General features: G+C 37.6%; 106 protein-coding genes, 5 pseudogenes and 2 riboswitches (1 of these 113 only partly in view). Of the genes and pseudogenes, 96 read left to right on the plus strand and 15 right to left on the minus strand.

Features of this window, described 5'->3' with window-relative positions:
- The coding region (locus CAO17_RS01745; RefSeq protein WP_143833800.1) for an aldehyde dehydrogenase family protein at positions 1-792 on the plus strand (792 nt) is incomplete at its 5' end.
- A gap of 47 nt (positions 793-839) precedes the next feature.
- Here CAO17_RS01745 and CAO17_RS01750 read toward each other — a convergent pair.
- Positions 840-1,688 carry an alpha/beta hydrolase gene (locus CAO17_RS01750; RefSeq protein ID WP_179151866.1) on the minus strand — a complete coding sequence of 283 codons (849 nt, stop codon included), beginning with the start codon at positions 1,686-1,688 and terminating at the stop codon, positions 840-842.
- A 347-nt stretch (positions 1,689-2,035) separates the two neighbouring features.
- Between CAO17_RS01750 and CAO17_RS01755 the strand changes: the two genes are divergently transcribed.
- The 3 genes from CAO17_RS01755 (at position 2,036) to CAO17_RS01770 (ending at position 5,319) form a co-directional block, all read left to right on the plus strand.
- On the plus strand, positions 2,036-3,610 hold the full coding sequence (locus CAO17_RS01755; protein WP_085991121.1) for a BCCT family transporter: 1,575 nt from the start codon (positions 2,036-2,038) through the stop codon (positions 3,608-3,610).
- 321 nt (positions 3,611-3,931) lie between these two features.
- Positions 3,932-4,837, plus strand: coding sequence for a homoserine O-acetyltransferase MetA (gene metA, locus CAO17_RS01765; protein ID WP_085991123.1), 906 nt, complete (start codon positions 3,932-3,934; stop codon positions 4,835-4,837).
- Positions 4,838-5,064: 227 nt separating this feature from the next.
- On the plus strand, positions 5,065-5,319 hold the full coding sequence (locus CAO17_RS01770) for a DUF2187 family protein (RefSeq protein ID WP_085991124.1): 255 nt from the start codon (positions 5,065-5,067) through the stop codon (positions 5,317-5,319).
- A gap of 196 nt (positions 5,320-5,515) precedes the next feature.
- Here the strand turns inward: CAO17_RS01770 and corA are convergent, their stop codons facing one another.
- Positions 5,516-6,469 (minus strand): magnesium/cobalt transporter CorA, encoded by a 954-nt coding sequence (gene corA, locus CAO17_RS01775; protein ID WP_085991125.1) that lies wholly within the window; start codon positions 6,467-6,469, stop codon positions 5,516-5,518.
- A gap of 110 nt (positions 6,470-6,579) precedes the next feature.
- Between corA and CAO17_RS01780 the strand changes: the two are divergent.
- The 3 genes and pseudogenes from CAO17_RS01780 to CAO17_RS01790 all read left to right on the plus strand — a co-directional run.
- Positions 6,580-6,870, plus strand: a pseudogene (locus tag CAO17_RS01780) (BCCT family transporter); the annotation flags it as partial.
- A 131-nt stretch (positions 6,871-7,001) separates the two neighbouring features.
- A complete protein-coding gene (locus CAO17_RS01785) occupies positions 7,002-7,385 on the plus strand; it encodes a recombinase family protein (RefSeq protein WP_085991126.1) in 384 nt (127 codons plus the stop codon).
- Between the two features lie 124 nt (positions 7,386-7,509).
- The gene (locus tag CAO17_RS01790) at positions 7,510-10,311 is read left to right on the plus strand and encodes a UPF0182 family membrane protein (RefSeq protein WP_085991127.1); all 2,802 of its coding nucleotides are present in this window, start codon (positions 7,510-7,512) and stop codon (positions 10,309-10,311) included.
- Between the two features lie 160 nt (positions 10,312-10,471).
- On the opposite strand, the gene CAO17_RS01795 is transcribed toward CAO17_RS01790, so the two are convergent.
- Positions 10,472-11,464, minus strand: coding sequence for a LysM peptidoglycan-binding domain-containing protein (locus tag CAO17_RS01795; protein ID WP_085991128.1), 993 nt, complete (start codon positions 11,462-11,464; stop codon positions 10,472-10,474).
- A gap of 415 nt (positions 11,465-11,879) precedes the next feature.
- Here CAO17_RS01795 and larE point away from each other — a divergent pair, with 415 nt between their 5' ends.
- From larE to CAO17_RS01820, 5 genes are all read left to right on the plus strand, one after another.
- A complete protein-coding gene (gene larE, locus CAO17_RS01800) occupies positions 11,880-12,719 on the plus strand; it encodes an ATP-dependent sacrificial sulfur transferase LarE (protein WP_085991129.1) in 840 nt (279 codons plus the stop codon).
- A 220-nt stretch (positions 12,720-12,939) separates the two neighbouring features.
- A complete protein-coding gene (larC, locus tag CAO17_RS01805) occupies positions 12,940-13,767 on the plus strand; it encodes a nickel pincer cofactor biosynthesis protein LarC (RefSeq protein ID WP_085991130.1) in 828 nt (275 codons plus the stop codon).
- Between the two features lie 32 nt (positions 13,768-13,799).
- On the plus strand, positions 13,800-14,561 hold the full coding sequence (gene larB / locus CAO17_RS01810) for a nickel pincer cofactor biosynthesis protein LarB (RefSeq protein ID WP_085991131.1): 762 nt from the start codon (positions 13,800-13,802) through the stop codon (positions 14,559-14,561).
- A gap of 549 nt (positions 14,562-15,110) precedes the next feature.
- On the plus strand, positions 15,111-15,578 hold the full coding sequence (larC2, locus tag CAO17_RS01815) for a nickel pincer cofactor biosynthesis protein LarC2 (RefSeq protein ID WP_085991132.1): 468 nt from the start codon (positions 15,111-15,113) through the stop codon (positions 15,576-15,578).
- A 265-nt stretch (positions 15,579-15,843) separates the two neighbouring features.
- Positions 15,844-17,583, plus strand: a complete 1,740-nt coding sequence (locus tag CAO17_RS01820; RefSeq protein WP_085994372.1) for a phospho-sugar mutase — start codon at positions 15,844-15,846, stop codon at positions 17,581-17,583.
- Between the two features lie 139 nt (positions 17,584-17,722).
- Here CAO17_RS01820 and CAO17_RS01825 read toward each other — a convergent pair whose 3' ends face one another.
- Complete coding sequence (locus CAO17_RS01825; protein WP_085991133.1) at positions 17,723-18,184, minus strand: Hsp20/alpha crystallin family protein; 462 nt, start codon at positions 18,182-18,184, stop codon at positions 17,723-17,725.
- Between the two features lie 191 nt (positions 18,185-18,375).
- Between CAO17_RS01825 and CAO17_RS01830 the strand changes: the two genes are divergently transcribed.
- The gene (locus tag CAO17_RS01830) at positions 18,376-19,614 is read left to right on the plus strand and encodes a flavin-dependent oxidoreductase (protein WP_085991134.1); all 1,239 of its coding nucleotides are present in this window, start codon (positions 18,376-18,378) and stop codon (positions 19,612-19,614) included.
- A 146-nt stretch (positions 19,615-19,760) separates the two neighbouring features.
- Positions 19,761-20,573 carry an ABC transporter ATP-binding protein gene (locus tag CAO17_RS01835; protein ID WP_085991135.1) on the plus strand — a complete coding sequence of 271 codons (813 nt, stop codon included), beginning with the start codon at positions 19,761-19,763 and terminating at the stop codon, positions 20,571-20,573.
- Positions 20,574-20,688: 115 nt separating this feature from the next.
- On the opposite strand, the gene CAO17_RS01840 is transcribed toward CAO17_RS01835, so the two are convergent.
- A complete protein-coding gene (locus CAO17_RS01840) occupies positions 20,689-22,077 on the minus strand; it encodes an LLM class flavin-dependent oxidoreductase (RefSeq protein WP_085991136.1) in 1,389 nt (462 codons plus the stop codon).
- Between the two features lie 232 nt (positions 22,078-22,309).
- Positions 22,310-22,423: riboswitch (SAM riboswitch) on the minus strand.
- Between the two features lie 272 nt (positions 22,424-22,695).
- Between CAO17_RS01840 and CAO17_RS01845 the strand changes: the two genes are divergently transcribed.
- On the plus strand, positions 22,696-23,550 hold the full coding sequence (locus CAO17_RS01845) for a Cof-type HAD-IIB family hydrolase (RefSeq protein ID WP_085991137.1): 855 nt from the start codon (positions 22,696-22,698) through the stop codon (positions 23,548-23,550).
- An 86-nt stretch (positions 23,551-23,636) separates the two neighbouring features.
- Here the strand turns inward: CAO17_RS01845 and CAO17_RS01850 are convergent, their stop codons facing one another.
- Both CAO17_RS01850 and CAO17_RS01855 read right to left on the minus strand, forming a co-directional pair.
- Complete coding sequence (locus CAO17_RS01850) at positions 23,637-24,404, minus strand: SDR family oxidoreductase (RefSeq protein ID WP_085991138.1); 768 nt, start codon at positions 24,402-24,404, stop codon at positions 23,637-23,639.
- 82 nt (positions 24,405-24,486) lie between these two features.
- Positions 24,487-25,254, minus strand: coding sequence for a DeoR/GlpR family DNA-binding transcription regulator (locus tag CAO17_RS01855; RefSeq protein ID WP_085991139.1), 768 nt, complete (start codon positions 25,252-25,254; stop codon positions 24,487-24,489).
- Between the two features lie 266 nt (positions 25,255-25,520).
- On the opposite strand from CAO17_RS01855, the gene CAO17_RS01860 reads away from it, so the two are divergent.
- From CAO17_RS01860 to CAO17_RS01905, 10 genes are all read left to right on the plus strand, one after another.
- Positions 25,521-26,630, plus strand: coding sequence for an MDR/zinc-dependent alcohol dehydrogenase-like family protein (locus CAO17_RS01860; RefSeq protein ID WP_085991140.1), 1,110 nt, complete (start codon positions 25,521-25,523; stop codon positions 26,628-26,630).
- A gap of 33 nt (positions 26,631-26,663) precedes the next feature.
- Positions 26,664-27,935: an MFS transporter gene (locus tag CAO17_RS01865; protein ID WP_085991141.1), complete on the plus strand. Its 1,272-nt coding sequence runs from the start codon at positions 26,664-26,666 to the stop codon at positions 27,933-27,935.
- A 185-nt stretch (positions 27,936-28,120) separates the two neighbouring features.
- Complete coding sequence (locus CAO17_RS01870; RefSeq protein WP_085991142.1) at positions 28,121-29,125, plus strand: dihydroxyacetone kinase subunit DhaK; 1,005 nt, start codon at positions 28,121-28,123, stop codon at positions 29,123-29,125.
- A gap of 30 nt (positions 29,126-29,155) precedes the next feature.
- Positions 29,156-29,812: a dihydroxyacetone kinase subunit DhaL gene (gene dhaL / locus CAO17_RS01875; protein ID WP_085991143.1), complete on the plus strand. Its 657-nt coding sequence runs from the start codon at positions 29,156-29,158 to the stop codon at positions 29,810-29,812.
- A 203-nt stretch (positions 29,813-30,015) separates the two neighbouring features.
- Positions 30,016-30,501, plus strand: coding sequence for a ribose 5-phosphate isomerase B (gene rpiB, locus CAO17_RS01880; RefSeq protein WP_085991144.1), 486 nt, complete (start codon positions 30,016-30,018; stop codon positions 30,499-30,501).
- A gap of 50 nt (positions 30,502-30,551) precedes the next feature.
- On the plus strand, positions 30,552-31,214 hold the full coding sequence (fsa, locus tag CAO17_RS01885; RefSeq protein WP_085991145.1) for a fructose-6-phosphate aldolase: 663 nt from the start codon (positions 30,552-30,554) through the stop codon (positions 31,212-31,214).
- A 15-nt stretch (positions 31,215-31,229) separates the two neighbouring features.
- The gene (tkt, locus tag CAO17_RS01890; protein ID WP_245831740.1) at positions 31,230-33,245 is read left to right on the plus strand and encodes a transketolase; all 2,016 of its coding nucleotides are present in this window, start codon (positions 31,230-31,232) and stop codon (positions 33,243-33,245) included.
- Between the two features lie 264 nt (positions 33,246-33,509).
- Entirely contained in the window at positions 33,510-34,337 is an 828-nt protein-coding gene (locus tag CAO17_RS01895) for an acetoin reductase (RefSeq protein WP_179152010.1), read from the plus strand.
- A gap of 249 nt (positions 34,338-34,586) precedes the next feature.
- On the plus strand, positions 34,587-36,419 hold the full coding sequence (locus CAO17_RS01900; RefSeq protein WP_085991148.1) for a S8 family serine peptidase: 1,833 nt from the start codon (positions 34,587-34,589) through the stop codon (positions 36,417-36,419).
- 173 nt (positions 36,420-36,592) lie between these two features.
- The gene (locus CAO17_RS01905) at positions 36,593-37,306 is read left to right on the plus strand and encodes an abortive infection system antitoxin AbiGi family protein (RefSeq protein WP_085991149.1); all 714 of its coding nucleotides are present in this window, start codon (positions 36,593-36,595) and stop codon (positions 37,304-37,306) included.
- A gap of 87 nt (positions 37,307-37,393) precedes the next feature.
- On the opposite strand, the gene coaW is transcribed toward CAO17_RS01905, so the two are convergent.
- Positions 37,394-38,194 carry a type II pantothenate kinase gene (coaW, locus tag CAO17_RS01910; RefSeq protein ID WP_085991150.1) on the minus strand — a complete coding sequence of 267 codons (801 nt, stop codon included), beginning with the start codon at positions 38,192-38,194 and terminating at the stop codon, positions 37,394-37,396.
- A 227-nt stretch (positions 38,195-38,421) separates the two neighbouring features.
- Between coaW and CAO17_RS01915 the strand changes: the two genes are divergently transcribed.
- The 15 genes and pseudogenes from CAO17_RS01915 (at position 38,422) to CAO17_RS01985 (ending at position 53,235) form a co-directional block, all read left to right on the plus strand.
- Positions 38,422-39,066 (plus strand): 5-bromo-4-chloroindolyl phosphate hydrolysis family protein, encoded by a 645-nt coding sequence (locus tag CAO17_RS01915; RefSeq protein WP_085991151.1) that lies wholly within the window; start codon positions 38,422-38,424, stop codon positions 39,064-39,066.
- Entirely contained in the window at positions 39,063-40,214 is a 1,152-nt protein-coding gene (locus tag CAO17_RS01920) for a toxic anion resistance protein (protein WP_085991152.1), read from the plus strand. The genes CAO17_RS01915 and CAO17_RS01920 overlap by 4 nt, the downstream gene beginning before the upstream one ends.
- 271 nt (positions 40,215-40,485) lie before the next feature.
- Positions 40,486-41,718, plus strand: coding sequence for an NRAMP family divalent metal transporter (locus CAO17_RS01925; RefSeq protein WP_425435858.1), 1,233 nt, complete (start codon positions 40,486-40,488; stop codon positions 41,716-41,718).
- Between the two features lie 45 nt (positions 41,719-41,763).
- On the plus strand, positions 41,764-42,489 hold the full coding sequence (gene pxpB, locus CAO17_RS01930; RefSeq protein WP_085991153.1) for a 5-oxoprolinase subunit PxpB: 726 nt from the start codon (positions 41,764-41,766) through the stop codon (positions 42,487-42,489).
- A gap of 4 nt (positions 42,490-42,493) precedes the next feature.
- On the plus strand, positions 42,494-43,261 hold the full coding sequence (locus tag CAO17_RS01935) for a LamB/YcsF family protein (protein ID WP_085991154.1): 768 nt from the start codon (positions 42,494-42,496) through the stop codon (positions 43,259-43,261).
- Between the two features lies 1 nt (position 43,262).
- A complete protein-coding gene (locus tag CAO17_RS01940; protein WP_085991155.1) occupies positions 43,263-44,222 on the plus strand; it encodes a 5-oxoprolinase subunit C family protein in 960 nt (319 codons plus the stop codon).
- Positions 44,223-44,790: 568 nt separating this feature from the next.
- Complete coding sequence (locus CAO17_RS01945) at positions 44,791-45,804, plus strand: TRAP transporter substrate-binding protein (protein WP_085991156.1); 1,014 nt, start codon at positions 44,791-44,793, stop codon at positions 45,802-45,804.
- 100 nt (positions 45,805-45,904) lie between these two features.
- A complete protein-coding gene (locus CAO17_RS01950; protein WP_085991157.1) occupies positions 45,905-46,396 on the plus strand; it encodes a TRAP transporter small permease in 492 nt (163 codons plus the stop codon).
- Positions 46,377-47,642 carry a TRAP transporter large permease gene (locus CAO17_RS01955; protein WP_085991158.1) on the plus strand — a complete coding sequence of 422 codons (1,266 nt, stop codon included), beginning with the start codon at positions 46,377-46,379 and terminating at the stop codon, positions 47,640-47,642. Before CAO17_RS01950 ends, CAO17_RS01955 begins: the two co-directional genes overlap by 20 nt.
- A 183-nt stretch (positions 47,643-47,825) precedes the next feature.
- On the plus strand, positions 47,826-48,119 hold the full coding sequence (locus tag CAO17_RS01960) for a YhdT family protein (protein ID WP_085991159.1): 294 nt from the start codon (positions 47,826-47,828) through the stop codon (positions 48,117-48,119).
- Positions 48,116-49,585: a sodium/pantothenate symporter gene (panF, locus tag CAO17_RS01965; protein WP_085991160.1), complete on the plus strand. Its 1,470-nt coding sequence runs from the start codon at positions 48,116-48,118 to the stop codon at positions 49,583-49,585. The genes CAO17_RS01960 and panF overlap by 4 nt, the downstream gene beginning before the upstream one ends.
- Positions 49,586-49,675: 90 nt before the next feature.
- Positions 49,676-49,864 (plus strand): annotated as a pseudogene (locus CAO17_RS01970) (M20/M25/M40 family metallo-hydrolase); the annotation flags it as partial.
- A 79-nt stretch (positions 49,865-49,943) separates the two neighbouring features.
- Positions 49,944-51,017, plus strand: a complete 1,074-nt coding sequence (locus CAO17_RS01975) for a tartrate dehydrogenase (RefSeq protein WP_085991161.1) — start codon at positions 49,944-49,946, stop codon at positions 51,015-51,017.
- Positions 51,018-51,767 carry an SDR family NAD(P)-dependent oxidoreductase gene (locus CAO17_RS01980; RefSeq protein WP_085991162.1) on the plus strand — a complete coding sequence of 250 codons (750 nt, stop codon included), beginning with the start codon at positions 51,018-51,020 and terminating at the stop codon, positions 51,765-51,767.
- Positions 51,768-51,792: 25 nt separating this feature from the next.
- Positions 51,793-53,235, plus strand: a complete 1,443-nt coding sequence (locus CAO17_RS01985; RefSeq protein WP_085991163.1) for an aldehyde dehydrogenase family protein — start codon at positions 51,793-51,795, stop codon at positions 53,233-53,235.
- Positions 53,236-53,320: 85 nt separating this feature from the next.
- Here the strand turns inward: CAO17_RS01985 and CAO17_RS01990 are convergent, their stop codons facing one another.
- Positions 53,321-54,262, minus strand: coding sequence for a glycine betaine ABC transporter substrate-binding protein (locus CAO17_RS01990; protein ID WP_085991164.1), 942 nt, complete (start codon positions 54,260-54,262; stop codon positions 53,321-53,323).
- A 461-nt stretch (positions 54,263-54,723) separates the two neighbouring features.
- On the opposite strand from CAO17_RS01990, the gene CAO17_RS01995 reads away from it, so the two are divergent.
- The 14 genes and pseudogenes from CAO17_RS01995 to CAO17_RS02060 all read left to right on the plus strand — a co-directional run bounded on the left by CAO17_RS01995 (position 54,724) and on the right by CAO17_RS02060 (position 69,660).
- Positions 54,724-56,136 carry an FAD-binding oxidoreductase gene (locus CAO17_RS01995; protein ID WP_085991165.1) on the plus strand — a complete coding sequence of 471 codons (1,413 nt, stop codon included), beginning with the start codon at positions 54,724-54,726 and terminating at the stop codon, positions 56,134-56,136.
- A complete protein-coding gene (locus CAO17_RS02000) occupies positions 56,129-57,406 on the plus strand; it encodes a (Fe-S)-binding protein (protein WP_085991167.1) in 1,278 nt (425 codons plus the stop codon). The genes CAO17_RS01995 and CAO17_RS02000 overlap by 8 nt, the downstream gene beginning before the upstream one ends.
- A gap of 41 nt (positions 57,407-57,447) precedes the next feature.
- On the plus strand, positions 57,448-58,860 hold the full coding sequence (locus tag CAO17_RS02005; protein WP_085991168.1) for a hypothetical protein: 1,413 nt from the start codon (positions 57,448-57,450) through the stop codon (positions 58,858-58,860).
- A gap of 70 nt (positions 58,861-58,930) precedes the next feature.
- Positions 58,931-59,617 carry a DUF2306 domain-containing protein gene (locus CAO17_RS02010; protein WP_342744222.1) on the plus strand — a complete coding sequence of 229 codons (687 nt, stop codon included), beginning with the start codon at positions 58,931-58,933 and terminating at the stop codon, positions 59,615-59,617.
- Positions 59,618-59,849: 232 nt separating this feature from the next.
- Entirely contained in the window at positions 59,850-59,975 is a 126-nt protein-coding gene (locus CAO17_RS21825; RefSeq protein ID WP_281252904.1) for a hypothetical protein, read from the plus strand.
- Positions 59,953-60,641 (plus strand): annotated as a pseudogene (locus CAO17_RS02015) (enoyl-CoA hydratase-related protein). The gene CAO17_RS21825 and the pseudogene CAO17_RS02015 overlap by 23 nt, the downstream one beginning before the upstream one ends.
- 483 nt (positions 60,642-61,124) lie before the next feature.
- Positions 61,125-62,324, plus strand: coding sequence for an acyl-CoA dehydrogenase family protein (locus tag CAO17_RS02020; RefSeq protein ID WP_085991170.1), 1,200 nt, complete (start codon positions 61,125-61,127; stop codon positions 62,322-62,324).
- A gap of 23 nt (positions 62,325-62,347) precedes the next feature.
- Positions 62,348-63,112 (plus strand): SDR family NAD(P)-dependent oxidoreductase, encoded by a 765-nt coding sequence (locus CAO17_RS02025; RefSeq protein WP_085991171.1) that lies wholly within the window; start codon positions 62,348-62,350, stop codon positions 63,110-63,112.
- Between the two features lie 584 nt (positions 63,113-63,696).
- The gene (locus CAO17_RS02030; protein WP_085991172.1) at positions 63,697-64,467 is read left to right on the plus strand and encodes a 3-hydroxyacyl-CoA dehydrogenase; all 771 of its coding nucleotides are present in this window, start codon (positions 63,697-63,699) and stop codon (positions 64,465-64,467) included.
- Positions 64,468-64,487: 20 nt separating this feature from the next.
- Positions 64,488-65,636, plus strand: coding sequence for an acyl-CoA dehydrogenase family protein (locus tag CAO17_RS02035; RefSeq protein WP_085991173.1), 1,149 nt, complete (start codon positions 64,488-64,490; stop codon positions 65,634-65,636).
- 42 nt (positions 65,637-65,678) lie between these two features.
- Entirely contained in the window at positions 65,679-66,830 is a 1,152-nt protein-coding gene (locus CAO17_RS02040; protein WP_085991174.1) for a thiolase family protein, read from the plus strand.
- A gap of 559 nt (positions 66,831-67,389) precedes the next feature.
- Positions 67,390-68,526 (plus strand): CaiB/BaiF CoA transferase family protein, encoded by a 1,137-nt coding sequence (locus CAO17_RS02050; RefSeq protein ID WP_085991176.1) that lies wholly within the window; start codon positions 67,390-67,392, stop codon positions 68,524-68,526.
- Positions 68,527-68,650: 124 nt separating this feature from the next.
- On the plus strand, positions 68,651-68,998 hold the full coding sequence (locus CAO17_RS02055; protein ID WP_085991177.1) for a hypothetical protein: 348 nt from the start codon (positions 68,651-68,653) through the stop codon (positions 68,996-68,998).
- 182 nt (positions 68,999-69,180) lie between these two features.
- On the plus strand, positions 69,181-69,660 hold the full coding sequence (locus CAO17_RS02060) for a GNAT family N-acetyltransferase (RefSeq protein ID WP_085991178.1): 480 nt from the start codon (positions 69,181-69,183) through the stop codon (positions 69,658-69,660).
- Between the two features lie 183 nt (positions 69,661-69,843).
- On the opposite strand, the gene CAO17_RS02065 is transcribed toward CAO17_RS02060, so the two are convergent.
- Positions 69,844-70,788, minus strand: coding sequence for an alpha/beta hydrolase (locus CAO17_RS02065; protein WP_085991179.1), 945 nt, complete (start codon positions 70,786-70,788; stop codon positions 69,844-69,846).
- Positions 70,789-71,074: 286 nt separating this feature from the next.
- Here CAO17_RS02065 and CAO17_RS02070 point away from each other — a divergent pair, with 286 nt between their 5' ends.
- The 29 genes and pseudogenes from CAO17_RS02070 to CAO17_RS02195 all read left to right on the plus strand — a co-directional run bounded on the left by CAO17_RS02070 (position 71,075) and on the right by CAO17_RS02195 (position 95,541).
- Entirely contained in the window at positions 71,075-72,256 is a 1,182-nt protein-coding gene (locus CAO17_RS02070; protein WP_085991180.1) for an iron-containing alcohol dehydrogenase, read from the plus strand.
- A gap of 319 nt (positions 72,257-72,575) precedes the next feature.
- Positions 72,576-72,920 (plus strand): VOC family protein, encoded by a 345-nt coding sequence (locus tag CAO17_RS02075; RefSeq protein WP_085991181.1) that lies wholly within the window; start codon positions 72,576-72,578, stop codon positions 72,918-72,920.
- 55 nt (positions 72,921-72,975) lie between these two features.
- On the plus strand, positions 72,976-73,467 hold the full coding sequence (locus CAO17_RS02080; RefSeq protein ID WP_085991182.1) for a flavin reductase family protein: 492 nt from the start codon (positions 72,976-72,978) through the stop codon (positions 73,465-73,467).
- 178 nt (positions 73,468-73,645) lie between these two features.
- On the plus strand, positions 73,646-74,719 hold the full coding sequence (locus CAO17_RS02085; protein ID WP_085991183.1) for an LLM class flavin-dependent oxidoreductase: 1,074 nt from the start codon (positions 73,646-73,648) through the stop codon (positions 74,717-74,719).
- A gap of 80 nt (positions 74,720-74,799) precedes the next feature.
- Positions 74,800-75,204, plus strand: coding sequence for a nuclear transport factor 2 family protein (locus CAO17_RS02090; RefSeq protein ID WP_218775519.1), 405 nt, complete (start codon positions 74,800-74,802; stop codon positions 75,202-75,204).
- Positions 75,205-75,432: 228 nt separating this feature from the next.
- Positions 75,433-77,019 (plus strand): acetate--CoA ligase, encoded by a 1,587-nt coding sequence (locus CAO17_RS02095; RefSeq protein WP_245831741.1) that lies wholly within the window; start codon positions 75,433-75,435, stop codon positions 77,017-77,019.
- A gap of 26 nt (positions 77,020-77,045) precedes the next feature.
- Positions 77,046-78,128, plus strand: coding sequence for a phosphotransferase family protein (locus CAO17_RS02100; RefSeq protein ID WP_245831742.1), 1,083 nt, complete (start codon positions 77,046-77,048; stop codon positions 78,126-78,128).
- 258 nt (positions 78,129-78,386) lie between these two features.
- A complete protein-coding gene (locus tag CAO17_RS02105) occupies positions 78,387-79,040 on the plus strand; it encodes an LLM class flavin-dependent oxidoreductase (protein WP_085991186.1) in 654 nt (217 codons plus the stop codon).
- Positions 79,041-79,180: 140 nt separating this feature from the next.
- Positions 79,181-79,426, plus strand: coding sequence for a TRAP transporter large permease subunit (locus CAO17_RS02110; RefSeq protein WP_245831897.1), 246 nt, complete (start codon positions 79,181-79,183; stop codon positions 79,424-79,426).
- 86 nt (positions 79,427-79,512) lie between these two features.
- Positions 79,513-80,127: a TetR/AcrR family transcriptional regulator gene (locus tag CAO17_RS02115; protein ID WP_245831743.1), complete on the plus strand. Its 615-nt coding sequence runs from the start codon at positions 79,513-79,515 to the stop codon at positions 80,125-80,127.
- Between the two features lie 151 nt (positions 80,128-80,278).
- Positions 80,279-80,383, plus strand: a riboswitch (TPP riboswitch).
- A 95-nt stretch (positions 80,384-80,478) separates the two neighbouring features.
- A complete protein-coding gene (locus CAO17_RS02120; protein ID WP_085991188.1) occupies positions 80,479-81,069 on the plus strand; it encodes a YkoF family thiamine/hydroxymethylpyrimidine-binding protein in 591 nt (196 codons plus the stop codon).
- Between the two features lie 11 nt (positions 81,070-81,080).
- A complete protein-coding gene (locus CAO17_RS02125) occupies positions 81,081-81,686 on the plus strand; it encodes an ECF transporter S component (protein ID WP_085991189.1) in 606 nt (201 codons plus the stop codon).
- On the plus strand, positions 81,667-83,223 hold the full coding sequence (locus tag CAO17_RS02130) for an ABC transporter ATP-binding protein (RefSeq protein WP_085991190.1): 1,557 nt from the start codon (positions 81,667-81,669) through the stop codon (positions 83,221-83,223). Before CAO17_RS02125 ends, CAO17_RS02130 begins: the two co-directional genes overlap by 20 nt.
- 14 nt (positions 83,224-83,237) lie before the next feature.
- Positions 83,238-84,020, plus strand: a complete 783-nt coding sequence (locus CAO17_RS02135) for an energy-coupling factor transporter transmembrane component T family protein (RefSeq protein ID WP_085991191.1) — start codon at positions 83,238-83,240, stop codon at positions 84,018-84,020.
- 255 nt (positions 84,021-84,275) lie between these two features.
- The gene (locus tag CAO17_RS20665) at positions 84,276-84,440 is read left to right on the plus strand and encodes an FbpB family small basic protein (protein WP_143833704.1); all 165 of its coding nucleotides are present in this window, start codon (positions 84,276-84,278) and stop codon (positions 84,438-84,440) included.
- 544 nt (positions 84,441-84,984) lie between these two features.
- Positions 84,985-85,761, plus strand: a complete 777-nt coding sequence (locus CAO17_RS02140) for an enoyl-CoA hydratase (protein WP_425435902.1) — start codon at positions 84,985-84,987, stop codon at positions 85,759-85,761.
- 40 nt (positions 85,762-85,801) lie between these two features.
- Positions 85,802-86,845, plus strand: a complete 1,044-nt coding sequence (locus tag CAO17_RS02145) for a phosphotransferase family protein (RefSeq protein WP_085991193.1) — start codon at positions 85,802-85,804, stop codon at positions 86,843-86,845.
- A gap of 102 nt (positions 86,846-86,947) precedes the next feature.
- Positions 86,948-87,364, plus strand: a complete 417-nt coding sequence (locus CAO17_RS02150) for an acyl-CoA thioesterase (RefSeq protein ID WP_085991194.1) — start codon at positions 86,948-86,950, stop codon at positions 87,362-87,364.
- Between the two features lie 132 nt (positions 87,365-87,496).
- Positions 87,497-88,237 carry a 2-phosphosulfolactate phosphatase gene (locus tag CAO17_RS02155; protein ID WP_085991195.1) on the plus strand — a complete coding sequence of 247 codons (741 nt, stop codon included), beginning with the start codon at positions 87,497-87,499 and terminating at the stop codon, positions 88,235-88,237.
- Positions 88,238-88,271: 34 nt separating this feature from the next.
- A complete protein-coding gene (locus CAO17_RS02160; RefSeq protein ID WP_085991196.1) occupies positions 88,272-89,222 on the plus strand; it encodes an MBL fold metallo-hydrolase in 951 nt (316 codons plus the stop codon).
- A gap of 33 nt (positions 89,223-89,255) precedes the next feature.
- Entirely contained in the window at positions 89,256-89,663 is a 408-nt protein-coding gene (locus CAO17_RS02165) for an acyl-CoA thioesterase (protein ID WP_085991197.1), read from the plus strand.
- Positions 89,664-89,709: 46 nt separating this feature from the next.
- On the plus strand, positions 89,710-90,564 hold the full coding sequence (locus CAO17_RS02170; protein WP_085994378.1) for a 3-hydroxyacyl-CoA dehydrogenase family protein: 855 nt from the start codon (positions 89,710-89,712) through the stop codon (positions 90,562-90,564).
- A gap of 35 nt (positions 90,565-90,599) precedes the next feature.
- Positions 90,600-91,373, plus strand: coding sequence for an SDR family oxidoreductase (locus CAO17_RS02175; RefSeq protein WP_085991198.1), 774 nt, complete (start codon positions 90,600-90,602; stop codon positions 91,371-91,373).
- 307 nt (positions 91,374-91,680) lie between these two features.
- Positions 91,681-91,845: pseudogene (locus CAO17_RS02180) on the plus strand (CoA transferase); the annotation flags it as partial.
- Between the two features lie 24 nt (positions 91,846-91,869).
- Positions 91,870-92,001 (plus strand): CoA transferase, encoded by a 132-nt coding sequence (locus CAO17_RS20670; protein ID WP_143833705.1) that lies wholly within the window; start codon positions 91,870-91,872, stop codon positions 91,999-92,001.
- Entirely contained in the window at positions 92,002-92,124 is a 123-nt protein-coding gene (locus tag CAO17_RS21830) for a hypothetical protein (RefSeq protein WP_281252905.1), read from the plus strand.
- A gap of 25 nt (positions 92,125-92,149) precedes the next feature.
- Entirely contained in the window at positions 92,150-92,929 is a 780-nt protein-coding gene (locus CAO17_RS02185; RefSeq protein ID WP_085991199.1) for an enoyl-CoA hydratase/isomerase family protein, read from the plus strand.
- Positions 92,930-92,942: 13 nt separating this feature from the next.
- Entirely contained in the window at positions 92,943-93,929 is a 987-nt protein-coding gene (locus tag CAO17_RS02190) for an NAD(P)H-dependent flavin oxidoreductase (protein WP_085991200.1), read from the plus strand.
- Between the two features lie 22 nt (positions 93,930-93,951).
- Complete coding sequence (locus CAO17_RS02195; RefSeq protein ID WP_085991201.1) at positions 93,952-95,541, plus strand: long-chain-fatty-acid--CoA ligase; 1,590 nt, start codon at positions 93,952-93,954, stop codon at positions 95,539-95,541.
- Between the two features lie 201 nt (positions 95,542-95,742).
- Here the strand turns inward: CAO17_RS02195 and CAO17_RS02200 are convergent, their stop codons facing one another.
- Entirely contained in the window at positions 95,743-96,570 is an 828-nt protein-coding gene (locus tag CAO17_RS02200) for a dihydrodipicolinate synthase family protein (RefSeq protein WP_085991202.1), read from the minus strand.
- Between the two features lie 216 nt (positions 96,571-96,786).
- Complete coding sequence (locus CAO17_RS02205) at positions 96,787-97,380, minus strand: TetR/AcrR family transcriptional regulator (protein ID WP_085991203.1); 594 nt, start codon at positions 97,378-97,380, stop codon at positions 96,787-96,789.
- A gap of 182 nt (positions 97,381-97,562) precedes the next feature.
- Between CAO17_RS02205 and CAO17_RS02210 the strand changes: the two genes are divergently transcribed.
- The 7 genes from CAO17_RS02210 to CAO17_RS02240 all read left to right on the plus strand — a co-directional run bounded on the left by CAO17_RS02210 (position 97,563) and on the right by CAO17_RS02240 (position 106,864).
- The gene (locus CAO17_RS02210) at positions 97,563-99,056 is read left to right on the plus strand and encodes an aldehyde dehydrogenase family protein (protein ID WP_085991204.1); all 1,494 of its coding nucleotides are present in this window, start codon (positions 97,563-97,565) and stop codon (positions 99,054-99,056) included.
- Between the two features lie 449 nt (positions 99,057-99,505).
- Positions 99,506-101,098, plus strand: a complete 1,593-nt coding sequence (locus CAO17_RS02215) for an AMP-binding protein (protein ID WP_143833706.1) — start codon at positions 99,506-99,508, stop codon at positions 101,096-101,098.
- 27 nt (positions 101,099-101,125) lie between these two features.
- On the plus strand, positions 101,126-102,715 hold the full coding sequence (locus CAO17_RS02220) for an AMP-binding protein (protein ID WP_179151867.1): 1,590 nt from the start codon (positions 101,126-101,128) through the stop codon (positions 102,713-102,715).
- A gap of 41 nt (positions 102,716-102,756) precedes the next feature.
- Positions 102,757-104,112 (plus strand): MFS transporter, encoded by a 1,356-nt coding sequence (locus CAO17_RS02225; RefSeq protein WP_085991207.1) that lies wholly within the window; start codon positions 102,757-102,759, stop codon positions 104,110-104,112.
- A 26-nt stretch (positions 104,113-104,138) separates the two neighbouring features.
- Positions 104,139-105,305, plus strand: a complete 1,167-nt coding sequence (locus CAO17_RS02230; protein WP_085991208.1) for a thiolase C-terminal domain-containing protein — start codon at positions 104,139-104,141, stop codon at positions 105,303-105,305.
- A gap of 2 nt (positions 105,306-105,307) precedes the next feature.
- Positions 105,308-105,727: a Zn-ribbon domain-containing OB-fold protein gene (locus CAO17_RS02235; protein ID WP_085991209.1), complete on the plus strand. Its 420-nt coding sequence runs from the start codon at positions 105,308-105,310 to the stop codon at positions 105,725-105,727.
- A gap of 84 nt (positions 105,728-105,811) precedes the next feature.
- Positions 105,812-106,864 carry a zinc-dependent alcohol dehydrogenase family protein gene (locus tag CAO17_RS02240; protein WP_085991210.1) on the plus strand — a complete coding sequence of 351 codons (1,053 nt, stop codon included), beginning with the start codon at positions 105,812-105,814 and terminating at the stop codon, positions 106,862-106,864.
- Positions 106,865-107,016: 152 nt separating this feature from the next.
- Here the strand turns inward: CAO17_RS02240 and CAO17_RS02245 are convergent, their stop codons facing one another.
- A complete protein-coding gene (locus CAO17_RS02245) occupies positions 107,017-107,733 on the minus strand; it encodes an anti-sigma factor (protein ID WP_179151868.1) in 717 nt (238 codons plus the stop codon).
- Entirely contained in the window at positions 107,723-108,307 is a 585-nt protein-coding gene (locus CAO17_RS02250; protein ID WP_085991212.1) for an RNA polymerase sigma factor, read from the minus strand. Before CAO17_RS02250 ends, CAO17_RS02245 begins: the two co-directional genes overlap by 11 nt.
- Before the next feature lie 212 nt (positions 108,308-108,519).
- Here CAO17_RS02250 and CAO17_RS02255 point away from each other — a divergent pair, with 212 nt between their 5' ends.
- From CAO17_RS02255 to CAO17_RS02275, 5 genes are all read left to right on the plus strand, one after another.
- Positions 108,520-109,680 carry a COG1470 family protein gene (locus tag CAO17_RS02255; protein ID WP_085991213.1) on the plus strand — a complete coding sequence of 387 codons (1,161 nt, stop codon included), beginning with the start codon at positions 108,520-108,522 and terminating at the stop codon, positions 109,678-109,680.
- A 2-nt stretch (positions 109,681-109,682) separates the two neighbouring features.
- Positions 109,683-110,627 (plus strand): ABC transporter ATP-binding protein, encoded by a 945-nt coding sequence (locus CAO17_RS02260; RefSeq protein ID WP_085991214.1) that lies wholly within the window; start codon positions 109,683-109,685, stop codon positions 110,625-110,627.
- Entirely contained in the window at positions 110,624-111,679 is a 1,056-nt protein-coding gene (locus CAO17_RS02265; RefSeq protein ID WP_085991215.1) for an ABC transporter permease, read from the plus strand. The genes CAO17_RS02260 and CAO17_RS02265 overlap by 4 nt, the downstream gene beginning before the upstream one ends.
- Positions 111,680-111,805: 126 nt before the next feature.
- Complete coding sequence (locus CAO17_RS02270; protein WP_179151869.1) at positions 111,806-112,630, plus strand: aldo/keto reductase; 825 nt, start codon at positions 111,806-111,808, stop codon at positions 112,628-112,630.
- Positions 112,631-112,911: 281 nt separating this feature from the next.
- On the plus strand, positions 112,912-113,214 hold the full coding sequence (locus CAO17_RS02275; protein WP_085991216.1) for a heme biosynthesis protein HemY: 303 nt from the start codon (positions 112,912-112,914) through the stop codon (positions 113,212-113,214).
- Between the two features lie 172 nt (positions 113,215-113,386).
- Here the strand turns inward: CAO17_RS02275 and ppk1 are convergent.
- A pseudogene (gene ppk1, locus CAO17_RS02280) lies at positions 113,387-114,619 on the minus strand (polyphosphate kinase 1); the annotation flags it as partial.
- A gap of 174 nt (positions 114,620-114,793) precedes the next feature.
- Between ppk1 and CAO17_RS02285 the strand changes: the two are divergent.
- Positions 114,794-115,343, plus strand: partial view of an aldo/keto reductase gene (locus CAO17_RS02285; protein WP_179151869.1) — the 5' portion only. Its footprint extends 275 nt past the window's final position; only the first 550 of its 825 coding nucleotides appear in the window; it begins with the start codon at positions 114,794-114,796; its stop codon lies beyond the right edge, outside the window.

A 115,343-nucleotide genomic window follows, 5' to 3' on the forward strand; every position in this document is an offset into this window, starting at 1 on the left:
GCAGCGATTTCTTTTGTTGGTTCACAGCCTGTTGCAGAATATGTGTACAAGCGTGGAACAGAAAACTTGAAACGTGTGCAAGCATTAGCTGGTGCGAAAAACCACTCTATCGTATTAGGTGATGCAAATCTAGACAATGCTTCTACACAAATTTTGAATGCGGCATTTGGTTCTGCTGGGGAACGTTGTATGGCTGCATCTGTTGTAGCGGTGGAAGAATCTGTTGCAGATGAATTTATTGCTCAATTGAAACAAAAAGCGGATGACATTGAAATTGGAAATGGATTAGATGAAGGGGTATTCCTTGGACCAGTTATCCGTGATAACCACAAAGAACGTACATTAGGCTATATTGAACAAGGTGAGAAAGAAGGAGCAAAACTTGTTCGTGATGGTCGTAAGGATGAAGCGGCGAAACAAGAAGGCTACTTTGTTGGACCAACTATTTTTGACAATGTATCAACAGAAATGAAAATTTGGCAAGATGAAATATTTGCACCAGTATTATCCATTGTTCGTGTGAAAGATTTAGGAGAAGCAATCGATGTGACGAACCAATCTCGTTTTGCAAATGGTTCTTGTATTTTCACAAGAGATGGTGGTAGTGTTCGTCAATTCCGTGAAACCATTGATGCAGGTATGTTAGGAGTTAATATTGGGGTTCCAGCTCCAATGGCATTCTTCCCATTCTCTGGCTGGAAGGATTCCTTCTACGGTGATTTACATGCTAATGGAAAAGATGGACTTAACTTCTATACGCGTCAAAAAGTAATTACAACGAAATGGGTATAATTTGCTAGGTTATGAATAGAAGAAAAAGCTGTAAGATTCCTTTGGTCTTACAGCTTTTTTTCATGGATGCAAGACCGATAATTCAGCCATGTTACTAAATCATTGAGAAAGACTTCCCTTTCCAAATCATCAAATGGTCGATGCCTCATGTTTTCATAATCTAAAAGCTGTTTATCTTTGGAAGAGACGGTTTCGAAATATTGATGGACTTTTTCTTGTGGTGTGATTTCATCATCGAGGCCAAACTGAAAAAGAACTGGTATTTGGATGGAAGCAGCCTTTTGATCGAGTACTTTTAATGTTTTTAACAAATACTTACCTAACCCAGGTGTCACAAAGGAATGACGTAATTCGTCGGTTTTTAACTTTTCAATCATGAGTGGATCTTGTGTTAACAAGTCATAACGTTGCCTATTATTTAATTTGTAATCAGGTTTCATCCTCCCCATGATAGCGAATATGATTTTTTCTGTTCTAGATGTCTTATAGGAAATAGCAGGAGAAATGGCTATTAATCCGGCAATGTCTTTCCCATGATAGATCACATAATCTAAGCCAATTATTCCACCAAGGTTATGGGATAGGATATAGTGAGGAAGGTCGGGAAAATCTTTCACAACTAGTCTTCGAAAAGCATGTAAATCCTTGCGATAATCTTCCCATGATTGTATAAATCCCCTTTTTCCTGAACTTCTCCCATGCCCACGCAGGTCAAATCCATAAACAGCATATCCCTGTTCTAACAGGATTTCTTGAATAGGCTGGAATCCACCACTATGGTCCCCAAGTCCATGAACCATGATGACAGCTGCTCTAGGATTCGTTTCCGGAAAACCAGCTCGATAAAATAGCTTTATTCCACCTTTCCCTGTAAAAGTACCTTCTGTTAATCGCAAAAAATCCCTCCTTATCATGACGAAAGGCCCTTTTCGTATTTTTAGCATTTGAATGGTGATGTATAGCATATCTCGTATTCAATCCAGACGATTCCTGTATTTAGGAGAACGTGTACTTGATTTCCATAGCGGTATTTCATGCACACATTATATCTATTATCTCAAAACAAGCCTATTTAAAAACACTTTACGAAAGAAAGTTAGTTACCATTCTATAGGTTTCTATGCCTTAAGTAAATGTCGGAAATACCATGTCCAAATTACGGATGATTTTCTGATTTTGGTGCATCTTAAGGTAATAGTTGACAACAGGAGAGTTGTATTACATTCAAAGGGAGGTTTCTTTTATGAACACAAAGCTAATTGATTGGCCAACTTTTATAGGTGCCTTTTTAATTTTATTAGCTGTAACCGTGCCGTTAATCCTGTTTCCTGAGGCAGGGGCGGAAGTGATTAATATGGCTAATACATTTATGACTACAAAATTGGGAGTCTTTTATATTTTACTTGGTATTTCCTCGTTATTCTTCTTGTTGTATGTAGCGTTTAGCAAGCATGGAAGAATTAAGCTTGGCAGCAGAGAGGTTAAAAGAGAGTTCAATACATTTTCATGGGCAGCTATGCTATTTTCAGCTGGTATTGGCTCAAGTATTTTGTACTGGGGAATGATTGAGTGGGCGTATTACTATCAGGGGCCACCATTTAATGCTGTCCCAGAGTCTAGAGAAGCCATCGAGTATGCAGCAACCTATGGAATTTTTCACTGGGGGCCAATCGCATGGGCTATCTATACTTTACCAGCATTACCCATTGCTTACTTTTATTATGTTCGTAAAAAACCGGTGCTGAAAATTAGTGAATCCGTTCGTCCAGTGCTAGGAAAACTGGTTGATGGACCTTTAGGTGTAATCATAGATGTTTTGTTCATGTTCGGTTTAATGGGTGGAGCCGGAACGACATTGGCGCTTGGTACTCCGATGATTGCAGAAGGGGTAAGTGAGGTAACGGGATTTCCCGTTACAATGGGTCTCCAGACTATCATTATGCTAGTCGCTACAGTCATTTTTGCGCTTAGTTCCTACTCAGGGTTACAAAAAGGAATTAAGGTTTTAAGTGATGTTAATATCTATTTAGCATTGTTTATTTTAGCATTTATCTTTTTATTTGGGCCAACGATATTTATTAGTGAAACAACGGTTTCAAGCTTAGGCATACTAATGGATGACTTTTTTAGGTGGGCTACTTGGTTGGATCCCCTAAGCAATGTGGATGGTTTTGCAGACACTGGATTTCCAGAATCATGGACGATTTTCTATTGGGCATGGTGGCTTGTTTATGCTCCATTTGTTGGCTTGTTTGTTGCGAGAATATCTAGAGGTCGAACGATTCGTGAAATGATATTAGGAACGATGCTTTGGGGGACACTCGGATGTATTTTATTCTTTGGTATATTAGGGAACTTCGGGGTTTATTTACAAATAAGTGGTTCCTTCGATATCATCGCATACATGAATGAATTTGGTGCACCTGCAGCGATTATTGAAATTTTAAATCAATTACCAATGCCATGGTTAATTGTATTTATTTTCACGATATTGGCACTTATTTTCTTGGCAACTACATTTGATTCGGCTTCCTATATATTGGCTTCCGTTGTGCAAAAACACATTGATACAGGGGAACCATTACGCTGGAATCGATTGTTTTGGGCCTTTACTCTTTTGCTACTCCCATTGACATTGATGTTCATTGGGGGATTAGAAACACTGCAAACCGCAAGTATTGTTGCTGGTTTCCCGGTTATCTTTATCATGTTTTTACTAGCCTGGTCCTTTATCAAGGCATCAACCCATGACTTAAAAGCCCAAAGAGAATACCGAACAGCAGTGATCCATATTGAACGTAAACCTGGGAGGAAATAATCAATGAAGAGGGACAGTTGCAAAAAGCACTTGCACGTAGGTGTGATAAACTTGCATGTGCTTTTTGTCTAGGTTCTATCAATTTCGTTATAAAAAAGGAAGCCTTTTTACTGGTTTCATTGAAGGATGCTGCAATCAACCCGCTTTCCAAAAAGGAATTATACGCTTTAAGTAATTGGAAAACATGCAAAATTTCCTCCATCAAACTTCCTGAATTTCAATAAAATTTTCTTTTTATGGACTCAACTGGTGACATGCAGTCATTTTAAACTTATAATGATAGATAAACATTCAGAAAACTTTGGGGAGGGAGAGTAGTATATGCCAATTAACATGCCAAAGGAATTGCCCGCACGCAAGTTACTAATGAAAGAGAAGATTTTTGTTATGGATGAAGATAGGGCGCGTACGCAAGATATCCGTCCATTAAATATATTGATTTTAAACCTAATGCCTGAAAAAGAAAAAACAGAATTACATTTATTGCGTTTGCTAGGGAATACCCCTTTACAAGTAAACATTACATTTTTACGAACAGCCACCCATCAATCGAAAAATGTCAGTAGTTATCACTTAGAATCCTTTTACAGTACGTTTGAGGAAGTGAAACACCAACGCTATGATGGTTTAATTATTACTGGAGCTCCGATTGAGCATTTAGAATTTGAAAGTGTGGACTATTGGGAAGAACTGAAAGATATAATGGATTGGGCAACAGAAAATATAACTTCGACGCTACATATTTGTTGGGGAGCACAAGCAGCCCTTTACTATCATTATGGAATTAATAAATTCGCTCTACCTGAAAAATATTTTGGTATTTTTAAGCATCAAGTTGCAGATCCAACTGTTAAGCTTGTCCGCGGATTCGATGAATTATATCTTGCACCACATTCCAGACATACCAGTGTTTATAAAGAGGAGATTGAGAATCATCCGGAATTAGACTTACTTTCCATATCAGAGGATGATGAGCCATTTATCATTATGTCTAAAGATGCTAAGAATATTATGATTACAGGACATTTAGAGTATGATGCGGTCACACTTGCAGAGGAATATCAACGTGACTTAGATCGTGGAAGAAAAATTAGTATGCCGAAAAATTATTTTCCAAATGATGATACAACCAAAAAACCGCTATATACTTGGCGAGCGCATAGTCACTTATTGTTTTCTAACTGGCTGAATTATTACGTATATCAAGAAACTCCATATCAATGGTGACATGATTACAATAATGTAAATTTCATGTAAGATTTTTTAATAAATAATGTAAGTATTGTGAATTCCATAGTATAATAGAGAAACTATTCTAATATCATCTTAGTAAATACAAGAAATTAGTTTCTAATAAAGGCAAAGATGGAAAGGTTGCGGCCATCTGCCTTTTATGGAAAACCTTATGAAAAGGGTTTCAAATGCTAAAAAACTTACAGAAAAGGTGAGATAGTATGGAGAATGTGAAAAAGAGTAAGTTGGATTTATTCGAGGTAGATAAGAATAAGGCCGAGCCTGGTGACATCGTTCAGTTTCAACGAAATAATGTCGTTTTAAAAGGAATGGTTATGCCATCTAATGGGGAAAATAGTATTATAGTTGATTTATCTGACATGGATATAAAAGACCTAGAAGAAATCAATCATGGCTACTCCAATACAGTAGTATCCCATCGTAATTATAAGATTATTGAGAGAAAAGACGGGTAATAGGTTGGATCATATTTGATATTTCTATCTGTTTAAGAGGTTAACAGTCACTTTTGTTACTGTTAACCTTATTCTATTTAGAGATGGTGGATAGTAATCTGCGGGATTATGGAAGATGAATATCAGCTTTTTTATTCATTAGTCTTGACGTTACATAGGTTTCTTAGTGAATTAAAAAGGATGGTTTGGCGAGGAGCTAAAACCATCCTTTTTTTCGGAAGTAGGCAATCATGGAGAACGACACGATAAACATAATGATAAGGATGATAAAATATCCATAATCCCACGTAAGTTCAGGCATATTAACAAAATTCATCCCATAAATTCCAGCAATGAATGTTAGCGGTGCAAAAACCGAAGTGATTACAGTAAGAATTTGAATGACTTTATTTTGTTGGTAGGAGTTAATCGAAATAAAATTATCTCGGATGTCATTCGTAATCTCCCTGTTGGAATTCACCATATCGGTAAGCTTTAATAAGTGATCATAAATATCTGCAAAATACTCTCGCCTTTCCTTGATACCAGGCAAATGGTGGGTGTTCAGAATTCGGTATAAGAGGTCACGAATCGGGTTTATGGTATGGCGTAACTTCAGTAGTTCATGACGTAATTCGAATAAATGATCTAATAGGATGTGCATGTCTAGCCGATTTGGGTTTTCCTCCACCTTATTAATTTCCTCCTCAAGCTGATAAATAATCGGAAAGAAATTATCTACAACCTTGTCAAAGATTTCATAAAATACATGGTATTCATCCCAGCATTCTAGGTTCTCCTGTTTAATGGTCATATTCCAGACCTGATTCACTTCAATTAAATTAGCCAAATGAAACGTGACAAGGTAATTATCCCCAATAAAAATATTTATTTCATTCTGATGGTAAAGATCCTTTCCAATCGTACGGATTACGATAAGAGAATATCCATCATAGTAATCTAGCTTGGAACGTTGCTGACCGTAAATACAATCCTCTATGGCAAGTGGATGAAAATGCAGCACTGTATCCAGCTTTTTTATTTCTTCATCTGTCGGGTTATTAAAGTCGATCCATACCCATTTAAAATGTTCCATTTTATTTGTGTCCCTATCCAGACTTTGCTTTATAATCCTCTCATTGTCATTTGTAATAGCCAACATCTGAATCATGACGGAATCTCCCCTATAATTTATATACCATATAACTATTCCCTAAAATCCTGGACTTATTCTAGTTAATACCTACAATTTTCAGTTCCATTTTTACTTAAAGATAGGTTGCAACCTTTGTTTTAGGAATGTAGTTAACAAACGGATTACTAACACCGCCGAACAGTGTGAAAGTGGCTTGGGGATTAGCACAATCATCCGTCGCACTAGTTTTATTATATGTAGGAGGATTAACGGCCTTGCAAAATACCATCATTGCCGCCGCTTTACTATTTTCATTTGTTGTTATCCTAATGATCATCGCACTCATAATAATCGTTGAACCAAGAACTAAGAATAATGAAAGGAAAAAAGCTGCATTAGGGTCCCCACTTCATGAAATAGGTCTATTTTTCGATTAACAATATCCAAAAGGTTTGGAAAGCTTAATACTCGTTCATACTAGCATACAAAGTCCTTATGTAGGGACTTTGTATGCTTTTTTAATGAAATCTAGGAATCCCATTATGAGGGAAGAGAGAGGATAATAGATATGAAGAAAAATACGCTTGTATATTCAATTAGGCCATTGGAAAGCGGAGTTATCAGGAGAAGGGATGCTGTAATAAGAAGGTATAGTGAACAGTACCAACTGCATATCATTAGGACGTACAGTGATATTGGCTACCCTGCTTCTAATTTAAAAAGGCCTGCTTTAAATGAGATGGTAAAGTATCTGAGTGAAACTAGTGAATCCATCGATACCATTCTTTTCTTTGCAATGGAACGTTTTGAAAAAGATTTGCGAAGAATTGACTACTTCATGCCAAGACTTAAGAAGCATGTCAATCATATTTTGTTTGTTCAAGATTATCAGGGAGCTTTGGTGGAAGAAGTAGAAACACTTGATCATGGAAGGTCTTATAAATCTAGTTGACCTATTCGGCAATCGCAAGTAAAACTCAGGAAGATGCGTATGTCCTGTGCTCTAAAATAGGGGACAATGGACTTCACATCTGGTAGGATAGAGATAGGAGTAAAAGTATTTGAGGAGGTTAGATATGGATTTTAGGGGAGGTACGAATGGCTCGAATAGACCGAATAAGGAACAAATGAGGAAAATGAAGAAAATTGGAGGTCGTTCCGGAACGATCATTGGAATAATCCTAGTGTTAATTATTATCGCCTCTATCGGTCTAAGTTGGGTTACCGAGTACATATGGATGGATTCACTCGATTTTGGTAGCGTGTTTACCACCATAATTAGTACGAAAATTATACTTGGTGTGATAGGATTTGTGCTATTTGCACTGATTACGTATGTTACATTGTTTTGGATAAAACGTGCATACTTTTCGCACTTTGATAATCATCAGCTACCACCATTTTTCCAGCAGCGGAAGTTATTGAATTGGATAATTTTTGGTATTACCATTTTCATAGGTTTAATTGGTAGTCTGACGGTACAAGGAATTGGTTGGGAACCGGCTCTGAAAATAATGAACTATGTAACGTTCGGTAAAACAGATCCATTTTTTAATATGGATATATCTTTTTATATGTTTATTTTGCCGTTTCTACAGTTCGTTGTAAATCTCTTATTAAGTTTGAGTATTTTTGTTTTAATTATAGAGGTTGGTGCCTATTCGGTTTTCCATATGTATCGTATGAGCCGAACCGCAAAGCTGCATCTTAGAGTAACCATTCTAATTGTTGGAATTCTTTTAGCATGTACCCATCTATTAGAACCGTTTGGAACATTGCTTACCAATCGGGTGAATATGTTTCAGGAAAGTGTTGTGCATGGCTTAAGTTATACAGACCGCATAATTAATATACCAGTATCATTCATTCTAGCAGCGGTAGCCATTCTTGGAGCTATCTGGCTTACTATTGCACTCCGTAGAGGTAGCTTAAATGCCATGGTAAAGCCAGTAATTCTTTACATTGCCTTAATTATCTTAGGCCAAGGTGCATCTGTAGTTGTTCAAAACTTCATCGTTTCTCCTAATGAATTCCAAAGGGAGAAACCTTATTTAGAGCATAATTTGAATTTCACACGAGCTGCCTATGATTTAGAAAACATGGAGGAAAAAGATCATCCTGGAAATGTTGATTCATTAGATGAAGAATTGGTGGAGCGTAATGCGCAAACGATTGATAATGTACGAATCAATGATTCAAGACCATTACTGGATGTTTATAACCAATTACAGACATTCCGAACCTACTATCAATTTAATGATATCGATATTGATCGCTATGAAATTGATGGTGAGTATCAGCAAGTATTCATAGGTGCACGGGAGTTGAATACAGTAGACTTACCTGAACAGGCAAAAACATGGGTAAACCAGAACCTTCGTTATACGCATGGATATGGGATTGCCATGAGCCAGGTGAATGATGTGACCTCACAAGGGCAACCCGAATATATGGTAAGGAATTTACCGCCCCAAGGGGTAATAGATATCGAACGTCCACAAATTTACTTTGGGGAAGAGGATTATCAAAGTGTCATTGTGGATTCAGAGGTAGATGAATTCGATTATCCATCAGGTGAGCAAAATGTAACGACAAGATATGAGGAAGAGGCTGGAATCCCATTAAGTGGGTTGAATCGTTTATTATTTGCTATTGATGAAGGTTCATTCCGAATCTTAGTTTCTGGGCAAATAAATGATGATAGTAAGCTTCTACAAACCAGAAATATTATGGAGCGTGTCAATCGAATCGCGCCATTTTTCGAATATGATACGGACCCATATATTTTCATTCGAGATGACGGTAGTCTAGCATGGATGTTGGATGCTTATTTAACTGAAGAGGGCTACCCATACGCAGAAAGTTATGAGGGAAGAAAAAATTACATTAAAAACCCGGTGAAAGTCGTGATTGATGCGTATACGGGAGAAGTTGATTTTTATATAACGGAACCAAATGAGCCACTTGTACAAACGTATCAAAAGATGTTCCCTGACTTATTTGAGGATGAGATTCCGGAGGATGTACAAAGCCATTTCCGTTACCCAGAACGCTTATTTAAAATTGAAGCAGCTATGTTTGGAACATACCATATGACAAATCTAGAACTCTTCTATAATCGAGAGGATTATTGGCAGTTCCCAACAGAAAGGTACTACAATGAAGATATTGTGATGGAACCATACTATATGACCATGAAGCTACCAGAATATGATGAGGAAGAATTTATCTTGATGATGCCATACACACCACGAAACCGGCAAAATATGATTGCATGGATAGGTGTCCGAAATGATGGCGAGAACTATGGTGAGAAATTTGTATATCGTTTTCCAAAACAAGAAAATGTCTATGGACCACAACAAATTGAAAATCGTATCAATCAAGATAGCTATATTTCTCAGGAATTAAACCTTTGGTCGCAGGGTGGATCATCGGTTATCCGTGGAAATCTACTGGCCATTCCAATTGAGGATACAATCCTTTATGTAGAACCAATTTACATTGAATCCTCCAATGAAACATCACTTCCAGAAGTAAAACAGGTGATTGTTGCATATGACGACCATATTGTCATGGAAGCTACGTTTGATGAGGCACTGGATGAAATTTTACGTAGAGTGGAAGATGGAATAGACCCAGAAGAAGTACCAGTTCCTGATGGGGATGGAACCGTACCAGATGATGGGGCCGCAGATGCACCAACAGAAGAAGGGACAGATGAAGGAGAAGCTCCTGAAACAGACCCAATCTTAGGTGCTGAAGAAATGCTACAGGAAGTCTCCGACCTATTTGACGCGTATCAAAGCGCTCTATCGGAAGGTGATTGGCAAAAAGCCGGAGAAATCATGGCTGAAATTGAAGGAATGCTAGAGTAGTCATTTCTCAAAACATGTTAAACGGATAAGTAACTATATAATAGTAGAAAAGCGAGCGGTGTTTATACATGCCGTTCGCTTTTTTGTGGGATTATACTTTTTCTTGTAGACTACTGTTTGGACCAAATTTTCGTGGGTTTGTGGTCTTCCGTAAATGTAGTTATTTCATGGATGCTCGAATTTCTTTTATTTTTTCTTTTACTAAAGGATAAAAGTATTTCCTCGCACTTTCTGTGGAATTTCCTCCGAAAAAGTTAGAGCCAGGACAGGATTTTACTTCATTGCTTTTTGCATTGTCAAAAACTCTCTTCTTTGTTTTGTAATGCCACCAATGATGATAGGTGATGGTGTCAATGGACGGGTTTAATTCGAATTTAATGCTAAGTAGGGCTGTGATATAAACGATGGTATCCCTTTGTTCCTTTGTCATTACATCTTCTCCAATATCAAAGTTTCCAATATGTTCAATGGCTATCCCATGCTTATTTGCTTTTGGACCAATAGAGCCTTCAGGTGCAATATTCAATGGGCGAGATACTGCAATTTTTCCATCTGGAAAGGTTGTGATATTTTGCGCAATATTACTCCACCCCATTTGATTCATATGGTGATTTTGCATGCTTTTTAACATTTGGAAATGATTATCGCCAAGAAAATTTCTATAGGATGGTTTCCAAGTATGGTGTTGTTGGATTACATGAATCTCTCTTGTGAACGCATGATTAATTAACCAATCCCTAAATTCTTCCTTCGTCATTAAAATATGCTGTCCATCCATTTTCATTTTCTTCGGATTTATTTTTAAAATCAGTCCAGGGTGTAGCTGTTCTGATGAAAGGTTGTTGGTTTTCTTTATTAACTCAGAAGTTGAGTGATGTAACAAGGCTAGATTTTCTAATGATTCTCCAGCTTTTACCTCTTGGATGGATGGAACCCATAATTGCTGTCCTTCAACCAGTGTATCGAATTGTAGACCATTGGTGATTTTTAAGTTCTCTACAGTGGTTCCATACTTTTTTGCAATGCTTGGGAGTGTGTCTTCTGATTTTACTTTATACAGATTAGGAGGAGTACTTTCGAGTGCTTGAATAGGGCTAACTGGTAGTAAAAGAATGATGATTACTAAAAGGATACATGAACGTCTTGTTTTCATACCAAACATCCTTTCACTGTTGGAAGTATACATTACATAGTCTTCTGTGTATTTCTGGTTTTATCCCAAAATATACATATTAATTTAAAAACGGAATATAATTAGTTAGTATTCAAATGAATCGCATCAGCTCTTAAAATTATTGGATTTATTCGTTCATTTAACAATCAGTCAGGATGAAAAAATCTTCACGGATTGAAGATTCATTTTATCATTATTTGTCTACAAAAATGAGGTGGTAGCAGACGCTATTACATTTTGTTTGACAACTAAACAAAAAGAAAGTAATGTTTAATTATAGATAGAGTCAAAGTAAATAATATAGAATATATTTATGAAAGGCTTTACGTTTTATACGTTGAAACAAATTTTATTTCATTAAATCCCCTGTTTTAGGGAAATAGAGGTGAATGGGATGGCAGATTTACAAGAAAAAAATCGTCAGTTAGGTAAGACATTAAAAGACATGGGCCGTGTGATGGTTGCCTTTTCTGGTGGTGTAGATAGTGCAGTTGTATTGAAAAGAGCACAAGAGGAATTAGGAGATAATGTATTGGCTGTTGTTGTTGCTTCCGAATTATTCCGTGAATCAGAATTTGATGCAGCAGTTCAATTTGCAGAGGATATGGGAGTTCGTGTTCATAAAACGGAAATGAAAGAACTTGAAAATCCACATATCGTAGCAAATAATCCAGACAGCTGGTATCACAGTAAGAAATTACTTTATACTCACTTAAATGAATTAGCTGAAGAGATGGGATATCCATATGTATTAGATGGCATGATCATGGATGATGAGGAAGATTTCCGACCTGGATTGAAAGCGAGAACGGAAGAAGGTATTCGCAGTGTTCTACAAGAGGCAAAGATGTACAAAACGGATGTGCGTGCTTTGGCTAAAGAACTAAATCTTCCAGTGTGGAATAAACTTGCATCTTGCAGTCTAGCATCTCGATTCCCGTATGGTACAAAGCTTAATAAACGTATCGTAAATCAGGTGAATCAAGCTGAGGTATATCTAAAAGGGATTGGCTTTGATGAAGTTCGTGTACGGTACCATGAGAATGTTGCTAGAATTGAAGTGTCTCCTGAGAAAATCATGGAATTAGTTGAAAAACGTGAACAAGTACAACATAAACTGGTATCATTAGGATTTGACTATATTTCTGTTGATTTACGTGGATACCGTACAGGAAGCATGAATGAAGTGCTGCCAGAAGCATCACAGGAAGAAAAGCTAGCAGCGAACGCTTAAGAAGTGTGGGCAGCAAGTAAGTTCACAAATGGATAGCAGTTTTTAATCTCTAGCAGATTGAAAACTGCTTTTTTTATGGAGAGAATGGATCTAGATTTTGTCGGAATTTGATTGTGAAGTGATATGGATGGGAATAATTTTTAGGATAGGATTTTTATAACCGTTCTATTTGTATATTAGGGAAGTATCTATGAAATTTTGTCTAAAGGAGTTTTATAAAATGAAATTATTGTATCTTGATTGTTTTTCCGGTATAAGTGGTGATATGACGATTGGAGCCCTTCTTGATGCGGGAGCAGACTTTGAACTCCTAAAAAAAGAACTAAAAAAGTTAAAGTTTGAGGATGAATATGAGTTAAAAGTTAATAAAGTCAATAAGAATGGAATTACCGCAACGAAATTCGATGTGATTTTAACGCAGGAGGATCATCATCATTCTCATGTACATGAAAGTCACGAACATCATACTCATGATGGAGTGGACGAGCACACACAAGACCATACTCATACTCATTCACATGGCCATGGACACCACCATCACCGTAGCTACCGTGATATCGTTCAAATGATTACCAATTCAGATTTATCTCAAAAAGTGAAGGATATGTCATTACGTATTTTCAAAAAGATTGGTGAAGCAGAAGGTCGTATTCACGGAATGCCATTAGAAGATGTACATTTTCATGAGGTAGGTGCAGTGGATTCTATTATTGATATTGTTGGTACAGCTATTTTAATCGAACAACTAGAAATCGATGAAGTGAAATCGGCTTCCGTTCCAACTGGTTCTGGAAACATACATATCGACCATGGGGTATATCCAATCCCAGCACCAGCTACATTGGATATTTTACGAGGGGTTCCGATAGCAGCAAGTGATTTGAAAGTAGAATTGACAACTCCAACTGGTGCAGGAATTGCTGCAGTGCTGGCAAATGAATTCTGTTCATTTCCGCCTATAAAAGTTAAAGAAATTGGATATGGTGCAGGCACCAAAACATTCCCTCATCATCCCAATGTTTTACGCGTTGTTATTGGAGAATTATAAAAGTAGTAGAATTCGACGGGAATCTACAAATTATGGGGAGTGATAGGCACCAAATGGAAGATATATTGAAGAAAGTTCAGGAAGGCTCTTTGAGTATAGAAGAGGCTAAGGAGCAGTTAGCAACTTATGAGGATTTAGGATTTGTAAAAGTGGATCATCATCGAAAAAAACGTCAAGGTTTTCCTGAAGTCATCTATGGAGAAGGAAAGTCAGTAGACCAAATTACTACGATTATTGAAGCCATTAGAGCTAAAGAAAACGATATTTTAGTAACGAGAATTTCTCAAGAGAAGGCAGATGGAATCTTACAAAAGCATCCTGAGTTATCTTATGATCAAGTTGCAAGAATTGTTTATTGGAAGGCAAAACCTAGTAACCAAAATAAAAATAACTATATTGCAATCATTTGTGCAGGAACATCTGACTTACATGTAGCAGAGGAAGCGGCCCTAACAGCAGAAGTGCTAGGTAGTAATGTTCGGAGATTCTATGATGTTGGTGTTGCAGGCATTCATCGATTGTTGGACAAGGCAAATGATATTCAACAAGCAACAGCTTCTGTTGTTGTTGCAGGAATGGAAGGTGCCCTACCAAGTGTTGTAGGAGGCCTAGTATCCCATCCCGTGATTGCAGTACCAACGAGTGTTGGTTATGGAGCTAATTTCCAAGGGTTATCTGCTTTATTAACAATGCTAAATTCTTGTGCAAGCGGGATTAGTGTCGTTAATATTGATAATGGCTTTGGTGGTGCGTATAATGCCGTGCTAATCGATCGACTAGCAAATAAAAAGTAGATATAATTTGTAGCGGTTTTAGGGATGGAAGTCTATTGCATATAATAGATAGGATGCGCAGTAACTAGACGAAGCTAATCGGTGCATTAATACCGCTACGGAAATACACTACGCGGACCTTAGGGCGCTGCTGAGCCACCTCCGTGCTAACGCTCTCCGCAGTCTCACCTAGGCTTTTCATTCCACTGGAGTCTTCGTGTATTTCCCCCGCTATTTTTGCACATTATTCTTCTATTCTTATTTTAGCTATAGTCATGATTGATGGAGGGAGGACCAGTCGACTCCTTGAAAATAAAATCAATTTCCTAACGAAGGTGTAATACTGACAGGGCCTTCCTTGTCCTGTGGGAATAACAGGTATCTAAAGACTCCGAAGCAATGGTCTTCCATTGCGGAGGCTGAAGTCCAGCCCTAAGGTCCACGACTGCTCGCAGTGGAAATCAACGTGCACCGGCAAGCTTTACCTAGTTACGTCGTATTATCCTTCTAATGCGACGTAAGAATGGTGTACGAATAGTTGTTTGTATAACTTAGGAGAGGGGGTAAATGATGTCAAAAAAACATCCTCCTAATAATGAACACATTGATTCCAACATGATAAAAATGGAAGTAAATCTCGATGATATTTCTGGTGAATGGCTTGGATATGTGATGGATCGTCTTTTTGAGGCTGGGGCAAATGATGTGTTTTATACCCCGATTTATATGAAGAAAAATCGTCCAGGTATTTTACTGCAGCTTCTATGTTCGAACGGTAAGATGGAAAAAATGAAAGATATTCTATTGAAAGAGACGACCACTTTGGGTATTCGCTATTACCCCCTGACCGTCCATCGCATGGAGCGAAGATTTATTAAAGTGGAAACGCCTTGGGGGACGATTACAGTCAAACAAGGCGTTGATAAGGATGGAGAAGTTTTTCAAAGTTCACCAGAATATGAAGACTGTAAGAAAATTGCAGAAAACCATGGTATTCCTCTCAAACAAGTATATGAAGCGGTTTGGAGTAGGTTGTAAATACTTCTTTTATTAAGAAGCTAGGGAGCTGAATAAAATCCCTAGCTTTTTATATGATTATGATGAATAGAAAATGATTATATTTCCCTATTTCTGTCGAATTATTTCCCGAGAAATATTTTTTATGTCGAACCTTGAGAAACCTTGATAGATAAGGGGGAATTTGGAAAATAGTCCTTTCAAAAATAGGAATAGATACGTATAATATAAGAGACATAGATTAATTACGGACAGAGGGGAATATATTTTGGATGGAGGTATTCGGTTGAGCTGGAAAGAAAACTATGAAAAATGGAAGCAATTTACGGAGTTAAATGAGGACTTAAATGCGCAACTAGAAAAATTAGAGGAGGATCCAAAGCAACTGGAGGATGCCTTTTATAAAACACTTGAATTTGGAACAGGTGGAATTCGCGGTGAGTTAGGTCCAGGAACGAACCGAATGAATATTTATACCATTCGAAGAGCATCCGAGGGACTGGCACAGTACATAACTGGGCATGGTGAGGAAGCTATGAATCGAGGAGTCGTTATTGCTTATGATTGTCGTTTTAAATCTCCAGAGTTTGCGATGGAGGCTGCGAAAACATTAGGAAAGCATGGTATACATACGTATGTATTTGAATCATTGCGATCCACTCCTGAACTATCATTTGCAGTTAGATACCTACATGCATATAGTGGGATTGTCATTACTGCTAGTCATAATCCTCCAGAATATAATGGGTACAAAGTTTATGGTGAGGACGGAGCACAGGTTCCACCCGCTATTGCTGAAGAAATTATTTCAAAGGTAAATGGAGTAGAAAATGAATTAGCAGTAGAAGTTGGGGATGAACAGAAACTTAAAGAAGCGGGAATCCTTAATATAATTGGTGATACGGTAGATCAGGCTTATTTAAATCAATTAAAGACGGTTTGTGTCAATCCGGATATCATTAAAGAACAATCAGATGATTTCCGAATTGTTTATACTCCATTACATGGAACAGGAAATAGACCGGTACGAAAAGGACTAGAAATGATTGGGTTTAAACATGTTCAAGTTGTAGAAGAGCAAGAACTTCCTGATTCTAGTTTTTCTACGGTGAAATCACCTAACCCTGAAGAGCATGCAGCATTCGAATTAGCTATACAGTATGGGGAAAAAAATGATGCAGATATTTTACTAGGGACAGACCCTGATACAGACCGAGTAGGTGTAGCAGTCCGAAATCAAGATGGGAAGTTTCAAGTTTTAACTGGTAATCAGGTAGGGGCTCTATTATTGCATTATTTAATCACCGAGAAGAAAAGGCAAGGTGATTTATCCACAAATGCAACAGTCCTTAAAACCATTGTAACCTCTGAAATGGGACGGGACATAGCGGCAACAAATGGATTGGAAACCATTGACACGCTAACTGGTTTTAAATTTATAGGGGAAAAAATAAAAGAATTTGAAGAAAGAAAGGATCGTAGCTTTTTGTTCGGATATGAGGAAAGCTATGGTTATTTAGTAAAAGACTTTGCCCGTGATAAAGATGCGGTACAGGCATGTTTGTTAATTGCTGAGGTAGCTGCATATTACAAATCTCAAAATAAGACATTATATGAGGGACTATTAGATGTCTTTGAACAATATGGTTACTATAGGGAGAATTTAGAGTCCCTAACCTTAAAGGGAAAAGATGGTGCAGAGCAAATAAGTAATATTTTAAGTGCCTTTAGAAAGAATCCTCCAAAGGATATGGCAGGAAAGAAAGTAGAGATTACGGAGGACTATCAAACTAGTAATCGTGTATTTGTTACGGAAGATAAGGAAGAAGAAATTCATCTACCGAAATCCAATGTCTTAAAATATAAACTATCAGATGGATCTTGGTTCTGTCTAAGACCATCTGGTACAGAGCCAAAGATTAAATTCTATTTTGGCGTAAAAGGTGAATCATTAGAAGACAGTGAAAACAAATTAGATGATTTACGAAAAGCAGTGATGGATCGAGTAAATATAGAAATGAACTAAATAGTAAGTAGGCTGGGACATAACGATAGGATTTCACTCAAAATGCGAACAATGTACTCTGGAGCATATGCACCAATCATGTTCGGGTTTTGCGTTGGAAAATTACTTTTGTCCCAGCTTTTTTTATAGAATGTCAATATTATAAACCGTCATTAATATCGATAAATTTTCGGAATTCATTTTTCTTTGGAATAATCACTTCTAGTAGGCCATTCTGAAAGGAAGCTTTTGTTTCTTTCTCAGGGATTTCGAATGGGATGGTGATAACGCGTTCTTTGTATTGAAGTGATTCTTGTTTGCTGTAAGCATGGTTCTTTTCATCCATTGCATCTAAACTGCTCGATTCCTTTGCCATTATCCGTAAACTACTCCCGACAATTTCTAGGCTTATTTGTTCTTTCCGATATCCCGGTAAGGCCGCTTTTACAATAATATGTTTATCTGTTTCCTCTACATCCACTTTAAAACTGCTTAAATTAAATTGTGTTTGAATGTGCTTGAAGGATTCATTAAATACAGAATCCATTTTCCTCATGAAATCATGCAATGGTCGCATATCTAAATCAAATCCGTCTGGAAAATTTCCTTTTTTAAAGGACATCCTACCGCCTCCAATTCCTTTTTTATTCATAGCCTATGCTGAAGCGCAGGATAAAGTATGGGTACTAGCCCTGACCTATTTACACAGTATTCGACAAAATACGAAACTTTTCGGAAAGTGACAGATACCACCATTTGTGTAACAATCAGAATAAGGTAGTTTTTGTGAATTGATGTAATGGGGGAGTATTTATGGTAGAGAAAAGAAAGGCAATGATTGCCGGTGGTGGAATAGGTGGTTTAACCGCTGCGTTGAAACTTCATGAAGCAGGTGTTTCGGTACAGGTTTTTGAAAGTGTTCGGGAGATTAAAGCCCTTGGTGTGGGCATCAATGTACAGCCACATGCGATCAAAATATTGTCAGAGCTAGGGCTTGCCGATGAATTAAAGCAAATTGGTGTAGAGACAGCTGATTTATCGTATTATAACAAATTTGGTAAACTCATTTGGCAAGAACCACGTGGAATGAACGCCGGGTATCGTTACCCACAGTATTCCATTCATCGTGGGGAGTTGCAAATGCTTTTATTAAATGCGGTTAAAGAACGACTAGGTGAGGATTCAATAAAAACTGGACATCAGCTTATATCCTTTCAACGACATTCAGATATAGTGGAGGCTCATTTTGAGGATAAGAAGACAGGTGAAAAACTTGGAAGCTATACGGCAGATATGCTCATTGCAGCGGACGGTATTCATTCGACGATTCGAAAATTTTATTATCCGAATGAAGGAGAACCAATTTTTAGTAACCGAATTCTATGGCGTGGTATCACAGAGGGAGAACCATTTTTAACTGGAAAATCGATGGTCATGGCGGGACATCAAAATCAGAAGTTTGTGGCTTATCCAATCAGTCCTCAGGCTGAAAAAACAGGCCATTCTGTTATCAACTGGATTGCGGAGCTTTGGGTGGATGGGGATGCACCATCCAAGGCAGATTGGAATAAAAAAATTGATAAGTCCAAATTTGCACCAGATTTTGCTTCATGGGATTTTGGCTGGTTGAATGTACCCCAACTGATAGATGAAGCAGAGGCTGTTTTTGAATTCCCAATGGTTGACCGCGATCCCCTTCCACAGTGGACATTTGGTAGGGTGACATTATTAGGGGATGCAGCACATCCCATGTATCCAATTGGTTCTAATGGTGCTTCCCAAGCAATAATCGATGCTGAAGAATTAGGTCTAGCAGTCCAAAAAGAAGCATCACTCGATGCAGCATTACAAGCTTACGAGTCTGCGAGATTAACGCCAACTGCTAATATAGTGAAGAGTAATCGCAAAAATGGACCAGATAGTGTGATGCAAATCGTAGAAGAACGTGCACCAAATGGATTTAATGCTTTACATGATGTTATTTCACAACAAGAACTAGAAGACATTGCAAACCAATACAAGAAAATCACCGGCTTCGATCGAGCAAGATGAGTTATGTGGGAAATTGAATGATAGGAAATGTAAAGTGCTCAGATACAATCTGAGTGCTTTTTCAATGAAATTATTTTTAGCCCACAAGAAGGATTATTCCTTTTTGTTAGCGAAATATATAATAAACTGGAAAGGGGAAACGTTTCTTGAAAACAGTCATAGACATGCAAGATGTATCATGGAAGAAAGATGGAAAAACGATTTTATCTAATGTGAAATGGAAAGTTAACAAAGGCGAGCATTGGGCACTGCTTGGCTTGAATGGTTCTGGCAAAACGACCTTGTTAAACATAATTAATGGATATATCTGGCCTTCCACTGGGACAATATCCGTCTTAGGACAAACCTTTGGAAAGACTGATTTACGGGAATTAAGAAAATCTATCGGCTGGGTAAGCACATCTCTTCAGGAAAGGTTGAATGAGAGGGCGCTCACAGAGGATATTGTTGTTAGTGGAAAATTTGCTTCCATTGGATTATACGAAGTGGCGAAACCGTCAGATTTTGAACAAGCATATCAAATAATGGAACAGATTGGATGTAGTCATTTGATTGGTCGAACGTATCAAACCTGTTCACAGGGAGAAAAACAGAAGTTATTAATTGCAAGGGGATTAATGACAGACCCTAAACTACTCATTTTAGATGAGCCGACAAGTGGATTGGATTTTCTTTCTCGAGAAGATTTGCTCACTTCTATTCAAAAATTAGCAACAAAGCAAGAGGCACCAACCATATTATATGTAACCCATCATATAGAGGAAGTATTACCGATTTTTAATCAAACTTTATTACTTCGAGAAGGTTCTATATTTGAACAAGGAAGGACAGAAGATTTATTAACCACGGACATGCTAACTGATTTTTTCCAAACCCCAATTGAAGTGGAATGGAAAAATAAACGTGCATGGATGTCTGTGGCTGTATCTGGTGAAAGGGAAGATGCTATAACAACATAATGTAGAAGAAAACAATAAGTTTTTTATCGTTGGAGTCTCACTGTTAAATTTTATAAAAAACGCTGCCCCATTCTCATCTATTAATGTTAATGGGGCAGATGAGATCAATCTTATTTTACACCTTTTCCGCTAATCCGATTGAAACCTTTTTGGCTGGATGATTATCTGGTAAATGGACATGCCCTTTTCCAAATAGGTTTTCACGTAATGTGGATGCTTCATATTCTTTACGAAAACTTCCTCTTTCTTGGAGGATAGGTATCACATATTCAATAAAATCTTCAAAGGTATCAGGACTTGCTGCTTGGATAATATTAAATCCATCTGCATCTCCCTCGTTAGCCATCAATTCTAATTCATCAGCCACTTGTTCTGGGGTACCGATAATTTTTGTTGCACCTATCCCTAAACCATGATGAAGTACAGCCTCTCTAACGGTCCACAGTTTGTTTGTAGTTGCAATGGTATATTTTTGTAAAAAGCCATGAGAAGCATTTGTTTCTAAATTTTCTACATATTGATTTGGATCGTATGTAGAAAAGTCGACTCCCGTATGACCGGACAATAAGGCTAATGTCCCTTCATAACTAACGTACGAAGTTAATTCCTGATACTTTAATTTTGCTTCTTCTTCTGTTTCACCAACAATAGGGACAATACCAGGAAAAACTTTAATGTCTTCTGGATTCCTTCCAGCTCTCTTTGCTCTCTCCCTGATATCTGCAACAAACGTTTTTAATTCAGAAATATTGTTAGCTAAGGTTGTGAATATCGCTTCCGCATGTGTGGCTGCAAAGTTTCTTCCTCTTTCAGAAGCTCCTGCCTGAAATAAGACAGGTGTACGTTGAGGGGAAGGTTCTACTAGATGAACACCAGGAACGCTAAAAAACTTACCACTATGGTGAACGGGATGAACTTTATTTGGGTTTGTATATACACCTGAAACTTCATCCGCTATAACCGCATCATCTTCCCAACTTTTTTCCCATAGTTTATAGACGACTTCCATATATTCATCTGCACGTTCATAACGCATCCTATGTTCCATTTGCTCTTCCAATCCTAAGTTAATGGCTTCACTTCTTAAGTAGGATGTAACAATATTCCATGCGACACGTCCTTTCGTTAAGTGATCTAGTGTTGATAAATCGCGTGCTAATTTATAAGGTTGTGTATACGTCGCTGAGTATGTTGGTGCAAATCCTAAATTGTCCGTTACTGCTGCCATTGCAGAAATTTGCAGTAATGGATTATGCAATGGAACTTGGACGGCATGTTTCACGGGTGTTTTGTGATTATCCCCATATACATCATAAATCCCATGTACATCCGCTAAAAATAAAGCATCAAATTTCCCTCGTTCAAGTAATTTGGCTAAGTTAATCCAATAATCTAAATCACCATGTTGTCGTCCCTTATCCTTTGGATGTCTCCATAATCCAGGTGAATGTGGAGCAACAGTATTTTGTGTAAATCCATTTAAACGAATTTGTTTTTTCATCATTACCCTCTCCCTTTGATAATAGTGAATCGTTTTCCTTAAGCGATTAACGGCCCTCATTTTCTAACCTCACCTATTTTCTTAAACTATATTTTTTCACCCCCCTTACATAAAAAAGTTAGGTTATCCCATAGGTTTAGTAGGCATTAAGATATAGAAATGCCTTCGAGAAAAGGTTGATGCACCAAAAAACCCCTTCCAACGAGGGAAGAGGTTACTATTTACTATAAACTCGCCCTCATCTTTCAAGCTGTATGCTTGCTGGAATGGGCACCTTTTCTCTTAAACATTTAAGGATGGTTGCCGCAGGATCATCGGACCAGTTTCCTACCCTGACTCTTGATAAGGAAAAATATTCAATTTTATTAATTTAAAAACATGGTAACACCTCAGTGGATATCTGTCAAACGCAAAAATTAAAAATTATTTGTTAATTAATGGACAAGGAAATGATCATTCCTATACCAAAGAGATTGAAAAAAATGTGGTTGAAAATGGAACTTGCTCGGACAACCAAGAGGCAGGAATCCCCACTGATTAAAGATTCACTTTATAAACGATATGAAATCATATGGTATAGTGAAACTACATGAGACAACGTAGAAAACTTGGGAGGTTAACATGAAACTATTTGCATTAGATATGGATGGAACATTGCTTTCATCCGATGGTACGATCAGTGAAGCGAATCACTCCATGATGAAGAAAGCACAAAGTCAAGGTCATATGGTGGTCATTGCCTCTGGACGCTCTATCCATGACACCATTCAAATTTTAAAAGAAGCAGAACTAAACTGCCCAATTATTGCTGGAAATGGTGCTATCGTCTTTCATGAGGGAAATATGCTAAGAAATCTTTATTTGTCACCGGAAAGGGTGGAGGAGATAATTAGTCTAGCTCAGGAAATTGATGTTTATTTTGAACTTTATACCAATCAAGGTGTATTTATAGAAGAATGTGGGCGTAACTTTTTAATAGAAGAGGCTAGGAATCAGCGGGAAAAAGATCCTCATAACTTTCTATGGGATAGGGCTGAAAGAATCATTGAAGGGCAATTTCTGCAAAAGGGAATTCAAATTATCCCAAGTTACCTGAATCTAGATTACGAAAAACTAGAAATCTACAAAGTATTTGTTCTATCCTTTCATTCGGATAAGCTTATGAAACTAGAAGAGATATTGCGAGATAGACATGACCTGTCGATAACAACGTCTGGTAAGGAAAAATTGGAGATTGGTCACCCTAAAACAAGCAAAGGAAATGCTTTAAAATTTTTAGCTAACTATCTTCAAATTCCACTTGAACATACCATAACATTTGGTGATAATTTAAATGATTTATCCATGTTTCACGTATCAGGTACGAGTGTTGCCATGGGAAATGCAGAGGATATCGTTAAAAAAGAAGCCGATTTTGTTACGAAGCATCATGATGAAAATGGTGTTGCGTTTGGGATGGGGCGGTTTTTATCTTAGGTGAAGGGGGCATTAATACCCCTTATCTCAAAAATAGATGAATGCCTCACTTTTAAAGGCATTCATCTATTTTCTAAAATACTAGTCTATTTAATTGTATTCCCGCCATCTATCACAATATTTTCCCCTGTGATTAGGTTTGAAGCATCACTAGCAAGGAATAAGGCGATGGCAGCTACCTCTTCCGGATAACCAAACCGTCCTAATGGAATTTCTTTTTTGGCCTTTTCACCTTTTTCTCCCGCCCAAGCCTTTTTACCTAACTCTGTTAAGATAACAGTTGGGGAGATAGCATTTACCTTAATACCAAACTGTGCCCATTCATAGGCTAATACCTTAGTCATTCCAAGAACACCAGCTTTACTTGCTCCATAAGCCACGTGGTTGTCTAAAGCAATTACCGCCGCTTGGGATGCTAGATTGATAATTTTACCACCATGTCCTTGTTTAATTAATACATTACCAACTTTTTGACTCATTTTAAACGTGCCCGTTAAATTAATATCCAATGTTTTTTGCCAATATCCATCTGAAATATTTTCAGCATCGTCTAGTAATGCAATTCCAGCACAGTTTACTAGAATATCAATTTTTCCAAAATTCTCTTTAGCGCCTTGGATAGCTTTATCCATGCTTTCGTTATCTGTAACATCACATTGGAAACCAACGGCATTTTCCGAATCTATTTGCTTCGCTGTATCCATTACATCTTCCTTTAAATCTAGTATTGCGACCTTTGCCCCTTTTTCAAGGTAAAGCTCTGTAATTGCCTTACCGATTCCGCTTGCTCCCCCAGTTACTAAAGCAACTTTATCTGTAATGTTGAAGTTTGTATCATAACCTTTAAATTCCATTTTATTTCCTTCTTTCTTTTCAGTGTTTTTCATTTGATTCCGCTTTCAATTGTGGGATTAAAAAAGAGAGCAGACTCTTTTATTAATTTGTCAAAATAATTTCGATATTGTTCACTGCAAGGTGATTTTCAATGTCACTAGTTATCGGTTTATCCGTAATAATTTTGTCTATTTGGTTCAGTTTAGCGAATAATGCACTTGATGATTTATTTATTTTTGAAGAATCAATTAGGGCAATTACTTGTGATGACCTTTTTACAATTTCCTTTTTTAATTGAACTTCATAAAGATTAAAGTCTTCTAGACCAGTTTCAACGGAGAAACCATTTGCAGATGTAAACATGATATCAATATTGACGTAATCAAGGATATTCAATCCAAGCGTTCCTTCAATGGAGGTAGATTTATTAGTTACAACTCCACCAACCATAATTACCGTTAGATCTTGATTCTCTTTTAATTCAATGGCCGCTTGTAATCCAGTTGTTACCACTGTTAACCGAATAGGCATTTCTTTTAAAAGCTGTGCTAAACCCAATGCTGTTGAACTTGCATCCAGGAGTATACATTGCTTTTCTTCTATAAATTCAAGTGCCTTTTCAGCAATTTCCATCTTTTCCTTTTTATTTTTCTTTTGTCGGACATTAAAGCTTGTGTCGTTTTCTTCATTAAGTACTGCACCTCCATGAGTGCGAGTTAATAGCCCATCATTCTCCATTTTGTTTAAATCACTTCGTAACGTGGCTTCAGACACTCCTATTTTTGATGCTAGTTCTTTGACAGTAATCCGTTTTTTTTCTTGCAATAGCTCTATAATTCTGTCTCTTCTTTCTGTTGCAAACATCTTCATGAACTTCACCCTTATCTAGTTTCTATTATTATCTTATTTCATTTATCTCCAATAATCAATAGATCACTTTCATTTACTATTAATTCGAAAGTGAAGGAAATAAATTATATATAAAATCACACATATACGAAAAAAAAACAAAAATTATATTGACAATTCGAAAATAAATGCTAAAATAAAATTGTATTTGAAAACGATTGCAGTTTTAAAATACTTAATTATTTTCATTATAATAGGAAATAAAAATAGGTTAGGGAGAGATAGTAATGGAAAAAACATTAGAAAACACAGCAAAACAAAACCTTGAAATACCTGAAACGATGAAAGCTGTTGTTGCGTATAGCCCTGGAGATTATAGATATGAAGAAGTAGAAACACCAAAATTAGATAATGATCAAGAAATTATTATTGAAGTAGAAGCTTGTGGTATTTGTGCAGGAGATGTTAAAGCATATGGGGGAGCTCCTAGTTTCTGGGGAGACGAAACTCAACCAGCATATATTAAAGCTCCTATGATTCCCGGTCATGAATTTATTGGCCGTATTGTACAAAAAGGTTATGCAGTCAAAGATTTTGAGGTCGGGGATCGTGTAATTTCTGAGCAAATTGTTCCATGTGAAGAATGTCGTTTTTGTAAGCGTGGCCAATATTGGATGTGTGAAAAACATGATCTATATGGTTTTCAAAACAATGTAAACGGTGGCATGGCTCAATACATGAAATTTACAAAAGAAGGTATTAACTATAAGGTCCCTGAGGATTTACCACTGGAAAAAGCGATTTTAATCGAACCTTATGCATGTAGTTTACACGCTGTACAAAGGGCTAATATTGAATTAGGTGACTTTGTTGTACTTTCTGGTGCTGGTACTCTTGGTCTAGGAATGATTGGTGCGATTAAGAAATCTGGTGCTGGTAAGCTAGTAGTACTAGATATGAAAGAGGATCGTTTAGAGCTAGCTAAGAAATTTGGTGCAGATATCGTAATGAACCCTGCAGAGGTAGATGTGGTTAAAGAAATTAAAGATATGACAGAAGGGTATGGTTGTGATATTTATATCGAAGCTACTGGACATCCATCATCTGTTGAGCAAGGATTGCATGCAATTAGAAAACTGGGTACATTCGTTGAGTTTAGTGTATTTGGTGAACCTGTTTCTGTTGACTGGAGTATTATAAGTGACCGTAAAGAATTAGATTTATTAGGTTCTCACTTAGGACCTTACTGCTACCCACTTGTAATTGACGGCATCGCTAATGGGGATTTCCCAACAGAAGGTGTCGTAACACATCAATTACCATTAGAAGAATTTGAAAAAGGCTTTGAATTAATGAAGAAAGGTGACAAATCATTAAAAGTTATTCTTAAACCGTAACTTTTGGGGATTTAAAAAAAGGGGGAGAATAACATGCCTGACTTAACAAAGAATCAATCTTTTTTAGATAAAATCGGTATACCATCACATTTAGCTTGGGGATTTTTCGGTGTACTCCTATTTATGATGGGGGACGGTTTGGAGTTAGCATGGATTAGTCCATATCTTGTTGAACAAGGATTATCCGTTCAACAAACTGCTGTACTAACAACTTCCTACGGTGTAACGATTGCCATTGCAGCTTGGTTCTCTGGGGTTCTTGTTGAAGCAATCGGTCCAAGAAAGACCATGTCACTTGGTGTAATATTTTATATAATTGGACATGCTTTATTTGTTGGAATAGCAATCCCTGACTTAAATTATGGATTGATGATACCGACATATGCACTACGAGGCTTTGGTTACCCACTATTTGCCTATGCATTCTTAGTTTGGGTGACCTACCGTACACCTCAACACCAATTAGGAAAAGCAGTAGGTTGGTTCTGGTTTGTATTTACTGCGGGACTAAGTGTATTAGGAGCTTATTATTCTAGTTGGTCTATCAGTATGATTGGGCATACCGCAACACTTTGGAGCGCAATCTTTTGGGTTTTAATTGGTGCATTTTTCGCCATTGTAGTTAATCGAGATAAGTTTGAAATGGAAGTCAAATCAAGTGAAGGTTCTAAATCAAAGGAATTACTTAAAGGTATTACGATTGTGAAGAAGGAGCCAAAGGTTGGGATTGCTGGTATTGTACGTGTCATTAACCAAGCGTCTCAATATGCATTCCCATTGTTCTTACCACTATATTTAGCTGATCAAGGAATAAGTACAAGTACATGGTTAAATATTTGGGGAACTATCTTTATTGCTAATATCGCTGTTAACTTAGCATCTGGATATATTGGAGATAAATTTGGCTGGAGAAATACGGTTACGTGGTTAGGTGCAGTGGGTTGTGGAGTATTTACCCTCATGTTATTCTACACACCACAAATATTTGATGGCAATGTTTTCTTAGTTGGTGTTGTTGGATTCTTATGGGGTGCATGTTTAGCAGGTTTCGTTCCATTGTCTGCTTTAACTCCATCATTAGTTGGGGATGGAGACAAAGGAGCAGCGATGTCTATTCTTAACCTTGGAGCTGGACTATGTGTATTCGTAGGACCTGCACTTGTTGCATTATTCTATGATTTAGTAGATACACAAGGTATGATGTGGATTCTAGCTATTCTATACTTTGTTGCTGCTATTCTTTCTAGATTCTTAAAACTTCCTGAAGAAGAAGGTAAAGATGAAGTAGTTGGAAAATCAGCTTAATGACATGTTTAAAATCTCTAGTGAAAGCAATTAATAATAAGTGAGGACAAGGATGTCGTCACTTATGGTTCAATTTATAATTATATAGATACTATTGAAACTATTGAAACGAAATGAAACTAAAGGTATTATGTTTTTAATATTTTGTTAGTTGGATAAACAAATTAACAAGGAGGAATACATCGATGAAAAAGCTAATTAACAATCCAAAGAATGTAGTAGAAGAAATGGTAGAGGGCTATGTAAAAGCTCATCCTGAATATATAAAACAATTACCCGAAAATGATAGATCTTTAGTAACTGCTAGAGAAACACGTGAAGGAAAAGTAGGTATCCTAATTGGTGGTGGTTCTGGTCATGAGCCAGGTTTTATGGGATACGTAGGAGATGGCATGGCTGACGGTGTAGCTGTTGGAAATATCTTTGCCTCCCCATCACCAGATCCCATCCTAGAAGTAACGAAAGCAATAGACAAAGGTGCCGGTGTGGTTTATCTCTATGGTAACTATGCTGGAGATGTTATGAACTTTGGAATGGCAGCTGAGATGGCGGATTTAGAAGAAGATATTCAAGTAGGTATGGCATTAGCTTCAGATGATGTTGCATCTGCTCCAAAAGAAGAAAAGGAAAAACGCCGTGGTATTGCAGGGGAATTTTTTATTTATAAAGCAGCAGGAGCAGCAGCGGACTTTGGTTATAACTTAGATGAAGTAGTACGAGTCGCGAAAAAGGCAAATGAAAATACTCGTTCCATGGGTGTAGGTTTAAGCCCTTGTTCATTACCGCAAACTGGCGAGCCAAGCTTTGAAATTGGCGATGATGAAATGGAAATTGGACTAGGACATCATGGGGAACCTGGTATTGAAAAAGGAACAATTCAACCAGCAGATGCTGTAGCCGACAGACTTGTAGCCGACATTTTAGCTGATATCGAAATTAATAATGGTGACAAGGTTGCTGTCTTAGTTAATGGTCTAGGTTCAACACCTAGAATGGAATTATACATTGTTTATAGAAGAGTAGAACAAATCCTACGTGATAAAGGAATCGAGATTTACCGTTCCTATGTTGGTGATTACATCACATCATTAGAAATGGGTGGAATGTCTGTGACGTTAATGAAACTAGATGATGAATTAGAAAAGGCAATTGATCATCCAGTAGATTGTCCAATGTTCGTACAAAAATAATTGTTAACTTAAAGAAGGAGGACTATGGTCATGAATATTTCAGCAAAAGAACTAAAAGATTTTTTCAAAGTAGTAGTCAATATGATTGAAGATGAAAAAGATTATCTTTGTGAATTAGATAGAAAATTAGGGGATGGGGACCACGGAGTTACCATGTCGATTGGCTGGCAAGCAGTAAATGAAAAACTTGAAAGCGAACTAGCTGATGAAGAAGATTGTGCAAAAATCAGCTTGACTGTTGGTAAAACATTCTTAAGTGCTGTAGGTTCTTCTGTAGGTCCACTATATGCGACAGGATTTATGAGAGGCGCTAAGATTGTTAAAGGTAAATCTGACATGAATGATGCTGATTTAGCGCAATATTGGATTGCTTTTGCAAAAGGAATTAAAGAACGTGGACAAGCTGAAGTTGGCGATAAAACAATGATTGATACATTAGAACCTTTTGGTAATGCACTAAACGATAAATTCGCTGAATCTGCAGACTTCCTAAGCTCATTCACAGAAGCTGTAGCGGAAGCGAAAAAAGGAATGGAATCAACGAAAGATTTAGTATCTAAGAAAGGTCGCTCTAGCCGTTTAGGAGATCGCTCTGTAGGTGCTCAGGACCCTGGTGCAACATCTGCTTATCTTATTTTAGATTCATTCCTTACATTTGTTAATGAGAATGTAGAAAAAGCGGGCTAAGGGATTGTTAAGGAAGTTAATAGAAATCTAATAGGGAATCAGGCTGTAAATCTGGTTCCTCTTTTTATGAAAAGAAAGCAAATGAAAAAACAAAAAATAAAACAAAAATAAACGAAAGATAAATTGTTGAAAATAAATAAAAAAGGATTTAAAATGAAAATATATAAAAGAACAATAAAGATAGGTGAAAGGGGTTTGCAACTATGAAACTAGCAATCGGTAGTGACCATAATGCATTTGATTTAAAAGAAACGATTAAAGATTATTTAAAAGGTACAGAGCATGAAGTGGTTGACTTTGGTTGCCATTCTAAGGACTCGGTAGACTATCCAGATGTAGCATTTGAGGTTGCTGAGGCAATCAGTAAAGGGGAAGCAGAACGTGGAATTTTAATTTGTGGTACAGGTATTGGTGTATGTATCGCAGCAAATAAATATCCAGGAATTCGTGCAGCATTAGCTCATGATACGTACTCTGCAGAGCGTGCACAATTAAGTAACAATGCACAAATTATTACAATGGGTGCACAAATTATTGGTCCTGAAGCAGCGAAGAAAGTGGTTGAGGCTTATTTAAATGTAGAATGGGAAGAAGGTTCAAAACGTAAAGTCGATAAAATTAATGAAAAAGCAGAAGAATTCTTAGCTGATAATTACAAAGAAGTAACACAAGGCGGTTTTGGTTGCTAATCAATTTCTTTAACGGTTTACAACTCATTATAAATTTGGAGGTTGTTCTTATGAAATTTTATTTGGATACAGCAAATGTAGAAGAAATCAATCGTATTAATCGTTTAGGCTTATTGGATGGTGTTACAACAAACCCTTCTATTATTGCTAAAGAAGGTAGAGATTTTGAAGAAACAATTAAAGAGATTTGTAGTATTGTTGATGGTCCTGTTAGTGCAGAGGTTATTGGGCTTACGGTTGATGAAATGGTTGAAGAAGCAAGGAATATCGAAACATGGGCAGATAATGTGGTTGTTAAAATTCCAATGACAGAGGCAGGGTTAGAAGCAGTTCATATCCTTTCTAAAGAAGGAATCAAAACAAATGTAACTCTTATTTTCTCTGTTGCTCAAGGATTAATGGCAGCAAAAGCAGGTGCAACGTTTGTAAGCCCATTTGTAGGAAGAGTGGATGATATCGGTGAGGATGGAATCGAGCTTATCCAAAACTTAAATCAAACGCTAATAAACTATAATTTTGACACAGAAATAATCACAGCTAGTGTTCGTACCATTGGACATTTAGAAAAAGCTGCAGTTGCTGGTGCGCATATTGCAACAATCCCAGGATCATTACTACCAAAACTTTGGAAGCATCCATTAACAGATAATGGAATTCAGCAATTCCTAGCAGACTGGGAAAAGGTTCCTAAAAAAGCTGAAACATTATCTTAAGGAGGTATTGGAATATTGACAATTACTACTCAAACTTCCATTGAACAATTATCCATTAATACCATTCGTACTTTATCCATTGATGCCATTGAAAAAGCGAATTCCGGACACCCTGGTTTACCAATGGGTGCCGCACCAATGGCTTATACATTATGGACAGACTTTATGACACATAATCCAAAGCATTCAAAATGGTTTAACCGTGATCGCTTTGTGTTGTCTGCAGGTCATGGTTCCATGCTTTTATATAGCTTGCTTCACTTATCAGGTTATGATGTTTCTATGGATGATATCAAAAACTTCCGTCAGTGGGGCTCTAAAACTCCAGGACATCCGGAAGTACATCATACCGATGGGGTAGAAACGACTACTGGACCACTTGGCCAAGGTATTTCAACTGCTGTTGGGATGGCGATGGCTGAAGCTCATCTAGCGGCACAATATAATAAGGAAAATTTCCCTATCGTTGACCACTATACCTATGCACTTGTAGGGGATGGGGATTTAATGGAAGGAATCTCTCATGAAACAGCATCTCTTGCAGGACATTTAGGTTTAGGGAAATTAATCGTCTTATATGACTCAAATGATATTTCATTAGATGGTGATTTAGATCGTTCTTTTTCTGAAAATGTAGCTAATCGCTTCAAAGCATATGACTGGCAAGTACTTCGTGTGGAAGATGGTAATGACATAAAAGCAATACAAGAGGCAATGAAAACTGCGAAACAAAACACCACACAACCAACATTAATTGAAGTGAAGACGGTTATTGGTTATGGTTCTCCAAACAAATCAGGATCATCTGATTCGCATGGTGCGCCTCTTGGGGAAGAAGAAGTAAAATTGACGAAAGAAAATTATAATTGGTCACATGAACCTTTCTTCGTACCAGAAGAAGTTTATGCAGATTTCCAAGAAAAAGTAGTTCAAAAAGGTACAGACGCAGAAGATAAATGGAACCAATTAGTTGCTGATTATAAACAATCTTACCCAGAATTAGGGAAGCAGTTAGACCTTGATATTAATGGTGAATTACCTAAAGACTGGGATAAGGACTTACCAGTTTATGAAGCAGGAAAAGATACGCTTGCAACACGTGCTTCTTCTGGTGAAGTATTGAATGCGATTGCCAAAGCTGTTCCAAACTTCTTTGGCGGGAGTGCTGATTTAGCTGGTTCGAACAAAACAACCATCAACAATGCAGCAGACTTTTCAAGTGAAAATTATGCTGGAAGAAATATTTGGTTCGGTGTGCGTGAATTTGCGATGGCAGCTGCATTAAATGGGATGGCTCTACACAGTGGCTTGAAGGTATTCGGTGGAACCTTCTTCGTATTCAGTGATTATTTACGTCCAGCTGTTCGCTTGTCTTCCCTTATGAAGGCTCCTGTGACATATGTATGGACACACGATTCCATTGCGGTTGGTGAGGACGGTCCAACTCATGAACCGGTTGAACATTTAGCGGCATTCCGTTCGATGCCAGGCTTATCACTTATTCGCCCAGCAGATGGGAATGAAACACAGGCAGCATGGCGACTAGCAGTGGAATCAACTGATCAACCAACTGCATTAGTTTTAACAAGACAAAATCTACCTACATTAGAAGGCACAAAAGAAAAAGCATATGAAGGCGTGAAAAGAGGTGCATATGTTGTCAGTGATTCAAGAAAAGAAACACCGGATGCACTGATTCTATCTACTGGATCAGAGGTTCAGCTAGCTGTTCTAGCTCAAAAGGAATTAAAAGAGAAAAACATCGATGTTCGTGTGATCAGCATGCCATCATGGGATCGGTTTGAAGCACAAAATCAGGCATACAAAGATGAAGTTATCCCACCGCAAGTGAAAAAGCGCTTAGCTGTTGAAATGGCAGTTCCATTTGGCTGGGAACGTTACACTGGTGACGAAGGGAAAATCCTTGGAATTGATACCTTTGGTGCTTCGGGAAACGGTAATAAAGTGATGGAAGAATTCGGATTTACTGTTAAGAATGTTGTGAAACAGGTTGAGGATTTATTTCAATAGATGAGGAAAAGGAACTCTGGAATTTATTAAAACGGATAAAATGTTAACAACTTTATTTCATGTCAAAAAATATGCTTTATTATTAAACATACAAAACGCTTGGATTTTTTAAGTCCAAGCGTTTTTTAACACTATTTATCCTCTATCATTAAAGCAGTTAGTTTGGGTTGGGGATTAAATGATTATACATATTCAATTATCCCACCATTGGAGTGGAACTAAATGTAATCGCTTTGAATAATGAAATACATGTTTACAAAGAATATGGTAGAACTAAACATTTTCAGATTACCATCATATAGGGAGGAATTTATATTGAGCAAAAAGGTAGCAGTTATTACAGGATCAGGTCAAGGAATAGGGAAAGCGTTGGCTGAACGCTTAGCGAATGAAGGCTTTTCCATTGTGTTAAGTGATATTAATGAAGAAACTTTATCAGGAACTGAGAAAGAATTTAAAAATAATGGTCATGACGTTACATCGTTCGTTGGGAACGTTGCAAAACCAGAAGATCAAGCTTCCTTAGTTCAACATGCTGTAGATACGTTCGGCAGTGTAGATGTTTTCATTAATAATGCAGGTGTGGAAGGACAAGTCGCCCCTCTTACAGAAGTAGACCCTAAACCGATTGATTTAACATTAGATGTGAACATTAAAGGTGTTATCTACGGCATTCAAGCTGCAGGGAATCAAATGAAAAAACAAGGATCTGGTGGAAAAATTATTAACGCTTGTTCTATCGCAGGACATGAAGGCTTTGAAATGTTAGGAGTGTATTCGGCTACCAAATTCGCAGTAAAAGGTCTAACACATACTGCAGCAAAAGAACTTGCACCACATAAAATAACTGTAAACTCATACTGCCCAGGTATTGTCGGTACAAGTATGTGGGAACGCTTAGACGAAAAAATGATGGAACATATGGGAACGAAGAAAGGAGAAGCTTTTGCTAAATTCTCAGAAGGTATTGCACTTGGACGCTCTCAAACGCCTGAAGATGTAGCTGATCTTGTATCATTTTTAGCTTCGCCTAATTCTGATTACATTACAGGACAAAACATACTAACAGATGGTGGCATGGTGTTCAGATAAGTTCCTATTAACATCTAATCAATGAAGTCTAATACATCTATTAAAATGGATGTATTAGGATAAGTAAGACACTTATTCATCTGATGCTTATTGTTCGGATAGGTGTCTTTCTTCTTTGTCATTTTCCCCATACCTGTAAAAAAAATGTAATCCTTTTACAATATATTTTTAATAAAAGCCTAACAAAATATGACAATTTCAATGATAGAATGACATATAGATGAAGTTATATGAAGGAGAAGTTGGAAATTGTCGAAAAGGTTTTATTGGTTCCTAATGATTCTTGTTTTGATGATAGGAATCTATCAGGCTAGTAATATATTTAATGAAGCGGAAGTGCTGATTGGCTATGAGAATGAGGATGGGAAACAGAAAATACTAGAACATAGCAGTAATGTGGAACATCATTATCAAAATTTATCCGCTTTTTCTGTAACGATGAATAAAAATAGAATTCAGGATCTAAAAAAGCATCCGGATGTTGCGTACATAACGGAGAATATAGAAGTCTCCATTTCCGCCGACCAAATAACAGAAATATCTGAGTTATTGGCTACAACTTCGGAAACGGAGAATTGGAATATTAAATTGACGGGTGCTGAAAAAGCATGGATGGAAGGCAGTACAGGAAAAGGGGCAGATATTGCAGTTATTGATACAGGGGTTTCTCCTCATTCCGATTTAATAATTGATGGGGGTATTTCAACCGTTGAATATACAGATAGCTGGCATGATGATTTTGGTCATGGTACCCATGTGGCGGGAGTGATTGCGGCAAGTCATAATGGAGATGGAGTCGTTGGGGTTGCTCCCGATGCAAATATCTATGCCGTTAAAGCATTGGATGAGAATGGTGAAGGTCAGCTTGATGATATATTGGAAGCAATAGACTGGTCAATAGAGAATGGGATGGACATTATTAATCTTTCACTTGGAACAGAGATTGAGAATCCTTTATTGGAAGAAATTCTCGAAAAAGCATACGAATCTGGAATTTTAACCATTGCTGCGAGTGGAAATAGTGGTGAAGATTTAGTAATTTATCCAGCGAAATATAAAAATGTCATCGCAGTATCTGCAGTGGATGGAAGGATGAACCCTACGACCTTTACCTCAACAGGTGAGGCAGTGGAGTTCTCTGCGCCGGGCATAAATATTAAAAGTACATATTTGGATAATTCATACGGTATTGCAAGTGGTACGTCTCAAGCTGTTCCACATGTAACAGGAATGTTGGCCCTTCTGATGGAAAAGTATCCTGAAAAGTCGCATATAGAATTGCGAGAGGAATTAATACACCATGTAAATGATTTAGGAGCAGATGGCAGAGATGCTGTCTATGGACACGGATTTATTTCTTACCTACCGGATGATCAGAAAGCTCCGAATGAAGTGTCTGGTTTAACCATTAATGAAATTACTACTAATTCCGTAACATTCAGTTGGAATAATCCTACTAATATTGATTTTAATAGAGTTGCTATTTATATGAATGATAGTTGGATAGGTAATGTAGATGGTGAAAAGAACTCCATTTTTTCATTAGAAAACCTTGAAGCAGGAAAAGAATATGTGATGACATTGTACACGGAAGATCAAATAGGGAATATGTCAAACGGTGTTACCATGACATTTACTACATATTCTGACGATACTACAGAAGATAGTTTTAAAACAGCGAATAATGGTGATTTGATTTCTGAGGAAAATAGGGTGGAATCCACAAGCACAGGGCAAAATCAAGAACAAGCGGAGTCAGTTCGTGAATTCTCTTCCACTAAGAGGGATTTTGGAGAGGGAGAATTAGCTCCATCTGATTTAAACAGTAAGACAGAGAATCGTTCACCTCATAACATGACGAATAGCTCAACAGAAGGAAATCAGTCTGATTTAGAAGAGGAAGAAAAACTAGAATCACTTAAGATGAGAAATGCTTTGCCCGAAGATAGACAGCAATCATCGATTCTGAAGATAGAAGAAGTAGAAAATAGTGACAGCAACTTTATCATAAAAACAATTGAATTTATCCGACAAGTCATCGTATCTATTGGTAATTGGTTTGGTGTTACGTTTGGTTTGTAATCTATAGTTAAAAGTTCGGTTTACTAGACTGTTAATGAATGGCTCATTAATAGTCTATTTATTTTGTGATTCACACTTCTTATTGGAGGTTTTCAACAAAAATTGGAGCTGAAATGGTCCCATCATATTTTTCATCTAATTAGTCAAGACTAGAAGGAAAAAGGGGAAATTTGATGGAGCTTATCCAGAGATATGTTTCAAAGGAATTAACCCATTTTGTTGGTCGTCATCAACCGGAGGATGAGCGGTTTGATTTATTAATTGATATCATAAAAAGTGGTTGGCTTTTACATAAAAATATCCCAGGCGATATTCAAGTTCAAATCAATACGGATGCAAAAGGATTGGAGGATATCGTTACACCTGGAATCACGTGTTTTGCGGATATTCCAATTAATGATTTATCCCTACATATGGAGAAATATAGTAATTTTGGATTATCTTTTAAAAAGGATTTTCTGGTGGAGAAAGGGGCAAACCCTGTTTATTATATAGCAACGAATGGTTTAATAGAAAAACAAAAAGAAGGTAAGGAACAGCGAGAGAGTTATTTTGAAGAGAATATTAAAAGCTATTTTACGTTAATGAGGGATGTAAAGGAAAGGATACAAAGGAATTCCGATGAAAATAAAGCAATGGAATTACAAATGCTCCAACACTTAGATACCTTTCTTGTAAAACATATTTTTGCATACCTGAAACCTTTTGATGCCTCTAAAACGGACGCGGATGAGGAAAATTATTATTTAGAAAGAGAATGGCGCATTGTAGGTGATGTTCCGTTTGTCATGAATGACATTACACGTATATTGATTCCTGAGCGGTATGGCAAGAAATTAAGAGAGGTACTGCCAGATTACCACGGACAAATTTCATTTACAGAGTAACGTAGGTTAAAGGCAATACCAACCTCTTGGATATTTCTTAAATAGAACCGGGCTGCTTTTAACCCGGTTCTTCTCATGCTAGGAAGCTCACAATAGGGTACCGATTGCTCCAGCATGGGACCCTTTATCAAGGAAGATGGGGTCATAGGAATAGTAATCCTGGAATCCACTTAATACGCTTTTTAATGGTTCGTTTCCGTTTAAGGTACTTCCGACAAAGACTACCTTTTTCATTTGATTTGCTTGTACACATTGTACCGCAAGTGTGATGATGGTTTCTCCTATCATCTGAATGAGGCTTGCTACATAATCCTCTACTCTAGCTGTTTTATTCACGTGTGCTTTTCCAAAATTAGCTGCCGTTAAAGCACCTGGGATTGGCGGTTCATGAGGTGCATAAATGTCTTTTACTAACAAATCACTATTATGGTTTGATCCCTTTTTCGCAAGTTCTATAATCTGATGAAAATCCTTTCTACCTGTAATGATAGAGCCCATTCCTAATAATGTTCCACCACCTATTCCACTTCCCGCAACACGAGTGGTTGCATCGGAACTAACATGGAAAATCGATGTGCCTGTACCAATGCTAACAAGGATGAAATCTTCATCAAAGCTTGGCTTCTCTTTTTGTAATAGATATCTTGTCCCTTTAGCGATGGCCTCAAATTCTTCTACCATATTGGTTTGCTGATTCACTGCAGTTTTTATTTGAAAGGATTTTCCTCCGGTAATAAATAGATTCGCATCCGGCTTTAGCATTTGCAACCAATTAAATAAGTTATTTAGATCCTGATAATCATAGGATTTCACATGAAAATCACCACGTTCTTCATATGCCATTTTAATTAATGATCCGCCTGCATCGATTCCGATTTTTTCTGTCATTATTCATAGTCCTTTCCGCCATTTATTTCCGACTATTATTTTTGCCATTTTTCTATATTCGATAGTTTTAACATCATTTCCTTCTAATATTGGCATGAAGCACGGAAATTCATTAAAATAGAGATTGATGAAACTTTTTATGCACCACTAACGTAATAAAAGTATAAGAGGTTCTGAACACATATGATATTTAATGATATAGAAATGATATATAGGAGTTGATTAACTTGAAGGCCATTTTACAATTTATCGCATCATCCATAAGCTCTACCTTTGGGATGATGGCGATATGGCTGATTAGTTTTTTAGGATTTGAACTAACCTTTGTACTCTCTGGAATCGTATCTCTTCTTGGAGGAGTTGCCTTATTTTTCATTACATGGGAAATGATCCAAGTTGGCTTTATACGGAAAAATGGACTTACGAGAAAAGAATATCGATATATTGAATCTAATTTAAAGGAAGCCAAGGGAAAAATTTCGCGACTACAGCGTGCTTTAATGAGTGTTCGAAGCATTGATCAAGCGAAACAGAATTTCGAAATCATACGCACCGTTCGTCGTATTTATACGAATACAAAGAAGGAGCCTAGTCGTTTTTATAAAGCAGAGGGTTTCTTTTATGAACGTCTGGATTCCTTAGTAGAATTAGCTGATAAATACGCATTTCTATCTTCCCAGCCTGGTAAAACATCTGAAGTAAAGACATCCTTGCAAGATACCCGTCGTACGATTCAGGGGTTAGGGGAATCTGTGAAAAAGGATTTGTATATCATGCTTGATGAAGATATCGATACATTGCATTTCGAATTAGACGTTGCTAAAAATTCTATTAATCGAATGAAGAAAAAAGATAGGAGGATGTTTAAATGAACGAGCAAAAACGAGAAGTGGATGAACTTTTAGCCAACCCGTTCGGTAAACCTGAAACGAATGATGTCTCCATTTCACAGACGCCAACTGAAATGGATAAACCAAAAAAGGTAATGGACATACTACCATATGAGGATCAGCAAAAGGCCCTTCAGATTGCAAAGCAGATTGACCATACCAATCAGCAATCCATCACAACATACGGAACAGAAGCCCAAACCAAATTACATGATTTCTCCCATTCGATGCTGGAGCATGTGGATAACAATGATGTTAGTGAAATTGGTTCGATATTAAAAGACTTAATGAAAAAATTAGAACAAGTTAATCCGGATGAATTAAAGCCAGAAAAGCGTGGTTTACTGTCGCGGATGTTTGGGAAAATCTCTAGTACAGTCAATGAAATTCTTTCTAAATACCAAAAAACTGGTGCACAAATTGATCGAATTAGTGTGAAGCTAGACCGTAGTAAAAACACATTAATGAAGGATAACGAACTCCTTCAACAATTATTTGATAAAAATCGTGATTTCTATGATGCGTTAAACATCTATATCGCTGCTGGTGAGACAAAGCTTGAAGAATTGGAAACACAGACCATTCCAGCATTAAAGCAAAAGGCAGACCAGAGTCAAAACCAAATGGATGTACAGGAAGTAAACGATGTGATGCAATTTGCAGAACGTTTAGAAAAACGGATGCATGACCTACAGCTAAGTAGGCAAATCACGATGCAAAGCGCGCCACAAATACGGCTTATTCAAAACACCAACCAAGCACTTGTCGAAAAAATCCAGTCCTCTATTTTAACGGCTATTCCATTATGGAAAAACCAAATTGCGATTGCACTTACCTTGCTTCGCCAGCGCAATGCCGTCGAAGCACAGAAGAAAGTCTCTCAAACAACCAATGACTTATTGCTGAAAAACTCTGAAATGTTGAAAGTAAATACCATAGAAACGGCAAGGGAAAATGAAAGAGGATTAGTCGATATTGAAACCTTAAAACAAACGCAGGAAAACCTAGTTTCCACCATTGAAGAAACACTACAAATTCAAACAGAGGGAAGACAGAAACGCCAGCAAGCTGAAAAAGAACTTCAAGGAATGGAAAACGAACTAAAACAAAAACTCCTAGAACTTCGATAAAAAGCACTTCGATCATTGAAGGAGCTTGGAACTTCCCAGAATAACAAGAAAACTGTTAGCTGTTATGGCTAGCAGTTTTTTTTAGGATAGGATGGAGAGTGCATTTGGAGCAACTAATATTGTAAGCAGTACCCACTATAGTTGTTGGAAATGACAAATATGAATAGCTCATGATAAAATTTTATAAATAGACCCTCCTTTATCTGACTGGGAATAGAAAGCAAAAGAAGGTTAAATATAAGCATGTCAGATTGTTTTAAGGAGAGATGATATGTCAGGATCAAAAAAAGATACCAATTCATATATGCTATCGGAAAAAGATAAAAAAAGTAGAAGCCGTGCATTAATTGGTGCAGCGTTCTTAATGGCAACCTCTGCAGTTGGGCCAGGTTTCTTAACGCAAACCGCGGTATTTACCGAAACGTTACTTGCTAGCTTTGGTTTTGTTATCTTGGCTTCCATTGTATTAGATATCGGTGCACAGCTAAATGTCTGGAAGATAATTGCAGTAACAGGAAAACGAGGTCAGGAGATTGCGAGCGCCGTTGTACCTGGTTTAGGTTTTATTGTGGCAATTTTTATAGTTATTGGTGGACTTGCATTCAATATTGGAAATATAGGTGGTACAGGCCTTGGAATCAATGCAATGTTTGGAATAGATCCAAAAATTGGTGCCATTATTTCTGCTGCTATTTGTATTTTTATTTTCCTTTCCAAGGAAGCTGGTGCAGCGATGGACCGGATTGTAAATATCCTTGGTGGAGTACTCATTTTATTAATTGCTTATGTTATGTTTGTAAGCCAACCCCCTATAGGAGAGGCAATTTATCGTACATTTATTCCATTAGAACTAGATTTTTATGCGATTATTACTATCGTAGGTGGATCAGTCGGTGGTTATATTACGTTTTCGGGTGGCCATCGACTTCTAGATGCAGGAATAAAAGGAAAAGAAAGCTTACCAGAAGTTACGAGAACGTCCGTTACAGGAATACTAGTCGCTTCATTGGTTCGAATTTTGTTGTTTTTAGCTGTGTTAGGTGTTGTTTCTGCAGGTGTTAGCCTTGATCCAACTAATCCAGCGGCAACTGTTTTCCAACATGCTGCTGGTGATATCGGTTACCGACTTTTTGGTTTAGTTTTATGGATTGCAGGGATTTCTTCTGTAATTGGAGCAGCCTACACTTCTGTATCCTTTTTACGCACGTTTCATAAGAAAATTGATGAAATGTATCGCTACTGGATTATTGCGTTTATTTTATTTTCTACCGCAGTATTTGTTTGGGTTGGGCAAGCGGCGACATTACTCGTATTAGCAGGTGCTGTAAATGGATTAATTTTACCGTTAACATTAGGTTCGATTATTATAGCTGCACATCATTCAAAAATTGTAGGTGATTACAAGCATCCCATTTGGTTAACTGTTTTCGGTGTTATTGTGGTCATTTTAACAGCCTACTTAGGGATACAAACATTATTCCAAATGATACCACAGTTATTTTAGTAGGATATGAAAATAGGAATAATTTTTATAATTGGGGGGGATATGATGTTTCAAATAGATCCCATAGGTGATAAGGGATTACGAATTCAGCTTGGGGAAACTATTTCCAAAGAAACAAATGAGAAGATTCGAAGTCTTTCCCTGTTATTAGAGAAAGAAAATATTTCTGGAATAGTGGAGTGGATTCCTACTTATACAAGCCTCTCTATCTATTACGATCCATACTATATTTCTTATGAAAAATTGAAAGAAAGAATAGGTACATTGGCAGGGAAATTTTCACAGATTGAATTACCACCCGCAGAAGTCATGCATTTTCCAGTCTTTTACGGTGAAGAGATGGGGCCTGATTTATCGAATGTTGCCAAACATAATGGACTAACAGAGGAAGAGGTTATTGAGATTCATACGGGCTCGGATTATCTTATCTTTATGATGGGCTTTACTCCGGGTTTTCCATATTTAGGAGGAATGTCGGAAAAAATTGCAACACCGCGTTTAGCGGAACCACGTTTAAAAATACCGGTTGGTTCTGTAGGGATTGCAGGATCTCAAACTGGTGTATATTCGATGGAAACACCGGGTGGATGGCAGTTAATCGGAAGAACACCTCTCGAATTGTATGACCCAACTAGAGAGAAACCTATATTACTTCAAGCTGGTAATTATATTCGTTTTGTTCAAGTTTCCAAAACAGAGTATATCGAGATAGACAATCTCGTGAAACAAAATAAATATCATCCACATATTGAACCATTTAAGGGAGAGTGAGAAAATGGACGAATATTTTGTTGATCTAAACAGTGATCTTGGAGAAAGTTATGGGGCTTTTACAGTTGGTCAGGATGATTTAGTCATGAATTATATTACTTCTGCTAATATTGCTTGTGGTTACCATGCTGGAGACCATAATGTTATTCAACAATCCGTGAAAAAAGCAACGGAAAAGCAAGTAGGAATAGGAGCCCATCCAGGTTTTCAAGATTTACACGGATTTGGTCGTAGGATGATGCAAATAGATACGGATGAATTATACAATTTGATGGTATATCAAATTGGTGCTATCCAAGCATTTGCCAAGCTGAATAACAATAATTTGCAACATGTTAAACCACATGGTGCTTTATATAATATGGCAAGCAAGGACAAAGAAATGGCCCAAGCTATTGCACAGGCTGTATATGATATAGATTCCAACCTGATTTTATTTGGACTTGCTGGTGGAGAGCTGGTTAATATGGGACGGAAGGTTGGACTAAGCGTTGCAGAAGAAGTTTTTGCAGATAGAACCTATCAGCCTGACGGGACATTGACAAAAAGGACGGAAAAAGATGCCATCATAACAGATGCGGAAGAAGCGGTGTATCGAGTTATTCGCATGGTTAAGGATGGAAAAGTAGAAGCTATGGATGGTTCGGATATACCCATTCAAGCTGATACTATTTGTGTGCATGGGGATAGTCCGAAATCATTAGAATTTGTTAGCAAATTAAAAGAAGGTTTGCTGGATAATGGAATTAACATAAGAAGAGTAGGGTTATAAAATGGCAAAAGCTGTGATAGAAGTAGAAAAATCAGGTTTATCAACCTCCATACAAGATCTTGGACGAATGGGTTATCAACAATATGGGATGGTTGTATCAGGGGCCATGGATATATTAGCTCTACAGGTTGGAAACTTGTTAGTTGGGAACAAGAGAGATGCTGCGGGGATTGAAGTTGTCATTATGGGACCTAAGCTGCGTTTCTTAAAGGATACGATTATTGCAGTGTGTGGAGCAGATCTCTCGGCAAAGTTAGATGGAAAAGACATCCCTATGTGGACATCGATTTCTATAAAGAGCGGACAAATTATAACATTTGGGCAGCCGAAGAACGGGGCTTACGCATATGTATGCATAGCAGGTGGGATTGAAACACCGATGGTTATGGGAAGTCGTTCTACATATGTGAAAGCTTCTATCGGTGGCTTTCAAGGTAGGTTTTTACGAAAAGGAGATGTATTAGAGACGGGGACACCAATCATAAAGCAACGAAGGATGAAGCGGTTAACGAAGGACAGTATCCCAATATATGATACAGAACGAAAAATAAGGGTAGTATTGGGACCTGACTTAGATGCGTTTCAGCGTTCCAGTGTCGAAACATTTCTCTCTGAAACATACAAAATTACCAAAAAGGCAGATCGAATGGGAGCGCGTTTGGAAGGGCCAAAACTTGAACATGTTAATGGAGCAGATATTATATCTGATAGTATATTTCCGGGGACGATTCAAGTGCCAGCGAATGGCCAACCGATTGTACTCCTGGCAGATAGGCAGACAACAGGAGGTTATACTAGAATTGCCAACGTAATTTCTGTTGATTTTGCACGTGTCGCACAAAACTTACCAGGAGCTGAATTACAATTTGAAGCAATAAGTGTAGAAAAAGCACAAACCTTGCATGTGAAAAGAGAAAGATTTCTAAGGATATTAAGCATGGCAGCAGGGGTAGTTAGCTAAGTTTTTACTTCGGTTGTAAACGAATGGAAGATTTACTTTGTGAAGCAGTGTGGTACGGATAATTGGCTGTACCATACTGCTTTTTATTTTGAACTTGTCATTTCATTTTAGGCATTATTTGAATAGTAATAAATTGTCTGAAAAAATATAGACAAAAACTATTAGTAATGTTATATTACTTTTTAATACCAAATGAACGACAATTATCGACAGGCTATTTGATCCTTGAAAAAGGAGTAGAAGTTGTCAATATAATCGTTCATAAAATGCGTTATTTGACCTCATTTGATAGAATTTGAGAATAATTGTAAAATAAGTTTCCAAAAAACAAGTTTTCTGTTAATTGGTTATTTACAAATAGTAATGAATTCCTGTACTATTATGATTAACTAGTTGGTGATTTATATGTCGCTGTAGTCACTTAGGATTAGAGTGACAATAAATGACAGAACTATTAAAAAATTTTAAGAATGTCAGGTACATATGGGGGTGACTGTTGCGTAATTAAATGAACGAGATTTATATTTACACTACTAAGTAATAGAGGCTATTTTAGGGGGGATTTTGAATGAAAAAGAGATTTAGTTTTTTAGTTACGATGGTTGCTCTTCTAGTATTTCTAGCAGCTTGTGGCAGTGGTTCTGAATCAAGTGGAACTGCCGATGGGGGAGAAGAGGAATATGTATTGCAAGCAGGTCACTCCTTACCAGATGACCACCCTTATCATCTTGGATTTTTAGAAATGGCGAAGAATGTTGAAGAAAGAACAGATGGACGCGTGAAAATTGAAGTGTTTCCATACAGTGAAATTGGTGCAGAGCGTGAGTTAACAGAAGGCCTCACACTAGGAACAGTAGACTTAGCCATGTCTTCAACAGCGCCAGTTACAAACTTTGTTCCAGAATTAGAAGTATTAGACGTACCATTTATTTTTAATGATCGTGAATCAGCAGTTGAAGTATTAAATGGTGAAATCGGGGATGAATTATTTGCTGCAATGGAAGAAAAAGGTATCATTGGACTTTCATGGGGAGAGAACGGATATCGTCATATTACAAATTCTGTTCGTCCAGTTGAAAAACCAGAGGATTTAGAAGGTTTGAAAATTCGTGTACAAGAAAATGAAATCCATCTAGCAGCATTTGAAGAGCTTGGTGCACAGCCTACTCCAATGGCTTGGACAGAAGCATTGACTGCACTACAGCAGAATACAGTTGAGGCACAGGAAAACCCGGCAATTGTAGCTGACCAATATAAACTTTATGAATCCAATCAAAAATATATGACATTAACTGGTCATGTATACTCTGTAGCGGTTTACATGATGAGTAAGCAAACATACGACGAACTTCCAGAAGATTTAAGAGAAATCGTGCTTGAAGAAGGACAAAAAATCGGAGAAATGCAACGTGACATGATTGTGGAAATGGAACAAGAATCATTGAAAACATTGGAAGAACAAGGTGTAGAGATAATTGAAGATGTGGATACTGCTCCATTCCAAGAAGCCGTTCGTCCAACATATGAAATGGTAGAACATCAAGATCTATTAAATAAAATTTTAGATGCACAAAAGCAATAGATGAATTAATAGAGTAGAAATGAAATGGAAATAGGAGAATTTTGTTTTCTCCTATTTCGTTATAAGCGGTTGTATACATTTTGTGGAGGAGGGGAGCTCGTTGCAACGAATAATAGATTACATAAATATTGGTATGAAGCATTTTTTAAATATAATAATGGCGGTTCTAGTAACAACCACATTTCTACAAGTTGTGTTTCGCTTCGTACTGGAAAGTCCACTAGCATGGACAGAAGAATTGGCGCGATATAGCTTAATCTGGCTAACCTTTTTAGGAGCAGCCTATGCGATGTCGTTAAAACAACATATTTTAGTAGAGTTCTTTACAAACTTATTTCCTCCTATAGGTAGAAAAATATTCGAAACATTGGCAGTAATTGTGAGTATGACTTTTTTTATCCTTATGATGTATCAAGGATGGCAGCTGGCAATGAGTGCGATGGCACAAACATCTCCTGTATTAAGAATCCCAATGGGGTATGTTTATGCGGTGATTCCGATTAGCGGCTTTTTCCTAGCTGTTAATCAGATTTCTGTATATATAAAGGACATGAATAAGGGGGATAACCAAGATGACAATCCTGCTGTTTAGCTTATTAATTGCATTATTCTTAATTGGGGTCCCCATTGCAATTGCACTTGGTACGTCAGCTTCTGCTATATTTTTAATCGAAGGTAATGTCTCTTTAATCGTTATCATGCAACGTATGTTTAATTCAATAGATTCCTTTCCATTGTTAGCTATTCCATTTTTTATTCTAGCAGGGAAACTTATGGAATCAGGTGGTATTTCAAAGAGATTAATTCATCTTGCTAATGTTATTTTTGGTAGAATCAAGGGTGGTTTAGCCATTGTATCGATTGTAGCTTGTGCGTTTTTTGCGGCTATCTCTGGGTCGGCTGCTGCCACTACAGCGGCAATTGGGGGGCTATTGATCCCTGCGATGGTAAAACGTGGATATGATAAGGATTTCTCAACAGCTGTACAAGCTGCTGGTGGGACGATTGGTATTATGATTCCGCCTAGTGTGCCACTTGTTCTATACGGTGTTGCGGCAGGTGTTTCCATTGGTGATTTATTCATTGCTGGTATTGTTCCCGGAATTCTTGTAACCATGTCACTGATTATACTAGTTTATATTATTTCATTACGTAACGGATATGGTGGAGAAGAAGCCTATACGTTTAAAGATTTTGTAAAAGCATTTTTTGATGCCATTCTTGCCTTATTAATGCCAGTTATTATTTTAGGTGGTATTTATGGCGGAGTGTTTACACCGACAGAAGCAGCAGTAGTTGCAGTGGTTTATGGTTTGGTAGTTGGTTTATTTATTTATCGAGAGATTAAATGGAAGGAATTATCACAAATTTTTACATCATCTGTAATAACGAGTGCTGTTATTTTATTTATTATTGCAGGTGCTGCAGTATTTGGCTATTACCTTACAAGAGAACGGGTACCAAGAGAAATGGTCGATTTCATGCTAGGAATTACAGATAATTGGATTTTCGCCTTGCTTATTCTCAACCTATTACTTCTAATAGTAGGTACTTTCCTAGAAACATCTGCAGCAATTATTATTTTAACACCAATCTTAACACCGATAGCAACTGCACTTGGCATAGACTTAGTACATTTTGGTATCATCATGATTGTGAACCTAGCAATCGGGTTTATCACTCCACCTGTTGGTGTGAATCTATTTGTGGCTTCCAATATAGCTGGAACAAAGATAGAAAAACTAATTCGCGCTATCATCCCTTTTATTCTTGTTATGATTATAGATGTTATTATCCTTTCCTTTATACCTGGAATTAGTTTGTTTTTAACACAATAAAGGAACATGTAGATATATTTATAAGGCTATTTATTGTAAATTGTTGCTTTAAGATAGTTGGTGCTTTCATATCGCTATGTATCTGCGTCTTTATCCTTCTAATCCATTTTTAGGATGTCAGATATACATATATTGAAGCAGTAATGTTAGATTTGTTCTAAATAATAGGAAGGAGTAGAGTGAATGGCTAAAAAAAATCAAGACCGGCGTTTTAAAATAGCCAATCGGGAGGCGCTAATCGGCTGTGGATTAGCTGTGATTAATATTTTATGGTGGTATGGATTTGCCTTTGGATTAGGTTCCAAACCTCCAGAGGAATACAGTTACATATTAGGATTTCCTGCATGGATTTTCTTAAGCTGTATTGTTGGTGTAGTTGTCATGATTGTATTAGTCGGAATTGTCGTCAAGTTTGTGTTGAAGGAAGTTCCTTTTGAGGACGAAGATGACCAGAAAGATGAGGTGAATTCTGCATGAATTGGGCTGTATTAACTCCACTGTTAGTATTTTTAGTAGTGATTTTCTTTATTGGTTTATGGTCTAATCGAAAAATGGCCAAAGCGGATGGGTTCTTAAGTGATTACTTTTTAGGTAGCCGTGAATTTGGTGGTCTTGTATTAGCTATGACGATGGTTGCTACCTATGGGAGTGCATCCAGTTTTTTGGGGGGACCAGGTGCTGCATATACGATTGGATTTGGCTGGGTTTTATTGGCCATGACACAGGTTGCAACAGGCTACTTCACGTTGCTAATTTTAGGGAAGAAATTTGCAATTGTAACCCGAAGATACAATGCGGTTACTCTCATTGACTTTTTAAAAGAAAGATACAAAAGTACACCAGTTGTATTATTGTCAGCTGTCAGTATCATCATCTTTTTATTCTCTGCAATGGCAGCACAATGGGTTGGAGGGGCCTACCTCATTCAGTCATTAACTGGTATAAGCTATATCGGAGCTATGTTTATCTTTACTGTATCCGTACTCATTTATGTTACCATTGGTGGATTTCGTGCCGTAGCGATAACGGATACCATTCAAGGGATAGTCATGTTCTTTGGAACTATGATTCTATTAGTAGCGGTTATTGTTGCAGGTGGTGGGATATCCAATATAATGAACGATTTGGTTACTATTAATCCCAATCTGATTACCCCATTTGGACATGATGGTTCATTAACTCCTGCGTATATTTCTTCGTATTGGATCTTAGTTGGGGTAGGAGTTATTGCTCTTCCGCAGGTTGCCGTCCGAGCGATGTCTTATAAAAATGCAAAATCGATGCACCGAGCTATTATGATAGGAACGGTGGTTGTAGGTTTTATTATGCTAGGGATGCACTTAATTGGTGTGTTTGCTAGACCAGTATTACCAGGAATTGAAGTTGCAGACCAGGTTATTCCACTAGTGGCACTTGATGTGTTACCACCTTGGATTGCGGGAATTGTCTTAGCTGCACCACTGGCAGCCATTATGTCCACGGTTGATTCTTTATTAATCTTAGTTAGTTCCGCTGTTGTAAAGGATGTATATATTAACTATATTAAGCCAGATGCATCGGATAATCAGGTGAAAAAAGTTAGTATGGCAGTGACATTTATCATTGGTGCGATTGCATTTATTTTAGCAATCAACCCACCTGAATTGTTAATCTTTCTGAACTTATTCGCGTTTGGTGGATTAGAAGCAGCATTTATGTGGCCATTAGTTCTCGGATTATATTGGAAGTATGCTAACAAATATGGAGCTATTGCTGCAATGGTGACCGGGATTGGTTCCTATATTGCCATTCATTTTTACAACCAAGCATATGGTGATTTATTAGGAGTACATACCGTTACTGTACCTGTCTTTTTATCATTAATTGCATTTGTCCTTTTTAGCTTGATATTTAAACAAGAAGCATATGAGTTTCCAACACAGAATTTGAAAAAAGAAGCCTAAGGTGATGTTACTTATTGAATGTAAAAGCATCGGAACGAATGAAATGAGATTATGAACGGGTTGTTTCTCTTACACAAAAACTGGTTCAAATCTGGTGTTCCTGGTGCAACAGATGGAATGTTCCTACATGTGCATGGTGCACCAATAGTAACTATTGGTGCAGGAGACAGAGATATTCCACATCAAATTGATGAATATGTAGAGGTAGAAGAATTGGAAGAAACAACCGAAATTTATCGGACTGCAGCCCTCCATTTTTTAGCAGTAGGAAATGAATAAGGTACTTACTATTGCATGAAATATTGGCAATAGCCGGGTTTCGCAAAATATAGATTTAACAACTAATGAGGTGTGAGAGATGACAACATTAAATATTGCAGTATTACCAGGGGATGGTATTGGTCCTGAGGTAACGAAGGAAGCAGTAAAGGTATTAGAAGCACTTACAAAATTAGATGATTCGTTTAACATTAAAACAACTTCCTTTAACTGGAATAGTGAATATTATTTACAGCATGGTCGCATGATGCCGGAAGATGGATTAGAACAATTAAAGGAGTTTGATAGTATTCTGTTCGGTGCGATTGGTGACAGTCGAGTTCCTGACCATATTTCCGTTTGGGAACTGATTATGCCAATTCGGAAAAACTTCCAGCAGTTTGTGAATTTCCGTCCTATTAAACTATTAAAGGGCTTGGACAGCCCATTGAAAAATGAAAAACCAATTGATTTTGTGATTCTTCGTGAAAATGGGGAAGGCGAATATTCCAATATGGGTGGAACTATGTTTCAAGGGGAACAACGAGAAATGGCAGTCCAAAATACGATTATGACACGACAAGGTGTGACGCAAATCGCTGAATTTGCCTATGAATATGCTCGTGAACATAATTTTACAAAAGTAACCAGTGCAACGAAATCCAATGCTATTATCCATACGATGAGATTTTGGGATCGAGTTTTTGAAGAAGTAGTAGAAAAGAATGAAGATATCGGCTATGAAAAATATTATATTGATGCATTAGCTGCATACTTTGTGCAACGTCCTGAGGATTTCCAAGTTGTTGTTTCATCCAATCTATTTGGTGATATTTTATCTGATTTAGGTTCTGCTATTGTTGGGGGATTAGGTGTTGCTCCATCCGGAAATATCAATCCCAAACGTGAATTTCCATCCATGTTCGAAGCTGTTCATGGTTCTGCACCTGATATTGCTGGGAAAGGAATTGCCAATCCAATCGCACAAATCTGGTCTGCTGCACTAATGTTAGAGCATCTAGGTCGTAGGGATTTACATGACAAGGTTCTTTTCGCCATCGAATCCGTCTTAGAAGAAAAGGCAGTATTGACACCAGATATCGGTGGATCAGCAAGTACAGCAGATGTCGGGGATGCCATCATTAGAAAATTACTGGTTAAGGAAGTGAGTTAAATGTCCTATGAAGGAAAAACATTTATTATAACAGGTGCTAGTGGTGGAATGGGGAAGGCCACTGTTGATTTATTACTAGAAGCTGGTGCCAATGTAGTTGGTTGTGACTTAAACGTGGGAAAATTGAGGGAGTATGAGCAAAATGCTAGATTCTTAGCAGTAGAAGGTAATCTTTTAGAGGAAGTTACAGTAAAACGAGTTTTTAAAGAGGCATCGGAACATTTTGGTGAGATTAGTGGTCTAGTAAATATAGCAGGAATTGCTCAACCTGCTACACCGATAGAGGAAGTAAGTTTAGAAGATTTTCATAAGATTGTGGATATTAATTTAACCATGTCATTCTTAACATGTCGTGAAGCTGCTAAATATATGAAGAAACAAAAATCTGGGAAAATCGTTAATATCGGTTCCGTTTCGAAAACAAGACCAAGACCAGGATTACAGTCTTATATTGCTTCAAAAGGTGCCATCGAATCATTCACTAAGGCACTAGCTTTAGAGCTTGCGGACCATCAAATTAATGTAAATATCTTACATCCAGGTCCAGCAGATACCAGTATGTTGGGTAAATTTACAAAAGCTGATGGAGATGTAGATGAAGCAAGAAAGGAAATTTTTGAAAAGAGTGTTCCATTAGGTAGGTTAATACAGCCAAATGACATTGCAAACTCTATTAAATTTCTACTTTCCGATGAAGCTAGCATGATTACTGGAACAGTATTGCATGTAGATGGCGGAAGAAATCTGTAAGCTATAGACCTGGAGGAGGATTGTCATGAAAGAACTAAAGATGTACATAAATGGTAAGTGGATGGATACAGCGGATGGTACGACCATAGATGTTAGAAACCCATCCAATGGAGAAGTTATAGCAACCATTCCACAAGGTAAAGCAGAAGACGTGGATTTAGCGGTTCGAGCAGCGAAACAAGCATTTGACAATGAGGCGTGGCGAAGTGTTAAACCCCATGAGCGTGGAGATATCTTATTTGCTATTGCAGATAAATTAAAAGAAAATCGCGATGAACTAGCAAAACTAGAAACCATGGATGTTGGGAAACCCTTATCTCAAGGATATGCTGATGTCGATGCGGCCATTCGTTACTTCCAGTTTTATGGAGGATCTGCGGACAAGGTAATGGGGGATACCATTCCAATTGAGGATGGAATAATTGATTATGTTGTTCGCGAACCCGTTGGTGTGACAGCGCACATCATTCCTTGGAATTATCCAATTCAAATCATATCAAGAAGTGTTGCTGCAGCAATAGCTACTGGTAATACTGTTGTCGTAAAAAGTGCGGAAGATACACCGATGACTGCCAATAAGCTAGCAACTTATTTTGATGAACTTCATTTACCTGAGGGAGTCTTTAACCATGTGACAGGATATGGATATGATGCTGGTGCGGCTTTATCCTCGCATCGATTGGTAAACCATGTTACGTTTACGGGGTCTGTTCCAACTGGTATAGCGGTTGCGCAGGCGGCGATGAAAAATGTTGTACCGGTAACATTGGAACTTGGTGGAAAATCTCCAAATATTGTATTCTCTGATTGTGATGTGGATAAAACGGTTCAAGGCGTTGTTCGTGCCATCATTCAAAATGCAGGTCAAACCTGTTCGGCAGGAGCAAGGCTATTAGTTGAAAAATCATTCAAGGATGAGTTTTTAGTGAAGGTTATTGAACAATTCAAACAGTTACAGGTTGGGCCTGGATTGGATGATAAAGATATTGGACCAATCCTCAATGAAAAGCAATTCCATCGTGTTATGGAATTCATTGAATTAGCAAAAGAAGAAGGCGAAATTCTTGTTGGTGGTAATCGCATAACGATAGAAGGCTCTGAAGATGGTTGCTATGTGGAGCCAACTATTATTGATGGTGTAAAACCAGATAGTAAACTAGCTCAGGAAGAAATTTTTGGTCCCGTTTTAACGGTGTTTCCATTTGAAGATACAGAAGAAGCACTAAGTTTAGCTAATAGTACAGATTACGGATTAGTAACTGGAATTTGGACGCAGGATATTTCTAGAGCCCATTACCTTGCAAGTCGTATTGATTCCGGACAAGTGTTTATTAATAATTACGGTGCAGGTGGTGGAATCCAAATGCCATTTGGTGGTTACAAGCGTAGTGGATTTGGCCGTGAAAAAGGCTGGATTGCATTGTATAACTATACACAGGTGAAAAATGTTGCTGTGAAATACCATTAATGAGGAAAGATCTTCTTTAATAAATACTCCCCATCAAGTATTAGATACCTGATGGGGAGTATTTTTGTTTATCAAATAGGTGTACTTACTCTTTTGGTTCCAAATCTTCAATGGAATTGATATTTTCCATATAAGTAGGAACAGCTAACCCAATTTTACCTTCATCCATGTTTGCTCCTAGGTCTTCAAATTTACCTTTATACTCCTCGTATAATGCACCGTGAGTCGCAGGCAACCATGGAGAAAGAGTAGCATCAGCATCGCCTGCTGCAATTGCCTCAAACAAAATAGCCGGATCAACTGATGTATAAGTTACGTCAAACCCATGTTGTTCCATTACAACCTTAGCTACATTTCCTGTGAAAAGCATATCATCCCATACAGTTGAAGCTATTTTTATTGAAGTACCGTTGGCGGGCTCTACCCCTTCTGTCCATTTTGCAACGGTTTCTTGATTATTATCTACCCACTGTTGTGCTACCTTTTCATAGTCAAAGTCCATTTTAGTAGCTTCAAGCAAGGCCGCCTCGATTTCTGGAAGTTCAAAATGGATTCTGTCAAGAATGGTATGGGCCTTAGGCATTTCCTCTTTTAACCCATTTCTTGTGATTGTGGTAACGGATTCCAATTCACCAAAGACCCCTTTTGGATCTTCTAAATACTTTAGGTCATACTTTGCAAACTTGTAATGAGGTGACCATGCAGTCACAACGATTGGTTCTTCGTTTTTAATAGCTTCATCTAACTGTGTTAACATTGCAGCTGTTGAGGTCGAATTCAGTTCCCAGCCGGCTAGACTCTCATACTCTTCTAAGGCATTGAGGGTATTTTCTGTTTGTCCGGCACCAGGTTCAATACCAGTAATCGTATATTCCATTTCTTCGCTGACATTTGTAGTGGCCTCAGATTCATTGTTAGTCGTATTGTTAGTAGTATCCTCCGTATCTCCCTGTCCACAGCCTGCTACAACAAGAGATAAGGATAAACCAGCAATTAATCCTAATCTTTTTAATTTGAAGTTAGACATGGTGTATAGCACTCCTTTATTATTTATTTCTTGTATTAAACGACAACTATCTTAAAATTATACGCTTCTGTTTGGTATGATTCAAACAGTATATTCGGTTATTTTAGTTCATACAGAATATATAGTTTATAAATACCTAACTTTTAAAAGAGGAGGCGTACGTTTCCTTAAGTTTGCTCCATATTTGTGTATCCCATTCCTAAATTTGTTGGTGAGGGGATAGGGGAATAAACAGTTACTGTGGAAGGTTTGTTTTCCGAAAAGTAAACAAAGTATGGCTTCTATAAGAAGGCACGAGCCTTTTCAAATAAGACAACCATTACTTTAGCATAGGATATGGTAGATTTTTATTTTCAGCTTCTTAAAAAGTAAATTCGTTATAATGATACAGGTAGTTTCCTTTTTACAAAATTATGGTAAAATTCAGTTATAAGAATATAGTCTGACTATGAGGTGGGATGATGGATCAAGCAAAACTAATCGAATTAGTTAAGATGGTTATAACCGATGATAATCGAATATTAATAGATAAAGCGGACTTATATAGTTATTCTTTTGACGCTTCCTTTGGTAGCTATCTTCCAGAATTAGTCGTGCAGCCAAAATCCACAAAAGAGGTTTCAGCTTTGATGAAATTGGCGAATAAATATGGGATTCCTATTTATCCGCGTGGTCAAGGAACCAGTTTAAGTGGAGGACCACTTCCAGTAAATGGTGGAATCGTCCTTGATTTATCTACATGGAATGAAAAGCTGGAAATCGATGTGGAAGATATGATTGCTATTGTTTCACCAGGAGTGCTTACTGCTAGCATTCATGAGGCTGCCTTAGAGAAAGGTTTTATTTATCCACCAGATCCAAGCAGTTCGAATGTTTCCACGATTGGCGGGAATTTAGCGGAGAATTCAGGTGGCCCTCGTGGACTCAAATATGGGGTGACTAAGGACTATGTGATTGGACTGGAGGTTGTTACACCTGAAGGAGAAATTATCCGGACTGGTGGGAGAACGATAAAAAATGTAACGGGATATGATGTAACAAAGTTAATGGTTGGTTCAGAAGGAACACTCGGTATCATCACGGAAGCTATTTTACGCCTTTACCCTAAACCTCAAGCAACCCAGACATTAATGGCTGTTTTTCATGACATCACTGATGCAGGAAGGGCTATTACGAACATCTTAAATTATGGAGTACTTCCTAGTAAACTCGAAATCATGGATAATGCCTCCATTACAGCAGTAGAAGCATACGAACCGCTTGGGCTCCCGACAGAAGCCGACGCATTGCTACTGATTGAATTAGATGGACATCCGGAAGCAATCCGAGACGAAATTACAAGGGTTCAGAAAATATGTAAAAAGGAACATGTGGCGGAAATGAAAATAGCTTCGGATGAAAGTGAATCAAAAAGCCTATGGAAAGCAAGGAAGTTAGTTTCTCCTGCCATTGTACGGAAAAAGCCAACAAAAATTTCCGAGGATGCGACCGTACCTAGAAGTAACATTCCAGAAATGTTTCGTAGACTAAAGCAAATTAGGGAAAAATACCATGTTGATTTAGTTGTATTTGGTCATGCCGGAGACGGAAATTTACACCCGAATATCATTGCAGACAAACGGGATAAAGAGGAAATGAAACGAGTAGAGAAAGCTGTGGAAGAAATCTTTCGAGCAGCGATTGAGCTAAATGGTACGTTATCTGGTGAACATGGAATTGGTACTTTAAAAGCCCCGTTTATGGAAATGGAACTTGGAGAGGTGGGACTTGATATGATGAAACGAATTAAGCAAGCATGGGATCCTAATAATGTTCTTAACCCCGGAAAGATTTTTCCAGAGCCTGGTGAAAGGTTTGTGTTAAGTGATGACTAGACCGAAGCTAGCTTACGAGGAAACGTTTGATTGTGTACAGTGTGGCTATTGTTTGCCGGCCTGTCCCACTTATTTAACAATGAAAAAAGAAACGCATTCCCCAAGAGGGAGAATTAATCTTGTAAAAATGGCTGCGGAAGGAAAAATCACCTACTCGGATTTAGCGGGACCGATTGAATTATGTCTAGGCTGTCGCGCTTGTGAGGTAGTCTGTCCAACAAATGTCCAGTATGGAAGAATCTTAGAATCAGCTAAGGAAGTTTTACAACATTCTAAAGAAAAGAAATCTCTCTTTGCAACGTTTTTATTTGGAAAGGTATTATCAAATGAAAAATGGTTAAGGTCTACAAGAATGGGCTTAGCAATTTATCAGCAGTTTGGTTTACAAACGGTAGCTAGGAAATCGAAGCTGTTAAACCTATTTCCGGATAAAATTAAAGCCTTTGAGTCTGTCTTGCCTGAGATGAATCGTCCTTTAAATAAAGGTAGAAGAGAGAATGTCTTTCCTGCTAAAGGACCTATGTATAAAATAGGTTTTTTTAGTGGTTGTATGATGGATAGTCTATTTTCCACTATTAACACTAAAAGTATGAAACTTTTACAAGCAGCGGGATGTGAGGTGACGGTTATAAAAGAGCAAACCTGTTGTGGAGCCCTACAGCTTCATAGTGGCAAAAAGGAAATGGCTAAACAACTAGCTAAGGAAAATATCATTGCATGTGAAGCGTATGATTTTGATTTTATTGTGAACAGTATTGGTGGATGTGGGGCAATGCTCGTTGAATATGAACATTTACTTTCAGATGATGATGGAGACTGGAGGAAGAGGGCCAAGGCGTTTTCGGAAAAAAATGTGGATATCAGTGTGATTTTATCAAAACTTAATCTTTCCTACACAAAGGATGTCCACAAAATAGTCACCTATCAACCATCATGTCACCTAGACAATGTACAAAAAAGGTCAGAAGAGGCCCTTCAGTTACTGAAATCTATTCCAGGCATTCATTATATGGAACTACGAAATAAAGAGATGTGTTGTGGGTCTGCAGGAATCTACAATCTTATAAACTATGAAGCATCGATGGATATATTAGATGATAAGATGGGGAACGTTCAAAGACTAGCAAGAAATCCGGATGTCATTGTAACAACAAATCCAGGATGCTATTTACAGATGAAGCTTGGCCTTCATCGAGAGGGCCTGTCAGAGAAAATTAATGTCATTCATTTAGTAGAAATAGTCGCAGAAGCCTGTGGCATAACGGATTAGACAGGGATTTCTGAGTACATATACAGTTAGGAGTCGTATTCATGCAAAGGGTCGCAAGCTTTGGGATAAGTGTTTCCATAATACTTTATGCCCTTTTTCATTTTATATCGTATTTCTTTGAACATTCATTATTACCTCTCTTTTTACCGATTAGTGGATTAGGAATATTTGTGTTTACCATCATGAAACTTCGAATTTCTCATATTAAAATGCCATTTGGTCTTATGGCTGTGGGAATTATCATCATGCTTATTTCAGGGACTTCCATTCAGGAAGGCTTAATGAGTGGATTGGTGGAAATGCGTAATGTAATTGGACTATTAGTCTTTGTTCCTATGATTAGTTGGGTGCTCCAAGAAGAATCCTATATTGAATCCATGATGGGATTTGCTCATCATTTATTAGACACGAGTCGTAAGTTTTACTTTGGACTCGTTTCCTTTACACAGGTTATTGCCTATTTTTTATTATTTGGTTCAATCATCATGATGTATCAATTAGTGAACATGATATTGAAAAATGGAAAAGGTGAGGCATGGGAAAATTACAAAGGAACGGCATTATTACGTGGGTTTTCCTTATCCGTCATGTGGGTGGTTAGTATTCCAAGTTTTGCCTACGTTGTTGAAGTAATGGGTGCTTCACTTGGATTGTCAATCATACAAGGGTTTGGTCTGGCGATTTGTGGTGTAATTATAGCACTTATCTTTTCCCACTTTGAGGAAAAAAAGTATGGTGTCAATTTAACTGCTGGCTTACAGACAGAAATAGATGATGTTGTTCGTCATACGTCAGATAAAAAGGAAATGCATCAGAATGTTATTGAATTTTTTATTTTATTTGCAACCTTATTTGGGTCTATTCTTATTTTGCAAAGGTTTGTGAATATAGAGCTATTGGTACTAATTTCCGTTATCGTTATTTTGTGGATAATGATTTATTATATTTATAAAAATAGGCCAAAGAAATTAGTGAACGAGTTAGGCAGATATATCCAGTATGACATGGAAAAGCAAGGATATCAGCTATGTATTATGCTTGGGGCGGGGGTGTTAATTTACGCACTTAATCAAACTAGCTTTGCGAAAACATTTGTCGATGGCATTTATTCTTTACAAGAAGCACTACCATTCTTAAATATTCTTTACTTCTTGCCATTTATTATTATCATTCTTGGTTTCTTCGGACTAGGTCCATTAACGGTAATGGTTTTAGTTGCAGGGATATTAGAATCTATTAATCTTCCATACCCACCAGAATTAATTGTTTTAACCGTAACGTCTGGGAGTGCCATCTCGATTTTATTATCTCCATTAATTATGCCGCTCATTGTACTTAGTGGTGCAAATGGATTAAGCGCGATAAAGAATGGGATTGCTTTTAATTGGAAATATGCGTTGGTTATTTATGCGATGGTACAGGTTTATGTCCAAGTAAGTGTTTGGTTTTCTTAGAAAAGTGTCAAAGGTTATCATGAAAAAAATTCTTATTGGTGATTTAAAAGGGGGATTTTAATTGGAGTTCATGTTTAACTTTGCTCGTTGGACACATATTATTGCCGGATTTGTTGCATTAATGGTTTTATGGATCCCGATTGTGACACGAAAAGGTAAAAAATTACATAGAGGAAGTGGATGGATTTTTGTCATTTCAATGGCAACGGTATCGGTAACAGCATTCTATATGGGAATTTATAGAATTGTATGGGATTCTGGTACTGACCAAGATGGTATATCATTCTCGTGGTTTCTTATTTTTATTTCCATTCTAAGTGCTGCGACTGCTTGGTATGGCGTCCGTGTCCTTCGATTTAAAAGGAGAAGAGCATCGCACCGCTATTTTTTTGATTTGTTATTTCCGGTTCTGCTCCTTACTTCAAGTATAGGAATCATGATATACGGTTGGGTGATTCATTTTCCATTACTTCAGTACTTTCCAATTATTGGTCTATTCTTAGGCGGAATACAACTACAATATTGGATTTCTATACCAAAAATAAGTTCACACTGGGTTGTTGAACACATCGTAGGAATGCTTTCTTCCTGTATAGCAACCATCACGGCATTTATCGTTTTTGGTGCTCCAAGATTACTACAAATTGATTCCGTTAACCTGTTCATTTGGTTTCTTCCGACGATTGTTTTTGTTCCACTAGTTATTGTTTCAACGGTTTATTATGGCAAAAAGTTTGCCGGTGTTAAGAAATCTTGAAAATTATCCGTAAAGGACCTACCCTTCCAGCTCATTTCATTTGTTTTATCATCCTACCATTCAAATACGTTTTCATTCAACAGTATTAGATGATGTTGTATAACTTGATTAGTAAATAAAACAAATTATAAAGCAAATAAATGGATTGATGTTATTTTTCATCTTCCTCCTAGCATATATTTATACAATAGAAGAAAGGTCAGTCCTAGTCGAGTTATAGAGGAGGGATGATGTGCAGCAGTTTGATACATTACTGGTAACACATGATAAAGAGTCCAATGGTGTTTGTATGATTACCCTCTATCGACCAGATTCCTTTAATGCTATATACGCAAATGGGAAGGGATTTATTCGATAGTCTTCAGCAATTAAAGGAAGACAAGGATATCCGAGTATTGGTGATTATAGGTTTTGGAGAAAGAAGTTTTTGTGTTGGTGCTGATTTAAAAGAAAGAAATGGTATGACTAAACGACAATGGAAAAAACAGCATGATATTTTTGAAAGTGCTTTTCAAGAAATTCGTGATTTTCCTTATCCAGTAATCGCTTCCATCAATGGCTATGCGCTTGGAGGTGGGATGGAGCTGATTTTAAGCTGTGATCTTCGTTATGCGGCATCCCATGCAAAATTAGGGCTACCTGAGGCTAAGCTAGGAATTATGCCAGGGCTTGGTGCTACACAAAATCTACCTCATACGATTCCAGTTGGGGTAGCAAAAGAATATCTACTCAGGGGAAATCAAATGGATGCATGGCGTGCTAAAAATTTAGGACTTGTGAATGATGTATTTTTTAAGGAGAAATTGGAGGAGGAAACATTAAACATTGCTAGGGAAATTGCTAAAAATGCACCATTATCTTAAAGGCATTGAAGGATTCAGTAAATAGTGGATTACATACGGATTACCATACAGCATTAAAGATTGAATTAAGTAATTACTATAAAACAGCAGATTCTGAGGACCGGTTAGAAGGTATTTTGGCCTTTAATGAAAAACGCAAACCAAATTGGAAGGATAAATAGAACGGGGTTAAGGTTTTCAGCAAGAGAAATTTTATTCAACGATACCAAGCCGAGTGTGGTTTGGTTTTTTTATTTGATGAGAATGTTAAAGTTATTCCCTGGTAAGAGAAGAACCAACCTATTATATGATTCATGAACCCCCATAAGAGGAATGTGACAATCGACTATTAGTCCACGTAACCCTATTCCTACTCTCTCTGAACATATTGTACAAGAATAGAGGATACTATTATTGCCTATCACCTAAAGGGTTGCATCATTCTCACTAATATTTATTTTGAAAAAATTAACTTGATATTTAAAAATAAAACTGTTAGAATATTTTTAACAGAGGGTGAACCTTTAATCTTATTCATCATTTGTAAGCAATTTCAAATACTTAACACATACATCTTATGAAGCCTTTTTGAAGAGTTAATTCTAATGGAAATGACTGCTTGTCATGAAAGAAAACCCTAAAAGTAGAAAAGGAGTTTGATAGGTATGTTTAATTTTAGTCCATCGAAGGAACAAGAGGAGCTATTAGCACGTGCAAAAAAAATTATGGAAGAAGATGTGTATCCAGCTGAAAAACATATCATACCAGGAGAGGGCTTGCCTCAGCATGTATTAAAGCCATTACAACAAAAAGTAAAGGATCAAAACCTTTGGGCAGCTCATTTGCCAAAAGAAGCTGGTGGGTTAGGTTTAGGTGCTGTATTTTTAGGATTACTCAATGAAATTTTAGGCACTAGCCCAATTGGACCGCGTGTCTTTGGTACGGCGGCCCCAGATACAGGAAATATGGAGATTTTGTTAAATGCAGGTACTGAAGAGCAAAAGCGGCAGTATCTTGATCCAATCGTAAACGATGAGATAAGATCATGTTTTGCCTTAACGGAAAAAGAAGTTTCTGGTGCAGATCCGACTGGTATTCAAACAAGTGCAGTGAAGGATGGAGATCACTATGTCATTAATGGTGAAAAGTGGTTTATCAGTAATGCAGGGTTATCTTCCTTTACCATTGTGATGGCAGTGACGAACCCTGAAAACCCTCCACATGAACGGGCAAGCATGTTTATTGTTGACATGGATAACCCTGGTCTGGAGAGAGTTCGGGATATCGGTGTCATGGGTGATTACAGTGAGGGTGGACATTGGGAGTTACGATTTAATAATTGCCGAGTTCATGAAAGCGCTATGTTGGGAAATCCTGGGGAAGGGTTTAAGCTTGCGCAAATGCGTCTCGGACCTGGGCGTATTACACACGCGATGAGATGGCTAGGTGTCATGAACCGTAGCTTTGACTTAATGGTGAATTACGCATTGAAACGTAAAACCCGTGGAAAGCCATTATCAGAGTTCCAATCCGTTCAAAACTTTGTTGCGGATTCTGCAGCAGAAATTGCTTCCGCTAGACTGCTAACTTTACATGCTGCATGGAAGCTAGATCAAGGGGAGGATGCACGAAAAGAAATCTCTCTTATTAAATTCCATGGCGCGAAAATAATCAATGATGTCATTAACCGCGCCATTCAAGTACATGGATCGCTAGGTTATTCCAAGGATACACCTCTTGAAGCATTCTATCGTGAATCAAGGGCAGCACATCTCTACGATGGTCCAGACGAAGTACATCGTGTGGTAGTTGCCAAACGAATTTTCAAAGAATATAAGAAAAAACAAGAAGAAGTTCAAGTATAAGTTTAAGTTTCAGGGGGGTAAATATGACGAATCTATTGGACTTGTCTGGTAAAGTGATTTTAATTGCTGGTGGTAGTCGTGGAATTGGTGCACAAATGGCTCGTGATTACGCAGAACAAGGTGCAAATTTAGTCATTGCTAGTAGAAACCTTGATGCCTGTTCATCGTTAGGGCTAGAAATTACTGCTACATCTCATGTTGAGGTATTACCTGTTCGTTGTGATATGGCTAATCTTGATGATATTAGATCCATGTATAGACAAACGGTGGATAAATTTGGAAAAGTTGACATTATCGTAAACAATGCTGGGGTCAATCGAACGAAACCAGCGATTGAAGTAACGGAGGATGACTTTGATTTTACATTTGATGTGAATATCAAAGGACTATTTTTCAGTTGTCAGGAAGCTGCAAAAATAATGATGGACCAAGGACATGGAAAAATTATTAATATATCATCCGTAGGCGGTTTAAAACCATATAAACGGATTGCACCATACACAGCAAGTAAAGCGTCTGTTATCCATTTAACCAAATCTCTTGCTTCCGAGTGGGCAAGATATGGGATTATCGTCAATTCCATTGCTCCAGGGCTAATTAGTACGGAAATCAATGAAAAGGAATTTGAAGATGAAAGATGGTTAAATAAAATATTAAAAACCATTCCAATGCGGAAACTAGGAGATCCGAAAGATATTTCCAACATTGGATTATATCTTGCTTCCGACCTTTCCAACTATATTACAGGCCAAACATTTCCAATTGATGGTGGAACGCTAACGGAATAGTAGAAAAGCGAAAGAAAACTGGACTCTTGGATTTGTCGTCAACCATAAAGGGTCCAGTTTATTATTAAAAATGGTGTCGTAGTAGAAGGATGATGCGCAATAACTTAATTTCTCCTCTAGTTGATTTGCGCTACGGACAGTCGCACACCTTAGGGAACGGCTTCAGCGTCCGTAGCAGAAAGCCACTTCCTGCTCAGGTCTAGACACGTGCTTTTCCCGCAGGACAAGGAAGGCTTCGTCAGCGAAACATCGCACGTAAAAAATCGGTTTTTATTTTCAAGTAGTCGACTGTCCTCCGCTCCAATTCAACCATTTTGAAAGTATTAAACAATATGACTTAAGTTTGTTTCACACCAAACCAACGAAGGAAATACACGGAGACTCCTGTGGGATGAAAAGCCTAGGTGAGACTCCGTAGAGCGTTAGCTCGGAGGAGGCTCAACAGCGCCCACGGAAAGCGTAGTGTATTTCCGAAGCGGTATTTGAGCACTAATTTGCGTAACAAGTTAATACGCATTTTATATATGATGTGACAGAAACAATTCATATGGAAAGCAACCAAAATAGAAAGGGGAAGATAGTTTATGAAAATAGAAGAGGTTGTTGCAGTTGTTACAGGAGGGGCTTCTGGATTAGGGGAAGCAACCATCCGAAACATTGTCTCAAATGGCGGAAAGGCTGTCATTATTGACTTACAAGAAGAACGTGCAACACAGCTTGTTCAAGAATTAGGGGAAGACAAGGTACTATTTGTCAAAACAGATGTAACGAGTGAAGAACATGTTCAATCTGCCTTAAACCAGGCAGTGACCTACTTTGGTTACATAAATACAGTGGTAAACTGTGCAGGAATTGGATCAGGTGCAAAAACCTATGGTCGAAAAGGGGTTCATCATTTAGGGGAGTTTTCCAAAGTCATCCAAATTAATTTAATTGGGACATTTAATGTCATTCGACTTGCTGCAGAAAAAATGAGTGATAATACACCGAATGAACATGATGAAAGAGGAGTTATCATTAATACCGCATCGGTTGCAGCCTTTGATGGGCAGATGGGGCAAGCTGCTTACAGTGCTTCGAAAGGTGGAATTGTTGGAATGACGCTTCCAATCGCAAGGGATCTTTCTTCATTGGGAATTCGTGTAATGACTATTGCCCCGGGATTATTTAAAACACCATTATTTGCGAGTCTACCGGATAAAGCGATTCAATCCTTAGAGCAAATGACACCATTCCCGAAACGATTGGGTGATCCGAGTGAGTATGGCTTGTTAGCAAAGAGTATTATCGAAAATCCAATGTTAAATGGTGAAGTTATTCGTCTAGACGGTGCTATTCGTATGCAACCTAAATAATCTTATAAAGGAGGCTTAAGATGAAAAGAACATTCCTAAAGGAAGAGCATGAAATGTTTCGAGCCTCATTACAAAAGTTTTTAGAGAAAGAAGCCGTACCCTTTTATGAAAAATGGGAGGTAGATAAGCAGGTTCCACGCTCTTTCTGGAAGAAACTAGGTAAACAAGGCTTTCTTTGCCCACAGGTAGAGGAAGAATATGGTGGTCTTGATGCCGATTTTGGTTTTGCAGTAGTTGTTGCCGAGGAGTTAGATAAGATTGGGACAGGGCTCGCGTCTGGTATCAGTTTGCATAACGACATCACTATTCCCTATATTGAGGAATTTGGAACCAAAGAACAAAAGAGGCGGTGGCTTCCAAAGGCAATTACTGGGGAAATGATTTCCGCAATAGCAATGACAGAGCCTGGGACTGGATCTGATCTTGCAAATATTAAGACAACAGCCGTTAAAGATGGTGATTCTTATATCATTAATGGAGAAAAAACGTTTATCACGAATGGTTATTTATCCGATCTTGTGGTTGTCGTTTGTAAGACAGATCAGCAGGCAGAACCAAAGCATAGAGGAATTAGTTTGCTGGTGGTAGAAGCAGGAACTCCTGGGTTCAAAAAAGGAAAGAAGCTAAACAAGGTCGGACAGCATGCTAATGATACGTGTGAATTAATTTTTGAAGATGTTCGCGTACCAAAGGATAATCTTTTGGGCCAAGAGAATAAAGGATTCTATTATTTAATGCAAAAATTGCAGCAAGAAAGATTAATTGTTGCGATACAAAGCATAGCATCTGTAGAAAGAATACTAGATTTGACGGTTGATTATGTAAAAGAGCGAAAAGCTTTTGGAAAAAGTATTGGTTCTTTTCAAAATACTCAATTTAAGCTAGCTGAACTAAAAACAGAATTGGAATTAGGAAAAACGTTTGTTGATCGTCTCGTCCAAGAGCATATGGAAAAAGAAGATATCGTTAATGAAGTGTCCATGGCTAAGTGGTGGGTAACGGATTTGGCCAAAAAGGCTGCAGCTGAATGTATGCAACTTCATGGCGGATATGGATATATGGAAGAATATGAGATTGCTAGAAGGTATCGAGATACTGCAGTGAACACGATTTATGCTGGAACAAATGAAATCATGAAGGGGATTATTGCTAAGAATATGGGGTTGTAAATTTAGGTAGTAAAGTACGTAAAAAAAGATAGGAGAATGTTTATGCGAGAAGCAGTTATTGTAGAAGCGGTAAGGACCCCTGTGGGAAAATATAATGGGGTTTTAAGTGGAATCCGGGCTGAGGAGCTTGCTGCCAAGCCATTAGAAGAAATCGTTAAACGTGCAGGAATCTCAGCGGGCATTATTGAGGATGTTATTTTAGGTTGTGTAACCCAGGTTTCAGAACAGGCATTTGATATTGCAAGACAGGCGGCACTTATTGCCGGATACCCAATAGAAGTACCTGGAACAACGCTTGATCGTCAGTGTGGATCCAGCCAGCAAGCTGTACATTTTGCTGCACAGGCGATTATTAGTGGGGACATGGATGTTGTAGTTGCGGGTGGAATTGAAAGTATGTCCCGTGTTCCAATGATGTCCAATATGAAAGGAACAAAATTAAGTGAGGCATTAACTTCCAAGTACGAAATTATTAATCAAGGACTTTCTGCTGATTTAATTGCGGATAAATGGGGATTTACCCGCGAAGAAATGGATGCGTTTTCATTGGAAAGTCATAAAAAAGCCATCGCAGCTAGGAATGATGGTAGATTTGAAAAGGAAATCATGCCTTTAGAGATAACATTACCTGATGGAACTGTTACTGTTGTGAAGGATGATGAGGGTCCAAGAGAAAATACGAACCTTGAAAAGCTAGGGAATCTAAAGCCAGCATTTAAAGAGGATGGAAATATTACACCTGGAAATTCCTCGCAAATAAGTGATGGAGCATCTGCCCTTCTTATCATGTCACGTGAAAAAGCAGAAGAACTAGGTCTTAAACCTAGATTTAAAATTATGGCACGTACTGTAGTTGGATCAGATCCTACGTTGATGCTTACAGGGCCAATTCCAGCCACGAAAAAGGTATTGGAAAAAGCGAAACTTTCCATCGATGACATGGATATTTTCGAAGTGAATGAAGCATTTGCTTCCGTTCCAATGGCATGGTTACAGGAAACAGATGCAGATCCCAGCAAGCTAAATCCAAACGGCGGTGCCATTGCATTAGGACACCCATTAGGTGCAAGCGGTGGGCGTTTAATGATTACGATGATGCATGAGCTAGAACGTATTGGAGGCAGATATGGTTTACAAACCATGTGTGAGGGACACGGAATGGCCAATGCAACCATTATAGAAAGATTGGATTAGTTTTTACGGTGGTTATTGACGCAATATATAAAATGCGCAGTAACCAGACGAAGATAATCGGTGCATTAATACCGCTACGGAAATACACTACGCTTTCCGTGGGCGCTGCTGAGCCTCCTCCGAGCTAACGCTCTCCAGAGTCTCACCTAGGCTTTTCATCCCACTGGAGTCTTCGTGTATTTCCTCCGCTATTTTTCCACATTCTTCTATTATTATTTTAGCTATAGTAATGGTTGATGAAGGGAGGACCAGTCGACTCCTTGAAAATAAAGATAAATTATCTAATGAAAATGTCATACTGATGAAATCTTCCTTGTCCTGTGGGAATAGCACGTGTCTGAACTACGAAGCGTTGGTCTTCCGCTACGGAGGCTGAAGCTGTGCCCTAGGGTCCGCGACTGCCCGCTGTGGAAACTGAAGTGCATCCATTTTCCCTTTTAATTGGAAAGGCAGTGATGAATAACATCAACTGAATTACTGCGCATTTTCCTTCAACTATGAATAAAAACAATGAATAAGATTCGAGTCAATAGAGTAAATAAACAAAAGGGGGTATTTTATGCCGTTACAATCCACACGTATATTGGATCTGACGAGATTATTGCCTGGACCTTATTGCACTATGTTGCTTGCTGACTTTGGAGCAGAAGTCATCAAGGTGGAAGAACCGAATGATGGTGATTATGCTAGAGCGGATGAGCCTAAGTTAGATGAGGATAGTGCATTTTTCCATTCGATTAATCGGAACAAGAAAAGTGTTTGCTTAGATTTGAAATCTGGTGAAGGGAAGGAGCAATTTTTAAAGCTAGTAGAAACTGCAGATGTAGTGGTGGAATCTTTTCGACCCGGTGTCATGAAGCGGTTAGGTTTAGATTATGAATCTCTTAAGCAAGTAAATCCTGGTATTATTTATTGCGCAGTTACAGGATATGGACAATCTGGTCCATATGCTTCTATGCCAGGCCATGATATAAACTATATCAGTTATGCTGGCTTACTTCATTTAATGGGAGAAAGGGATAGGAAGCCAATTCAACCTGCAACACAAATTGCTGACATTGGTGGTGGTGCTTTTCCAGCGACGGTAGGGATTTTATTAGCAATTATTGAGCAACGTAAGACAGGTGAAGGACAATTGGTGGATATTTCCATGATGGATGGAGTGATATCCTGGTTGCAGACGATTCTCCCATACTATTTTGCAACGAATAAAGAGGCCAAACGTGGAGAAATGGCTCTTAGCGGTGGAAAGGCGTGTTATGGAGTATATGAAACACAGGATGGACGCTATCTTTCTGTGGGTGCGTTAGAAGAAAAATTTTGGAAGCAATTCTGTCAAATCATTGGGAGGGAAGACTTTATTCCATTATTGGAAGCGCCAGTTCATGAACAACATCGTCTTGCCTATGAAATTCAAAAAATAATTGCTGAAAAGCCCCAAGCAGAATGGCTGGAACGATTCTCTGGAATGGACGCATGTATAGCACCTGTTCTTACCATGGAAGAAATGGTGAAGGACCCACAAGTACAAGCAAGGGATATGATCCAAGAAATCAATCATCCAACATTGGGGACAACTAAACAAATTGGTATTCCAATTAAACTATCTGAAACACCTGGTAGAATACGAACTCACGCTCCGAAGTTAGGTGAGCATACGGATGAAATATTAGAAGAATTGAAGAATAGAAGTTAAAGAAAGTGACCATTTTTGTTGCTTTAGAGATAGTACGTGGCTTGCCAGTATACTGATTGGCAAGCCCTTTTAATTCCATCCACTTTTATTTGTAGTTTTCAGTTGATAGTTACGTAGGATATGAATGATTCTTGGGAATGAAATCAGTGTTCTTTTTTTTATATTTTTTGGAACGAGGATTAACAAACTGTTTAGCATACTATATAATAAATTTCGAAAAAGAGAAAAAATACCTGCTAGAATTAATCCCAACATAAAAAGAACCTTCGAACGTTTTGGAACAACCGGGGTATGTTTTTTATCATCTGTTCTGTTTAGTAGTCAGATTGGTACCGGTGCAGTAACGACTCTTGGTGTCTCAAGAAGTCGAGTGTTTCTTTGGACAAATCTAGGAGTTAGTACGATGGCAGTAGTAATGGCAATATTATCTGTAACGGCAGAAGGGCTAGTTACAACATTAGTAAACTTGTAGGGAGAATGTTTCAATGTCAAGTAACTCTATCTTTATAGTTGATAATAATTCCAATAATAATCATAACACGTAAGAATCTACATTTCATCTAGTGCAATGAACAAGCAATGTTTCTATGTTTCCTCCAATCAATATGAAAAATAGTTTTAAAAATTTTAGTATATGGAATGAGTGGTGATAGCATGCAGATTCGTGAAATCGAAGAAAAAGACAATAAAACAATGGAGCAAATTATTAAACGTTCCCTGGAATCATTTGATTTAGATATACCAGGAACAGCTTACTTTGACCCCCAACTAAGCCATTTAGCACAATTTTACAAGCAACAAGAAAAAGCAAAGTATTGGGTGGCAGTGAATGAACGAAATGAAGTGGTGGGTGGTGTCGGTATTGCGCCATTTGGAGGGAAGACAGATGTTTGCGAGCTTCAAAAGTTATACATTTCACCGGATGCACAAGGTATGGGTCTGTCAAGGAAGCTGATGAAAGTAGCACTTGACTTTGCCAAAAAACACTATATATATTGTTACTTGGAAACGGTGGGGAAACTCGAGATAGCTAATCAACTTTATAGTAAGCTCGGATTCAAACAACTGGAAGAAGCATTAGATGGTTCAGAGCATAGTACCATGGATACCTGGTATCTAAAAAGGTTGTCATAGAAGGTGTTAGGAAGGTCTGTTCTTGTTGTATGGCAGGGTGTTGGACTTTGATTAGACCGTTGGGGTTGTATATGGTTTATTATGTACCGACCTTCCAAATCACTTATTAAAGTTTCTCCCTTTATCTATCTAATGAAAAGGCTGTTAAGAAGTTAAACTCCTAACAGCCTTCATGTATTTTTTTTATACAGTTGTAGATAACTGTTTTTTCAATGCATTTTTAATTTGGGCTAATGCTTTATGCGCGTCATCCATAATTACCGGCATCCAGAAGAAACCGTGAATTTGTCCGTCGAATCTTGTATGTTCAACAGGTACGCCAGATTGTCTTAGGCGCTCGACATATGCTTCCCCTTCATCACGTAGTACATCGTGTTCTGCAGTGAATACCAGTGCAGGAGGTAATCCGGAAACATCTCTTGCTTGCATTGGAGCAGCATAAGGGTTTTTCTTATCAGCTTCATTGTTTAGGTAGTTATCATTAAACCAGTACATTGCTTCCGTTTCTAAGTAGTTCCCTTTACCGTTCTCCACATAAGAAGGTGTAGTTGTATCAAAATCTGTAACAGGGTAAAGTAAAATCTGTAAGGAGATGTTTGGACCTCCACGATCTTTTGCCATGAGAGGAATAACAGCGGCCAGATTACCACCAGCACTATCCCCAGCAACGGCAATACGTTTTGGGTCACCATTATAGCTTTGGATATTTTCAGATACCCATTTTGTCGCAGTGTAGCAATCCTCTGCTGGAATTGGAAACTTGTACTCTGGTGCTAGACGGTAATCAACAGAAACAACCATTGTGCTTGTTTCATTTGCCACCCAACGCATAATAGGATCGATTACCTCTAAATCACCAAGTACCCAACCGCCTCCATGATAGAACACTAGCACAGGCAACGGACCTTCCCCTTCTGGAGTATAAATCCGTAAACCAATTTTTTCACCATCATGTGATGGAATATTAATGTTTTCTACCTTTTTAACCTCTTGTGGTTCTCCAACTAGATCTTTATAAAGTGCAGCTAGTCCAGCACGGTTTTCTTCGACTGTCATCTCTGGAATTCCTGGTCCCTCAGCCGAATTGATTTGATCCAATAGATTCTTTACTGCTGGTTGATAACCCATGATTTTTCCTCCCTTTGAATACGTTTTCATCTTTCTGAAAATTATTATACAACCATATACCTATAAATGCAATAAACAATTTAAAAAATAATAAATTTTTTAAAAATAAAATATTGATTCAATATTTTAACGTTGGTATAATATATTGGAACAAATACTTGCTCCAATGTTTGTTGTTTCTTGTTTCACAGTAGAAGAATAAAGCGGAGCAACTTGGTGGAGTTTGTTAGAACGACTATACCGTTGTGGGAATACACGTTGAAATAATAGAAAGGTGGTACTCAACATGCTATATCAATATCTTCCTGTTGAACGAATTCATTATGGAGTGGATGTGGTACAACAAAACATACTGAGTGAAGTTCAAAAGGTTAATGGAAAGCAGATTTTAATCGTTACAACTAATAGTATTCTAAAAACGGAAGCTTATAACAATTTGTTGGATAACTTACATGCAAATCAACTTGAAACATTTGTAACACTTTCGAAACAACATGTGCCCGGAGAATTACTAATGAGGGATATCAAAGAAATTAGGGCATTTAATCCTGATTTAATTATTAGCTGTGGTGGCGGTAGTCCGATAGATGCAGGGAAGATTTTATCACTTGTACTAGCAGAGAATATTCTTTTTGAAGAGAACTTATATCCATATTCAGAGAATAAACGAGAGAAGAAAGTAACAATGAGGAATCACATCCCTAATTTTGCTATTCCAACTACATTGTCTGCATCAGAATTTACGAGTATAGCAGGTACTACAAACGGGGAAGACCATGTGAAATATAAATTCTCTCATCTAAATATGACACCAAAACAAGTATTCCTTGATCCGATTTTTACGATAGATACTCCAGATTGGCTTTGGATTTCCACAGGAATTCGCGCCGTTGACCATGCGGTAGAAACGCTATATTCTCCAATACCTAATCCAGTGAATACTGGACTTGCATTACAGGCATTAAAAAAATTGCATACGTATCTACCACTTTCCAAGAAATATCCTCAAAATCTAGAATATCGACTAGAATGTCAAGTAGGTGCATGGTTATCTCTATTTTCTGTCGTCAATATTAGGCTAGGGCTCTCTCATAGTATTGGCCATCAATTAGGGGCATTATATGATATCCCGCATGGAATGACTTCTGCGATTATGCTTCCAAAGGTTATGGAATTTCTATTACCCCGTACTTATCATGAACAAGCTCAAATACCTGAAGCGCTTGGTACAGCAAATCCGGATGAAACAATAGAAGAAAAAGCTAGAAAGGCGCCACGATTGATTGGGAATTTAATTAAGGACTTGGAAATTCCGCATCGACTAAGAGATTTTGAAGTACCGAAAGCATCGATTCCTACATTAATTGAAAATATCCTCATTGATATTCACGGAGAAAAAAATGCTTTTGTATTGCAAACAGAGAACTTAGATAAGGAAATTACCAATTTAGTCCATAAGGTTTGGTAACGATTAATGATTGAATGGTAATTAAGAGTAAAAATCTTAAGAAGTAGGAGGAACAGGAACAAGTTACATCTACATTTGCTAAAAGATAAACAAATAATGTCCATGTGTTCATTATTATTTAAATATTATAAAAATTAGGAAATATACTTTACATTCAAATTTTGTATGTGTATAATGACTTTAAGTTAAGAGAGTAACGATAAGTGCGAAGGATAAGTTAAATCTACGAAAGTTAATTCAAGATTGAAAGCGCTAACAGTTGTGCGGTTTAATAATCTAAGATGCTAAGAGAAGAAGGGGATTATGGAGGTGTTTCAAGGTGATTAAGATAAAAAATGTATTTTACCGTGTATCTAATATGAAAGAAACAAGTGAATTTTATCAGGAAGTCTTAGGGCTTCCATTACAGTTTGTGGATAGAGATCAGTGGGCACAATTTAAGGTGAATGGAGTAACCTTCGCACTAGGTGGACGTGAGGAAGTTCCTCATGACCTAGAAGCTGGAGCGGTTGTTACTTTTGAGGTAGAAAATTTAAATGAGGCAAGAAAGCAATTGGAACAACACGACGTACAGGTTAGTGATGTGCGTGATATGGGAGGGCATGGAAGCACCTGTTATTTCCTTGATCCTTCCAAGAATATTGTTCAGTTATATCAAAAGTAAAGGAAGGAGTCCATTTCATTTATAAATCTTAATTCAGAAAGGAGAACATAATCCAATGAGTGAGATAGGGAATGAAGTGATGGATGCTAGAGATTTTCGTGATATAGTTGGAAACTTCAGTACTGGGGTTACTGTCATTACAACGAAAAATGGGGAACAAAAATCAATCGGATTTACAGCGAATTCGTTTACTTCGTTATCATTAAATCCCAAGTTAGTTTTGTTCAGTATTGATAAAAAGTCTAGCACGTACAATGAATTTATGGAAACGAAACACTTTGCGATAAATATTTTGGCGAGTGATCAGGTTGACGTATCCAAACAATTCTCTAAACGTGGTGTTGATCGATTTGAAGGTGTGGCATTTTATGAGGATGCTTCTGGTAGTCCGATTTTACCTGATACGTTAGCATATTTAGATTGTAAAGTAACCGATCACTGCGCTGGCGGGGACCATACTATTGTAATCGGTGAGGTTTTATCTGGTAAGGCGGACCCTGAAAAAGAACCATTGATATTTTTTAAAGGTAAATATGTAAACCTATAATGTCAGCATACTAGATTAATAATATATCTTTATTTTAAAAAACATCAATAGAATTACTAACCATAAATAAATGATAGAACGGAGATAACAAATGGATTGGCAACGGTCTCCACCAATTAGTTAGTAATTTATTTCATATAAATTATATAAATTTAAAAAGAGAAAGGAAGATGTGGAAATGGAATTTGGTATGTTTTATGTTCTAGAATCAACTGATGGAGAATACAAGCGTATTTATGATGAGATGTTGGGGCAAATTGAGTTTTCGGAGGAATTAGGCTTTGATTCCGTATGGCTTGCAGAACACCATTCCACCTCTTACGGTTCCATGCCAAACCCAGCTGTTGCCATGGCTGCTATTGCCGAGCGTACAAAACGAATTAAAATAGGTTCCCTAATTTCTGTATTGCCATTAGGTAATCCAATTCGAATCGCTGAAGACTATGCTATGGCAGATATCATTAGTGGAGGTCGGTTACAATTTGGGGTTGGTCGTGGTTATCAGCCAACAGAATTTAAGCAATTAGGTGTTAGCATGGAAGACACAAGAGCTCGCTTTAAGGAAGAATTGGAGATTATTACAGGGCTTTGGACTCAAGACAACTTCTCTTATGATGGGAATTTCTATCAATTGGAAGATGTTACACTAATTCCAAAACCAATCCAATCTCCACCACCAATTTATGTTGCTTCCATCAGTCCACAAACCTTTGATCTAGTGGCGAATATGGGATTGAACTTAACAGCAACACCAACATTGTCTACATTAGACGAGTTAAAAGTTCAGTTGAAGGATGCTAGAGAAACTCTTATCCAAAAAGGAATGAAACCGGAGGATATTGATTTCCCTATTAACCTACAAATGCACGTTGCAGATAATGCAGAAGTGGCATTTGAAAGAACACAAGAATACTTTGACTGGTATTTCAATCGCGTTACTTCCCTTGTACCTGGTGGTGATGGAAAGAAAGCGGCTAAATCCTATGAAGCTTTTGAAGAAGTAGCCAAAGGTATGTCTAGTATCACTTTCGATCAATTACGTGCAGCGGGTACAATCCATGTGGATGGTCCACAAGCGTTAATTGAAGAAATTGAAGAAATGCAAGAAGCATTCGGACTAAAACAATTAAGCTGCTGGCACCGTATTGGTGGTATGTCAGATAAACTCGTTCGTGAATCTATGGAAAGAATGGCGACTGATGTCATTCCATATTTTAAGAAAAAAGAAGCAAAACAAAAAGCTAACAGCTAAATTTTACCATTATTTTTCTTAATATTACCTATATTCCGTTTTTTATTAAACGGGGTTATTAGGGGAAGGAGCGAAGTCGTTTGAGTTTAGAGGAAAAAAATAAGCAGATTATAAAAGAATTTATGGAGGTATTCTCCACAGGTGATATTGATAGGTTTCTAACCTATTTCTCAGACACAGCAACATGGTGGGTTGCTGGAAATATTGAGGGTGTTTCCGGGGAGAAGGATATGAAAGAATTCAAGGAAATGAATTCTGGTCTTGCTACTGCAACAAAGGAAGCTGCCATCCGCCTGACACCACTTGCATGGACTGCTGAAGGTAATCGAGTGGCTGTGGAAACGGAATCCTATGCGGAAATGACGAATGGCAAAGTCTACAATAATTTGTATCATTTCTTATTTGTTTTAGAAGATGGGAAAATTCAAAAAGTCAAGGAGTTCCTTGATACAGAACATGCAAGAGAAGTCTTCTTAGGAGAATAAAAACTTGTAGTGGATAGAGGCTAGGACGTTAAACGCAACAGACGAACAATACACTGGTTAGCAAAGTATATTTCAAGAATGTTTACTGTACCGATGATGTTCGGATATTGCTCCTTAGAGAAATACTTTTGTCCTTGCCTCTCTCCTACATAAAATCCTATATAAGTTTGAGGTGATCTGATGCAGTCTTTTCGGGAAATAAATGAAAATTTCTCATGGGAAAACGTAATGAAAAAATATGATTGGAACCCGGAAGAAAAATTCAATATGGCACATGAAGCTTGTGATCGCTTTGCAAATGACCCAAAACGTGTTGCTATCTATTATGAAGATGAGCATGGAAAAAAAGAGATATGGACATTTAAAAAGCTGAAGGAAAAGTCTGATCAAATGGCTAATTTATTAAGGTCTTATGGAGTCAAAAAAGGGGATAGAGTAGCTGGGCTATTAGGGAAGGACATGGAGCTATACTTAACCGTACTAGCAACATGGAAAATTGGAGCTATTTACGTACCACTATTTACTGCTTTTGGGCCTGAGGCACTTTCCCATCGGATGTCAGATTGTGATTGTAAGATATTGGTCACCAATAAGGAGCAGGCAGAAAAATTAGATGGTGTAGCTGTATCGGTACAAAACATTGTGATTGATGATGGATTTGCAGGAGGACTTAACTTCTGGGAGTTTCTTGATACATTTTCGAAGGACCATGTAACCGAACCAACGCAATTAACGGATCCCTCTACTATTCAATACACTTCTGGTTCAACAGGATTGCCTAAAGGAGCTACTTGGGGCCATAAAATTATGCTTAGTATTTACCCGTATCAAAAACATGCCATGGGTACAGAATCAAATGACCGCTTATATGGTGGTGCCGACCCGGGCTGGTCTTTTGGGCTTATTCAATGTACGTTTGCGCCACTCTCCATGGGTGCTTCTGTTTTAATCTATAAAGGGAAATTTGATGTTGAAAAGACGTATCAATTGCTTGAAAACTATAAAATTACTAGTTTTGCTTTCGCGCCAACAGCCTATCGAGCAATGATGGCTGCAGGGTCAGAGCTTGTCCAGAAGTATCGTTTGCAAGTGAAAAAATTCAGTAGTGCAGGTGAACCGTTAAATGCGGAAGTTGTCCGTTTCTTTAAACAGAACTTTGGTAAGGAGATTTATGACCATTACGGAGCAACAGAGCTAGGGATGATTATTAACAATTATAATAGTACAGACATGGAAGTGAAACCGGGTTCCATGGGATTTCCTTCACCAGGTTACAATGTAAAATTAGTGGATGAGGGTGGAAATCCAGTCAATCAAGGAGAGGCAGGGGAAATTGCCGTGGATCGAACTGCATTCCCATTCTTTTTCTTAGGATACTGGAATAATCCCGAAAAAACGGAAGAAAAGATGAAGAAAAATTGGATGGTATCTGGCGATGTTGCGGTAGAAGATGAGAACGGATATTTCTGGTTTCAGGGTAGAGCAGATGATGTAATCTCCAGTGCTGGCTATAGGATTGGGCCATTTGAAGTGGAAAGTAGCCTTATTGAGCATCCAGCCGTTCAAGAGGTAGCTGTCGTTGGGAAACCTGACCAAGTGAAAGGTGAAATTGTAAAAGCATTTGTGGTACTAAAAGAGGCGTATAAACATAAGGCATCCGAAGAGTTTGGGAATGAATTAAGTTTGTTTGTTAAAGAAAGATTGTCTAAGCATGAGTATCCTCGGGAAGTGGAATTTATCGAGGACCTACCGAAAACACAAAGTGGAAAAATTCAACGGTTTCGTTTAAGGGAAATGGCGAAGGAAATGAATTAATGAATCGTTTAAAGGGGGTGGTTTTCGTGAATGAGAGTAAAGAAATGACAGATGTTCGTGATGGAGAGGATTTTGACCGTAAAGCCGTAAAATCCTATATTTCAGATAATTATGGCCAACTCCCCTCTCCCCCTTTAGAAGTAAAGCAATTTTCAACTGGGGTTTCTAATTTAACGTACTTCATTCGTTCAGGGGGGTGGGAGGCTGTATTAAGGAGGCCTCCTAATGGACCTTTACCACCAAAAGCGCATGATATGAAAAGAGAATCGGAATTTTTGACGAAGCTTCATCCTTATTTTTCCTATGTTCCTGAACCGTATGTCATGTGTGAGGATACCTCTATTATAGGAGTTCCGTTTTATGTGATGGAGCGGAAGAAAGGGATTGTGTTGGATGAGGAATTTCCATTAAATATGGAGATTACGAATGAACAGATTCAAAAGCTTTCCCATCATGTTGTCGATCGCTTAGCTGAATTGCATACCATCGATTACGAGGAAGCTGGACTTTCTCATTTCGGTTACCCTGATGGTTTTGTTGAACGTCAGGTACATGGATGGATTAAGCGATATGATAAAGCGAAAACATACTCGATTCCTTATGTGGATAAGGTTTGCAAATGGCTTATCGATCATATCCCACAGACAACAATAAGCAGTGTAATCCATAATGATTATAAATTAAACAATATGTTGCTTACTGAGGACTTAACCAATATCAATGCCATTTTAGATTGGGAAATGGTGACAATAGGGGATCCATTATTCGATCTTGGTGGAGCGTTGGTTTATTGGGTACAAAAGGATGATCCAGATACGATTCAAGAGAGTCTACCATCTATCACCGCTAAAAGTGATGGATTTATTTCTCGGGAAGCATTTATTGAGCGTTATGCCAGTAAAACGAACAGTAATATTCAAGCGATAGATTTTTATGTTGCCTTAAATTATTTTAAATTGGGTGTTGCTGTTCAGCAAATCTATTATCGGTGGAAAATGGGGAAATCAAAGGATGAGCGATTTGCTACGTTTCACCAGCGAGCACATCATTTAATCCAACAGGCATACGAAATTATAGATAAAAAGCCTTTTTCCTTTTTAGATAAGTAATTGTTTACATCATTTTTGTGAACCAACGTACATTTTAAAAAATAAATTTATAGTAGTTTATTAACTAATAGGAATAAAATATTTATCCATTGTCAAATGGATGATAACGAAGTGGATAGTTAAGTTTGATTCATAAAATTTCTTACAAGAAAGGTAGCGACGATATAAATGGAATTCGGTATGTTTTATGTTTTATAATCCCTTGATGGAGATTATCACAGGACTCTGGACTGAAGACAATTTTTCCTATGATGGTAAATTTACCAATTAGAGGATGTTACTTTAATTCCAAAACCGATCCAGTCACCACCACCAATTTATGTAGCATCCATTAGTCCACAAACCTTTGATCTTGTGGCAAATATGGGATTGAACCTTGCTGCAACACCTACCCTATCAACGTTGGATGAATTAAAAGGCCAATTAAAAGAAGCTAGAGAAACATTAATTCAAAAAGGGATAAAACCAGAGGATATTGATTTCCCTATTAATCTACAAATGCATGTTGCAGATAATGCAGATGTAGCATTTGAAAAAACGGAAAAATATTTTGAATGGTATTTCAATATGGTTCCACAACTAGTACCAGGTGGAATGGTTCCAAAGACATCGAAGGATGGAAAACCAGAGAGAGTAGCCAAATCCTATGAGGCTTACGAAGAAGTAGTAAAAAATATGACTAGTATTTCTTATGATCAACTACGTCAGGCTGGTACGATTCATGTAGATGGACCACAAGCATTAATTGAAGAAATTGAGGATATGCAAGAAACTTTCGGACTTAAGCAGTTAAGCTGCTGGCATCGAATTGGAGGTATGTCAGATAAACTTGTTCGTGAATCTATGGAGAGAATGGCCAAAGATGTTATTCCGTATTTCAAGAAAAAAGAAGCTAAGCAAAAAGTTAAATAAGTTGATAGCCTAATAGAATAAGACAAATGAGGGGAGAAGGCTAACATGGTTAACCTTCTCCATTTTTATCGCTGGTTAAAGTGTAGTAAATTTAACAGGGGGGTACTCTAAAGAATATTCTACAGCCGATTTTTCTCCCAATTGTCCAACATCTAGGAGTAGACCCTCTACATTTTGGAATCATTGCAAGTATTAATTTAACCTTAGGGCAGATTACTCCACCAATGGGAATAAACTTATTTGTTGCATCTAAGATTTCGAATATACCTTTTGAGAGGACTTTTAGATATTTGTTTCCCATGCTTATTGCTTTAATCATCACTTTGTTAGTCATCACGTATATCCCTCAGCTATCTTTATTTTTACCGAATTTCCTTGATACCTAAATTCTCTTCAAATATTAAGGGATTATTAAAATTTGAATTGACGTAAAAATAATGAACAATTAGAATAAAGTAAAGGATGTCAAAATTTGTTAAAGGAAGTGAAAATTTTGTCGTTACGTGAAAAGAAAACAGCGAAGAAAAAACAAGAAATAGTAAAATCGGCAATAAGTGTGATAGCTGAAAAAGGCTATCATAATACAACGATGGAAGATATTGCGGCCAATCTTCTCATGACAAAAGGATCCGTGTATTATTATTTTAAGGATAAACAAGATTTGCTTTATCAAAGCTATAAGATGCTTTTGGAATCAAGTATTGAAACGGTTACAAAAATTCGGAATGAGGACTTATCGATTGAAGAGAAATTATCTAGGGTAATGATTAAACATATTGAATATTTAATTGATGAGAGATCTGGTTTCGAAATGGGCATAAAGCCAGAACAGTTTTTTGAAGGGGAGCAGTTAAAAACTATTTTAGAATTACGATCATCCTATTCCTTGGAATTTGATCACTTAATAGTGGATGGTATTGAATCTAATATTTTTGAACCGGTAGACGTTAAGATTGTTAGAAACATCATGTTAGGCGCTATGAACTGGGTTATTCAATGGTATTCAGAAGAAGGGGAAAAGAGTAAAGAAGAAATAGCAACCTCTATCACAAAATATCTCCTACGAATACTTACTAAAAATAAATAGGGATGAGTAAGAACTTCTTATCATTGGATTGAAAGAAGTCCTTATTGTATAGCTAGTTTAATTGCCTTGAAAATATTATTGTGAAATGATAACTTTTGTTACCCCTTTACAAAACTCGAAATAATGTTATCCTTAGAATAAATTGCATACTCAAAAACACTAGGGGAGCTACATACATGTGGCTGAGAAGAAGAGATTCTGACCCTTATTACCCGATCTGGATAATACTAGCGTGGGGAAGTGTGGTTTACTGTATGGTTATATATACAATGATATTACTTACATACATGAAAACTGCACTCCCCTCAGGAGTGCAGTTTTTTTATTTCTTATTTTAGGAGGAGAATTTTTATGAACAACTATTGTGGAACTAGTAGAATAGCAGGATGCCAATTTACGCTTTACCCGATGAGTGATCAATTTATCGAAATTATCTTATCGGCATTAGAAGAGGTGGATACTTCGAAAGTATGGAAGGATACCGATGATGTAACCACATGTATTCGTGGAAAAATGGTACATATTTTTGATGTGACGAAAGCCATTTTCCTACATGCAGCAAAAACAGGGGAGCATGTTGCAATGAGTGGGACCTTTTCAATTGGTTGTCCAGGTGATTCCGATGCAGATGTATACATGGATGAAACAGATACACCGTTAAATGAAGAAAAGTCCAGAGAAATCATGCAACAAGCTGGATGTAAATTCTCTTTATATCCATTGGGCAGGGAGGATTATATGGATGTCATCTATGAACAAATCGACCTATCACGTCATCGCAATGTCGAAGTAAGTTCTACCCATTATGCAACTCGGTTAGATGGAGATGTCCATCATATTTTTGGAGCTTTACATGAAGCATTTGATAGTGTTCAAGAAAAAGTATCACATGTGACGATGACATTTAGCATTTCAGCAAATAGTCCAACGAATAAAGAGTAAGGAGTAATCGTATGACAAAGCAATGGAAGTTGAAAGAGATAGTTCTCATGTCTATCTTAGGTGTCGTTTTCGGTATCATCTATTTAGCCTTTTTTCTTTTTGGGCAAGGACTACGTAATATTCTTGCACCATTCGGCCTCGGTCCTTTTGGTTATGAAGTGATATTTGGTATTTGGTTTATTGTATCTATCCTTGCCGCTTACATATTACGTAAGCCAGGTGTTGCTTTTACGGCAGAGGTTATTGCAGGGGTTGTTGAGGTCCTGCTTGGCACTGCAGCTGGTCCAGCACTAATTCTTGCTGCAGCTATCCAAGGATTGGGGGCAGAACTCATTTTTGCATTAACGAAATGGCGTGATTATCGGTTACGTATTTTAGTGTTATCAGGAATGTCAGCGGCAGTATTCAGTTTTGTTTGGAACCTATACTCATCTGGTAATATCGCCTTAGGTTTAGAGTTATTAGTTGGCATGCTCATTGTAAGATTAATCAGTGGTGCCCTACTCGCGGGTGTTGTTGGGAAATGGATTGGTGATCAACTTGCTCAGACAGGAGTTTTACGAGGCTATGCCTTAGGAAAGGAGCTGCAGAAAAAACGTGAGAAAGGAGCAGCTTAACAGAACATCCATATTAGAAGTTCATCATTTTTCTTTTGCCTATGAAACTCTAGAAAAACCTGTGCTTGATAATCTTACTTTTACCCTAAATAAAGATGAAGTAACTCTTCTAATGGGATCAAGCGGCTCTGGGAAAAGTAGCTTAGCTCTTTGTCTAAATAGTTTATATCCAGATGGTGTGGAAGGTTTTTCTGCCGGTGATATTTATTTTCAAGGAAAAAATATTTCAGATTTTCCAAAAGGAGTAATAAATCAGCATATCGGTATCGTTTTTCAGGATCCAGAAAGCCAATTTTGTATGATTACAGTAGAAGATGAGCTTGCCTTTGCATTAGAAAACAGGAAGATTCCTGCTTCAGAAATGCCCCATCGCATTTCTGAAGTACTACAAATCGTGGGGATGGAAGCGTATAAAGAAAGGAAAATTCACGAATTATCTGGTGGCCAAAAGCAAAAAATTGCATTGGCTGCGGTTCTCTTACTTGAACCAGAATTATTAATTTTGGATGAACCAACCGCCAATTTAGATCCAGCTTCAAGCATGGAATTTATCCATCTTATTTCAGAAATTCAAAAGGAACGAACCTTGTCCGTCCTTATTATCGAACATCAAGCTGATGATTGGATAGGAATCACTGACCGTATGATTGTCTTGGGAAAAAACGGTAAAATTCTGGCGGATGAGAAGCCGCATCGTCTATTCTCAGAAGGTAGACAACTGTTAGAACAAGAAGGCATTTTTCCACTTAAGGAATTTGTGGATACGTATCGTTTTCAGAGTGGTGGCTCTTCTACATCTTCTGAAGTGATACTATCTGTGAAAGAGGTATCGTTCCGTCGTAAACAACGCGTGATACTTAAAGAAATTAACATGGATATTCATAAAGGGGAATGTATTGCAATAATTGGTGAAAATGGTGCTGGAAAATCAACATTACTTCAGCTAATGTCTGGGCTATTGCAACCTACGAAAGGTAACATTGTTTTCTTAGATCAGGCATTAAAAAGATGGAAGGAAAATGAACTTCGGAAAAGAATGGGGTACGTTTTTCAAAATCCAGAACATCAATTTATTACGGATACGGTTTATGATGAACTTACATTTGGTATGAAATTAAATAGATATGAAGAAGAAAAAATGAATCAAACGGCTACTACATTAATGAACCAGTTTCATCTAGAAAACCACCGATTCAGTAATCCGTTTTCGTTAAGTGGTGGACAAAAAAGACGTTTAAGTGTAGCGACGATGCTAGATGAAACACCGGATATTTTATTTTTCGATGAGCCAACGTTTGGTCAAGACGCTACAACTACGAAAGAAATGATGGAAATGATACGGCAATTAAAAGAGAATGGAACAACCATTGTGTTCGTAACCCATGATATGGAAATCGTGGATTCAGTGGAACGTGTTTTCGTACTTTGTGATCAGAGGATTGCTTTCACAGGAAAACCGGAACAACTATGGGAAAGAGAGAGTCTTTTGCAACAAGCTAGGTTGCGTTTTCCATATCGTATCTTAAAAAACGCATGAGGCAGGTGCAGTACATGATATCATCCGTTAACCCATCTATCAAAGCGATTTCTATTTTAATTCCAGGAATTCTGCTAGGGTTCACCTTCGATGTGTTTACACCACTTGTTTACTTCATTTTTATACTTACTGTCACGTTTATGTTTACCGATATCCCTTTTGGTAAATGGCTAAAGCTTTTTAGTCCATTTGTATTGGTTGCTTTAGGATTTGCCTGGATGACGATACTTTACGCTAATCAAACCTTTTCATATGGGGAAGTTCTGTTTACAGTTTGGACGGTAGAGGTAACAACTGGCAGTTTACAAACAGGAATTAGTTTGGCATTGAGGTCCCTTTGCTTTGTCGCATTATCCTTGTTATTCGCTTTAACTACTGATTCGACAAAATTTATGCTTAGTTTAATGCAGCAATGCAAGTTGTCACCGAAGATCACGTATGGAATTCTTGCTGGATATCGTTTTATACCAGTATTTCAACATGAATTGCAAATTTTACGACAGGCTCATCGTATTCGGGGAATTAGTCGAAAACGTGGGATAAGAGGTCGTTTCAATCAAATCTTGAGGTATTCGATTCCTTTACTTGCTAATGGTATACGAAAAGCCGAACGCGTTGCAATTGCTATGGAATCAAAAGGGTTTACTGGAGAGAAAGACAGAACCTATTATCATCAAATGAAGGTTGGAAAAAAAGATTGGCTGTTTTTTGTTCTGATAGTTGGAACATTGTTTTTAGTATTTAGTTTATCTTATTATCTAGGTTATTTAAACTTATTCGGTAATCATATTTCATAAGGGGCTTCTATATATGTAGGTTTAGAGATAAATTCTCTAAGCCTTTTTTTATTTCCATTTAGGTTAGGGTGCAAAGCATACTTTTCCCTATTTCAATCAACTATTTCCTGTCATTTCACAAATTGTTCAAAAATTACAGACTATTTTGTGTAAATATAGTGTATACTAGTTATATAGAAAAGGTTGAAGTAGGTTAACTCTTGAAAAACAACCTAAATATTTTTCTTATTATATGTAAAGGGAGGCATTGCTAGTATGTCAAAAGTAATGTCATCATACGACGAATTAGTAGATAGATATAAAAATGAATTGTTGAATGATGAACAACTCATGGATCAGTTTGAAGAACGTTTTGAAGAGCGACTCGCTGCTAAGAGTAAGAAAAAGGATAAAGACCCACTAGAAAAATATATCAGTTAACACATCGAATAATCAATATATTAGTATTTTAATAACATTAAATAGAAAGTTCTTTTTGAAGAGGCTGGGACATAATTAAAGTGTTTAACTCAAAAGACGAACAATGAACTGCTACGTGAAGGATATTTGCGGAGTGGCTTTTCATACAAACCATGTTCGAGTTTTGCGTTTAAAAAACATTGTCCCACCCTCTTCATTTTTGTGTGTTGTCCCTGTTAAGTGGTGGGATAAAAAATCAAAATATAGTAAATTATCAAAAAATAAATTGATTTCAAAGTTTCATTTTGATATAGTTAAAATAAATAAAAGCATAGAATAATTTAATATTTGCTTTATTATTTCCTTTACTAACAAGAGAAAAAAGCTCCTTCATCATTAAAAAAGGTTGTCTACATAGATTAGTCATTAGGGCTTTTTAACTTTTATTTAAATATTTATTTAAAAATAAAATTAAAGTTTAATAAAAAAGTTAGAAGAAATAAAAGTAAATTTATCACGCGATTTATTATTTGAATATAAACCATAGGATAAAAAAGAAAGGATGATTAGGATGGCGGAATTACTAACAGTAACCATAAAGAACGGAGTTGCAACGGTCGTAATCGATAATCCACCAATGAACGTTTTAAGTACACAGGTGACAAAAGAGTTGGACGAGGTATTTCAAGAACTGAAAGAAGACCAGGAAGTTATTTCCACCATTTTAACTGGTGCTGGAGATCGTGCCTTTATGGCAGGTGCTGATATTAAGGAATTTCCAGATAGAGAAAAAAATAAAGAGAATCAGATAGATACACATGAGGTGTTTAACAGAATAGAAAACATTCCTAAACCAACGATTGCCTTATTGAATGGTTTCACACTCGGTGGCGGATTAGAATTATCCTTGCTTTGTGATATTCGTATTGCTGAGAATCATGCCAAGATTGGTTTTCCAGAGGTGAATCTTGGACTACTACCTGGAGCTGGCGGAACACAGCGACTACCACGAATTGTTGGTGCCTCGAAGGCAAAGGAAATGATGTTTACAGGGGATCCATTATCTGCAGAAGAAGCTCGTAGCCTTGGAATTGTCTCTCAGGTTGTACCTAAAGGGGAAGGTAAAGTGGTGGCAGAACAACTTGCTCAAAAGTTAGCCAACCAATCCTTACAATCATTAAGTCGCATTAAACACTTAGTAAACGTTGGAAGTGAACTCCCTATAGAAGAAGGTTTACAGCTGGAAAAACAATTATTCGATGATCTGTTTGTAACGAAAGACGCCAAAGAAGGAGTACGTGCATTCATTGAAAAACGTAAGCCGGTCTTTACTCATAAGTAATGAGAGGTATTCTAATTAAATTGGAAGGAGGATGGGTGCCATGCAAAAGCAACAAAACAATACAATTGATTGGCAAAAGATTGAAGCATATCTTCGTAGCCAAATTCCTGGTTTATCTGAAGAAGAAATGATTGTTAAAAAGTTTACGGAAGGCTATTCCAATCTAACTTATATGGTTCAAATTGGGGATTGGGAAGGGGTTTTACGGCGGCCTCCATTTGGTTACATCCCCCCTAAAGCTCATGATATGGAAAGAGAGTATCGAATTATTGAAAAAGTACATCCAGTCTATCCATTAGCTCCAAAGCCATATATCTACTGTGAAGACCCAACTATTATGGATAAGCATTTTTATGTTATGGAGAAGAAAAATGGCGTTGTAATCGATGCAGAAATTCCCGAAGAGTTTAAGGGGATACACGATGTGGGAAGTCATATATCGGAAGCAGTCATCAAAGCTTTAGTGGAATTGCAAAATATCGATATCAAAAAATCTAACTTAAGTAATCTTGGGAAACCAGAAGGATATGTGGAAAGACAGGTATACGGATGGAGGAAACGTATCGAAAAGTCGAAAACGGATGACTTGAGAGATATAAGGGAATTAGAAAGATGGCTTATTGATCATATCCCATCTAATAAGGAAGTATCGATAGTTCATAATGATTTTAAATTAAATAATATGATGTTTAAGGCTGATGACCCTCGTAAGGTAATCGGTGTATTTGATTGGGAATTATCAACAATTGGCGATCCATTGACAGATCTCGGTGCATCTCTCGTATATTGGGTGCAAGAAGGTGACCCTGATATCGGACTCACTTCGGTAACAGATACAGCTGAACATACCTTTTATAGTCGCAGAGAATTTCTAGAAAGGTATACACAGGTTTCGGGACGAGATGTTTCTGATATGAACTTTTATTTAACACTTGGATTCTATAAATTAGCTGGTATCCTACAGCAATTATATTATAGATGGAAAATAGGAGAAGTAACAGATAATCGTTTTTCCACCTTAAACCAAGGAATCGCTAATCTACTAGAAATGGCAGAAGAAGCTAGAAATAATAGACTACTATAAAAACTTATCAAGGAAACGTAGTCAAAGATATAGAGGCATGTACAGGTGCTGCTTATTTACAGGTAGTGCCTACTCAAACTTTAGAAGACGGAGTGAAAGAGAATGGATGACCATAAAATAGACATTTATGTGCGACTTAGTGAAACAGATGCTATGGGACATATCAATAATGTTAGTTATTTTCATTACTTTGAAGAAGCACGTACAAAATTTCTTGAGGATGTTTTAGGGAAAAGGGATGCAGTAAATGGCTTTATATTAGCCTCCACAGGCTGTGACTATATTTCGCAGGCATATGCTTTTGAAGTATTAGAAATACAGACCCATGTTGTGAAAATTGGGACAAAAAGTGTTACATTAGGTCATACCCTAATAAATCCAAAAACAGACGAGGTTATTTCGAAGGCTACTGCTGTTATAGTTTGCTTTAATTATGAAGATCAAAGAACGACTACCATTCCAAATGATGTGAGGGGAAAATTAGCGGAAAAGAGTTTATCGCAGGTTAATGGTCGGTAATACCCCCCACCACAAATATGGAGGGAAAACGAGTCATTTTAGGTGGGGGATCAAAGAATTCTTCACTTATTGAGGATTAACTATATAGTTAGGTCTAATAGTTAGGTCTAACGAAAATTCGAGGTGCTAGGTATGAGGAAATTACATGTGATATTAAAAAAAGAAGATATGGACGAGAGCAAACAACTAGAAAATAAAATCGTTGTCGTGTTTGATATTTTACTTGCCACGACAACAATCACAACAGCACTTAAACATGGGGCAAGTGAAGTGATTCCTGTCTTAAACCAAAAAGAGGCTCTAGAAGTAGTGAAGGATAAACTAACTGGAAGCTACGAGTTAGTTGGAGAAGCTCAAGGGGCAACCATTGATGGTTTTCTTTCACCGGATCCATTAGGTTTAAAGGAAAAGGTATCCAATAAGACAGTGGTCTTATCTACAACAAATGGAACCGTTGCTCTTAAGAAGTCTTTAGCAGCAAAAACAATCTATGCTGCTTCTTTGTTAAATAGTTCAGCAGTAGCGAAGAAATTATTAAATAACTATCAGGATGAAACGATTTTATTAGTTTGTTCCGGGTCATCCGGAGAGTTTTGTGTGGAGGATTTCTATGGAGCGGGTTACTTCATCCATTGTTTAATGGAGCATTCTATTGGTGGTCAATGGGATTTAACAGACTCTGCACAGGCTGCACTTCATTTTGTAAAAGGAATTGGAAACCATGCTCATGAAATATTTAGGGATTCCCGCGTCGGTGGAATGTTATCTAAGCAGGGGATGGACGAGGCAATTGAACTTGCGGCCCAAAAGGATATCTACCAAATTGTTCCTTATATTGCGGATAGGGCATCTCTTTGTATCGATGAAAAATAGAAAATAAAAGGTTGTTCAATCAAGAAAGGATGGGATGAAGATTTTATTTAACGAATACGGAATAAAAACAATTACAATTGATCTTCCTTTTCGATTAAATCATGTGAATTGCTTTTTAGCGGAAGGGGAAAGTGGCTGGAAGGTGATTGATACAGGCTTACATAACCATGAAACAATAAGAAGATGGGAAAAGGAATTAGAAGGTAAGGAAATTACGGATATTCTATTAACCCACTATCATCCAGATCATTTTGGGTATGCCGGTGCATTGCAAGAAAAGACAGGAGCTCGTGTTTTTATGACTGAAGTCGATGCAGAAAATGGTCTAAATTCCTGGGAAAAAGAATTTTTAAATAACCTCTCAGAAAATTACCTTTTAGCGGGAATCCCCGATAACATATCCATAAAAATGAAAAAGAATACAGAGGAATTTGTGGAACGAGTAACTCCATATCCGCAAATTGATCATTACTTCCAAGAAGGGGAAAGGATTCAGATTGGAAAGCATGAATATGAAGTTATCTTTACTCCCGGACATTCGGATGGTCTCATTACTTTTTATAATAAAGATAAAAACATGTTGCTTTCAACAGACCATATTCTACCGAAGATAACACCAAATATTTCCTACTGGTTCCATGGAGACCCAAATCCATTACAAACATACCTTACATCATTAGAGAAAATCAAAAAGAGAAATATAGATTTTGTCGTTCCATCCCATGGGAAGCCATTTCATGATGCGAATAAAAGAATTGAAGAAATAAGAGCCCATCATGATGAAAGGTTAGGCAAAACGCTAGAATTAGCAAAAAAAGGTGGAACGGTATTTGAAATATCAGAAGGACTGTTTAATAAAAAGCTTACCGTTCATGAAACACGCTTTGCAATTGGGGAAACAATGGCACATTTAGAGTATTTAAGATATAAAAATGAGTGCCGTCGTGAGTTAAGAAAAGGAAGCTATTGGTATTATACGGATTGATAGAAGATGAGTGAAAAAAGAAAGGAGTATTACATGTATAAAACAAGTATTGAACCAAGAGTTTCGGAAACGGATGGGGTTGGTCATATTAATAATACGGTGATTCCTGTATGGCTGGAGGCAGCAAGAAATCCTATTTTTAAGTTGTTTACCCCAGATGATGATTTTCAAAAGTGGAAAATGATTATTATCCATATGAATATCGATTATCTTAGTCAAATTTATTATGGCAAGGATGTGGAGATTAACACTTGGGTAAATAAAATTGGAAATTCTAGTTTAGAGCTTTATGAAGAAGTTTATCAGGATGATATGCTTTGTGCAAAAAATACCGTTGTATATGTGAATTACAATTTGAATCAACAGGTTTCTGAACCTATACCAGAAAATATTAGAAGAGAATTAAATAAACATTTATTGTTAGCAGATGACGCTGGCTAAAAATTATCAAATTCATATTTCAATGGAGGCGGACGAAGTGTCTCAAATGAATCCTTGTAAGAAAGTGTTGGTAGTTGGTTGTGGATTAATGGGAGCAGGAATTACCCAGGTAATTGCACAAGCTGGATTAAATGTAATTGCCTCTGATCGAACAGAAGCAGATATAGAACGTGGAAAAAGTCAAATTTTAAAAGGAATATCTAAAAAGTCGAATGAAGAACAGCAACGTATCTTAAGTCATATTACGTTTACAACAAATATGGAAGATGGCAAAGACTCTGATTTAGTCGTTGAGGCGGTGCCGGAAAAGTTAGAAATCAAGCAACAAGTTTTCAAGCAACTAGATCGCTTTATGAAGCCAGAAGCCATACTAGCAAGTAATACATCTTCCTTATCTATTGCTGCAATTAGTTCGGTGACAAATAGACCTGAGAAAGTAGTAGGACTTCATTTCTTTAGTCCTGTACCAATTATGAAGTTATTAGAAATCGTTCAAGGTATCAATACTGGAGAGCAAACATTAGAATTCGCGCAAAGCTTTGCGGAACAAATTAATAAGAAAACTATTGTCGCAAACGATTACCCTGGGTTTACTGTAAATCGAGTTCTCGTTCCTATGCTAAATGAAGCGGCTTATCTCGTAATGGAAGGAAATGATCCGGAAGAGGTTGATAATGGAATGATGTTAGGTGCTAACCATCCGATTGGACCATTAAAACTTTCCGACATGATAGGGATTGATGTCCTTCTTCATACACTTGAGAGTCTTTATGAAGGATTTAATGACTCTAAATATCGGCCATGTCCATTGCTAAAACGAATGGTGGATGCAGGGCATTATGGTAAGAAGACTGGTCAAGGATTTTATAGCTATCAAAAAGAAAAAGTCTTACAGGTATAACAATTATTATTAGGCAAGTGGGTGAAGAGTGAAAGATGCATGTCTATGATTTGTTTAAGTTGGATGGAAAAACGGCTATTGTTACTGGTGGTGGTCGAGGTCTTGGGGCGCAAATTGCCAAAAGTTTTGCAAAGGCAGGAGCGAATGTAGTAGTTTGTTCCCGGAAGGTAGATGCCTGTCTGAAAATGAGTGAAGAAATCAAAAGTCTTGGTGTAGACTCTTTGGCATTTGAATGCAATGTAACAAGTTCAGATGATGTGAAAGAGGTCGTGCATGAAACATATAACCACTTTGGACAAATTGATATTCTCGTTAATAATAGTGGTGCATCTTGGGGAGCATCGGCACTTGAGATGCCATTAGAAGCGTGGAATAAAGTAATGAATGTAAATGTAACAGGCACATTTTTAATGAGTCAAGAGGTTGGAAAAATTATGGTGAAACAGAATAAAGGAAAAATTATTAATATCGCATCTGTAGCAGGTCTTAAAGGTACTGATCCTAGTTATCTAGATGCACTTGGCTACAACACTAGTAAAGGTGCCGTTGTAAATTTCACGAGAGACCTTGCAGCTAAATGGGGCCAGTATAATATTAATGTAAATGCCATTGCACCAGGTTTCTTTCCAACCAAAATGTCCAAAGGGGTTCTTGAACAAGCTGAAGGAAAAATCTTGGAATTAACCCCATTAAACCGGCTGGGTAATGATTCAGACATACAAGGTGTAGCATTATTCCTCGCTTCCAACGCTTCAAATTATGTAACGGGTGATATTATTTCAGTTGATGGCGGAATGAGTGCGGTTTAGACATTATCAATATGTATACAACTTCTACGAGAAAGAGATATGATTTCCATTATATTTTGAGGGTCATATCTTTTTCTTTAGGCTATTTTTAATTGAAGTTCATAGAGAAGGTTAAGGGAATATAATAAAAAAATCATAATTAAAAAAAGTGATTATTTGCAAACTAGTCTAAAATAACAAAAAATATTGACATTTAGTGAATCTGTAATTTACAATTAATGTAAACGATTTCAATTTAGTCAGTAGATTTAATATTTTTTCATTTATGGAATAAAACGGAAGAGATTCATGCCCCCTAACATCGGTTAAAGTACTTGATCTAACTCGTCTTTTTCAGGGGCCATTTTGTACGATGTTACTTGCGGATTTCGGTGCTGAGGTAATAAAGATAGAAGGCCCTAAAATAGGAGATTATTTACGAGATTTCGAACCTAAGGTAGATAAAAATAGTTTTTTTTCATTTGAAATATGAAATTCAAGCAATCATTCAGAAAAAATGCTAAAAGAGTGGATGGATATTTTTTCAGAGGTTGAAGTATGTGTGACGCCTGTTCTTACATATGAAGAGATGGTCAATCATCCACGTGTTTTAGCGAGGGATATGATTCAAAATGTACTCCATTCTTAAATGGATGAGATGAAACAAATAGGTATTCCCGTCAAATTATCTGATACACCAGGGGAAACTCCGTACGAATGCACCAGAGATCGGAGAACATATGGGAGGGCTATTGGAAGAGGGAAATCATAAGGGATAAGTGATAAGGAGGAAGGCAATGTCAACTGTAAATACGAGTTTTCAGGATGGTGTGTTTGAAATTACGCTGAACCGTCCTGAAAAAATAAATGCATTAAACAAAGATTTGGCTGTGGACTTAGCAAAGGCAGTAGTAGAAGTAAAGGAAAATCCAGATGTTCGGGCTGTATTAGTTTATGGAAATGGAAAGGGATTTTGTGCTGGTGGCGATTTGAAGGACTTTGGGATTGATATTGAAAACCCGGTTGAAATAAGAGAATTCCTCCATAAGGGGCAAGAAGCTGTTCTTGGACTCTATCACATGGAAAAGCCGGTTATTGCAGCGGTTCATGGTCCCGCGGTTGGTGCAGGCTGTAATCTAGCATTTGCTTGCGACATCATCGTAGCAGAAGAAAATGCCGTTTTTTCCGAAATATTTTCTCAGGTAGGTGCAATTCCAGATTTTGGTGGCTTGTATTTTCTTCCACAAAAGGTTGGCATGCATGTAGCAAGTGAGCTTGTTTTTACAGGGAAAAAGTTAAAAGCAAATGAAGCGAAGGAATACGGTTTAATTAACCAGGTAACAGCTGATGGGCAAGGTCTTGAGGTAGCGAGAGAACTTGCATTATCTTTAGCTGAGGGACCAACCAAAACATTGGGAATGGCAAAACGAATCATGCATCAAGCACCACATATGTCATTAGAGGATTTACTGCAATTAGAAGCATATGGACAATCGGTTACCTTCCAATCAAGGGATTTCAAAGAAGGTAGATCCGCGTTTATGGAAAAAAGAAAACCAAACTTTTTAGGGTATTAAGGGAGTTTTATCGATGAATCTATCAACAACGGAATCGTTAAAAGAATTGGTTCATTTACCAGTTATCGTATCACCAATGTTTCTTGTGTCAAACACTGAAATGGTTATCCATGCCTGTAAAGCAGGAGTCATTGGTTCATTCCCTGCATTAAATGCACGAACAGAGAAGATATTGGCTGAATGGATGAAACAAATAAAAGATGAACTGGAAAGGTATAAGAAGGAAAATCCGAATAAAAAGGTTGCACCCTGGGCGGTGAACTTTATCGCTCATCGGACCAATAAGCGTTACCATGAAGACTTACAGCTCATTAAGAAGTATCAGCCACCAATTGTTATTACATCCTTAGGGGACCCAAGTCCAGTTGCTCAGGTAGTACATGAGTATGGTGGGATAGTATTAACAGATGTTATCAATATAACGTTTGCCAAAAAAGCCATTGAAAAAGGCGCAGATGGATTAATTCTTATATCTGCAGGTGCTGGTGGACATGGTGGCACATATAATCCTATCTCATTCGTTCATGAAGTCAGAACTTTCTGGGATGGCCCTATTGTTTTAGGTGGCGGATTGTCACAAGGGGAAGATATTTTAGCTGCAGAAGTTATTGGTGCTGATTTCGTTTATATGGGTTCGCGTTTTATTCCTGCCGAAGAAAGTGCTGCATCAGATGCTTATAAAAAAATGGTCGTAGATTGTGGGATAGAGGATATCATCTATTCTGATGTATTTAGTGGAATTCATGCCAATTATTTAATCCCAAGTATCGTGAATGCTGGAATCGATCCGAAACAATTGGAAAATATGAAAAAGGAAGATTTATCCAAGGTGGGAAACGCGGATGCACGGGCTTGGAAGGATATTTTGGGAGCAGGTCAAGGAATTGGAGCCATTCAGAATCAGCAGTCTATTGCTGAAATTGTAGAGGAATTAGAGAAAGATTATCTTCAAGCAAGGAAAAAAATAACTGAAGGCCAGCAATTTGCTATGAAAAAGTAAATATAAGGAGGAGACGAAGTCTATGAATACCCCATTAACACCACTTGATTGGAAACGAAGAGCCATAAAATATTATCCTGATAAAATTGCCGTGATTGATGATGATAAGGAATTTACGTATAAAGAGTTTGGTGAAAGAACGGACAGACTGGCTGTTGCACTTCATAATAAAGGGATTAAAGAAGGTGATCATGTTGCTGTCATGCTTCCAAATACACATTATATGCTAGAAGCTTTCTATGGAATCTGTCAGCTTGGGGCAGTAATGGTACCTTTAAACTACCGTATTTCTGCATCAGACATGGAATATATCATCAATCACAGTGATGCAAAATTGCTTATTGTAGACGAGGAATTTGCAACACCGATTGAAGAAATAGTTGGCAATTTAAATTTAGAGGAAATTATTCTTGTTCCGGTAGAAGGCCAACATTCATCATTAAAAAGCATTGACTATGAATCATTTCTAAGACATGCACCAGATATAGAACCCCCAGAGGTTGAAATTGATGAGAATCAATTACTAACATTAAACTACACCAGTGGTACTACCTCTAAGCCAAAGGGCGTTATGCAAACCCACCGCGGAAATTACATGAATGCAGCAAACTTTATAAATCATATGGATGTGAAATTTGATGATGTGTACCTGCATACCCTACCAATGTTCCATGCCAATGGTTGGGGTGGTGTTTGGGCAATTACCGCTGCAGGTGGAACACATGTCTGTTTACGAAAGGTAGACCCGCCAGTAATTCTTGATCTATTTGAAAAGAGAGGGATTAGTTTATTATGTGGGGCACCCACCGTTATTAATATGCTTGTCAACCATCCTAAAGCAAAGGAAGCAACTATTACAACGAATCCACGTATGGGGACAGCTGGATCTCCTCCAGCAGCTGCACTCATTCAAAAAGCCCAAGAACTCTTAGGACTTGAGATGATTCATGTGTATGGATTGACAGAAACGGCTCCATTTATTTTATATTGTGAATGGAAGAAAGAATTTGATTCAAAGTCTGCCGATGACCAAGCAACCATTAAAGCTAGACAGGGTATTGAACTTGCCTTCAATGGGGAGACCAAGGTTATTGGACCAGACGGGGAAGAAGTTGAATGGAATGGTGAAGAATTAGGCGAAATCGTTACCCGAGGAAATGTTGTTATGAAAGGATATTACAAGGATCCAGAAAAAACAGCAGAAGCCATTAAGGATGGCTGGTTTCATACTGGTGACCTTGCCGTGACACATCCAGATGGTTATATTGAAATTCGTGACCGTGCTAAGGATTTAATTATTTCTGGTGGTGAAAATATTTCTTCTACAGAGGTCGAAGGTGTGCTCTATAGACATCCGGAGATCCTTGAGGTTGCCGTTATTGCTATTCCAGATGAAAAATGGGGAGAGGTACCGAAGGCGATTATCGTATTACGGGAAAATGCGAAAACAACAGAACAAGATATAATTAATTACTGCCGAGATAACATGGCCCACTTTAAAGCACCTAAGGCTGTCGAATTTGTCGAAAGTCTACCAAAAACAGCAACAGGAAAACTGCAGAAATTCCGCTTAAGGGAAATGCACTGGGGTGGGCCTAAAAAAGTTAATTAATTTAGCTGTTTTCTACATCAAAGAATAGTAATTATCCATGGAATAATCTATGAAAAGTAGCCCCAACTATTCATAAAAAAGTTGAGGCTATTTTTCATCCTATTGATTCTTCTCTTTTGTCGTAATTCCACTTATACCCTAGCTTAACCTCTATAACCTTCATAATTCCTAGTAATAAGAGTTTGTTACTTAAAGAATTCCTTAAGCATTTCCAATTGGGCTTCGACAAATCCCAATAGGTATCCCTTTTTGATTAAGCTCTTTTTTCAAGTTTACGATAGGAGTTCCCTGATAAACCTGTTCAATAATGTTATAGAATGTTGCTCTGTCTTGTTTACTAATATGTTGCTGGGTAATCATTTTTTGAAAGATTTGACTGATTTCCATCGGATAGATATTTCCTGCAATGGAAGATAGACGGTTAAACCCCAGTGATACGTTTTCCTCTAATTCCACTTCTCCACCGGCATAAAAATAAAAGTCGCTTCTTCTTATCCCTTTTTTTAGTAATCCAACCTTCTCTTTATTACCGGCCTCTTTTACTCCTACCACTAAATCTATTTCACTTAACTCAATCATACTTTTTACTGATAAATCAAAGCCTGTTCTTTTTGGATTGTTATACAGAATAGTAGGTTTGTTACTAAGATCTGTTATTCTTTTTGTATAAACCAGTGCCTCTTCTTGTGATGGTAGAATATATGGTGGATAGCCAAGCATGATGCCTGATATTTTGGTTTCACGAATTTCTTTAGCTAGTTCTTCTGCCTCTTTCTGTCTTATAGCTGATATACCAAATAAAATCTCCATATTATCAATAAGTTCTGTTTCCGATACAAGCTCGTTTATCAATTCAACTTTCTCTTTCAAGTTTAAGCTATGTTGTTCACCAGTCGACCCAGAGACAAGCACAGACTTTACACCTTGTTTATACAAGTCCTTTATATGAGCAATAGTGCCTTGACTATTTAAAGACTCATCTTCAAAAAATGCTGTTGTGACAGCAATGTGAAAGGTTTGTTTAAGCAAAATGTTCCCCCTTTCTCTATTTTAGTATAAGTCTTTATTTCTATTAAGAACGGTACTCCTTATAGCTATATAGGAATCGGTGCCAGTATTCTAACAACCATCCGTAACATTTTTTGTTAACAATTGTGGCAAAAAGCTAAATGATTGCAGGGCTTATTAATATTTCGAATCTAAAGGTTGAAAAAGTAGGGAGTCTAGTTTTATATTCCATGGTACTTAGTTGCTTTTAATGGATACTTTCTTCGTATGAAATGTAGCTATTTTGACAACTTGCTCGGCCATATAAGATTTCGAATGCTGGAAGTCACTTCTGATCCATTCGATAATTAATCCGATTATCCCATATACACGGTAATGATAAAAAAGCTTCAAGTTTATGTCGTTTGGAACATGATTTGATGTGAAATCAATATCTTCCTTGAAGTGCTTTTCCAACGAACGTACCATTTCCTCCTGAAAATTAATGGATACCCTTGAACTTAACATGGTTTGATAAAAGTCTCTGTTTATAAGAAAGTGGTCAAAGAGGCAAGTGGTAGATAACTCTCTAATATTTACTTCATCTGTCAAATGTTGATAAGGCTTGCGAAAAGCGAATCGAAGTTCGTCTAGCTTTTCATCCATCATTTCCTGAAGCAAATCTTCTTTCTGTTCATAATGAATATAGAATGTTCCCCGATTATAATCTGCCTTTTTAACGATTTCCGTAATCGTGATGTCTTCAAAACATTTTTCCTTCAGCAATGCTAATAACGTACATTGAAATGCCTTTTTTGTTCGCTTCACTCGTTTATCAACGGTTTTTTTCATTTAGATACCTCTTTTATAAAAAAATTTAAACTTTCATGAACAAAATAGAAGGAAGTGTTTAGTTATAGACATTTACTGTAATTTTAATTATTGAATGCGTTTTCAACTTAACTTATAATCGAACCATACTTATATTTTACTAAAAATTTAGTATATTTTAAATATAAAAGGAGGAAGCTTGTATGTCAACTTTAGTGTCTTTAAATCGCAAAGCTGCTGCATTTACGTCTAAACCATTGAAAATGTTTATCGGAGGAAAGTGGGTAGATGCCCTTTCTGGAAAAAGAACAGAGGTTCGAAATCCAGCAGATGGAACGATGATTACGACTGTAGCAGAGGCGGATAAGGAGGATGTGGATGTCGCTGTTCGGGCAGCACGTAAGGCGTTTGAAGAGGGACCATGGTCTAGAATGAAGCCAAATGAACGAGCAAAACTTATGTTGAAATTGGCAGATTTAATTGAAGAGAACGGAGAGGAATTAGCTCATCTAGATACATTAGATTACGGTCAGCCATTATCAACAACATTAGGCTTTGCTGGTGCTGCTGCAGATAATTTTCGTTATTATGCAGGCTGGGCAACAAAGTTAACTGGTGAAACACACACATCTTCCATTCCTGGTGAAGTTTTTAACTATACAAGAAGGGAACCACTTGGAGTCTGTGCGGGGATTGTTCCATGGAATGCTCCACTAATGAATGCCATCATGAAAATATCAGCGCCCCTTGCAGTGGGGAACACCGTTGTTATAAAGCCTTCAGAGGAAACGCCGATTAGCCTATTGCGTTTTGCTGAGCTTGTCCAAGAAGTTGGATTCCCTGATGGTGTGGTGAACATTATTACGGGTCATGGCTCCACTGCAGGCGATGCAATGGCCTCCCATCCAGATGTTGACAAGATTGCGTTTACTGGTTCCACAGCGACTGGAAGAAAAATCATTCAAAATAGTGCAGTAAACATTAAGAAGGTTACGTTGGAATTAGGTGGAAAATCAGCCCATGTTATTTTCTCGGATGCTGATTATGAACAAGCACTTCAAAATGCAGCCAACGCTGTATTTTGGAATTCGGGTCAGGTGTGTTTTGCTGGGTCCCGATTGTTTGTTGAAAAAGGGATTTACGATAATTTCTTAAGTGATTTAGCAGAGTACTCCAAGAATTATAAGGTTGGTAATGGGTTTGATGAATCATCTGTTATTGGACCGTTGATTTCAGCTAAACAAAAACACCGTGTTTTAAATTACGTGGATATTGGTCAAAAAGAGGGAGCAGAAATGTTAATCGGTGGTGAAGCAACGGAAGCCGATTTACGCGATGGATATTTCGTGAAGCCAACGGTTATGGCAAATGTAAACAATGACATGACCATAGCTAAAGAAGAGATTTTCGGCCCTGTGGTTTCAGCAATCCCGTTCGATGGCGAGGATGAAGTAATTCGTTTAGCCAACCAAACAGAATATGGATTAGGTGGAGGCATTTGTACGACGAACCTGAAGAAGGCACATAAAGTAGCCCATGCCATGAATACAGGTAATGTTTGGATAAACACGTACAATATTACCGAACCAAATTCACCGTTTGGAGGATATAAGCAAAGTGGATTAGGAAGAGAAAACGGTGCTGCCTCTATTGATGCCTATACAGAAATTAAGAATGTATGGATTGATTTAAACTAAGTCGCTTTTCATACATTTTGTTGCTTTACTCATTCGCACTTGTAGGAAAATGTGCAGTACATGGTGGAGATTAATAGTACTTTAAGATTGCTGCGGAAATACATCAGATACGTGGTGTTCCTATTGGAAAGGAGGGCACCGTCAACTTCGGGTGCAGAAAAAGTGATTTCTTTTTCAAGAAGTTGACTTTCCTCCGTACCGCTACAAAAGTGGGTGGTATGAATTCGAGCACCAACCAGCGCAGTATAATTCCGCAGCGGTATTAAACATCTCCGACAGGTTACTGCGCATCTCTCTAAGTCAAAAACAATCTTATAGAAAACAGTCTAAACAAAGGTGCGTAATGGATTTAATTCATTAATAAGTTAAGAGGTGAAACGTCTCCTTTCGTCTCTTAACGTAAATATTTAAATGAGAAAGTACTTATTAGGTTTACGGAGGTGCATCTAGTGTATAAAGGCTTAGAAACATTTCCTGCCATTGTTGAATATCGAGCAAAACAAAAACCACAGGAGCGATTCATTCAATTTGAACAAGAAAGTTTGACATACAAGCAATGGAATGACAATGGAAATAAAGTCGCCAATTTAGCAAAAAACTTAGGGTTAGCAAAAGGTGATACTTGTGCTGTCATGCTTCCGAATGGTCCGGCATTTCTAAATACATGGCTTGGATTAGCGAAGCTTGGTGTAGTTGAGGTACCAATTAATACAGCATTTAAGGGAGACTTACTTTCATATATTCTTAATAAAGCGGAATGTCGTGCAATTGTTCTGTCAGCAGAATGGGCAGAGAGAATATCAGAAGTAGAAGAGGAATTAGATTACCTTGAACATATCATTGTTGTTGGATCTTCTCTAAAAAATAAAAAAAACTCTGGTAACGTTACATGGCATTTCTTTGAGTCATTATTAAATAAGGCTGATAGTTCTCCCATTGAGGAGGATATTCAACCAGATCATCCTTCTGTCATCCTTTTTACTTCAGGTACAACGGGGCCTTCCAAAGGAGTTGTGTTAAGTCATCGTGCCAACTTTAGTGTGGCGAAAACGGCTTGTGGATTAATGAATTATGAAGAGGACGACAGGCTATTCACTGTTTTTCCGTTATTCCACGTAAATGCCCGCTACACCACGGTTCTTGTGGCATTACTTGTGAATTGTGATGTTGTTATGCATAACCGTTTTTCTGCCTCTAGATTTTGGGATATCTGTCGTCGTGAAAACATTACGGCATTCAATTTTATGGGATCGATGTTGACTATTTTGATGAAGCAGCCCGAGCGTTCGGATGATGCCGATAATCCTGTAAAAAAAGCATATGGTGCACCAACACCTATTGAAATTTATGAAGACTTTCAACAAAGATTTGGAATGGAAATATCTGAGGTTTATGGTTCAACGGAATTAGGGACCGTTGCAGCAAATGCTGCAGAAACCTTTCGAAAAGGTGCCTGTGGACAAATTGTTCCTATCTATGACTGTGAAATCCATGATGATGAAGGCAAACCTTGCCCAGTTGGAAAAAGTGGCGAAATAGTTGTTCGGCCGAAGAAGCCAGGAATCATGTTTACAGAATATTACGGAAACCCGGTGGCCACGGTTAATTCCTGGAAGGATTTATGGTTCCATACAGGGGATACTGGTCGTATGGATGATGATGGTTATCTTTACTTTATTGATAGGAAGAAAGATGTCATTCGTAGAAAGGGAGAAAATATTTCCTCCTATGAAGTAGAACGTGTTATCAATGACCATCCAAAAATCTATGAATCTGCCGTTATTGGTGTTCCATCAGAGTTGTCAGAGGAAGAGGTTCTTGCAGTCATTGTTTTAAGAGAACGAGAAAGTTTGAAGTATGAAGAGTTACTCGATTTCTGTCAAAAACGAATGGCTTATTTTGCAGTACCTCGTTATATCCGCTATGTGGATACATTTCCTCGAAATACTTCACAGCGAATAGAAAAATATAAGCTTCGGAAAGAGGGAATAACAGAAGATACTTGGGATCGTGAATTAGTTGGCTATAAGTTACAACGTTAACGACATTTTGGTGGAGGGGAGATGAATATGTATAACGGAAAAGAGACTTTTGGTGCAATAGCGGAGTACCGGGCAAAGGAGAATCCAGATAAACGCTTTGTTCGTTTTGAAACATGTGACCTGACCTATCGAGAATTCCACATAGGTGGAAATAAAGTAGCAAATGCTTTTTCGTCATTGAATTTAGTAAAAGGTGATACGTGTGCTGTCATGCTTCCAAACAGTCCGGAGTTTTTAAAGACGTGGCTAGGCCTTACGAGAATTGGTGTTATTGAAGTTCCGGTAAATACTGGACTTCGTGGGGATCTTTTATCCTATATTCTGAATCAGGCCAAGTGTAAGGCTATAGTTATAGATTCGGAATGGGCAGCACGCATAAAAGAAATTCAAAACGGATTACCATACCTAGAACATGTCATTATCGTTGGAGAGGATAACCCCAATCCATTTTTAGATGAGATATTGGTACATGGATTTGAAAATTTAGTGGAAAACGAAAGTGATGCGGACGTCGATACGAAAATTAACCCGACAGATCAATCGTTAATTCTTTTTACTTCTGGTACAACTGGGCCATCCAAGGGAGCGATGTTAAGTCACCGAGCTAATTTTGCTCTATCTCGGACTTGCTGTGAACTGATGGATTATGGTCCACAAGATCGATTATTTACAATGTTTCCTTTATATCATGTCAATGCCAGATATGCGACCATTCTTGCAGCATTAATTGCTGGAAGTGATGTCGTGATGCATAAACGTTTTTCTGCCTCGAGATTCTGGGATATTTGCAGAAGGGAACACATCACTACCTTTACTTATATGGGCTCCATGTTAACAATTTTAATGAAGCAACCGGAACGACCAGATGATGCGGATAATCCAGTCCGTCAGATTCAAGGTGCCCCATGTCCAGCTGAAATTTATGATGAATTTCAGAATCGTTTCAACATAAAAATTACAGAGGCTTATGGATCAACAGAAATTGGCTTGGCTATGGTTAATCGTGCAGAAACCTTCCGAAAAGGTTCTTGTGGAAGAAAGCTACCCATTTATGAAGTGGAAATTCATGATGAAGATGGAAATCCATGTCCACCAAATGTAGCTGGAGAGATTGTCGTACGGCCTAATGAACCGTCCATTTTATTTTCTGGTTATTATGGTATGCCAGAGGCGACTGTGAAAGCATGGAGAAATTTATGGTTCCATACAGGGGACCGTGGACAAATGGATGAAGATGGATATTTTTACTTTGTCGATCGACAGAAGGATGTAGTTAGACGAAGAGGTGAGAATATTTCTTCCTATGAGGTAGAGAGTGTGATCAATAAGCATCCCAGTGTACAGGATTCAGCAATTGTTGGCGTCCCCTCCGATTTATCTGAGGAAGAGGTACTAGCAGTTGTTCAAGTAAAGGATGAGAGAAATTTAACTTCAGAAGAATTGTTAGACTTTTGCCAAAAGCGTCTACCTCATTTTGCTGTACCACGATATGTACGCTTTGTTCAGAAATTTCCAAGAACACCTTCACAACGAATTGAAAAATATAAGCTTCGAAAACAAGGAATAACAGAAGATACCTGGGACCGGGAAGCTGCAGGGTATACAGTAGTACGGTAACGGTGAGCAGAAACATACTTCTATTCTCGGAGGGTTCCGATGTGGAAAAAATAAATGTTAGTAAAGTGATTGATGAGAGTAAATTTAATTCCTTTCATTTCATTTTAGTATGCTGGGGATTTTTTATTCTCCTAGCAGATGGTTATGACCTTATGGTTTATGGATCTGTTATTCCAAGCCTTATTGATGAATGGTCTATTTCCTCTAGCACAGCTGGTTTTATTGGGAGTCTGACACTTATAGGGAGTTTAATAGGAAACTTAATTTTTAGTATTTTCTCTGACAAGTTTGGTAGAAAAATAACAATTATTACCTGCGTTATTTCATTTAGCTTTTTTACCATGTTATGTGGTATTGCATTTGGTCCTGTTGATTTTGCCATTTATCGATTTATTGCTGGCTTAGCATTAGGTGGGGTCATGCCTATTGTTATCGCCCTTATTTCTGATTATGTTCCAAAAACAGTTAGGAGCATGCTAATAGGTGTTGCATCAACAGGGTTTGCAGTCGGTGGAATATTCGTTGCACTGGTTGGTTCAAGCATCATTACAAATATAGGATGGGAATGGATGTTTATATTTGGCGGATTTCCGTTATTAGTTGTCCCATTTTTAATTAAATATTTGCCAGATTCCTTATCCTTTTATCTAAAGAAAAATAATTATGATAGGGTACATTCTATTTTGAAAAAGGTTAATCCTTCTCATGTTCCAACGAATGACCAAGTTTTCGAAATAGATTTACCAAAAAAGGGTGTTCCTGCTGTAGAGCTTTTTAAAGAAAAACGGGGAGTTTCCACGCTTGCATTTTGGGTTTCTACCTTTATGCTCCTTTTAATGGTATATGGTCTTGGTACTTGGCTACCACAGATTATGGTCGAGGCTGGGTATCCATTACAATCTAGTTTAATGTTTTTGCTTGCCTTAAACTTTGGAGCTATGTTTGGCCAAGTTGGTGGAGGACTGCTAGCAGACCGAATAGGTTCCAAGAAAATTCTGATAGGGATGTTTTTGTTAGGAGCTATTAGCTTAACCCTATTTGGTTTTCAATTTGAAGCAGTGCTTTTATATATTTTAGTAGGAATAGCTGGTGCATGTACAACTGGGGGGCAGGCTGTTAACAATGCCTATGCTTCTAAATTCTATCCAGGATTCGCTAAATCAACCGGTGTTGGCTGGGCATTAGGAATGGGTCGTTTTGGCGCAATTGTTGGGCCAGCAATGGGAGGTCTATTATTAGATTTAAATGTACCAATTATCATAAATTTTATCATGTTTGCTATTCCAGGAATTTTAGCAGCTATAGCAATTACTTTTGTACAGGATCGATATAGCGAGTTTAAGATGGAAAGCAGTAATGAATTAAAAGTCGGTGTAACAAAGTATTCTAATGGATAGTTCCATATAGAAAAGGAGGGGATTACTTGGAAACATTACGAGGTAAAGTAGCGATTGTTGGTGCAGCAGATTCGGAAGTTGGTGTTGTTCCTCATATGTCCCCTACACAACTTGGTATGGATGCGGCGTTAAAAGCAATGGACGATGCTGGTATAACAAAAGACGAGATTGATGGACTTATTACCTGTGATTCCTTTGCTGAGCCATTTTTATATCACTCTGAGGCGATGGCGGAATACTTACAAATTAATCCGAAATATTGTTTGAGTGTTGGTACAGGAGGAGGCACAACATTTTCCCTTCTTCATCATGCTGCTTCAGCGATTGCGACTGGTATGTGTGAAACGGTCCTTATCACTATGGCAGACAGTCTTAGAAGTGGTATATCAAAGGAAAAAGCTATGAATACCCAAGCATCCACAGGTCATGCACAGTTTGAATCACCCTATGGTCCGTCTGTTCCTTCTTTGTATGCACTAATTGGTAGGGCTCATATGGCCGAATATGGAACAACATCAGAACAATTTGCGAGAATTGCGGTTGCTGCTAGGAAGCATGCAAACTTAAATCCAGCAGCACAAAAACGCGAATTAATTACAGTCGAGGATGTTGTCCATTCACGAATGATTGCCGATCCATTACATCTCTATGATTGTTCTCTCATATCGGATGGGGGGTCAGCTGTGATTCTTACATCGACTAAAAGCGCGAAAAATATGTCACGACAACCTGTTTATTTATTGGGAGTTGGTGAAGGACATCGACATGAGCATATTAGCCAAGCTCAGAGTCTGACAACATCTGCAGCAAAAGACTCAGGACAACGAGCGTACGAGATGGCAGGACTAGGGCCAGAAAATATTGATTTTGCTGAACTATACGATTGTTTCACTCCAACCGTTCTGATTGAATTAGAGGATTTAGGCTTTTGCGAAAAAGGGGAAGGGGGCTCCTTTGTTGAAAGTGGAGCGATTGAGCTTGGGGGAAATCTACCAATTAACACACATGGTGGTCTGCTTTCCCATTGCCACCCTGGTAATCCAGGCTCTATGTTCCACTTAACAGAGGCCGTCCTGCAGTTAAGGCATGAAGCAGGAAGAAGGCAGGTACCTGATGTGGAAGTGGGGCTCGTACATGGCCAGGGGGGTATCATGTCAAGTCATACAACACTTATTTTAGGTAGGGAGGTGTAGATATGGAAGAGCATATCGGAAAAAACTTCCCAGAACCCACGGTAGAGACGGAAAAATTTTGGCAAGGCTGTCGTAAGCGTGAATTACTCATTCAGCAATGCAATGAGTGTGGACATTATCAATTTTATCCGCGAATTATGTGTACAGATTGTATGAGCAGGAATATAGATTGGATGAGTGCTACGGGTCGAGGAAAGGTGAAGACGTATACGATTATTTACAGGGCTATATCAAAGGCTTATGCGAAGGACGTTCCCTATGTCGTCGCCATCATTGAATTGGAAGAAGGGCCAAGCTTGATGAGTAATGTAGTTGGTTGTAAACCAGAGGAGGTCAAGGTTGGTCAGGAGGTAATGGTTACTTTTGAAGACTGGTCTGAAGAGATATCGATCCCTAAATTTACCCCGCTTCCATTAAGCTAGCCCTTTTTCAACAGGTGGGTATTTCTTTTAACCTAGTGTATTATCATTTTTCATATAAGTCCAAATTTATGAGGAGGAATACGTATGAAAGCATTAGTATTAACAGAGTTTAACAAAAAATTGGAGATCCAAGATGTCCCAGAACCGACCCTAACCGATGATGGTGTCATTATCCGGGTGAAAGCAAATGGAATTTGTAGAAGTGATCATCACTTTATCAAAGGTGATTTAGGATGGATAGGAATGAACTTAGAGCTCCCACATGTACTTGGGCATGAATTCTCAGGTGTAGTAGAGCAGGTGGGGAAAAATGTTACAAAGTTTAAAAAAGGAGATCGGGTCGTTGTTCCTCACGCACATGGAGAGGGTACATGTGAGTACTGTATGACGGGCCACTCAAATATTTGTGATCATGGTAGCATTGTTGGTGTTACTTATTGGGGCGGATATGGAGAATATGTTCAAGTCCCTAATGCCGATCGAAATGTTGTGATTTTACCTGATTCGATTTCTTTTGAAGCTGGTGGTGCATTAGGTTGTCGATTCATGACTGCATTTCATGGCTTAATCGATCAAGCAAGATTACAACCAGGGGAGTGGGTTGCGGTTCATGGAAGTGGTGGTCTTGGATTATGTGTGACACATGTCGCTAGTGCTATGGGAGCAAGAGTTATCTCTGTTGATATTAATGACGAATCCTTGGAACTTGCTAAAGAATTTGGTGCGGAAGTTACGATAAATGGGAGTAAAGAAGATGCCGTTCAAAAAATCATGGAAATCACAGATGGTGGGACACATGTTTCGGTAGATGCTTTAGGGGCTGCAGTTACTTGCCAAAATTCAGTTAACAGTTTACGTAAGCGGGGAAGACATCTCCAGCTAGGGATGACATCTGCTGATGAGCGAGGAAAAGTCGAATTACCAGTTGATTTAATTGTTGTAAAAGAAATAGAATTTATTGGCTCTTCCAATATGCCTGTCCCTAGATTCCCAGCTATGCTCAGTATGATTGAAAGTGGCGTATTGCAGCCGGAAAAAATGATTACTAGAAAAGTGAGTTTGGAAGAAGCTGCTGATATTCTAGAGGATATGGGAGAGTTTAATGCACCGGGGCTAAGCGTGGTTAACAAGTGGTAGCTAAAGTAAAAGGAGCACTGTGGAGATTCCCACAGTGCTTTAACTTTCATAATTATCGGGGATGGAAATTGGTTTTTAATTTAGACGTATCGGTTTTCCTCTGTGTGATTTGCTACATAAATCTGATTACTTAAGTTACCCATAATCTCTATTTATTTATCCAATGGAACGATAAATGTTTCTGGTCCGGTTGGTTTGGCGCTTCCACCAATCGGTTCCACACTTGCCTTTAGTAATTTGAATTGATCAATATCCTTCCCTCTAAAGAACACACGTGATACACCATCCTGTATGGAGAGGACTTCCCCTCCTTTAATTTTATTATCCTTATAGACAAACCATAATTGATAATCATGGTCGGCAAGATTGGTTAAGCCATCTACTTCAAGTAGCATCTCATGAGTGGTGTCGTTAAACCATAAATTCCCTGATACATCTGTAAAATCTGCTACAGGTATGACAGATATTTGTTCGGTGGAATCATCTGGTTGGAAAATATCGATTTGAATGTCATCATTATGGACCACTTGATAGGATCCTTCTCTTGGTTTATTGAAAAAGAGAAGTCCTATTGCAAGAAAGACAATAGCTGCTGAACTGATAGACCCGAAAACAATGGCTCTTTTTTTTCGTTTCTTTGCGATAGGAGTTTTCACTGTAGCCAAATCATCCCATATTTTCTCCTTAACTGTAGGACTTGGCTTTTCAGTCGAATTTTCCTTAAATAGTTGTTTCCAGTTTAATAGTTTATCTTGACATGTCTCACAAACCTCTGTATGTTGAAGTACCTCATGTCTAACATTCTCTGTAGCTTGTCCTAATGCTACATCAATAATCTTTTCTTCAGAGATGTGCGAACTATAATTCATGTCGGTTTGCACCCCCATTTGACCCGGTCCATCTTAAAATAGATTTTTGTTTTCGTAGATTTTGTAATCCGTAACGAATTAAGGATTTTACCGAACCTAATGGCTTTTGCATGTCTTGGGAAATTTGCTTATGGGTTTCCCCTTTAAAATAAGATCGATAAATGGCTTCGCGCTGGGATTTAGGTATATGATTTAATGCTTCAAGAATAATCTTGCTTTCTATTTCTTTTAAAAAAGCTAGGTCAGCTCCTTGTACCTCCTGATATGAAAGAGATTCTAACTTTTGGATAAGGAGTGGCTTCTTTTTACGAAGTCTATCAATCGATCTGCTTTTTGTTTTAACAGCGAGCCAAGCCCTCACACTACCCTTATTTGGCTTATATTGAGCAGCTTTTTGAAAAACCTCTATAAAAACATCATGACAAATATCCTCAGCCTCTACTCGATTTCCGGTTACTTGATAAGCAATATGGAAAACAAAGGAGCTATGTATTTCATAGAAAGGATTGAACGCATCCTTTGAACCATTTTTAATTTGTTTTAACAATTCAACGCTTTCTTGATTGTTATCCACATGTATTGGCCTCCTTTTTCATTATTACTAGGCTATGATTCTTTTGATAAGAGAAATATGCAGTATTATCACTACGAAATGTATATGTCTCTATTATTGTGACGTTCTATAAGAAATAGAAGTTACGGTTAATTTTTAACAAATTTTTTTCAAAAAAACAAATCCAAAATAAAATTTCCATCGTAACAATTATGAAAAAAATTATAGAGAGGATGAGTGGTATGTTGAAACGATTGTTATCTGTTTTAACTATTGTACTTACTATGACTTCATTTTTGGGAGTTGCTCCAGTCTTTGCTCAGGCCACTTTATATACTCCCTACACAGGTCTGTCAGCTACTCCGGGGGAGACCATTGATTATACCATTGATGTGATTAATAACGAATCAACGATACAAAATGTCACATTTGATTTGGAAGGATTACCGGAAGGCTGGAAACACACGATTACAGCAAATGGAAATGCGATTGAACAACTATCCGTACGTGGAAATAGTGAGGAGCAAATTACGTTAGAAGTCACCGTTCCATTAGAAATTGAACAGGCAGATTATGAATTTAATTTAGTTGCAACTGATCAAAATGGAAGAAGTACAGAACTACCTTTTCTAGTTAAATTAGCGGAAGAAGGAACTTTTGAAACGGAATTAAATGTAGACCAGCCCAATCTTCAAGGTCAAACGGATTCCTCTTTCTCTTATTCGGCAACATTAAAAAATCGAACTGCTGAGGAGCAAAACTATGCCTTAACAGCAAATGCACCAGAAGGATGGGGAGTACAGTTTAAGAATGGAAGTGATAATGTCACTTCTGTAACAGTGGAACCAAATAGCGAAAAGGATATCACGATTGATGTTACTCCACCAGAAAATGCGAGCGCAGATACCTATGAAATAGGAATATCAGCTGCTGGTAGTGGGACATCAGTTGAAACAACGTTGGAGGCTGTTATCACAGGTTCCTATGACCTTAAATTAACCACACCAAAGGGGATTTTAAGTGCAGATATTACTTCTGGAGGAGATCGAGTCATTGATTTGGTAGTGGAAAACACAGGAACTGCACCATTAACCAATGTTGAACTTTCAGCTTCAACTCCACCGAACTGGGAAAGCGAATTTGATACTAGCACGATCCCAGAAATTGCACCTGGTGAATCGGCAACCGTTAAGGCGACATTAACTGCATCGGATGAGGCGATTGCTGGTGATTATGTCACGACCTTTAAAGCCTCTGCAGCAGAAACATCAGCGGAAGCAGATTTTCGAGTTTCCGTCCATACTTCTACTCTATGGGGCATAATCGGTGTTCTCATTATTTTAGGAGTTGTTGCTGGATTATACTATATGATTAAAAAATATGGGAGGAGATAAGTGTGACTGCTCCGATTATTGAATTGAAAAATGTGAGCAAACAATATGATGGACAGTTTGCCGTAAATAATCTGTCTCTTTCCATTCCTAAGGGGGAGGTTTTTGGTTTGCTTGGTCCGAATGGTGCAGGAAAAACAACTACGATTCTCATGATGTTGGGATTAAGTGAGCCAACTTCTGGTAGTATTCTTGTTTCCGGAATGGATTCGACCCGAAATCCAATTGAGGTAAAGCGAATGGTCGGCTATTTACCCGATAATTTAGGTTTTTATCCGAATATGACTGGCTTTGAGAACTTAATGTATACGGCAGAGCTTAATCATATCCCAAGGAATATTGCTAAGGAGAGATCCGATTATTTATTGGAGAAAGTTAACCTAACAGAATCGGCAAAAAAGAAGACGGGAAAATATTCGCGAGGAATGAAGCAGCGACTAGGGCTCGCAGATGTACTGATGAAAAAACCAGAAGTAGTTATTTTGGACGAACCTACATTAGGAATTGACCCTGAAGGTGTTCGGGAGTTACTAAAAATGATTCGCGAGTTAAGTGAAGAGGAAGGGATTACGGTATTATTATCTTCCCACCATCTACATCAGGTACAACAAATTTGTGATCGTGTTGGGATTTTTGTAAATGGGAAATTATTAGCAGAAGGAGATATTATGAGCCTTGCACAGCAATTGTTTGAAGAAAATACGTTTGTCATTCATGTAGAAGCCTCTCCACTCCATCAATCATTATTGGAAACAATTCAGGCAATCGAAGGTATAACGAAAATGGAGGAGGTAGAAAATGGGCTAGATATCTATTGTAAGAAAGATTTAAGCTCTACCATTAGTCGAATTATTATTGAATCAGGCGCCTCCTTATATCATATTAGTAATAAAAACTTTGGCCTAGACGAAATATATCATCGTTATTTTGAAGGGCGTGATCATACATGAATCTCGCGAATGTAAAAGAAAAGATTATTGGAAACCGATTAGAAAAGCTTTTCACAAAGAATCGTGTCAAGAATAGAACAGGAGAGGAAAATAAATCAGCATTTATAGCGATTGTACGTAAGGAATTTACCGATTTAATTAGAAGCTGGCGTATCATTATTTTACTAACTATTATTTTACTAGCTTGCTTTGGATCACTGTATACAGCTGTAACGGCTATAACTGATACTCTTGATAGTGGTGCTGCCGAGAAGCTCGAAGGAAACTCTTACCTCTTTTTACAATTGTTTACTATTTCTGATGGTACGTTACCTTCCTTTATTACCTTCGTTAGTTTTCTCGGGCCATTGTTTGGTATTGCTCTCGGGTTTGATGCGATAAATGCAGAGCGAAATAAAGGAACACTTAGTAGATTAATGGCTCAGCCGATTCCAAGAGATTATGTGTTAAATGCTAAGTTTATTGCTGCATTGCTCTTAAATACAATTCTAATCTTTTCTTTAGGCTTTATTGTGATGGGATTGGGAATCCTGATACTTGGAATCCCGCCAACGACAGAAGAGTTTTTCCGTGTAATGGGCTTTCTTATCGTATGTATTGTTTATATTGCTTTTTGGTTAAATTTAGGAATATTATTTTCCGTTCTGTTTAAAAACTCGGCAACATCTGCTTTATCAAGCATGGCCGTGTGGATATTTTTTACCATCTTTTATTCGATGATTGTTCAATTATTGTCTCGTTCTTTGCTGAATACATCTTCCATAACAAGCATGTCTGATGCAGTAAATGCACAAGGGACGGTTTTGAATTTCATGCGACTTTCCCCTAATTTTTTATTCAGTGAATCAACCACGATTCTCTTATCGCCGTCCGTTCGCAGTCTTGGTCCACTAACTGTGGAACAAGCTACAGGGGCAGTGGCGGGGCCATTACCACTTAGCCAGAGTCTATTATTAATCTGGCCACAACTCACTGGATTAATTGCCGCTACCCTCATTTGCTTTGCTATTGCATATATTCTTTTTATGCGTCAGGAAATACGTGCTAATTAAAAACCAGCTATAGAATTGGCTGGTTTTTTCCATTGGAGGTATTTGGGGATGAAAGAAAGTACCACAACTATCCTCATACAGTATGGTAAAATCACCTTAGATACAATAAGAAATGGAGGATGAACCATGATAACTCATTTGCAAGATACCGTAATGTTGAACAATGGGATAGAGATGCCTGGTTTTGGGTTAGGTGTTTACAAAGTGGATGATGGAGAAACTGCTTTATTTTCAGTTAAAACCGCACTTAAAGCTGGTTATCGATTGATTGATACGGCTTCCTATTATAAAAATGAGGAAAGCGTGGGACAAGCTATAAAAGAATCTGGTGTACCAAGAGAGGAAATCTTTGTTACCTCGAAGGTATGGAACAATCAGCAAGGTTATGAAAGCACATTAAAGGCTTTTGATGAAAGTTTAAAGAAACTGGATTTGGAATATCTTGATTTATACTTAGTGCATTGGCCAGTGACTGGTAAATATAAAGAGACATGGCGCGCATTGGAAAAACTTTATGCGGATGGAAAAGTTCGTGCCATTGGTGTAAGTAACTTTCAAGTGTATCATCTAGAGGATTTACTAAAGGATGCTAAAGTGAAACCAGTACTCAATCAGGTTGAATACCATCCACATCTTACTCAAGAAGAGGTAAAAGCATTCTGTGAGAAGAAAAATATTCAGCTAGAAGCATGGTCTCCGCTTAAAAGAGGGGATCTTTTAGATGAACCGGTGATTGTAGATATAGCTAAGAAATATGGAAAAACATCAGCACAAGTCATTTTGCGCTGGGATATTCAAAATAAGGTAATTACTATTCCAAAATCTGTGAGGGAGGAGCGGATTGCAGAAAATGCTGATGTCTTTGATTTCTCCCTAACAGATGAGGAAATGAAGAAAATAAGTGCATTAAATATCAATGACCGCAAAGGCCCAAATCCAGAAGACTATTAAAATTATTGTGATTCACACGGATTTTTTGAAGTTTTAGTTAGCTGGATAGTATTATTATTAGGATTGAACCCTTTCCACTATTGTGGAAAGGGTGTTTTAAATGGTACTTACAGGGATAAAGATATAAGTACCTCACAATATAAATAATGCAAGGGTAAAGTAATTTTTTAAAGTTTTCCTTAAGTGACAGGTTGTCTTTCTTTATGAGATAATTAACAATGGTTGATTTGAAAAACAGCCATGATCTAAACTAGAATCTGACAAAGATTGGAGATAGTAACATGAAGGTAAAGATTAATCGTAATGCAGCTAAACAGTTCAAAAAAATGTTAGAAACGGAAGAAGCACAAGGGAAGATGATTCGTATATACATATCACATATGCACGGGGATCATGCTCACTATGGTATTGCTTATGATACCCCACAGGAACATGATGAAGTGGTGAAAACGGATAAGGACATTGATATTCTCCTCGATACACGTGAGGAATTTCTAGATGGAATTTGGATTCAATACTTCCATGTAGATGATGAAGGATTTGTTATCACGAACCCTTCTAAAGGTGGACACCACCATCACTAAAAGTCGGTATGGAGAATAAAGAATTAATTTGTAAACAATTTTGTTTGCTTTAAATCCGACTTAGTTTGTAAACAACCATTTTAAAAAAATGATGGCCCATTAATAGGTGCCATCATTCTTAATATGAAGGAATGTTATTTAAAGTATAGTGTGGTTCCTGTATTCTAACCTATTATTCTTCATCCTCTAGGACATTATAAGCCATTTCATATAACTTCATTTGACTCTCTAAAGCTGGTTCCCCTCGTTGTTTTTCAACATAGTGATAAGATCCGTCACTAGCTTGTTCCCTTGCTTTAAGATTATCGTTTAGTATAATCGTTAGGATTTCCTTTATTCTATTTTTAATGGATGCTTCATAAATAGGAAAAAGCAATTCTACTCGCTTTGCCATATTCCGAGTCATTAAATCAGCAGACGAGAGGAAGATTCGCTCATCTCCATTGCTATGAAAATAATAGATACGGGTATGCTCTAAAAAGCGGCCGACTATGCTACGAACCCGAATGTTTTCGCTGACATCTTTTTGACCTGGCTTTAGGCAACAAATCCCACGAACAATTAAGTCAATCTTCACCCCAGCCTGGGACGCCTCATAAAACTTCTTAATAATCTCTTTATCTGTTAAGGAATTCATTTTGGCGACAATATGTCCGGTTCCTCGTTCCTTATGAAAACGAATTTCTTCGTTAATATAGCGTATGAAATCTTTGCGAATGTCAAATGGTGCCATTGAAATGTGATGGAAATCTGGCTTTTCTGTAAAACCACTTAAATAATTAAAAAAATTTGTTGCATCGATTCCAAATTTTCGTTTTGTTGTAATTAACCCCATGTCCGTATAGGATTCAGCTGTCTTGTCATTATAATTTCCTGTACCTAAATGGACAAACCGTTCTATTTTTTCTTTGCGTTTTCTGACTACTAGTGTAATTTTACAATGGGTTTTTAAAGAATTCATTCCATAAATAACGTGGCATCCGGCTTTTTCCAGTTCTTTTGCCCACTGGACATTTTGTTCCTCATCAAAACGGGCTTTTAATTCTACTAATACTGTAACTTGCTTTCCGTTTTCTGCTGCTTGTTTCAAGCCTTTAATAATTGGGGAGTTCCCACTGACCCTATATAATGTTTGCTTTATGGCTAATACTTCAGGATCCTCCGCCGCCTCTGTTACCATTTCTACAACTGGTTCAAAGGATTCATACGGGTGATGTAGAAGAATATCCCTTTTTATCGCGGCTTCAAACACATTTTCATCACTTTTAATATCCTTTGGATGTTGCGGAATTAATGTTTGATATACCAACTGTTCTCTATCTGCATATACTTCTTTATAGAAATTAAATAAAAAGGTTAAATCCAACGGACCGTCCACCACATATAAATCTTTTTCATGGATTTCCNTATTGCATATATTCTTTTTATGCGTCAGGAAATACGTGCTAATTAAAAACCAGCTATAGAATTGGCTGGTTTTTTCCATTGGAGGTATTTGGGGATGAAAGAAAGTACCACAACTATCCTCATACAGTATGGTAAAATCACCTTAGATACAATAAGAAATGGAGGATGAACCATGATAACTCATTTGCAAGATACCGTAATGTTGAACAATGGGATAGAGATGCCTGGTTTTGGGTTAGGTGTTTACAAAGTGGATGATGGAGAAACTGCTTTATTTTCAGTTAAAACCGCACTTAAAGCTGGTTATCGATTGATTGATACGGCTTCCTATTATAAAAATGAGGAAAGCGTGGGACAAGCTATAAAAGAATCTGGTGTACCAAGAGAGGAAATCTTTGTTACCTCGAAGGTATGGAACAATCAGCAAGGTTATGAAAGCACATTAAAGGCTTTTGATGAAAGTTTAAAGAAACTGGATTTGGAATATCTTGATTTATACTTAGTGCATTGGCCAGTGACTGGTAAATATAAAGAGACATGGCGCGCATTGGAAAAACTTTATGCGGATGGAAAAGTTCGTGCCATTGGTGTAAGTAACTTTCAAGTGTATCATCTAGAGGATTTACTAAAGGATGCTAAAGTGAAACCAGTACTCAATCAGGTTGAATACCATCCACATCTTACTCAAGAAGAGGTAAAAGCATTCTGTGAGAAGAAAAATA

Origin of the sequence: Oceanobacillus senegalensis (genome assembly GCF_900176885.1) — a bacterium.
GTDB lineage: Bacteria > Bacillota > Bacilli > Bacillales > Amphibacillaceae > Oceanobacillus > Oceanobacillus senegalensis.

Coding starts and splice junctions, on each gene's coding strand:
- CAO17_RS01960 (WP_085991159.1), top strand. CDS start 47,826: ATGGCTAAAAAAAATCAAGACCGGCGTTTTAAAATAGCCAATCGGGAG.
- CAO17_RS01855 (WP_085991139.1), bottom strand. CDS start 25,254: ATGAAGATGTTTGCAACAGAAAGAAGAGACAGAATTATAGAGCTATTG.
- pxpB (WP_085991153.1), top strand. CDS start 41,764: ATGTTTCAAATAGATCCCATAGGTGATAAGGGATTACGAATTCAGCTT.
- CAO17_RS02095 (WP_245831741.1), top strand. CDS start 75,433: ATGAAAAAATATGATTGGAACCCGGAAGAAAAATTCAATATGGCACAT.
- CAO17_RS02055 (WP_085991177.1), top strand. CDS start 68,651: ATGATTCTTGGGAATGAAATCAGTGTTCTTTTTTTTATATTTTTTGGA.
- CAO17_RS02125 (WP_085991189.1), top strand. CDS start 81,081: ATGACAAAGCAATGGAAGTTGAAAGAGATAGTTCTCATGTCTATCTTA.
- larE (WP_085991129.1), top strand. CDS start 11,880: ATGGCAGATTTACAAGAAAAAAATCGTCAGTTAGGTAAGACATTAAAA.
- CAO17_RS02240 (WP_085991210.1), top strand. CDS start 105,812: ATGAAAGCATTAGTATTAACAGAGTTTAACAAAAAATTGGAGATCCAA.
- CAO17_RS01990 (WP_085991164.1), bottom strand. CDS start 54,262: ATGTCTAACTTCAAATTAAAAAGATTAGGATTAATTGCTGGTTTATCC.
- CAO17_RS02030 (WP_085991172.1), top strand. CDS start 63,697: ATGAAAATAGAAGAGGTTGTTGCAGTTGTTACAGGAGGGGCTTCTGGA.
- CAO17_RS02145 (WP_085991193.1), top strand. CDS start 85,802: ATGCAAAAGCAACAAAACAATACAATTGATTGGCAAAAGATTGAAGCA.
- CAO17_RS02085 (WP_085991183.1), top strand. CDS start 73,646: ATGGAATTTGGTATGTTTTATGTTCTAGAATCAACTGATGGAGAATAC.
- CAO17_RS01785 (WP_085991126.1), top strand. CDS start 7,002: ATGAAGAAAAATACGCTTGTATATTCAATTAGGCCATTGGAAAGCGGA.
- CAO17_RS02190 (WP_085991200.1), top strand. CDS start 92,943: ATGAATCTATCAACAACGGAATCGTTAAAAGAATTGGTTCATTTACCA.
- CAO17_RS01980 (WP_085991162.1), top strand. CDS start 51,018: ATGTCCTATGAAGGAAAAACATTTATTATAACAGGTGCTAGTGGTGGA.
- CAO17_RS01845 (WP_085991137.1), top strand. CDS start 22,696: ATGAAACTATTTGCATTAGATATGGATGGAACATTGCTTTCATCCGAT.
- CAO17_RS01860 (WP_085991140.1), top strand. CDS start 25,521: ATGGAAAAAACATTAGAAAACACAGCAAAACAAAACCTTGAAATACCT.
- CAO17_RS02050 (WP_085991176.1), top strand. CDS start 67,390: ATGCCGTTACAATCCACACGTATATTGGATCTGACGAGATTATTGCCT.
- CAO17_RS02275 (WP_085991216.1), top strand. CDS start 112,912: ATGAAGGTAAAGATTAATCGTAATGCAGCTAAACAGTTCAAAAAAATG.
- CAO17_RS02205 (WP_085991203.1), bottom strand. CDS start 97,380: ATGAAAAAAACCGTTGATAAACGAGTGAAGCGAACAAAAAAGGCATTT.
- CAO17_RS02155 (WP_085991195.1), top strand. CDS start 87,497: ATGAGGAAATTACATGTGATATTAAAAAAAGAAGATATGGACGAGAGC.
- coaW (WP_085991150.1), bottom strand. CDS start 38,194: ATGACAGAAAAAATCGGAATCGATGCAGGCGGATCATTAATTAAAATG.
- CAO17_RS02025 (WP_085991171.1), top strand. CDS start 62,348: ATGACGAATCTATTGGACTTGTCTGGTAAAGTGATTTTAATTGCTGGT.
- CAO17_RS02005 (WP_085991168.1), top strand. CDS start 57,448: ATGCAAAGGGTCGCAAGCTTTGGGATAAGTGTTTCCATAATACTTTAT.
- CAO17_RS21830 (WP_281252905.1), top strand. CDS start 92,002: ATGGATGAGATGAAACAAATAGGTATTCCCGTCAAATTATCTGATACA.
- CAO17_RS02135 (WP_085991191.1), top strand. CDS start 83,238: ATGATATCATCCGTTAACCCATCTATCAAAGCGATTTCTATTTTAATT.
- rpiB (WP_085991144.1), top strand. CDS start 30,016: ATGAAACTAGCAATCGGTAGTGACCATAATGCATTTGATTTAAAAGAA.
- CAO17_RS02160 (WP_085991196.1), top strand. CDS start 88,272: ATGAAGATTTTATTTAACGAATACGGAATAAAAACAATTACAATTGAT.
- CAO17_RS02010 (WP_342744222.1), top strand. CDS start 58,931: ATGTTTAACTTTGCTCGTTGGACACATATTATTGCCGGATTTGTTGCA.
- dhaL (WP_085991143.1), top strand. CDS start 29,156: ATGAATATTTCAGCAAAAGAACTAAAAGATTTTTTCAAAGTAGTAGTC.
- CAO17_RS01790 (WP_085991127.1), top strand. CDS start 7,510: ATGGATTTTAGGGGAGGTACGAATGGCTCGAATAGACCGAATAAGGAA.
- CAO17_RS02080 (WP_085991182.1), top strand. CDS start 72,976: ATGAGTGAGATAGGGAATGAAGTGATGGATGCTAGAGATTTTCGTGAT.
- CAO17_RS02210 (WP_085991204.1), top strand. CDS start 97,563: ATGTCAACTTTAGTGTCTTTAAATCGCAAAGCTGCTGCATTTACGTCT.
- CAO17_RS02220 (WP_179151867.1), top strand. CDS start 101,126: ATGTATAACGGAAAAGAGACTTTTGGTGCAATAGCGGAGTACCGGGCA.
- CAO17_RS02270 (WP_179151869.1), top strand. CDS start 111,806: ATGATAACTCATTTGCAAGATACCGTAATGTTGAACAATGGGATAGAG.
- panF (WP_085991160.1), top strand. CDS start 48,116: ATGAATTGGGCTGTATTAACTCCACTGTTAGTATTTTTAGTAGTGATT.
- CAO17_RS20670 (WP_143833705.1), top strand. CDS start 91,870: ATGCTAAAAGAGTGGATGGATATTTTTTCAGAGGTTGAAGTATGTGTG.
- metA (WP_085991123.1), top strand. CDS start 3,932: ATGCCAATTAACATGCCAAAGGAATTGCCCGCACGCAAGTTACTAATG.
- CAO17_RS01945 (WP_085991156.1), top strand. CDS start 44,791: ATGAAAAAGAGATTTAGTTTTTTAGTTACGATGGTTGCTCTTCTAGTA.
- CAO17_RS01840 (WP_085991136.1), bottom strand. CDS start 22,077: ATGATGAAAAAACAAATTCGTTTAAATGGATTTACACAAAATACTGTT.
- CAO17_RS02165 (WP_085991197.1), top strand. CDS start 89,256: ATGTATAAAACAAGTATTGAACCAAGAGTTTCGGAAACGGATGGGGTT.
- CAO17_RS01925 (WP_425435858.1), top strand. CDS start 40,486: ATGTCAGGATCAAAAAAAGATACCAATTCATATATGCTATCGGAAAAA.
- CAO17_RS02150 (WP_085991194.1), top strand. CDS start 86,948: ATGGATGACCATAAAATAGACATTTATGTGCGACTTAGTGAAACAGAT.
- CAO17_RS02175 (WP_085991198.1), top strand. CDS start 90,600: ATGCATGTCTATGATTTGTTTAAGTTGGATGGAAAAACGGCTATTGTT.
- CAO17_RS02020 (WP_085991170.1), top strand. CDS start 61,125: ATGTTTAATTTTAGTCCATCGAAGGAACAAGAGGAGCTATTAGCACGT.
- CAO17_RS01935 (WP_085991154.1), top strand. CDS start 42,494: ATGGACGAATATTTTGTTGATCTAAACAGTGATCTTGGAGAAAGTTAT.
- CAO17_RS02170 (WP_085994378.1), top strand. CDS start 89,710: ATGAATCCTTGTAAGAAAGTGTTGGTAGTTGGTTGTGGATTAATGGGA.
- CAO17_RS02255 (WP_085991213.1), top strand. CDS start 108,520: ATGAGTGGTATGTTGAAACGATTGTTATCTGTTTTAACTATTGTACTT.
- CAO17_RS01825 (WP_085991133.1), bottom strand. CDS start 18,184: ATGTCCTTTAAAAAAGGAAATTTTCCAGACGGATTTGATTTAGATATG.
- CAO17_RS02265 (WP_085991215.1), top strand. CDS start 110,624: ATGAATCTCGCGAATGTAAAAGAAAAGATTATTGGAAACCGATTAGAA.
- CAO17_RS01985 (WP_085991163.1), top strand. CDS start 51,793: ATGAAAGAACTAAAGATGTACATAAATGGTAAGTGGATGGATACAGCG.
- CAO17_RS01895 (WP_179152010.1), top strand. CDS start 33,510: ATGGTAGAACTAAACATTTTCAGATTACCATCATATAGGGAGGAATTT.
- CAO17_RS01865 (WP_085991141.1), top strand. CDS start 26,664: ATGCCTGACTTAACAAAGAATCAATCTTTTTTAGATAAAATCGGTATA.
- CAO17_RS02185 (WP_085991199.1), top strand. CDS start 92,150: ATGTCAACTGTAAATACGAGTTTTCAGGATGGTGTGTTTGAAATTACG.
- larC (WP_085991130.1), top strand. CDS start 12,940: ATGAAATTATTGTATCTTGATTGTTTTTCCGGTATAAGTGGTGATATG.
- CAO17_RS02070 (WP_085991180.1), top strand. CDS start 71,075: ATGCTATATCAATATCTTCCTGTTGAACGAATTCATTATGGAGTGGAT.
- larC2 (WP_085991132.1), top strand. CDS start 15,111: ATGTCAAAAAAACATCCTCCTAATAATGAACACATTGATTCCAACATG.
- CAO17_RS01830 (WP_085991134.1), top strand. CDS start 18,376: ATGGTAGAGAAAAGAAAGGCAATGATTGCCGGTGGTGGAATAGGTGGT.
- CAO17_RS02195 (WP_085991201.1), top strand. CDS start 93,952: ATGAATACCCCATTAACACCACTTGATTGGAAACGAAGAGCCATAAAA.
- CAO17_RS02040 (WP_085991174.1), top strand. CDS start 65,679: ATGCGAGAAGCAGTTATTGTAGAAGCGGTAAGGACCCCTGTGGGAAAA.
- CAO17_RS01755 (WP_085991121.1), top strand. CDS start 2,036: ATGAACACAAAGCTAATTGATTGGCCAACTTTTATAGGTGCCTTTTTA.
- CAO17_RS02065 (WP_085991179.1), bottom strand. CDS start 70,788: ATGGGTTATCAACCAGCAGTAAAGAATCTATTGGATCAAATCAATTCG.
- CAO17_RS01870 (WP_085991142.1), top strand. CDS start 28,121: ATGAAAAAGCTAATTAACAATCCAAAGAATGTAGTAGAAGAAATGGTA.
- CAO17_RS01850 (WP_085991138.1), bottom strand. CDS start 24,404: ATGGAATTTAAAGGTTATGATACAAACTTCAACATTACAGATAAAGTT.
- CAO17_RS02060 (WP_085991178.1), top strand. CDS start 69,181: ATGCAGATTCGTGAAATCGAAGAAAAAGACAATAAAACAATGGAGCAA.
- CAO17_RS01770 (WP_085991124.1), top strand. CDS start 5,065: ATGGAGAATGTGAAAAAGAGTAAGTTGGATTTATTCGAGGTAGATAAG.
- CAO17_RS20665 (WP_143833704.1), top strand. CDS start 84,276: ATGTCAAAAGTAATGTCATCATACGACGAATTAGTAGATAGATATAAA.
- CAO17_RS01955 (WP_085991158.1), top strand. CDS start 46,377: ATGACAATCCTGCTGTTTAGCTTATTAATTGCATTATTCTTAATTGGG.
- fsa (WP_085991145.1), top strand. CDS start 30,552: ATGAAATTTTATTTGGATACAGCAAATGTAGAAGAAATCAATCGTATT.
- CAO17_RS02120 (WP_085991188.1), top strand. CDS start 80,479: ATGAACAACTATTGTGGAACTAGTAGAATAGCAGGATGCCAATTTACG.
- CAO17_RS02235 (WP_085991209.1), top strand. CDS start 105,308: ATGGAAGAGCATATCGGAAAAAACTTCCCAGAACCCACGGTAGAGACG.
- CAO17_RS01905 (WP_085991149.1), top strand. CDS start 36,593: ATGGAGCTTATCCAGAGATATGTTTCAAAGGAATTAACCCATTTTGTT.
- CAO17_RS02245 (WP_179151868.1), bottom strand. CDS start 107,733: ATGAATTATAGTTCGCACATCTCTGAAGAAAAGATTATTGATGTAGCA.
- CAO17_RS01920 (WP_085991152.1), top strand. CDS start 39,063: ATGAACGAGCAAAAACGAGAAGTGGATGAACTTTTAGCCAACCCGTTC.
- CAO17_RS01995 (WP_085991165.1), top strand. CDS start 54,724: ATGGATCAAGCAAAACTAATCGAATTAGTTAAGATGGTTATAACCGAT.
- larB (WP_085991131.1), top strand. CDS start 13,800: ATGGGGAGTGATAGGCACCAAATGGAAGATATATTGAAGAAAGTTCAG.
- CAO17_RS02000 (WP_085991167.1), top strand. CDS start 56,129: ATGACTAGACCGAAGCTAGCTTACGAGGAAACGTTTGATTGTGTACAG.
- CAO17_RS01940 (WP_085991155.1), top strand. CDS start 43,263: ATGGCAAAAGCTGTGATAGAAGTAGAAAAATCAGGTTTATCAACCTCC.
- CAO17_RS01975 (WP_085991161.1), top strand. CDS start 49,944: ATGACAACATTAAATATTGCAGTATTACCAGGGGATGGTATTGGTCCT.
- CAO17_RS02035 (WP_085991173.1), top strand. CDS start 64,488: ATGAAAAGAACATTCCTAAAGGAAGAGCATGAAATGTTTCGAGCCTCA.
- CAO17_RS01795 (WP_085991128.1), bottom strand. CDS start 11,464: ATGAAAACAAGACGTTCATGTATCCTTTTAGTAATCATCATTCTTTTA.
- corA (WP_085991125.1), bottom strand. CDS start 6,469: ATGATTCAGATGTTGGCTATTACAAATGACAATGAGAGGATTATAAAG.